Annotated in this window: 102 protein-coding genes and 1 tRNA gene (2 of these 103 cut by a window edge); 56 read left to right on the top strand and 47 right to left on the bottom strand. The window is 61.5% G+C overall.

Translation table 11 applies throughout. The annotated features are described in order from the left end of the window. A protein-coding gene (locus J3B00_RS24295; protein ID WP_209875135.1) for an ATP-binding protein crosses the window boundary here: on the bottom strand, window positions 1–515 show its 5' end (the start). 1,516 nt of this gene lie to the left of the window's left edge; 515 of the gene's 2,031 nt are visible here — the first part of the coding sequence; its start codon is at window positions 513–515; the stop codon falls past the left edge of the window. A gap of 39 nt (window positions 516–554) precedes the next feature. Next, the gene (locus tag J3B00_RS24290) at window positions 555–1,472 is read right to left on the bottom strand and encodes a putative 2-dehydropantoate 2-reductase (protein ID WP_209873248.1); all 918 of its coding nucleotides are present in this window, start codon (window positions 1,470–1,472) and stop codon (window positions 555–557) included. A gap of 100 nt (window positions 1,473–1,572) precedes the next feature. On the opposite strand from J3B00_RS24290, the gene J3B00_RS24285 reads away from it, so the two are divergent. From J3B00_RS24285 to J3B00_RS24275, 3 genes are all read left to right on the top strand, one after another. After that, complete coding sequence (locus tag J3B00_RS24285; protein ID WP_209873244.1) at window positions 1,573–2,058, top strand: YajQ family cyclic di-GMP-binding protein; 486 nt, start codon at window positions 1,573–1,575, stop codon at window positions 2,056–2,058. Between the two features lie 114 nt (window positions 2,059–2,172). After that, window positions 2,173–3,015 carry a mechanosensitive ion channel family protein gene (locus tag J3B00_RS24280; protein WP_209873241.1) on the top strand — a complete coding sequence of 281 codons (843 nt, stop codon included), beginning with the start codon at window positions 2,173–2,175 and terminating at the stop codon, window positions 3,013–3,015. A 194-nt stretch (window positions 3,016–3,209) separates the two neighbouring features. Next, complete coding sequence (locus J3B00_RS24275) at window positions 3,210–4,451, top strand: MFS transporter (protein WP_209873238.1); 1,242 nt, start codon at window positions 3,210–3,212, stop codon at window positions 4,449–4,451. 28 nt (window positions 4,452–4,479) lie between these two features. Here J3B00_RS24275 and J3B00_RS24270 read toward each other — a convergent pair whose 3' ends face one another. After that, the gene (locus J3B00_RS24270; RefSeq protein ID WP_209873234.1) at window positions 4,480–6,027 is read right to left on the bottom strand and encodes an AmpG family muropeptide MFS transporter; all 1,548 of its coding nucleotides are present in this window, start codon (window positions 6,025–6,027) and stop codon (window positions 4,480–4,482) included. Between the two features lie 43 nt (window positions 6,028–6,070). Continuing rightward, window positions 6,071–6,424: an MGMT family protein gene (locus J3B00_RS24265; RefSeq protein ID WP_209875131.1), complete on the bottom strand. Its 354-nt coding sequence runs from the start codon at window positions 6,422–6,424 to the stop codon at window positions 6,071–6,073. Window positions 6,425–6,577: 153 nt separating this feature from the next. Here J3B00_RS24265 and J3B00_RS24260 point away from each other — a divergent pair, with 153 nt between their 5' ends. The 10 genes from J3B00_RS24260 (at window position 6,578) to J3B00_RS24215 (ending at window position 16,411) form a co-directional block, all read left to right on the top strand. Next, window positions 6,578–7,585 (top strand): DUF481 domain-containing protein, encoded by a 1,008-nt coding sequence (locus J3B00_RS24260; RefSeq protein ID WP_209873231.1) that lies wholly within the window; start codon window positions 6,578–6,580, stop codon window positions 7,583–7,585. Between the two features lie 247 nt (window positions 7,586–7,832). Continuing rightward, window positions 7,833–8,564 carry a HugZ family protein gene (locus J3B00_RS24255; protein ID WP_209873228.1) on the top strand — a complete coding sequence of 244 codons (732 nt, stop codon included), beginning with the start codon at window positions 7,833–7,835 and terminating at the stop codon, window positions 8,562–8,564. Between the two features lie 65 nt (window positions 8,565–8,629). Next, the gene (locus J3B00_RS24250) at window positions 8,630–9,091 is read left to right on the top strand and encodes an FxsA family protein (protein WP_209873224.1); all 462 of its coding nucleotides are present in this window, start codon (window positions 8,630–8,632) and stop codon (window positions 9,089–9,091) included. Between the two features lie 261 nt (window positions 9,092–9,352). Continuing rightward, the gene (locus tag J3B00_RS24245; RefSeq protein ID WP_016488938.1) at window positions 9,353–9,646 is read left to right on the top strand and encodes a co-chaperone GroES; all 294 of its coding nucleotides are present in this window, start codon (window positions 9,353–9,355) and stop codon (window positions 9,644–9,646) included. Window positions 9,647–9,694: 48 nt separating this feature from the next. Further along, the gene (gene groL, locus J3B00_RS24240; protein ID WP_209873221.1) at window positions 9,695–11,338 is read left to right on the top strand and encodes a chaperonin GroEL; all 1,644 of its coding nucleotides are present in this window, start codon (window positions 9,695–9,697) and stop codon (window positions 11,336–11,338) included. A 1,354-nt stretch (window positions 11,339–12,692) separates the two neighbouring features. Beyond that, entirely contained in the window at window positions 12,693–13,376 is a 684-nt protein-coding gene (colR, locus tag J3B00_RS24235; protein WP_209873218.1) for a two-component system response regulator ColR, read from the top strand. Beyond that, a complete protein-coding gene (locus J3B00_RS24230) occupies window positions 13,366–14,691 on the top strand; it encodes a HAMP domain-containing sensor histidine kinase (protein WP_209873215.1) in 1,326 nt (441 codons plus the stop codon). Before colR ends, J3B00_RS24230 begins: the two co-directional genes overlap by 11 nt. Window positions 14,692–14,797: 106 nt before the next feature. Continuing rightward, entirely contained in the window at window positions 14,798–15,478 is a 681-nt protein-coding gene (locus tag J3B00_RS24225; RefSeq protein ID WP_209873212.1) for a class I SAM-dependent methyltransferase, read from the top strand. Between the two features lie 7 nt (window positions 15,479–15,485). Beyond that, on the top strand, window positions 15,486–16,184 hold the full coding sequence (locus J3B00_RS24220) for a lipopolysaccharide kinase InaA family protein (RefSeq protein WP_209873209.1): 699 nt from the start codon (window positions 15,486–15,488) through the stop codon (window positions 16,182–16,184). Then, window positions 16,184–16,411 (top strand): hypothetical protein, encoded by a 228-nt coding sequence (locus tag J3B00_RS24215; RefSeq protein WP_209873206.1) that lies wholly within the window; start codon window positions 16,184–16,186, stop codon window positions 16,409–16,411. Before J3B00_RS24220 ends, J3B00_RS24215 begins: the two co-directional genes overlap by 1 nt. A 25-nt stretch (window positions 16,412–16,436) precedes the next feature. Here the strand turns inward: J3B00_RS24215 and J3B00_RS24210 are convergent, their stop codons facing one another. Next, window positions 16,437–16,835 (bottom strand): ketosteroid isomerase-related protein, encoded by a 399-nt coding sequence (locus J3B00_RS24210; RefSeq protein WP_209873203.1) that lies wholly within the window; start codon window positions 16,833–16,835, stop codon window positions 16,437–16,439. Window positions 16,836–16,950: 115 nt separating this feature from the next. Here J3B00_RS24210 and J3B00_RS24205 point away from each other — a divergent pair, with 115 nt between their 5' ends. Then, window positions 16,951–17,541 carry a GNAT family acetyltransferase gene (locus J3B00_RS24205; protein ID WP_209873200.1) on the top strand — a complete coding sequence of 197 codons (591 nt, stop codon included), beginning with the start codon at window positions 16,951–16,953 and terminating at the stop codon, window positions 17,539–17,541. Window positions 17,542–17,663: 122 nt separating this feature from the next. On the opposite strand, the gene J3B00_RS24200 is transcribed toward J3B00_RS24205, so the two are convergent. Continuing rightward, window positions 17,664–19,187, bottom strand: a complete 1,524-nt coding sequence (locus J3B00_RS24200; RefSeq protein WP_209873197.1) for a fumarate hydratase — start codon at window positions 19,185–19,187, stop codon at window positions 17,664–17,666. Between the two features lie 255 nt (window positions 19,188–19,442). Between J3B00_RS24200 and J3B00_RS24195 the strand changes: the two genes are divergently transcribed. Beyond that, window positions 19,443–20,366: an iron-sulfur-binding ferredoxin reductase gene (locus J3B00_RS24195; protein WP_209873194.1), complete on the top strand. Its 924-nt coding sequence runs from the start codon at window positions 19,443–19,445 to the stop codon at window positions 20,364–20,366. An 83-nt stretch (window positions 20,367–20,449) separates the two neighbouring features. Here J3B00_RS24195 and pyk read toward each other — a convergent pair whose 3' ends face one another. Further along, window positions 20,450–21,904 (bottom strand): pyruvate kinase, encoded by a 1,455-nt coding sequence (gene pyk, locus J3B00_RS24190; RefSeq protein ID WP_209873190.1) that lies wholly within the window; start codon window positions 21,902–21,904, stop codon window positions 20,450–20,452. A 181-nt stretch (window positions 21,905–22,085) separates the two neighbouring features. Between pyk and J3B00_RS24185 the strand changes: the two genes are divergently transcribed. The 3 genes from J3B00_RS24185 to sbcB all read left to right on the top strand — a co-directional run bounded on the left by J3B00_RS24185 (window position 22,086) and on the right by sbcB (window position 24,477). Further along, a complete protein-coding gene (locus J3B00_RS24185) occupies window positions 22,086–22,472 on the top strand; it encodes a tetratricopeptide repeat protein (RefSeq protein WP_209873187.1) in 387 nt (128 codons plus the stop codon). Window positions 22,473–22,596: 124 nt separating this feature from the next. Next, window positions 22,597–22,956, top strand: coding sequence for a PilZ domain-containing protein (locus tag J3B00_RS24180; RefSeq protein ID WP_209873184.1), 360 nt, complete (start codon window positions 22,597–22,599; stop codon window positions 22,954–22,956). Window positions 22,957–23,046: 90 nt separating this feature from the next. Next, complete coding sequence (sbcB, locus tag J3B00_RS24175; protein ID WP_209873181.1) at window positions 23,047–24,477, top strand: exodeoxyribonuclease I; 1,431 nt, start codon at window positions 23,047–23,049, stop codon at window positions 24,475–24,477. Between the two features lie 65 nt (window positions 24,478–24,542). Here the strand turns inward: sbcB and mvaT are convergent, their stop codons facing one another. Then, window positions 24,543–24,920, bottom strand: a complete 378-nt coding sequence (gene mvaT, locus J3B00_RS24170) for a histone-like nucleoid-structuring protein MvaT (protein ID WP_209873178.1) — start codon at window positions 24,918–24,920, stop codon at window positions 24,543–24,545. A 300-nt stretch (window positions 24,921–25,220) separates the two neighbouring features. Between mvaT and purU the strand changes: the two genes are divergently transcribed. Both purU and J3B00_RS26765 read left to right on the top strand, forming a co-directional pair. Next, on the top strand, window positions 25,221–26,072 hold the full coding sequence (gene purU, locus J3B00_RS24165) for a formyltetrahydrofolate deformylase (protein ID WP_209873175.1): 852 nt from the start codon (window positions 25,221–25,223) through the stop codon (window positions 26,070–26,072). Window positions 26,073–26,087: 15 nt separating this feature from the next. Continuing rightward, window positions 26,088–26,324, top strand: coding sequence for a hypothetical protein (locus J3B00_RS26765; RefSeq protein ID WP_245362618.1), 237 nt, complete (start codon window positions 26,088–26,090; stop codon window positions 26,322–26,324). Here J3B00_RS26765 and J3B00_RS24160 read toward each other — a convergent pair. From J3B00_RS24160 to J3B00_RS24145, 4 genes are all read right to left on the bottom strand, one after another. Further along, window positions 26,227–27,222 (bottom strand): lysylphosphatidylglycerol synthase transmembrane domain-containing protein, encoded by a 996-nt coding sequence (locus tag J3B00_RS24160; RefSeq protein ID WP_209873172.1) that lies wholly within the window; start codon window positions 27,220–27,222, stop codon window positions 26,227–26,229. The genes J3B00_RS26765 and J3B00_RS24160 overlap by 98 nt on opposite strands. Continuing rightward, window positions 27,219–27,983 carry a DUF2334 domain-containing protein gene (locus tag J3B00_RS24155; RefSeq protein ID WP_209873168.1) on the bottom strand — a complete coding sequence of 255 codons (765 nt, stop codon included), beginning with the start codon at window positions 27,981–27,983 and terminating at the stop codon, window positions 27,219–27,221. The genes J3B00_RS24160 and J3B00_RS24155 overlap by 4 nt, the downstream gene beginning before the upstream one ends. Next, window positions 27,976–29,097: a glycosyltransferase family 1 protein gene (locus J3B00_RS24150; protein WP_209875128.1), complete on the bottom strand. Its 1,122-nt coding sequence runs from the start codon at window positions 29,095–29,097 to the stop codon at window positions 27,976–27,978. Before J3B00_RS24150 ends, J3B00_RS24155 begins: the two co-directional genes overlap by 8 nt. 177 nt (window positions 29,098–29,274) lie before the next feature. Continuing rightward, window positions 29,275–31,149 carry a methyl-accepting chemotaxis protein gene (locus tag J3B00_RS24145; RefSeq protein ID WP_209873166.1) on the bottom strand — a complete coding sequence of 625 codons (1,875 nt, stop codon included), beginning with the start codon at window positions 31,147–31,149 and terminating at the stop codon, window positions 29,275–29,277. 166 nt (window positions 31,150–31,315) lie between these two features. Between J3B00_RS24145 and J3B00_RS24140 the strand changes: the two genes are divergently transcribed. Continuing rightward, window positions 31,316–32,791 carry a helicase HerA-like domain-containing protein gene (locus J3B00_RS24140; protein WP_209873163.1) on the top strand — a complete coding sequence of 492 codons (1,476 nt, stop codon included), beginning with the start codon at window positions 31,316–31,318 and terminating at the stop codon, window positions 32,789–32,791. Window positions 32,792–33,456: 665 nt separating this feature from the next. On the opposite strand, the gene J3B00_RS24135 is transcribed toward J3B00_RS24140, so the two are convergent. Beyond that, window positions 33,457–34,929 (bottom strand): inorganic phosphate transporter, encoded by a 1,473-nt coding sequence (locus J3B00_RS24135; protein WP_209873160.1) that lies wholly within the window; start codon window positions 34,927–34,929, stop codon window positions 33,457–33,459. 314 nt (window positions 34,930–35,243) lie between these two features. Then, window positions 35,244–35,444 (bottom strand): hypothetical protein, encoded by a 201-nt coding sequence (locus J3B00_RS24130; protein WP_119143443.1) that lies wholly within the window; start codon window positions 35,442–35,444, stop codon window positions 35,244–35,246. Window positions 35,445–36,001: 557 nt separating this feature from the next. Here J3B00_RS24130 and pcaR point away from each other — a divergent pair. The 7 genes from pcaR (at window position 36,002) to pcaC (ending at window position 44,149) form a co-directional block, all read left to right on the top strand. Further along, on the top strand, window positions 36,002–36,871 hold the full coding sequence (pcaR, locus tag J3B00_RS24125) for a pca regulon transcriptional regulator PcaR (RefSeq protein WP_209873157.1): 870 nt from the start codon (window positions 36,002–36,004) through the stop codon (window positions 36,869–36,871). Between the two features lie 307 nt (window positions 36,872–37,178). Beyond that, window positions 37,179–38,525, top strand: a complete 1,347-nt coding sequence (locus J3B00_RS24120) for an MFS transporter (protein WP_209873154.1) — start codon at window positions 37,179–37,181, stop codon at window positions 38,523–38,525. Window positions 38,526–38,875: 350 nt separating this feature from the next. Beyond that, window positions 38,876–40,081, top strand: coding sequence for a 3-oxoadipyl-CoA thiolase (gene pcaF, locus J3B00_RS24115; RefSeq protein WP_209875125.1), 1,206 nt, complete (start codon window positions 38,876–38,878; stop codon window positions 40,079–40,081). 198 nt (window positions 40,082–40,279) lie between these two features. Further along, window positions 40,280–41,569 carry an MFS family transporter gene (locus tag J3B00_RS24110; protein ID WP_209873151.1) on the top strand — a complete coding sequence of 430 codons (1,290 nt, stop codon included), beginning with the start codon at window positions 40,280–40,282 and terminating at the stop codon, window positions 41,567–41,569. 9 nt (window positions 41,570–41,578) lie between these two features. After that, a complete protein-coding gene (locus tag J3B00_RS24105) occupies window positions 41,579–42,943 on the top strand; it encodes a 3-carboxy-cis,cis-muconate cycloisomerase (RefSeq protein WP_209873148.1) in 1,365 nt (454 codons plus the stop codon). Window positions 42,944–42,954: 11 nt separating this feature from the next. Then, window positions 42,955–43,746 (top strand): 3-oxoadipate enol-lactonase, encoded by a 792-nt coding sequence (pcaD, locus tag J3B00_RS24100; RefSeq protein WP_209873145.1) that lies wholly within the window; start codon window positions 42,955–42,957, stop codon window positions 43,744–43,746. Between the two features lie 10 nt (window positions 43,747–43,756). Next, window positions 43,757–44,149 carry a 4-carboxymuconolactone decarboxylase gene (gene pcaC, locus J3B00_RS24095; RefSeq protein WP_209873141.1) on the top strand — a complete coding sequence of 131 codons (393 nt, stop codon included), beginning with the start codon at window positions 43,757–43,759 and terminating at the stop codon, window positions 44,147–44,149. A 201-nt stretch (window positions 44,150–44,350) separates the two neighbouring features. Here pcaC and J3B00_RS24090 read toward each other — a convergent pair whose 3' ends face one another. The 3 genes from J3B00_RS24090 to J3B00_RS24080 all read right to left on the bottom strand — a co-directional run bounded on the left by J3B00_RS24090 (window position 44,351) and on the right by J3B00_RS24080 (window position 47,390). Beyond that, window positions 44,351–44,875 (bottom strand): Mpo1-like protein, encoded by a 525-nt coding sequence (locus J3B00_RS24090; RefSeq protein ID WP_209873129.1) that lies wholly within the window; start codon window positions 44,873–44,875, stop codon window positions 44,351–44,353. A 101-nt stretch (window positions 44,876–44,976) separates the two neighbouring features. Continuing rightward, the gene (locus J3B00_RS24085; protein ID WP_209873125.1) at window positions 44,977–45,927 is read right to left on the bottom strand and encodes a LysR family transcriptional regulator; all 951 of its coding nucleotides are present in this window, start codon (window positions 45,925–45,927) and stop codon (window positions 44,977–44,979) included. A 209-nt stretch (window positions 45,928–46,136) separates the two neighbouring features. Then, window positions 46,137–47,390 carry an OprD family porin gene (locus tag J3B00_RS24080; RefSeq protein ID WP_209873120.1) on the bottom strand — a complete coding sequence of 418 codons (1,254 nt, stop codon included), beginning with the start codon at window positions 47,388–47,390 and terminating at the stop codon, window positions 46,137–46,139. Between the two features lie 566 nt (window positions 47,391–47,956). On the opposite strand from J3B00_RS24080, the gene J3B00_RS24075 reads away from it, so the two are divergent. From J3B00_RS24075 to J3B00_RS24030, 10 genes are all read left to right on the top strand, one after another. Further along, window positions 47,957–48,475 (top strand): Hcp family type VI secretion system effector, encoded by a 519-nt coding sequence (locus tag J3B00_RS24075; RefSeq protein ID WP_209873116.1) that lies wholly within the window; start codon window positions 47,957–47,959, stop codon window positions 48,473–48,475. A gap of 91 nt (window positions 48,476–48,566) precedes the next feature. Beyond that, window positions 48,567–50,579 carry a type VI secretion system tip protein VgrG gene (locus J3B00_RS24070; protein WP_209873112.1) on the top strand — a complete coding sequence of 671 codons (2,013 nt, stop codon included), beginning with the start codon at window positions 48,567–48,569 and terminating at the stop codon, window positions 50,577–50,579. After that, window positions 50,576–51,454, top strand: coding sequence for a DUF4123 domain-containing protein (locus J3B00_RS24065; RefSeq protein WP_209873109.1), 879 nt, complete (start codon window positions 50,576–50,578; stop codon window positions 51,452–51,454). Before J3B00_RS24070 ends, J3B00_RS24065 begins: the two co-directional genes overlap by 4 nt. After that, window positions 51,454–54,960, top strand: coding sequence for a T6SS effector BTH_I2691 family protein (locus tag J3B00_RS24060; protein WP_209873105.1), 3,507 nt, complete (start codon window positions 51,454–51,456; stop codon window positions 54,958–54,960). The genes J3B00_RS24065 and J3B00_RS24060 overlap by 1 nt, the downstream gene beginning before the upstream one ends. After that, window positions 54,953–55,702 carry a hypothetical protein gene (locus J3B00_RS24055; RefSeq protein ID WP_209873101.1) on the top strand — a complete coding sequence of 250 codons (750 nt, stop codon included), beginning with the start codon at window positions 54,953–54,955 and terminating at the stop codon, window positions 55,700–55,702. The genes J3B00_RS24060 and J3B00_RS24055 overlap by 8 nt, the downstream gene beginning before the upstream one ends. A gap of 120 nt (window positions 55,703–55,822) precedes the next feature. Then, the gene (locus J3B00_RS24050; RefSeq protein WP_209873097.1) at window positions 55,823–56,236 is read left to right on the top strand and encodes a hypothetical protein; all 414 of its coding nucleotides are present in this window, start codon (window positions 55,823–55,825) and stop codon (window positions 56,234–56,236) included. Then, complete coding sequence (locus tag J3B00_RS24045; RefSeq protein ID WP_209873093.1) at window positions 56,229–56,972, top strand: hypothetical protein; 744 nt, start codon at window positions 56,229–56,231, stop codon at window positions 56,970–56,972. Before J3B00_RS24050 ends, J3B00_RS24045 begins: the two co-directional genes overlap by 8 nt. A gap of 119 nt (window positions 56,973–57,091) precedes the next feature. Further along, a complete protein-coding gene (locus J3B00_RS24040; RefSeq protein WP_209873090.1) occupies window positions 57,092–57,397 on the top strand; it encodes a hypothetical protein in 306 nt (101 codons plus the stop codon). Next, entirely contained in the window at window positions 57,375–58,133 is a 759-nt protein-coding gene (locus J3B00_RS24035) for a hypothetical protein (RefSeq protein ID WP_245362616.1), read from the top strand. The genes J3B00_RS24040 and J3B00_RS24035 overlap by 23 nt, the downstream gene beginning before the upstream one ends. 266 nt (window positions 58,134–58,399) lie before the next feature. Next, window positions 58,400–59,161: a hypothetical protein gene (locus J3B00_RS24030; protein ID WP_245362615.1), complete on the top strand. Its 762-nt coding sequence runs from the start codon at window positions 58,400–58,402 to the stop codon at window positions 59,159–59,161. A gap of 153 nt (window positions 59,162–59,314) precedes the next feature. Here J3B00_RS24030 and J3B00_RS24025 read toward each other — a convergent pair whose 3' ends face one another. From J3B00_RS24025 to J3B00_RS24015, 3 genes are read right to left on the bottom strand one after another with little or no spacing between them, the layout of a single operon-like run. Then, window positions 59,315–60,769, bottom strand: a complete 1,455-nt coding sequence (locus J3B00_RS24025) for an AdeC/AdeK/OprM family multidrug efflux complex outer membrane factor (protein WP_209873087.1) — start codon at window positions 60,767–60,769, stop codon at window positions 59,315–59,317. Further along, on the bottom strand, window positions 60,766–63,918 hold the full coding sequence (ttgB, locus tag J3B00_RS24020) for a multidrug efflux RND transporter permease subunit TtgB (protein ID WP_209873083.1): 3,153 nt from the start codon (window positions 63,916–63,918) through the stop codon (window positions 60,766–60,768). The genes J3B00_RS24025 and ttgB overlap by 4 nt, the downstream gene beginning before the upstream one ends. 3 nt (window positions 63,919–63,921) lie before the next feature. After that, window positions 63,922–65,076, bottom strand: coding sequence for an efflux RND transporter periplasmic adaptor subunit (locus J3B00_RS24015; protein WP_209873080.1), 1,155 nt, complete (start codon window positions 65,074–65,076; stop codon window positions 63,922–63,924). 254 nt (window positions 65,077–65,330) lie between these two features. Here J3B00_RS24015 and J3B00_RS24010 point away from each other — a divergent pair, with 254 nt between their 5' ends. After that, complete coding sequence (locus J3B00_RS24010; protein WP_209873077.1) at window positions 65,331–65,963, top strand: TetR family transcriptional regulator; 633 nt, start codon at window positions 65,331–65,333, stop codon at window positions 65,961–65,963. A 61-nt stretch (window positions 65,964–66,024) separates the two neighbouring features. Here J3B00_RS24010 and J3B00_RS24005 read toward each other — a convergent pair whose 3' ends face one another. After that, the gene (locus J3B00_RS24005; protein WP_209873073.1) at window positions 66,025–67,476 is read right to left on the bottom strand and encodes an MDR family MFS transporter; all 1,452 of its coding nucleotides are present in this window, start codon (window positions 67,474–67,476) and stop codon (window positions 66,025–66,027) included. A 366-nt stretch (window positions 67,477–67,842) separates the two neighbouring features. Here J3B00_RS24005 and J3B00_RS24000 point away from each other — a divergent pair, with 366 nt between their 5' ends. Further along, window positions 67,843–68,712: an oxaloacetate decarboxylase gene (locus J3B00_RS24000; RefSeq protein WP_209873070.1), complete on the top strand. Its 870-nt coding sequence runs from the start codon at window positions 67,843–67,845 to the stop codon at window positions 68,710–68,712. A gap of 15 nt (window positions 68,713–68,727) precedes the next feature. Here the strand turns inward: J3B00_RS24000 and J3B00_RS23995 are convergent, their stop codons facing one another. Next, entirely contained in the window at window positions 68,728–68,901 is a 174-nt protein-coding gene (locus tag J3B00_RS23995; RefSeq protein ID WP_209873067.1) for a hypothetical protein, read from the bottom strand. Window positions 68,902–69,143: 242 nt separating this feature from the next. Continuing rightward, window positions 69,144–70,019, bottom strand: a complete 876-nt coding sequence (locus tag J3B00_RS23990; RefSeq protein WP_209873064.1) for a LysR substrate-binding domain-containing protein — start codon at window positions 70,017–70,019, stop codon at window positions 69,144–69,146. A 115-nt stretch (window positions 70,020–70,134) separates the two neighbouring features. Between J3B00_RS23990 and J3B00_RS23985 the strand changes: the two genes are divergently transcribed. Continuing rightward, window positions 70,135–71,772, top strand: a complete 1,638-nt coding sequence (locus J3B00_RS23985; protein ID WP_209873061.1) for a 5-guanidino-2-oxopentanoate decarboxylase — start codon at window positions 70,135–70,137, stop codon at window positions 71,770–71,772. A gap of 143 nt (window positions 71,773–71,915) precedes the next feature. Here J3B00_RS23985 and J3B00_RS23980 read toward each other — a convergent pair whose 3' ends face one another. Next, the gene (locus tag J3B00_RS23980; RefSeq protein ID WP_209873058.1) at window positions 71,916–72,836 is read right to left on the bottom strand and encodes an AraC family transcriptional regulator; all 921 of its coding nucleotides are present in this window, start codon (window positions 72,834–72,836) and stop codon (window positions 71,916–71,918) included. Between the two features lie 199 nt (window positions 72,837–73,035). On the opposite strand from J3B00_RS23980, the gene J3B00_RS23975 reads away from it, so the two are divergent. After that, window positions 73,036–73,332, top strand: a complete 297-nt coding sequence (locus tag J3B00_RS23975) for an antibiotic biosynthesis monooxygenase family protein (protein WP_209873055.1) — start codon at window positions 73,036–73,038, stop codon at window positions 73,330–73,332. Window positions 73,333–73,376: 44 nt separating this feature from the next. Then, window positions 73,377–73,610 carry a hypothetical protein gene (locus J3B00_RS23970; protein ID WP_209873051.1) on the top strand — a complete coding sequence of 78 codons (234 nt, stop codon included), beginning with the start codon at window positions 73,377–73,379 and terminating at the stop codon, window positions 73,608–73,610. Here the strand turns inward: J3B00_RS23970 and J3B00_RS23965 are convergent, their stop codons facing one another. From J3B00_RS23965 to bglX, 7 genes are all read right to left on the bottom strand, one after another. Next, window positions 73,611–74,216 (bottom strand): flavin reductase family protein, encoded by a 606-nt coding sequence (locus J3B00_RS23965; RefSeq protein ID WP_209873049.1) that lies wholly within the window; start codon window positions 74,214–74,216, stop codon window positions 73,611–73,613. 114 nt (window positions 74,217–74,330) lie between these two features. Further along, window positions 74,331–74,735: a heme utilization protein gene (locus J3B00_RS23960; RefSeq protein WP_209873044.1), complete on the bottom strand. Its 405-nt coding sequence runs from the start codon at window positions 74,733–74,735 to the stop codon at window positions 74,331–74,333. A 293-nt stretch (window positions 74,736–75,028) separates the two neighbouring features. Continuing rightward, entirely contained in the window at window positions 75,029–76,351 is a 1,323-nt protein-coding gene (locus tag J3B00_RS23955) for an MFS transporter (protein WP_209873041.1), read from the bottom strand. A gap of 373 nt (window positions 76,352–76,724) precedes the next feature. Beyond that, window positions 76,725–78,044 carry an MFS transporter gene (locus J3B00_RS23950; protein WP_209873038.1) on the bottom strand — a complete coding sequence of 440 codons (1,320 nt, stop codon included), beginning with the start codon at window positions 78,042–78,044 and terminating at the stop codon, window positions 76,725–76,727. A gap of 309 nt (window positions 78,045–78,353) precedes the next feature. Further along, window positions 78,354–79,679, bottom strand: coding sequence for a sigma-54 dependent transcriptional regulator (locus tag J3B00_RS23945; RefSeq protein ID WP_209873035.1), 1,326 nt, complete (start codon window positions 79,677–79,679; stop codon window positions 78,354–78,356). After that, window positions 79,673–81,430: an ATP-binding protein gene (locus J3B00_RS23940; RefSeq protein ID WP_209873030.1), complete on the bottom strand. Its 1,758-nt coding sequence runs from the start codon at window positions 81,428–81,430 to the stop codon at window positions 79,673–79,675. Before J3B00_RS23940 ends, J3B00_RS23945 begins: the two co-directional genes overlap by 7 nt. A 109-nt stretch (window positions 81,431–81,539) precedes the next feature. Then, entirely contained in the window at window positions 81,540–83,831 is a 2,292-nt protein-coding gene (bglX, locus tag J3B00_RS23935; protein WP_209875119.1) for a beta-glucosidase BglX, read from the bottom strand. A 224-nt stretch (window positions 83,832–84,055) separates the two neighbouring features. On the opposite strand from bglX, the gene J3B00_RS23930 reads away from it, so the two are divergent. Together J3B00_RS23930 and J3B00_RS23925 are read left to right on the top strand one after the other, a co-directional pair. Next, on the top strand, window positions 84,056–84,673 hold the full coding sequence (locus J3B00_RS23930) for a TPM domain-containing protein (RefSeq protein ID WP_209873027.1): 618 nt from the start codon (window positions 84,056–84,058) through the stop codon (window positions 84,671–84,673). Window positions 84,674–84,772: 99 nt separating this feature from the next. Then, window positions 84,773–85,990 (top strand): SAM-dependent methyltransferase, encoded by a 1,218-nt coding sequence (locus J3B00_RS23925; RefSeq protein ID WP_209873023.1) that lies wholly within the window; start codon window positions 84,773–84,775, stop codon window positions 85,988–85,990. A 283-nt stretch (window positions 85,991–86,273) separates the two neighbouring features. Here the strand turns inward: J3B00_RS23925 and J3B00_RS23920 are convergent, their stop codons facing one another. Both J3B00_RS23920 and J3B00_RS23915 read right to left on the bottom strand, forming a co-directional pair. Then, entirely contained in the window at window positions 86,274–87,539 is a 1,266-nt protein-coding gene (locus tag J3B00_RS23920) for an ATP-grasp domain-containing protein (protein WP_209873019.1), read from the bottom strand. 551 nt (window positions 87,540–88,090) lie between these two features. After that, window positions 88,091–89,107 carry a DUF4917 family protein gene (locus tag J3B00_RS23915; protein WP_209873007.1) on the bottom strand — a complete coding sequence of 339 codons (1,017 nt, stop codon included), beginning with the start codon at window positions 89,105–89,107 and terminating at the stop codon, window positions 88,091–88,093. 110 nt (window positions 89,108–89,217) lie between these two features. On the opposite strand from J3B00_RS23915, the gene J3B00_RS23910 reads away from it, so the two are divergent. Beyond that, window positions 89,218–90,285, top strand: a complete 1,068-nt coding sequence (locus tag J3B00_RS23910; RefSeq protein ID WP_209873004.1) for a glycerophosphodiester phosphodiesterase family protein — start codon at window positions 89,218–89,220, stop codon at window positions 90,283–90,285. Between the two features lie 399 nt (window positions 90,286–90,684). Here J3B00_RS23910 and J3B00_RS23905 read toward each other — a convergent pair. The 5 genes from J3B00_RS23905 to J3B00_RS23885 all read right to left on the bottom strand — a co-directional run bounded on the left by J3B00_RS23905 (window position 90,685) and on the right by J3B00_RS23885 (window position 94,605). Then, window positions 90,685–90,758: transfer RNA gene (locus tag J3B00_RS23905), tRNA-Gly, on the bottom strand. Between the two features lie 155 nt (window positions 90,759–90,913). Then, window positions 90,914–91,798, bottom strand: a complete 885-nt coding sequence (locus tag J3B00_RS23900) for an alpha/beta fold hydrolase (protein WP_209873001.1) — start codon at window positions 91,796–91,798, stop codon at window positions 90,914–90,916. A gap of 376 nt (window positions 91,799–92,174) precedes the next feature. Then, window positions 92,175–92,867 (bottom strand): 16S rRNA pseudouridine(516) synthase, encoded by a 693-nt coding sequence (locus J3B00_RS23895; RefSeq protein WP_209872998.1) that lies wholly within the window; start codon window positions 92,865–92,867, stop codon window positions 92,175–92,177. A gap of 33 nt (window positions 92,868–92,900) precedes the next feature. After that, window positions 92,901–93,122, bottom strand: a complete 222-nt coding sequence (locus J3B00_RS23890; RefSeq protein ID WP_209872995.1) for a cysteine-rich CWC family protein — start codon at window positions 93,120–93,122, stop codon at window positions 92,901–92,903. Continuing rightward, window positions 93,115–94,605 (bottom strand): sensor domain-containing diguanylate cyclase, encoded by a 1,491-nt coding sequence (locus J3B00_RS23885; RefSeq protein WP_209872992.1) that lies wholly within the window; start codon window positions 94,603–94,605, stop codon window positions 93,115–93,117. Before J3B00_RS23885 ends, J3B00_RS23890 begins: the two co-directional genes overlap by 8 nt. Before the next feature lie 212 nt (window positions 94,606–94,817). Here J3B00_RS23885 and J3B00_RS23880 point away from each other — a divergent pair, with 212 nt between their 5' ends. Beyond that, window positions 94,818–95,297 carry a hypothetical protein gene (locus tag J3B00_RS23880; protein ID WP_209872989.1) on the top strand — a complete coding sequence of 160 codons (480 nt, stop codon included), beginning with the start codon at window positions 94,818–94,820 and terminating at the stop codon, window positions 95,295–95,297. Window positions 95,298–95,394: 97 nt separating this feature from the next. Here the strand turns inward: J3B00_RS23880 and J3B00_RS23875 are convergent, their stop codons facing one another. Further along, window positions 95,395–96,504, bottom strand: coding sequence for an enoyl-CoA hydratase/isomerase family protein (locus J3B00_RS23875; protein WP_209872986.1), 1,110 nt, complete (start codon window positions 96,502–96,504; stop codon window positions 95,395–95,397). A gap of 128 nt (window positions 96,505–96,632) precedes the next feature. Here J3B00_RS23875 and ung point away from each other — a divergent pair, with 128 nt between their 5' ends. Next, the gene (gene ung, locus J3B00_RS23870; protein WP_209872983.1) at window positions 96,633–97,325 is read left to right on the top strand and encodes a uracil-DNA glycosylase; all 693 of its coding nucleotides are present in this window, start codon (window positions 96,633–96,635) and stop codon (window positions 97,323–97,325) included. A 135-nt stretch (window positions 97,326–97,460) separates the two neighbouring features. Here the strand turns inward: ung and J3B00_RS23865 are convergent, their stop codons facing one another. The 5 genes from J3B00_RS23865 to J3B00_RS23845 all read right to left on the bottom strand — a co-directional run bounded on the left by J3B00_RS23865 (window position 97,461) and on the right by J3B00_RS23845 (window position 102,949). Further along, on the bottom strand, window positions 97,461–98,492 hold the full coding sequence (locus J3B00_RS23865; protein ID WP_209872980.1) for an AbrB family transcriptional regulator: 1,032 nt from the start codon (window positions 98,490–98,492) through the stop codon (window positions 97,461–97,463). Then, window positions 98,485–99,999, bottom strand: a complete 1,515-nt coding sequence (locus J3B00_RS23860; protein WP_209872977.1) for a tripartite tricarboxylate transporter permease — start codon at window positions 99,997–99,999, stop codon at window positions 98,485–98,487. Before J3B00_RS23860 ends, J3B00_RS23865 begins: the two co-directional genes overlap by 8 nt. Before the next feature lie 3 nt (window positions 100,000–100,002). Next, window positions 100,003–100,461: a tripartite tricarboxylate transporter TctB family protein gene (locus J3B00_RS23855; RefSeq protein WP_209872974.1), complete on the bottom strand. Its 459-nt coding sequence runs from the start codon at window positions 100,459–100,461 to the stop codon at window positions 100,003–100,005. A 180-nt stretch (window positions 100,462–100,641) separates the two neighbouring features. Beyond that, window positions 100,642–101,622 carry a tripartite tricarboxylate transporter substrate binding protein gene (locus J3B00_RS23850; protein ID WP_209872971.1) on the bottom strand — a complete coding sequence of 327 codons (981 nt, stop codon included), beginning with the start codon at window positions 101,620–101,622 and terminating at the stop codon, window positions 100,642–100,644. A 37-nt stretch (window positions 101,623–101,659) separates the two neighbouring features. Further along, window positions 101,660–102,949: an OprD family porin gene (locus J3B00_RS23845; RefSeq protein ID WP_209872967.1), complete on the bottom strand. Its 1,290-nt coding sequence runs from the start codon at window positions 102,947–102,949 to the stop codon at window positions 101,660–101,662. 213 nt (window positions 102,950–103,162) lie between these two features. On the opposite strand from J3B00_RS23845, the gene J3B00_RS23840 reads away from it, so the two are divergent. Then, window positions 103,163–103,834: a response regulator gene (locus J3B00_RS23840; RefSeq protein WP_209872962.1), complete on the top strand. Its 672-nt coding sequence runs from the start codon at window positions 103,163–103,165 to the stop codon at window positions 103,832–103,834. Next, window positions 103,827–105,206 (top strand): sensor histidine kinase, encoded by a 1,380-nt coding sequence (locus J3B00_RS23835; protein WP_209872959.1) that lies wholly within the window; start codon window positions 103,827–103,829, stop codon window positions 105,204–105,206. Before J3B00_RS23840 ends, J3B00_RS23835 begins: the two co-directional genes overlap by 8 nt. A 34-nt stretch (window positions 105,207–105,240) precedes the next feature. Here J3B00_RS23835 and J3B00_RS23830 read toward each other — a convergent pair whose 3' ends face one another. Together J3B00_RS23830 and J3B00_RS23825 are read right to left on the bottom strand one after the other, a co-directional pair. Further along, on the bottom strand, window positions 105,241–106,047 hold the full coding sequence (locus J3B00_RS23830; RefSeq protein WP_209872954.1) for an HDOD domain-containing protein: 807 nt from the start codon (window positions 106,045–106,047) through the stop codon (window positions 105,241–105,243). 52 nt (window positions 106,048–106,099) lie between these two features. Then, window positions 106,100–107,041 carry a folate-binding protein YgfZ gene (locus J3B00_RS23825; protein WP_209872951.1) on the bottom strand — a complete coding sequence of 314 codons (942 nt, stop codon included), beginning with the start codon at window positions 107,039–107,041 and terminating at the stop codon, window positions 106,100–106,102. A gap of 133 nt (window positions 107,042–107,174) precedes the next feature. On the opposite strand from J3B00_RS23825, the gene J3B00_RS23820 reads away from it, so the two are divergent. Together J3B00_RS23820 and J3B00_RS23815 are read left to right on the top strand one after the other, a co-directional pair. Next, window positions 107,175–107,429: a succinate dehydrogenase assembly factor 2 gene (locus tag J3B00_RS23820; RefSeq protein ID WP_209872948.1), complete on the top strand. Its 255-nt coding sequence runs from the start codon at window positions 107,175–107,177 to the stop codon at window positions 107,427–107,429. Continuing rightward, window positions 107,413–107,871, top strand: a complete 459-nt coding sequence (locus J3B00_RS23815) for a protein YgfX (RefSeq protein ID WP_209872945.1) — start codon at window positions 107,413–107,415, stop codon at window positions 107,869–107,871. Before J3B00_RS23820 ends, J3B00_RS23815 begins: the two co-directional genes overlap by 17 nt. Window positions 107,872–107,991: 120 nt before the next feature. Here J3B00_RS23815 and nadB read toward each other — a convergent pair whose 3' ends face one another. Further along, window positions 107,992–109,596 (bottom strand): L-aspartate oxidase, encoded by a 1,605-nt coding sequence (nadB, locus tag J3B00_RS23810; RefSeq protein ID WP_209872941.1) that lies wholly within the window; start codon window positions 109,594–109,596, stop codon window positions 107,992–107,994. Between the two features lie 437 nt (window positions 109,597–110,033). Here nadB and rpoE point away from each other — a divergent pair, with 437 nt between their 5' ends. From rpoE to J3B00_RS23790, 4 genes are all read left to right on the top strand, one after another. Beyond that, on the top strand, window positions 110,034–110,615 hold the full coding sequence (gene rpoE / locus J3B00_RS23805) for an RNA polymerase sigma factor RpoE (RefSeq protein ID WP_011535354.1): 582 nt from the start codon (window positions 110,034–110,036) through the stop codon (window positions 110,613–110,615). 31 nt (window positions 110,616–110,646) lie between these two features. Continuing rightward, on the top strand, window positions 110,647–111,237 hold the full coding sequence (locus tag J3B00_RS23800) for an RseA family anti-sigma factor (protein WP_209872937.1): 591 nt from the start codon (window positions 110,647–110,649) through the stop codon (window positions 111,235–111,237). A 12-nt stretch (window positions 111,238–111,249) separates the two neighbouring features. After that, the gene (locus J3B00_RS23795) at window positions 111,250–112,212 is read left to right on the top strand and encodes a MucB/RseB C-terminal domain-containing protein (RefSeq protein WP_209872934.1); all 963 of its coding nucleotides are present in this window, start codon (window positions 111,250–111,252) and stop codon (window positions 112,210–112,212) included. A 170-nt stretch (window positions 112,213–112,382) separates the two neighbouring features. Then, window positions 112,383–113,477, top strand: partial view of a DegQ family serine endoprotease gene (locus tag J3B00_RS23790; RefSeq protein WP_209872917.1) — the 5' portion only. The gene runs 345 nt beyond the window's last position; the window shows 1,095 of its 1,440 coding nt (coding positions 1–1,095); its start codon is at window positions 112,383–112,385; its stop codon lies off the right edge, out of view.

Here is a 113,477-nt window from a genome sequence, read left to right as displayed (position 1 = left end):
CTGAACACCAGGATGGCCAGGCTGGCGGTGAGGGTGCCGGTGTAGAACGCGGTCGGCAGCTCGCTGCTGGCGACCAGGAGCAGATGGGCGGGCGGGTTGGCAGCACGCGGCAGGCGAATCAACTGGGTGCTGCGAAACTCCATCAGGCGCCAGCCATCGATGTTGCGGTAGCGCTTGGGCAGGGCCAGCGGTTCGCCGTGCTGCAGTTGCGCCAGCATGCGGCCGTCGCTGCCGTATACGGCGGCAGCGCGCAGCGGGGTGTAGCTGTCGAGCTCAGCGAGCAGGGCGTTGGCCGTCTCTGCTGAATCACCGGCGCGCGAGGCCAGCTGCGGATTGGCCACCAGTCGGCCAATGGTTTGCAGGGCCTGGGGCGCCATGCTCTCCTGGGTAATCCAGTACGCGGCGCTGATGAACGTCAGGTTGGCCACCAGCAGGATGGTGACCAGCAGCACCAGCAGGGCCGCCAGCAGTTTCTGCCCGACCGGGAGGTTGTCCAGGCGTTGGCGCAGGGTCATGGGCAAGGCAGTGTCCGTATCCGGTTGAAGGGGGTGGCGTCAGTCGCTGGGCAGGCCACGCGCCTGCAGGTTTTCGACCAGGCGGCGGCGCAGCTGTTCCAACTGCGGCAGGGTCAGGCCATGGCGAGCGGCCGCCCGGCAGGCGTGGCCGAGCAGGTAGTGCAGCTCGGTGCGGCGCGCGTGGCGTACGTCCTGATACATGGAAGAGTAGTTGGCTGCGGTGGCGAGGATTACCCGTTGCACTTCTTCGGGCAAGTCCTCGGCCGCCTTGGGCTGGCCGCAGCGGCGCAGCAACTCGGCGAGCTCGGTACACAGCGCATCGACTTCGCCCAAGTGTTCGAGCAGGCCACCATTGTGGCAGTCGTGGAGGACGGTGAGCGGGTTGATCGCGCAATTGAGGGCCAGCTTGCGCCACAAGCGGGTGAGAATATCCACGCTCCACTCGGCCGGGATAGCGGCGTCGTGCAAGTCCTCGAACCACTCGGGGAGGCCCGGATTGAGCGGGTCGCCCAACCAGTTGAAACCGTGCCCGGCAAAGCGCACGCGCCAGTCTTGCTCGCGGAACGCGCCTTCGGTGCTCGAGGCAAAGATGCAGCGTGCATGGGGCACCTGCTCGGCCACCTCGTCCTGGCTGCCCAAACCGTTCTGCAACAGCACCAGCTCGGCGCCGGCGACCAGCCGTGGCGCCAGCCGGGCCACCGCAGGGGCGGCGTCGTAGGCCTTGCAGGCGACCAGCAGGCGATGGATGGGGCCACCGTGCTCGTCGGTTTCCGCCGGGATGGCGAACAGCGTGCTGTGGTCCTGCTCGAGCAAGGTCAGCCCACCGGCCGCCTGATACGCGGCCAGGCGCTGCGGGTCACGCAGGATCAACCGAACCGCCTTGCCCGCACGTGCCAGCCGGCACGCCCAGAGGCTGCCCAGGCTACCGGCGCCGAGAATATGCCAGGTGCTGCTCATCTGCGTTTCGCAACCCGTTATAATGTGTCCCGCATTTTAACCATCAAACCCGCCGCGCTCCATCTTCATGCCGAGCGCGCTCTAATTTTGGAGAGTAACCATGCCTTCGTTCGACGTGGTATCGGAACTGGACAAGCACGAAGTGCAGAACGCTGTCGACAACGCCATCAAGGAGCTGGACCGTCGCTACGACCTCAAGGGTAAGGGTAGCTTCGAATTCAAGGACAAGGACCAGACCGTCCTGCTGACCGCCGAGGCCGAGTTCCAGCTCGAGGCGATGATCGAGATCCTGCGCGGGGCGCTGGTCAAGCGCAAGATCGAGGTCAAGTGCCTGGAGGTCAAGGACGCTTATGCTTCGGGCAAGGAAATGAAGCAGGAAGCCACCTTCCGCGAGGGCATCGACAAAGAGCTGGCGAAGAAGATCGTCGCCCACATCAAGGACGCCAAGCTCAAGGTCCAGGCGGCCATCCAGGGTGAGCAGGTGCGCGTTACCGGCAAGAAGCGTGACGACCTGCAGGAGGCGATCGCTGCCCTGCGCGCCAAGGAATTCGATATGCCGCTGCAGTTCAACAACTTCCGCGACTGATCCCGCGGCGGTCCGGAACATCGATGGCCTGCTGAGGTCCATCGCTTCCAGTGGCCGCCCAAATCCTGCGGCTTGCCTGTTTGTGTTTTTGCCGCTTGGCATCAGGAGATGACTATGGATATGAACGCTGAGGTCGATCAGCTGGTCCGCCAATCGCAGACCTGGATCCCCTTGATAATGGAATACGGCAGCCGTGTGCTGCTGGCGCTGCTGACCCTGGCTGTCGGCTGGTGGATCACCAACAAACTCAGTGCCCGTCTGGGCAAGCTGGTTGGCCTGCGCAACGCCGACCTGGCCCTGCAGGGCTTTATCAGCACCTTGGCCAATATCGTGCTGAAGGTCCTGTTGATGGTCAGCGTGGCGTCGATGATCGGCATCGAGACCACCTCGTTCGTTGCCGCCATCGGTGCTGCCGGCCTGGCTATCGGCCTTGCTTTGCAGGGTAGCCTGGCGAACTTCGCCGGCGGCGTGCTGATCTTGCTGTTCCGGCCATTTCGTATTGGCGACTGGATTGAGGCGCAGGGTGTCAGCGGCACCGTCGACAGTATCCAGATTTTCCATACGGTACTGCGCACGGGTGACAACAAGACCGTGATCATGCCTAACGGCAGCCTGTCCAACGGCATCATCACCAACACTAACCGCCAGCCTACGCGCAAGGTGGTGTTCGATGTCGGTGTCGATTACGAGGCCGACCTGCAGAAGGCGCGTAGTGTATTGCTGGAGCTGGCCAATGACCCGCGCGTGCTGCCCGAACCGGCACCGCAGGCGGTGATCTCGACCCTGGGCGACAGTTCTATCACCGTGTCGCTGCGGCTCTGGACCAAAACCGGCGATTACTGGGATGTAATGTTCATGCTCAACGAAATGGCCCGGGACCGGCTCAAGGCCCAAGGCATCGACATTCCGTTTCCGCAGCGGGTGATCCGCGTGGTGCAGGAAGCCGCCGCGCAGTAACCCGCCCGCTTCAGCAAGATCCAGCGTGGGAGCGGGCTTGCCCCGCGATGACGTCCGACCAGACAGGTCTGGCGCTATCGCGGAGCAAGCCCGCTCCCACGTTGTGTTTTGCGGACAATTACACTTGTTCACAGCCTCAAACGGCCATTTCTGGCATATAACCTGACCCTTTTCGTACCCCATCGACGTCCCTCATGAAGCCACTGCTGTACATCACCCCCGCCCGCGCCTTGTTATTCGGCCTGACCCTGGCCCTGTTCGAGCTGCTTACCTACCTGGCCAGCGATGCCGTCATGCCGGCCATGCCGGACGTGGTCACCGAGATGAACGCGAGTGCGGAATTCATTCCCCATGCGTTGAACCTGTACCTGCTCGGCGGTGTGCTCCTGCAGTGGTTGATCGGGCCGCTGGCAGACCGCTATGGTCGGCGTCCGCTGCTGCTGAGCGGCTGCGTGATCTTTGGCGTGGCGTGCCTGGCAACCTTCTGGGCCAAGGATATCGCCCTGTTCAACCTGCTGCGCCTGCTTCAGGGGATCGGCCTGGGCTTCGTGGTCACGGTCAGCTACCCGGCGCTCAACGAAGCGTTCAGCGAGGCCGATGCGGTGCGCATGATGGCCCTGCTGGCCAATATTGCCTTGCTGTCGCCACTGCTTGGGCCGCTGCTGGGCACGCTGATGCTGCAATGGCTGGACTGGCGCTGGCTGTTCGTCGCGTTTGCTGTGGGGGCGGCGCTGACCTGGTGGCTGCTGTATCGGTTGATGCCGGAAACCCTGGGGGTTGAGCGCCGCGATGGCTCCCGTCTGGCGTTTACCCCGATCCACTTCCTGCCGCTGCTGGCGGGTTACGGTCAGTTGCTGGCCAACCGCCGTTTCGTTGCCGGCAGTGCGGCACTGGGCTTGGTTAGCCTGCCGCTGATCGGCTGGATCGGCCTGTCGCCGGTGTTGCTGATTCACGACGAGGGCCTGAGCAAGATGGCCTATGCGTTGTGGCAACTGCCGGTGTTCGCTGGGCTGATCCTGGGTAACCTGATCATCAACCGCATCGCTGACCGCTACCCGCTGACCAGCCTCGTGCGTGGCGCGCTGGGGCCTTATCTGGCGGGCTTGTGCCTGATGGTGGTGGCGACCTGGCTGTGGCCGTCAGTGACCAGTGTGGTCGCGGGCATGTCGCTGTATGCGCTGGGCCTGGGCGTGGCCAACGCGGTGCTGTACCGCATGACGCTGTTCTCCAGCGAGCAGAGCAAAGGGCTGGTTTCGGCGATGCTGGGGATGATCACTATTGCCTTGCTGGGGTTGGGTGGGGCACTGCTGGCGATGATCGGGGCAGGGGCGAGCTTGCTGCACTTTGCCGTGACCGCGAGCGTGGCGGGGGCGTTGGCGCTGTGGCCGTTGTGGTTCGTGGTGGGTGCACGGCGCAAAGAGGGGGCTGTGGCGTAGTAACAAAGGGGGGCGAAGCCCCCTCAGCTCAAGGTTGCTCGGAAGCAGGGCCTGGTACAGGGGCAGGCGTCCCGCGGCCAGCTTCCTGACGCCACTGCAGGGCGATCAGGATCAAGGTCGGCACCCCGAGCAATGCAGTGATCAGGAAGAAGTCGTGATAGCCGAACTTCTCCACCATCACCCCTGAATAGCCACCGATCAAGCGCGGCAGCAGGAGCATGATCGAGCTGAGCAGCGCGTACTGAGTGGCCGAGAACTTCAGGTTGGTCAGGCTCGACAGGTAGGCGACGAACGCCGAGGTGGCCATGCCGGAACTCAAGTTGTCCAGCGAGATGGTCACCACCAGCATTTCCAGGTTCGGCCCCATGTCGGCCAGCATCAGGAACAGGATATTGGTGCCCGCCGAGGCCACGCCGCCGATGAACAGGATCGGCATGATGCCGAACCGCACGATCAGCAAGCCGCCCGCACCGGCACCGAGCAGGGTCATGATCAGGCCGAAGATCTTGCTCACGCTGGCGATCTGGTCCTTGGTGAAGCCCATGTCGATGTAGAACACGTTGGCCATCACCCCCATCACCGTGTCGGACATGCGATAGGTGGCGATCAGGCCAAGCAACAGCAGCGCCTGCCAGCGATAACGCGCGATGAAATCGTTGACCGGGGTCAGCACCGGGGCCAGGCCGCGGCGGCCGAGCGACGACAGGCAGGCCCAGCTCAGCAGCACATAGAGAATCAAGCGCAGGAAGGCGCGGTCTTCGAGCAGCAAATCGAGCACACTCGAATCACCGAACAGCACGCTCGACCAGCCGGTGTTGAACAGCTGGGTGAAGCTGGCAGGCACCGACACCAGCAGGATGATCAGGACGAACACCGAGGCCAACTGATGGCCCAGGCCATAGCGCGCGGCAGACAATTGGGTGCGCAGTGGCACGGGCGGCTCGCGCATCACCAGTGTGGTGAACACCGCAGGCAGCATGATCACCCCGAACAGCACGTAGGTGCCGGTCCAGGCCTGATGCAGGTAGCTGAAGCCGGTCGAACCGAACCATTCGGCGAAGAACAACGCACCTGCAGTCGCCAGCAGTGCCGCAACCCGATAGCCGGCCATGTAACTGGCGGCGAGGGCAGCCTGACGTTGGTCTTCGGCGATTTCCAGGCGGTAGGCGTCGACGGCGATGTCCTGGGTGGCCGAGGCAAAGGCCACCAGCACCGCCAGGGCAATCAGCCACGACAAGTGTTTTTGCGGGTCGCACAGGCCCATGCCGACCAGGCCGATTACCACCAGCACCTGTGACAACAACAGCCATGAGCGGCGGCGGCCCAGACCGCCGAGCAGCGGCAGGCGCCATTGGTCGAGCAGCGGCGACCAGACCCACTTGAAGGCATAGGCCAGGCCGATCAGGCTGGCGTAGCCAATGGTCTCGCGGGCCACACCGGCTTCGCGCAACCAGACTGAAAGGGTTGAAAACACCAGCATGTACGGCAGGCCAGCGGCGAAGCCAAGCAGCAACAGCACCAGGGTTGACGGGCTGGCATAGGCAGCGAGCGCAGCGCGCCAGGTTTTACGGGGCATGGGCCAACATCTGCCTCAAGGTTACGAAAACAAAGCGCGCACTCTAACCGCTGTGCTCCATTGGGCGCCAGCCATGGCGCGTCATATCCACACGATTATTGGTTACATTGACGCCCTCCGCGCGCAGTCGGGCACGCTGTTCGTCGCCTGATGGCGTCCCCACGATCAGGCTCAGCCGACCGCCGGCACCCAGCACGCGATGCCAAGGCAGGCGAGTGTCGCTGGGCAACTGCCCCAGGGTGCGTCCAACCCAGCGTGCCGCCCGCCCCAAACCTGCCAAGTCGGCCAGTTGACCATAGCTGACCACCTTGCCCTCAGGAACTTGCCCGAGCACCAGATACAGCGCCATTCGTCGGGCTTGGGCATCTTCCGCCGAAAGGCGCGCAGCGCCCGCCATCAGGCCAGCCCCGGCGGTTGACGGCAATTGGGCCGAGCAGTTGGGCAAATGAGAGTTGAACTCAATGGCATGTGCTGGGTCTGTCCTTGCTCTAGTCGCGTGTATCTGGATAATGCCCGGCTTTTTTCGTCAAACCGAGCCCGTAATCAGCTTATGTATTCTAGAACCTTGCTCTGCCTTATCGCCGCTTCTCTCTGTAGCCCCGCTTTCGCCGACACCGTGTGGATGAAGAACGGTGACAAGCTCAGTGGCAAGATCAAGGTCTTCGACGGCGGCAAGCTGCTGCTCGAGACGCCTTATGGTGGCTCCATTGCCCTTGACTGGAAACAGGTGCAGACCCTCGAGAGTGACCAGGAGATGCTGGTCAAGCAAGACGCCTACACCGGCGAGAAGACCAAGTCGCTGAAAGCCGCAGAGGCGGGCAAGGTGACCCTGGCCAACGGTGACGCGCCGAAGACCGTCGAGCTGGCCAGCATCGAGCAGATCATGAAGCCGCGGCCGCTGGTCGAAGACTTCCTGTGGAAGGGCAATGTCGATGTGGCCATGGACTACAAGCGCGCCGAAAACGACACCGACGACTACGATGTCGGCTTCAAGACCACTGCGCGTCACGGCCGCTGGCGGCATAACGCCGAGGGCGAGTACAACCGCGAGACCAAGGACGATGTCACCACCACCAACAACTGGAGCGCCGAGTACGCGCTTGACCGCTTCCTGACCGAGAAGTGGTTCTGGCAAGGGCGCATGGAGTACAAGCGCGACCATATCGAGGACCTGGCCCGCCAGCGTACCGTCGGTACCGGCCCGGGCTACCAGTTCTGGGATGACGAACTGGGGGCGTTCTCGCTCGGCGGGCTGATCAACCGCACCGACTACCAGTACCGTGACGGTGGCAAGGACAACTTCTATGCCGCAGCGATCAAGTGGGACTACACCCGCTACCTGATCGGCAAGAACGTTCAGCTGTTCACCAACGGTGAGTTGGGCAAGCCACTGGGCAATGTGGCCGACTACTCGCTGGATGCTGAAATCGGTCTGCGCTACAAAGTCACCGAGTGGGCCTCGCTCAACCTCAAGGCCGAGAAGGACATGATCCAGGGCACCAGCGACAGCGACCTGGACAAGACGCGCTACACCGCAGGCTTTGGCGTTACCTGGTAAACCCTCAGGGGCCGCGTTGCGGCCTTTTCGCGATACAGAGCTCGCGCTGACTCCGAACCCTGTAGGAGCGGGCTTGCCCCGCGAAGAGGCCCGACCAGCCACCGTGGTATAGGGCACCGGCTTCGCCGATTTCGCGGGTCAAGTCGGACCGCCGCGCAGGAAAGGGCTGCGCAGCAGTCCCCTTGGCAGTCGGCAGTGATAATGCTTATCTTGTCACCCATCCCGTCTGCCCTGAGGAGCCTGCTTCGTGAGTACCCAAGCCCTGCGTCCCGCCCGCGAACTGCTGCTCAAGGAGTACCGCGGCGTTCTCTCGACCCATTCCAAGTCCATGCCCGGTTACCCGTTCGGCTCGGTAGTCCCGTACTGCCTGGACGCCGAAGGCAACCCGTTGATTCTCATCAGCCGCATCGCCCAGCACACCCACAACTTGCAGAAAGACGCCAAGTGCTCACTGCTTGTAGGCGAACGCGAGGCCGAAGATATCCAGGCCGTGGGCCGCCTGACGGTAATGGCCGAGGCGCGCAAGCTGACCGACGACAGCGCGATCGAGGCAGCCGCCGAGCGTTACTACCGTTACTTCCCGGATGCCGCCAATTACCACAAGGCCCATGACTTCGACTTCTGGGTCCTGCAACCGGTACGTCACCGCTATATCGGCGGTTTCGGCGCGATCCACTGGCTCGACCAGGTCACCCTGGCCAATGCCTTTGCCGGCAAAGCGGAGGCCAGCATGATCGAGCACATGAACAGTGACCACGCCAACGCCATCGCGCACTACGTCGAGCTCAGCGAACTGCCGCGCACCTCACCGGCAGAGCTGGTGGGCATCGACAGCGAAGGCATGCACTTGCGCATAGGCCAGGGCGTTTACTGGCTGCCGTTTCCAAGCACTTGCAATACGCCGACACAAGTTCGTGAAGCCTTGGTTTTGCTGGCGCGCGCCGACAAATGGCCAGCTTCGACTGCAGTCGAGGGTTGAAAAACCGACCTCACGCATCCATTTGTGGTCTTAGTGGAAGGTTGTCTTCCGTCGAGGAACCCTTGATGCGTGCTTTTCTATTGCTGTTTCTGCTTTTTCCGGTGCTGGAGCTGTTTGTCTTCGTCAAAGTCAGCGCCGCTATCGGATTCTTCCCGGCGCTGCTGCTGATCATCGCCGGCTCCGCCCTGGGCCTGCTGGTGATGCGCGTGGCCGGTCTGGCCACCGCCCTGCGTGCCCGTGAGAGCCTGCAGCGTGGCGAACTGCCCGCTGAGGACATGTTCCATGGGCTGATGCTGGCGGTCGCCGGTATCTTGCTGCTGGTCCCAGGTTTCATCAGCGACGTGCTGGGCCTGATCTTCTTGTTGCCGTTCACTCGTCAGCTGGCCGCGCGCAAGATGCGCCAGCGCGCCGAGGCCCAGGCCATGCGCCAACGGGCCTTCCAGGACGATCCATTCAATGCCCGGCCACCCGAGGGCGCTCAGCGGCCCAATGTCATCGAAGGCGAGTACCAGCGCCGCGATCAGTGATTGTGTCGAGCTTTTTGCACAACGGCCCCGAGAGGGGCCGTTGTTCGTTTTGCAGCAAATCAATGAAATATTTTCGTGGGCAAGCCTTGTAATCGTTTCGGTCGGCCTCATGTATGTGGTCACCGCAAGGTTTCTGGTGGAAACACCAGACAAGACACAGGGGTTCGCTCAGTGCGGGCCCCTACCGGCAACGCCGGAATGCCTCAAACCCGCCGGTGTCGACACCGGCCGATGAAAACCACAATTTGGGAGAGATCGACAATGAAGCTTCGTCCTCTGCATGACCGCGTAGTCATCCGTCGCAGCGAAGAAGAATCGAAAACCGCTGGCGGTATCGTCCTGCCGGGTTCGGCCGCTGAAAAACCAAACCGCGGTGAAGTCGTCGCCGTCGGCACCGGTCGCATCCTGGACAACGGCGAAGTTCGCGCGCTGGCCGTGAAAGTGGGTGACAAAGTGGTTTTCGGCCCGTACTCGGGCAGCAACACCGTGAAAGTCGATGGTGAAGACCTGCTGGTGATGGCCGAGAACGAGATTCTCGCCGTCGTAGAAGGCTGATTTCCCCGACTTCCCGTTACTCCAAAGAATTCCAAGGATTAAACGATCATGGCTGCTAAAGACGTAAAATTCGGCGATTCCGCCCGCAAGAAAATGCTCGTTGGTGTCAACGTTCTGGCTGACGCAGTAAAAGCCACCCTGGGCCCTAAAGGCCGTAACGTTGTGCTGGCCAAGAGCTTCGGCGCGCCAACCATCACCAAAGACGGTGTTTCGGTTGCCAAAGAAATCGAGCTGAAAGACGCTTTCGAAAACATGGGCGCCCAGCTGGTCAAGGAAGTTGCTTCCAAGGCCAACGACGCTGCCGGTGACGGCACCACCACCGCTACCGTTCTGGCTCAAGCCATCGTCAACGAAGGCCTGAAAGCCGTCGCTGCCGGCATGAACCCGATGGACCTGAAGCGCGGCATCGACAAGGCCACCACCGCCATCGTCGCCGAGCTGAAAAACCTGTCCAAGCCTTGCTCCGATTCCAAGGCCATTGCTCAGGTTGGCACCATCTCCGCCAACTCCGACAGCTCCATCGGTGAAATCATCGCCGAAGCCATGGAAAAAGTCGGTAAAGAAGGCGTGATCACCGTTGAAGAAGGCTCGGGCCTGGAAAACGAACTGTCTGTTGTTGAAGGCATGCAGTTCGACCGTGGCTACCTGTCGCCGTACTTCGTCAACAAGCCGGACACCATGGTTGCCGAGCTGGATGGCCCGCTGCTGCTGCTGGTTGACAAGAAGATCTCCAACATCCGCGAGCTGCTGCCAGTTCTGGAAGCCGTTGCCAAAGCCGGCCGTCCTCTGCTGATCGTTGCCGAAGACGTTGAAGGCGAAGCGCTGGCTACCCTGGTAGTCAACAACATGCGCGGCATCGTCAAGGTTGCTGCGGTCAAGGCTCCAGGCTTCGGCGACCGTCGCAAGGCCATGCTGCAGGACATCGCTGTCCTGACCGGCGGCCAAGTCATCTCCGAAGAAATCGGCCTGTCGCTGGAATCGGCTACCCTGGAGCACCTGGGTAACGCCAAGCGCGTCATCCTGTCGAAAGAAAACACCACCATCATCGATGGCGCTGGTGTTGAAGACGACATCCAGGCTCGCGTCAAGCAGATCCGCGCCCAGATCGAAGAGACTTCGTCGGACTACGACCGTGAGAAGCTGCAAGAGCGTCTGGCCAAGCTGGCTGGCGGTGTTGCCGTGATCAAGGTCGGTGCTGGCACCGAAGTTGAAATGAAAGAGAAGAAAGCCCGCGTTGAAGACGCCCTGCACGCTACCCGTGCAGCCGTTGAAGAAGGCGTGGTACCTGGCGGCGGTGTTGCCCTGGTACGTGCGCTGTCGGCCATCGTTGACCTTAAAGGTGACAACGAAGACCAGAACGTCGGTATCGCGCTGCTGCGTCGCGCTGTTGAATCGCCGCTGCGTCAGATCACTGCCAACGCCGGCGACGAGCCAAGCGTTGTGGCCGACAAGGTCAAGCAGGGTTCGGGCAACTACGGCTACAACGCTGCTACCGGCGAGTACGGCGACATGATCGAGATGGGTATCCTCGACCCAGCCAAGGTCACCCGTTCGGCACTGCAAGCTGCGGCTTCGATTGGCGGTCTGATGATCACCACCGAAGCGATGATTGCTGATGCCCCGAGCGATGCACCAGCTGGCGGCGGCATGCCAGACATGGGCGGCATGGGTGGCATGGGCGGCATGATGTAAGCCAGCCTTACCCCTCGCTGTAAAAAAAGCCCCCGCCTAGTGCGGGGGCTTTTTTTTGGGTACTTCGCGGATTATTGGGGGAGATGGTCTGTTGGCTTGGCTTGGCTGGCTTAGGCATTGTGGGCTTATCCATTTGATGTGATGGTGCCACTGGCCCCTTCTGCCCTTACGGCGGGTCACTTTTTTTCTTGGAAAAAAGTAACCAAAAACCGCTGGCTCCTGCATCCGGCCCTCCGCTGCGCTGCGGGTTCCCTCGCTCCGGTCTTGCTCCGGGAGGACCGCGCTTTACGGCCCATCCTGGGCCTCAGCGCTTTCCGGCCATCCATGGCCTCCACCTCCCTGCGCAAGACCTCCACTCGGCCTCCTGAAGTCGCTGGGTAGATCAAGAGCAAGATCAAGATCAACAGCCAAGGCAACGGCAGGCGAATCGCTGCGCTTTCGCTTTGTTTATTTACCAGCGGATTTGTGGGGTGGCTGGGCAGGGCTGCGCCCTGCGATTTGCGTTGGCAGTACCGTCCTCTTCGCGGGACAAGCCCGCTCCTACAGGGATTGCGCCGTATTCACAATCTGCGCCGACCCTGTAGGAGCGGGCTTGCCCCGCGAAGAGGCCCGAACATCCACCACCCATGCCACTATCAAAAATAACGCCAGCCCAGACGCCGCCCGTAACTTCGCGACTTCAGGAGGCCGAGCGCAGATCAAGATCAAGATCAACAGCCACTGCAACGGCAGGCGAATCGCTGCGCTCTCGCTTTGTTTATTTACCAGCGGATTTGTGGGGTGGCTGGGCAGGGCTGCGCCCTGCGATTTGCGTTGGCAGTACCGGCCTCTTCGCGGGGCAAGCCCGCTCCTACAGGATTTACGCAGATGTTGAATTCGACGCAGGACCTGTAGGAGCGGGCTTGTCCCGCGAAGAGGCCCGAACATCCACCCCACCTGCCACTATCGAAAACAACGCCAGCCCAGACGCCGCCCGTGACTTCGAGACGTCAGGAGACCGGAGCGAGGGAACCCCGAAGCGCAGCGTAGGGCCGGATGCAGGAGCCAGCAGTTTTTGGTTACTTTTTTCCAAGAAAAAAAGTGACCCGCCGTAAGGGTGGAAGGGGCCAGTGGCGCCACCACATCAACTGGATAAGCCCCCAACCTACAAGCCCCAGCCTCCCCGCCAATCCTGAAGAACCTTTTAGATGTACGCCCGGCCGATCCTGGGTCCGCTACCCAGCCGTTTCGCGACACAACGCCGCTCCCAAGCTGACAGCGTACCTCGCCTAGTCGGCAGAGGCTGGCGCAGCGCCTGCGATGCCCGTAAGCTGCGCCTGCCGCGCACTGCGAAAGCGCCGCACAGGAGACCTCGATGCGCATTCTACTGGTTGAAGACAACCGCGATATCCTCGCCAACCTCGCCGATTACCTCGGCATGAAGGGCTACACCGTCGATTGTGCCCAAGACGGCCTGTCCGGCTTGCACCTGGCCGCGACCGAACACTACGACCTGATCGTCCTCGACATCATGTTGCCCGGCATCGATGGCTACACCCTGTGCAAACGCCTGCGCGAAGACGCCCGCCGCGACACGCCGGTGATCATGCTCACCGCTCGCGACCAGTTGGACGACCGCCTGCAAGGCTTCCGCTCCGGTGCCGACGACTACCTGCTCAAGCCCTTCGCCCTGTCCGAACTGGCCGCGCGCATCGAAGCCGTACTGCGCCGCAGCCAAGGCGGCGGGCGCCGTACCTTGCAGGTCGCCGAGCTCATCTATGACCTCGATACCCTTGAAGTAACCCGCCAGGGTCGCCTGCTCAAGCTCAACCCGGTCGGTCTCAAGCTGCTCGCCGTATTGATGCAGAAGAGCCCGCACGTGCTGCGCCGAGAAGTCCTCGAAGAAGCCCTGTGGGGCGATGACTGCCCGGACAGCGACAGCTTGCGCAGCCATGTCCACCAGTTGCGCCAAGTGATCGACAAACCTTTCGACAAACCTTTGCTGCATACCGTCCATGGCGTCGGCTACCGCCTCGCCGAGGGTCGCGATGGAGTTTAAGCAGAGCCTTGCCCAGCGCATCATCATCGCTTTCGCGTTGATGAGTGCACTGGTCGCCGGGGCCTTCGCCTTCGGTATCGTAGCCACCGTGCACCTGGTCGAAGAACGGCTGATTTCGGCCGTGCTCGGCGGTGATCTGCAGCGCCTGCTGCGCATGGACAGCGTCAGCGACTGGAGCCATCGGCCGCGTCCCGACCAACTGTTCTATTTCAGTGGCGGGCGTGACGACTTCGAGCTGCCCAAAGACCTGCGTCACCTGACGCCAGGCTTCCACGAGGTGTTCCGCGACCAGCTGTCGTACCACGCGATGGTCGAAGTGGTCGATGGCCGGCACTACGTGCTGTTGCAGGACCAGAGTGATTTCGAGGAACGCGAGCGGGTGCTGTTTGCTGTGGTAGTCGTGGGCTTTCTGCTCAGCCTGGTGCTGGCGGTGTTCCTCGGCTGGCTGCTGGCACGACGGGTGATGGCCCCGGTGATTCGCCTGGCGCGCCAGGTCCGTCACCGCGATCAGTTGCTCGGGCTGGCGCCGCCGTTGGCGCCGGACTATGCCGCGGACGAAGTCGGCCAGTTGGCGGTGGCCTTTGACGACACGCTCGGTCGGTTGCGCGATGCCTTGACCCGCGAGCGGCTGTTCACCAGCGACGTCAGCCATGAACTACGAACACCGCTGATGGTGCTGGCCACCTCCTGCGAGCTGCTGATCGAGAACCCCGGCCTGGATAGCCGCGCGCGCAACCAGGTGGAACGCATCGCGCGGGCCACTGAAGAGATGCGCGAGCTGGTCAAGACCTTCCTCATGCTCGCCCGCGCCCAGCGTGACGAAGGCGCTGTGGCTTCCCGGGCCTCATTGCGCGAGGTGGCCGACGACCTTATCGGGGTCTGGCGCGACACCATCGAGCAGAAAGGCCTGGCGCTGTATTACGACGGTCGGGTCAGTGCCAGCACCGTTGTGCACAACGCCACCTTCCTGCAATCGGTGATGGGCAACCTGCTGCGCAACGCCGCCCACTACACCGATAGCGGCTACATTCGTCTGAGCCTGGAGCCGAATGGTTTCAGTGTCGAAGACAGTGGCGTGGGCATCCCTGAGGAGCAACGCGAAGCGATGTTCCAACCCTTCGTGCGCGGCGACGAGCGCCGAGGAGAGGGCCTGGGCCTGGGGTTGTCGCTGGTGCAACGGATCTGTGATGACCAAGGCTGGCGGGTAACCCTCACCGCAACCTCGCCGCATGGCTGTCGTTTCCAGGTCGATCTGAGCCAGGGCACGCCGCTGCTGCAAGAAGGTGGCTTGGATGAACAGCGTCTAAGTCAGTAATTTCCCGCAATATTTGCGGAAAAGTCTTACGTATTTTTCACATCAGCATGACCTGATTCCTACGTGCGTGTACTTAATGTCTGCGCACTGGAGTCAGGAGATGCCCATGCGAAGCCCCATCAAACTCGAATTTTCCGAAAAGTACGATCAACAGCACGCTCAGGAGTACTTCCGCAAGCACCAGGATGGCCTGGCACGGCGTTTATCCCATCAACGCGACGAGCAGCTGGCGCGGCGTGCCTTGGCACTCGCTGGCGACCCCGGGCTGGTGCTTGACCTGCCCTGTGGCGCGGGCCGGTTCTGGCCATTGCTGGCGGAAAAAGCCAATCGGGTGATCATCGGTGCGGACAATTCGCAGGCGATGATCGAGACAGCCTGTGCCGCGCAACCGCCAGAAGTGGTGGCGCGGGTACGCCCCTTGCAAACATCTGCCTTTGCCATCGACTTGCCGGACAACGCAGTGGACAGCATCTTCTGCATGCGCCTGTTCCACCACATCGGCGAGGCCGCCCATCGCAAGACCATTCTTTCGGAGTTTCAGCGGGTTAGTCGCGACAGCGTGATTCTGTCGCTGTGGGTGGATGGCAATTTCAAGGCCTGGCGACGCAAGAAGCTCGAACAACGACGCAGCGCCAAAACGGAGCAGGACAGTTACCAGAACCGTTTTGTGTTACCTGCCGATACAGTTGAGCAAGAATTCGTGGCTGCCGGCTTTCGCATTCAGGAACGTCTCGACTTCCTGCCGTTCTACGCCATGTGGCGAGTTTACGTATTACGCAAGGGGTAGGCATTTCATGGCAACAGCGCAAGGTCAGGGTTCCCAGTTCGATTACTACTGGCAACAGCAGGGCGAATGGGTCGAGGAGCCCAATCAGCGGCGCGGCGGCGAAAGCGGCGTGCAGCGGCTGAACGACGCGAGCGGGCAGTTGCTCTATGCCAAACGCCAGATTGGCCATACCTACCGTAGCCTGCTCCATCCGTTCGGTCGTCCGACGGTGTTGCGTGAGCAGGATGCCCTGCACAGTTTTGAACAGCTCGGCGTGCGGGTACCGCGCATCGTCTACTGCGGTGCCCAGCGTGATCGCGATCATCAGTGGCGAGCCCTACTGGTGAGTGAAGCGTTGGACGGTTTCGTCGACCTCGACAGCTGGCACGCCGAAGGTGCACGCGGGGCCTACCCGCAGGTCTTGCACGAGCGAATGCTCAAGGACCTCGCAGACAACCTGGCGCGCATGCACCTGGGGCACTGGCAGCATGGCTGTCTGTATGGCAAACACGTTTTCATCAAGGTCACGGGAGAGGGTGAGCAGGCCCGCGCGGAAGTGGCCTTGCTTGACCTGGAGAAGTGCCGTCGGCGCATCAGCCGCCAGCGTGCAGCCCTCAATGACCTTGGTCAGTTGCGCCGCCATTCGTCACTCAACGATAGCGAATGGCGCACATTGCTCTATTTTTACCAGATGGCGTTTGGCAGCGCTGTCAAAGGTTTAGAGTAATGAAACTAGAAATAGCTCGAACTGTGTTTCTCCTGGCGGCAATGGCCGTGACCACCGTGGCGGTAGCCGCGTGGGCAGAGCCTCGACCGACCGTGTTCAGTAAAGCCGACCTGGTTGGCCAATGTGCCTTGCCGCGAGCGGTAAAGGCGCAAACGGCGGCGCAACCGGATCAGGACCTGCTGCTTTTGCTGTTTGGCCTGCGCCAAGGCCTACGGCCGCTGGGTTGACGCCTGACGCCTGCACAGGCCTGTTTCACTCCACCTGTTCCAGCCAGTCATTGAGGTTGTAGTAGGTGCTGACCCGGGCAATCCTGGCGCAGTGAATGTAAAAGAACGCCCCCGCCGATAGCACGTACGTCTGGCTCTTGGCCGCAGGCAAGCCGTCGTCGTCGGCGATGTACTGGCCATGCACGGTGAACTCGGCGGCGGCGCGCTTGCCGTCGCTATCCTGCATCAGCACGATGTCGGCCAGGCGCTCGTGGTAGCAGCGGCTCCTCTTGTCCATGAAGGCGGCGAATGCGGCCTTGCCCATCTGCCGCTGCCCCTGATTGATGTCATGGATCACATCCTCGCTGAGCAGGGCGAGCAAAGCCGGCAAGTCTTTGGCATTCAGCGCGGCGTAGTAGGCGCCGACCAGTTCGGTAGCGGTCATGGCAATGTTCCTGTCGTGTACGGGAAAGGAGAGGGCATGCAGCGGATGATAGGGTTTCTGCTCAGGCCCGGCTTAGCCGAGCGCGTCATCCACATCGACAAAACGACCGCCCAACATGGAAATCCGCCTGTTGCACGGCGCTGCCATCGCGCCTTACATCGATGAGCTCGCTCGCCTGCGCCTGACGGTGTTTCGCGAGTTTCCCTACCTGTATGACGGCACTCAGGAACAGGAGGCCGACGCGCTGTCTGCATATGCCCGCTCCGGGCGCAGCCTGATGGTGTTGGCCTTGGATGAGGGGCGAGTGGTTGGTGCCTCGCTGGGGCTGCCCTTGGCCGATGAGACTGCCGAATTCCAGCAGCCGTTCCTGGCTAATGGACGCGATCCGGCCCGGATCTTCTACTTCGGCGAATCGGTGCTGCTACCGGCCTATCGCGGACAAGGCCTGGGCGTGCGCTTCTTTATCGAACGCGAGTCCTATGCACACAAGCTTGCCGCGTTCGACTACTGCGCGTTCTGTGCCGTCGAGCGGCCGTCCGGGCATCAACTGCGGCCCTCGGACTTCAAACCCTTGCAGGGTTTCTGGCGTAACCGTGGCTTTCTGCGCGAGCCGTCCCTGCGTGCATCGCGTACCTGGCGCGATCTGGACGAGCGCGAGGGGTCGAGCAAGATCCTGTCCTTCTGGCTCAAGGCGCTGCCGACATGATCTGTCTGTATCGGTAAAACAATTGCGGCCTCTGCGCCGGCCAAGCCTGCTCCAACACGAGTGGGAGCGGGCTTGGTCGGCGCAGAGGCCGCAACGCTTACAGCAAGGTCTCTAGCGGTGGATTACTTCACTTCCACTGCCAGGCTTTGCGCGATCTTGTTCTGCCACAGCGCAGGACCGGTGATGTGCACCGACTCACCATTGCTGTCTACCGCGACGGTGACCGGCATGTCCTTGACGTCGAACTCGTAGATCGCTTCCATGCCCAGTTCGGCAAAGGCCAGCACCTGCGACTTGCGAATGGCCTGGGCGACCAGGTAGGCGGCACCGCCGACAGCCATCAGGTACACGGCCTTGTTGTCCTTGATCGCTTCGATTGCGGTCGGGCCGCGCTCGGACTTGCCGATCATGCCGAGCAGGCCAGTCTGCTCGAGGATCTGCCGGGTGAACTTGTCCATCCGGGTAGCGGTGGTCGGGCCGGCTGGGCCGACCACTTCGTCACCGACCGGATCAACCGGGCCGACGTAGTAGATGAAGCGGCCCTTGAGGTCGACCGGCAGCTCTTCGCCACGGTTGAGCATCTCGACCATGCGCTTGTGCGCGGCATCGCGACCGGTGAGCATCTTGCCGTTGAGCAGGATGGTCTCGCCCGGTTTCCAGCTGGCGACTTCTTCCGGGGTGATGCTGTCGAGGTTGACCCGACGCGCGCTCGGGCCGGCTTCCCAGACGATTTCCGGGTAGGCGTCCAGCGACGGCGCTTCGAGCTCGGCTGGGCCGGAGCCGTCGAGCACGAAGTGGGCGTGACGGGTGGCCGCGCAGTTGGGGATCATGCACACCGGCAGCGAGGCGGCGTGGGTCGGGTAGTCCATGATCTTGACGTCGAGCACGGTGGTCAGGCCGCCCAGGCCCTGGGCGCCGATGCCCAGCTGGTTGACCTTGTCGAACAGCTCCAGGCGGATCTCTTCGATGCGGTTCTGCGGGCCGCGGGCCTTGAGCTCATGGATGTCGATGGATTCCATCAAGACTTCCTTGGCCATTACCGCTGCCTTCTCGGCAGTACCGCCAATGCCGATACCGAGCATGCCCGGTGGGCACCAGCCAGCGCCCATGGTCGGAACGGTCTTGAGCACCCAGTCGACGATCGAGTCGGACGGGTTGAGCATGGCCATCTTCGACTTGTTTTCCGAGCCGCCGCCTTTGGCTGCGACGTCCACTTCGAGCTTGTCGCCAGGGACGATCGAGTAGTGGATGACGGCCGGGGTGTTGTCCTTGGTGTTCTTGCGAGCACCGGCCGGGTCGGCCAGGATCGAGGCACGCAGGACGTTCTCGGGCAGGTTGTAGGCGCGGCGCACGCCCTCGTTGATCATGTCGTCCAGGCTCATGGTCGCGCCGTCCCAGCGCACGTCCATGCCCACCCGGACAAACACGGTGACGATACCGGTGTCCTGGCAGATCGGGCGGTGGCCGGTGGCGCACATGCGCGAGTTGATCAGGATCTGGGCAATCGAATCGCGTGCAGCGGGCGATTCTTCACGCAGGTAGGCTTCGTGCATCGCCTGGATGAAATCGACGGGGTGGTAGTACGAGATGAATTGCAGGGCGTCGGCGACGCTCTGAATCAGGTCGTCTTGCTTGATCACGGTCATGCAGCGCGCTCCTCTTAAAGACGGGAACATTCGTTGAGGCCCTTCCGACGGTGCCGACCAGCGTGTCGAAACGACCTTGCAAGGCACGCCGGCAGGTCAGGCCGGCGTGAAAAAGGCGCGGCAGTATAGCGCGCATCCGTGCCCGGTACACCTGCGTGCGGTCTGGACCTTGGTCGGCCGCGTGCAGGCATCGTTTTTGCCGTGGCTGTCGGCTTGCCTTACAGTGGCACTGTGATCGTTGGAGATGAACTGACCATGCCTGAACTCTGCGTGGGCGCGCGCCGTTGGCCGGTGCCGGCCGGCAGCAACCTGCTCGATGCCCTCAATGCGGCAGGTTTGGCCGTGCCCTACAGCTGCCGCGCGGGCAGTTGCCATGCCTGCCTGGTGCGCTGTCTCGAGGGGCAGCCGGCGGATGCCTTGCCCGAGGCGGTCGAGCTGGAGAAGTACGCGCTGGGCTGGCGACTCGCCTGTCAGTGTCGGGTAGTGACCGACCTGCAGGTCGCACTGTTCGATCCGCTCAGCGATGGGCGGGCGGCGCAGGTCTGCGGGCTGCACTGGTTTGCCGAGGTGCTGCGCCTGCGCATTCGGCCAGAGCGGCCGTTACGCTATCGCGCGGGGCAGCATGTGCTGCTGTGGAACGGCGACGTGGCGCGGCCGTATTCCTTGGCCAGCCTGCCGGGCGAGGATGATTTTCTCGAGTTTCATATCGATTGCCGGCGTCCGGGGGCGTTTTCTGACCTGGCCCGGGTACTGCGGGTGGGGGACGAATTGCGCCTGGGCGAGTTGCGTGGCGGTGCGCTGCATTACGATCCGGACTGGCAGGCGCGGCCGCTCTGGTTGCTGGCAGCGGGCACTGGCCTTGCGCCGCTATGGGGCATCTTGCGCGAAGCGTTGCGCGAAGGGCATGAGGGTGAGATCAAGGTCGTGCATGTGGCGCAGGCGCACTATTTGGCCGAGGGGCTGAATGCGCTGGTCGCTGAGCATCCGCAGGTCAGCGTGGAGTTGATTGCCGTGGAGCAGTTCCAGCAAGCGCTGGCGGGGTTGCGCCTGGCGTCACGGCAGACGGTGGCGTTGGCGTGTGGTGCGCCGGGGAGTGTCGAGCAGTTTGCGCGGCGGCTGTTTATTGCCGGCTTGCCGAGGAGTCAGCTGTTGGCGGATGTGTTTACCGAACATGTCTGACAGGCGGGAGTTGCTCGTACAAACGTAATCGCGGGGCAAGCCCGCCCTTACAAGACGCATAAGGGCGGGCCTGTAGGCCTGAATCAGCCGACCAGCGGATCACCGACATGCAGGATCTTCATGCCGTTGGTGCCACCAATGGTGTGGTAGCTGTCGCCCTTGGTCAGGATGACCCAGTCACCTTGCTGAACCAGGCCGCGCTGCAACAGCTCGTCCACGGCAGCTTGGCTGACCTTGTCGGCCGGCAGCGACGCCGGGTCGAAGGCGATCGGGTAGACGCCGCGGAACATCGACGCACGGGCCTGGGTGGCGCGGTGCGGGGACAGCGCGTAGATCGGCACGTGCGAACGCAGGCGCGACATGATCAGCGGGGTGTAGCCACTCTCGGTGAGGGCGATGATCGCCTTGACGCCGGGGAAGTGGTTGGCCGTGTACATCGCCGCCAGGGCGATGCTTTCGTCGCAACGCTCGAAGGTGGTGTGCAGGCGGTGGCTGGATTTCTGGTTGGTCGGGTGCTTCTCGGCGCCCTGGCAGATCCGCGCCATGGCCTGGACCGCTTCGATCGGATACTGACCCGCGGCGCTTTCGGCCGAGAGCATCACCGCGTCGGTGTTGTCGAGCACGGCGTTGGCCACGTCGGACACTTCGGCACGGGTCGGCATCGGGTTCTGGATCATCGACTCCATCATCTGGGTCGCAACGATCACCGCTTTGTTGTTGCGGCGGGCGTGCTGGATGATCTTCTTCTGGATACCGATCAGCTCGGCGTCGCCGATTTCCACGCCCAGGTCACCACGGGCGACCATCACGGCGTCGGACGCAGCGATCAGGTCGTCGAGGGTCTGGTCGTCGGCGACCGCTTCGGCGCGTTCGATCTTGGCCACCAGCCAGGCGCTGCCGCCGGACTCGTCACGCAGCTTGCGCGCGTATTCCATGTCCTTGGCATCACGGGGGAACGACACGGCCAGGTAATCCAGGTCCATTTCCGCAGCCAGCTTGATGTCGGCCTTGTCTTTTTCGGTCAGGGCCGGTGCGGTCAGGCCGCCACCTTTGCGGTTGATGCCTTTGTGGTCCGACAGCGGGCCACCGACCAGCACTACGCAGTGCAGGGCGTCAGCGGTGGCGGTCTCGACGCGCATGACCACGCGGCCGTCGTCGAGCAGCAGTTCGTCGTTTACGCCGCAGTCCTTGACCAGGTCGGGGTAATCGATCCCGACGATGTCCTGGTTGCCTTCGGTCAGCCGGTGGACGGTGGAGAAGGTGAACTTGTCACCGATCTTCAGTTCGATGCGCTTGTTGCTGAACTTGGCGATGCGGATCTTGGGACCCTGCAAGTCGCCCAGCAGTGCGACGTGGCGACCGTTCTTGGCGGCGATCTCACGGATCAGGCGCGCGCGCGCCTTGTGCTCGTCCGGAGTGCCGTGGGAGAAGTTCAGGCGTGCCACGTCCAGGCCGGCGAGGATCAGTTGTTCGATCACTTCCGGCGAGTTGCTGGCGGGGCCAAGGGTGGCGACGATTTTGGTACGGCGGATGGTCATGCACAGACTCCTATAGTGAAGCGCAGCGAAAGGCTACTCCTCAATTGCGCTGTAGTCATTGTTCCGTTGCACTACCTGGCTTCCTGCGAGGGTGGCATTTGAACGGTCGGGGTATCCTTGCAAAAGCCTGTGAAGATTTGTCGTGTCGGGCCGATATACTGCGTAGCAAAGGAGATCCCCCATGCGAGCCCTGATCGTTTTAGCTGTCGCGGCGAGTGTCGTCGGCTGCACCCGTTGGTCGATGGACCATCACCTGAACAACGCCTATCGCGCCTACGACCGTGGCGACTGTCAACGGGTCATGCTCGAGCTGTCGCAGGTCGACCGCACCAGCCGTGCGCGGCCGTTCATCCATCCCGAAGTGTCGCTGTTGCGCGGTCAGTGCCTGGAGCGCCAGAAGCTCTTCGTCGATGCCGCCCAGACCTACCAGTACCTGATCCAGCGCTACCCGCAGAATGAATACGCCTACCGCGCCCGCGCCCGGCTGCAGACGCTGGAGAAGCTTGGGCACTATCGGGCGGGCGAACCGGCGGTGGCCAGCCCGGTCAGCACTACGCCTTGGCGTTAATACCAAGGTGTCCTTGATTTCACGAGATTTGCCGCGTTCGCTGGGCTAATCTGTAGCCTAGGTGTAACAGCAACCGCCAGTACCCCGCATTCCTGGCTTCGGCTACGGGACAACACGCGCGACCATGTTTATCCAACGTCATATCGAACGTCATCAGTTACCTTGTGTACTCAAGGTATACAACCGCTTGACCGGCCAGCAGGTCGGCTACCTGGGTAATGCCTCCGAAGACGGCTTGATGCTCATCAGCGCCTTGCCGGTGCTGGTCGGGCCGGATTTCGAACTGCAGTTGCGGGTGCCATTGGCCGGCGGCGGGCAGCAGTTCATCAACCTTACCGCCAGTTGCCTGTGGTCCAGGGAAGACCAGACACCCGGCCATTACGACTCGGGTTTCATGCTGCTGCTGGCGCCACGCGAGTACGATGAGTTCGTCCGCTCGCTGCGGGATTTCTTCAGTTTTCACTCCGCCAACGCGTCGGTCTGACGCCCGCCGACACACGGTGCCAGGATTGGGGATTCGATTTAGCCGCCCAGGCCGCTAGACTCACGGTCGACCTAGTTACAGGAAGACCCCGTGAGCTCCAGCATCTTCTGGCACGACTACGAAACCACCGGTATCAACCCGCGCTGCGACCGTCCGCTGCAGATGGCGGGTGTGCGCACTGACCTTGACCTCAATGAGATCGAGGTGCCGGTCAATCTCTACTGCCGGCCCTCCGCCGATATCCTGCCGCACCCGGCAGCCTGCCTGGTAACCGGTATCACCCCTGAGCAATTAGCCAGCAACGGCTTGTGCGAAGCCGAGTTCATGACCCGGGTGCACCAGCAACTGGTCCGTCCGGGCACCTGTGGCGCCGGTTACAACACCTTGCGCTTCGATGACGAGGTCACCCGCTACAGCCTCTATCGCAACTTTTTCGATCCCTACGCCCGTGAATGGCAGGGCGGCAACAGCCGCTGGGATCTGATCGACGTGGTCCGCACCGCTTATGCGCTGCGCCCGGAAGGTATTGTCTGGCCGCAACAGGACGGTAGGACCAGTCTGCGCCTGGAGTTGCTCAGCAAAGCCAATGGCATCGATCACGGACATGCCCACGAGGCACTTTCCGATGTGCGGGCGACCATCGCTCTGGCGCGGCTGATACGTGACAAGCAACCCCGGTTGTATGACTGGTTGTTCCAGTTGCGCAGCAAGCACAAGGTCATGGAACAGATTCGCTTGTTACAGCCGCTGGTACATATTTCCGGGCGTTTTTCTGCCGAGCGCAACTACATCGGGGTGGTCCTGCCGCTGGCCTGGCACCCGCGTAATCGCAATGCCCTGATTGTGTGCGACCTGCAACTGGAAACCTCACCGTTAATAAGGGAAAACGCTGAAACATTACGAGAGCGTTTGTACACCCGACGTGAGCAATTAACTGTAGGACAATTACCCGTCCCGTTGAAGTTGGTGCAAATCAATCGGTGTCCGGTGCTGGCGCCATTGTCGGTATTGCGCCCGGCCGATCAACAGCGTCTGGGCATCGATATCGCCCTGCTGCAATCACGCGGGGAAGACTTGGCCCGTCAGCAAAGCGCGTGGCAAGACAAATTATCGGCCATTTATAGCGCCGAAGATTTTGCCCCTGGTGAAGATCCCGAGCAGCAGTTGTACGGTGGTTTTCTTGGCGATCGAGATCGCCGGCTGTGTGAGCAGGTACGTGTGGCAGAGCCTGAGCAACTGGGACAATCGCAGTGGATGTTTGATGACCCGCGGATGCCTGAACTGTTATTCCGCTACCGTGCGCGAAACTTCCCCGACACCTTGAGTGAGCAAGAGCGCCAGCGTTGGCAGCTGTTCTGCCAGCAGCGCTTGAGTGATCCACAGATGGGCGCGCCGAACACCCTGGGTGATTTCCAGCAGGCGTGGCAGAGCAGCTGGGCGACGGCCGACGAGGCTGGGCGGCGGGTGCTGGAGGCCTGGCAGGCGCATGCCGCTCAATTAAAAGTGCAGTTGCAGTTGTAATTCGAAGTGACAAATAAAAAGCGCCGGCAATTGCCGGCGCTTTTTTGTGAGCAGTGCAGCGGGACTTAGTCCAGCAGGGTTGCCCAGCCTTCAACCTCATCGCCACCCCATTTGGCTTTCCACTCTTTCAGGGTCTTGTGGTTGCCGCCTTTGGTTTCGATGACTTCACCGTTGTGCGGGTTCTTGTATTGCTTGACCTTGCGTGCACGCTTGGTGCCGGTGGTCTTGACGGCGCCGCGCGGGGCCTTGCTCAGTTTCGACTCTGGATCGAGCAGGGCAATCACGTCACGCAGCGACTTGGAGTATTCACCCATCAGGGTGCGCAGCTTGCCTTCAAACTCCAGCTCTTTTTTCAGCTTGTCATCTTGCGACAGGTTGGCCAGACGAGCTTGAAGTTCTTTGATGGCTTCTTCGGTAGCGCGGTATTCGTTGATCAGGGACATGGTGTGTTCCTTAATGCATGTTCAGGGAGACAGTGTGGGTCAATAATAGACAGGCGATAGTCCCAAGTAAACAATTAATAAAGCCCTGCACGGTAAACGGGCGGCTAATAACAACATGCGCCGATTAAGAAAATTTTACATATGCCAGTGAGCACTCATGGCAAGCACGCTGTTGCCGGCTAATTGTCTCTGCCCCAGCGCCGTGTAGCGGATACGCAGCGTGGGCGTCGATGATTACTGCGTTTTTCATGACAGGTCGCTAGACTATGCGCCTTTGCGAAGTTCTTGGAGTCTCACCCCATGCACACCTATCGACTGGTGATTGCTTGCCCCGACCGTGTCGGCATCGTGGCGAAAGTCAGTAATTTCCTGGCTTTGTACAATGGCTGGATCAACGAAGCGAGCCACCACTCCGACGTGCAGAGTGGTTGGTTCTTCATGCGCCATGAGATCCGTGCCGAATCACTGCCGTTTGGTATCGAGGCTTTCCGTGAGGCCTTCGCGCCAATCGCCGAAGAGTTCTCGATGATCTGGCGGGTCACCGACTCGGCGCAGAAGAAGCGCGTGGTGCTGATGGCCAGCCGCGAATCGCACTGCCTGGCCGACCTGCTGCATCGCTGGCACACCGACGAGCTGGACTGTGACATTCCCTGCGTGATCTCCAACCACGACGACCTGCGCAGCATGGTCGAGTGGCATGGCATTCCGTTCTTCCATGTTCCGGTTGATCCGAAAGACAAGCAACCAGCCTTCGCCGAAGTCTCGCGCCTGGTCGAAGAGCACCAGGCCGATGTGGTGGTGCTGGCGCGCTATATGCAGATCCTGCCACCACAGTTGTGTCAGCAGTACGCCGAGAAGGTCATCAACATCCACCACAGCTTCCTGCCGTCGTTTGTCGGTGCCAAGCCGTATCACCAGGCAGCACTGCGTGGCGTCAAGCTGATCGGCGCGACCTGCCACTATGTCACCGAAGAGCTGGACGCCGGCCCGATCATCGAGCAGGACGTGGTCCGTGTCAGCCACGCCGACAGCATCGAAGACATGGTCCGCTTCGGCCGCGACGTCGAGAAAATGGTGCTTGCCCGTGGCCTGCGCTATCACCTTGAAGATCGCGTGCTGGTGCACGGTAACAAGACTGTAGTGTTCGACTGAGACGAGGGCGGGCCAATGGCTGATCCACGCGACAAGGCCGGCGCCCAGGCGCCACCGACGCTGGGTGAAGGTTGCCTGGCCCGCTTCGATCCCGAAGCCTTGAGCGAGGAGCACGGCACTGAGTTTGTCGGTGCCGCCGAGCTCTGGCGTCAGCTCAACCCGCTTGATGGCGACGCCAGCGCGCCAGCAGCGGACGTGCCAGCAGGCAAACAAACACCGGTCCGCCCGCCAGCAGATAAAAATAGTAGGTAACGGCGCGCCAGATCAGAATCGCCGCCGCCGCGGTCGAGCCGCCCACCAAGGGCGTCAACAGGCTCGCCGAGGTCAGCTCCGCCGCACCTGCACCGCCGGGCAACAGGCTGAACTGGCCGGCGCTGAGCGCGAGCATCTGCACCAGAAAACTGGGTATCCACGCCAACTCCACGCCCAGCCCGCGCAACACCAGGTACAACACGCTGTAACGCAGGCTCCAGTGTACGCAGGTGAGGCTGAAGACCAGCGCCAGCGTGCGCTTGGGCAGGCGCCAGGTGTCTGCCAGGGCATGCACGAAGCGCAGCAGCTTGCGCGCCCAGCGCCGTCGGCGCTGAGCGGCCAGGCCCAGGCGCTGCAGCAGCCTGCCATTGAAGCGCATTACTTGGCGTCGATAACGCAGCAGGCCCAGCACACAGGCCAGCGCGCTGCAGAGCATCAGTGCGCTGCCGAGCAGCATGCTCTCCTGGCTGCGCCCCAAGCTGTGGAACAGCGCATAGCCGGCGATCGCCAGCATGGCGCAGAAGAAGAACAGCAGGTCGTTCAACTGGTCCATGGCGAACACCGCGCCACTACGCGCCGGGCCGATGCGTTCGCGCGCCAGTAGCGCCATCAGCGCCAGCGGGCCACCGCTGCCGCCCGGTGTGGTGCAGATGGCGAATTCGGTGGCCATCACCACCCCCAGACTGCGCACCCGGCCCAGCGTTGCCCCTTGCTCGCCGAGCAGCAGGCGCAGGCGCATGGCGTTGATCACCCAGCACAGCAGAATCATCCCCAGTAGCGTCAGCAGCAAGCCCGGGGCGAAGGCCTGCAACCTGGGCAGCAGCTCGCTGCCTCCCAGCAAGGTCGGAACCAGCAGTGCCAACAGCAATGCCAGCGCAATCCAGGCGAATCGCTTCATGCCGCGACCTGGCGGTCCAGCCAGGCGGACTTGGTCAAAGGCTGGCGTCCTTGTTCGAGTAGCGCCTGCAAGGTACGCAACCAGTATTCGCGTGAGGCCCGGTGGCGCATGTCGACCGGGTGCAGCCCCAGGCGCAAGGTCTCGGCGCTACGCCAGCGCCGACACTGCCAGTCGCAGAGCACCCGCGACATGCCGCGGCGCCACGCGCTGCGTGCACTCCAGACCAAGCCGGGCGCGTCGATGGCGGTGAACTCGGGCAATCGATACAAGTGCTGGGGCGTGCTCGTGTAGCGCAACGGCAGCTGGCGCAGGGCTTGGCGCGTGCCTTCGCTCATCAACCAGGCGGGGGCGACGAAACCGGCCACGGGCCAGCCCTGCTGGTCGAACAGCTCCAGCCCGGCTTGCAGGCGGTGCAGGGCTTGGGCTTGGTCAAGGCCGTAGAACTCACCTTCATGGGTGTAGATTCGGCGCATGAAGTAATCGCGTGGGCTGCGCGGTGCTGGCCCGTCGTCGGCATGGTAGTAACCATGCAGGGCCAGTTCATCGCCTTGGCTCAAACGTCGCTCGAGCATCCGGCAGAACGCTGGGGCGCGGTCGAGCGCGTTGCGGTGATGAAAGTCGGGCACCACCAGCCAGGTCATGGGCACCTTGCCCAACTGATCGACGGCCTCTACGAAGGGTTGGTAGTCGGGCCAGGTCTCCGGGGCAACATCGTGCAGCACCAGCATCAGGCTGGGCTGACTCGGCAAGGCCTCAGCCATGAGCGCGTGCCTGTGGCGAGTGGCCCAGTACGGCCTGGTAGTGCTGCAGCAAACCATTGACTACGTTGTCCCACGAGTAGTGTTGCTCGACATGCCGGCGCGCTTGCTGGCCGAGCTTGCGAACGCCGTCCTCGAAGATCTCGCGCACGGCCGCCGCCATCGCCACACCATCGTTCGGCGCGCACAGGCGGCCGCACTGCTCGTTGACGATTTCGCCGAAGGCGCCGGCCCGAACCGCGACTACGGGTGTGGCGCAGGCCATGGCTTCGAGAATCACCAGGCCGAAGGTTTCCTGGTCACCGGCATGCACCAGCAGGTCGGCGCTGGCAATCAGCCGTGCGACTTCTTGCAGGGGGCAGAACCGGTTGATCACGCTGACGTTGTCCGGGACATTGGCCGGCATGCCCGAACCCACCAGCAGCAAGTGGTAGTGATTGCCCAGCCGAGTCATGCAGTCGAGCAGTACCGGCAGGTTCTTCTCGCGCGAGCCACGCCCGGCGAACACCAGCAGGCGAGTGGTATCAGGGATTCCCAATTGCGCGCGCAGCTGGCTGTCGCGGTGCTCGGGGTTGAAGGTGGCCAGGTCCACGCCCAGGCGCTGTACATGCACCTCGCGTACACCCAGCCTGCGCAGTTTGTCGGCCATTACCTGGCTCGGCGCCAGGACCCGGTCGAAGTTGCCATAAAGCTTGCTGACGTAAGCCTCGACGTTTGGCGTGAACCAGTTGCCCATGCGATTGCCGACCAGCAATGGCAGGTCGGAGTGATAGAAACCGATCACCGGCACGTCGAGCTTGCGTCGCGCTTCAAGGGCCGCCCAGGCAGTCAGATAGGGGTCGCCGACTTCGATCAGATCGGGCTGGAGTTCGCGCAGCACATTGCACCACGGCGCCAGGCGTACCGGGAAACGGTAGCCTTTGCCGAAGGGCAAGGGAGGCGCGGGGACCTGGTAGACCCCATCCGTATGACTGGCGCTGGGGCCAGGGATCAGCAGGCTGTGGCGCACGCCAGTCATGGCGTCGAGGCGGCGATGTTTGGCATCAAGATAGGTACGTACGCCGCCGCTGGCCGGGGCGTAGAACATGGTGATGTCAGCGATGTGCACGATCAGTATCCCTCCGGGACCATCTTCGGGTCTGTCACCCGGCTGTAATCAGCCGGCGATGACACGCCTAAAGGTGGACCTCTCAGAAGAATAGTTTGTTCGAAAAGATCAGTTACATGCTGCAAGCGTGAAGCTGCAAGAAAAAGCAGGTGCGCGGACGGCCATGCTCTTTCTTGCAGCTAGCCGCTAGATTCTGAAACTGCCCACCAGTTGCTTCAGGCGTCCGGCCTGCTGCTCCAGGTCGGAACACGCGCGCAGGGTGGCCTGCAGGTTCTCGACGCCCTCCTGGTTGAGCATGTTGATTTCGCTGATGTCCATGTTGATCGAATCGACCACGGCGGTTTGCTCTTCGGTGGCAGTCGCTACTGACTGATTCATGCCGTCGATTTCGCCGATGCGCACGGTGACGCTCTCCAGCCGCTCACCCGCCTGGTTGGCGATCTGCACGCTGTCCTGGCTGTGGCGCTGGCTCTGACCCATGGTATCGACCGATTCACGGGCACCGACCTGCAGCTCTTCGATCATGGTCTGTACCTGTTGCGCCGACTCCTGCGTGCGGTGCGCCAGGTTGCGGACCTCATCTGCTACCACCGCAAAGCCACGGCCGGCCTCGCCAGCGCGCGCTGCTTCGATCGCCGCGTTGAGGGCGAGCAGGTTGGTCTGCTGGGAGATGCTGGTAATCACTTCGAGGATCTGGCCGATGTTCACCGTCTTGCTGTTCAGCGTCTCGATGTGGGCGCTGGAGGTGACGATCAGGTCAGACAGGCGATTCATTGCCTGGATATTGCGGTCCACCACCTCTTGGCCTTCTTCGGCCAGGCGGCGTGCCGAGGTAGCGTGCTGCGACGCTTGCGCGGCGTTGCCGGCAATTTCCTGGGCGGCTGCACCCAGCTGGTTGATGGCCGCCGCGACGCTGTTGGTCCGGTTGGATTGCTCGTCGGAGTTGCTCATCGACGAGTTGGAAGCACTGATCACCCGCAAGGCCACTTCGTTGACCTGCTCGGTGGCCGAAGACACTTCGCGGATCGAGCCGTGAATGCGCTCGACGAAGCGGTTGAAGGCACTGCCGAGCACGCCGAACTCATCGTGATTGTGAATGGTCAGGCGCTTGGTCAGGTCGCCTTCGCCCTGGGCGATGTCTTCCATGGCGCGGGTCATGGTCAGCAATGGCTTCATCAGCACGCTGATCAGCAGGCCGAGCAGGCCGATGATGATCACTACCGCGACCAGGGTGGCAATCACCGCCGAGGTGCGGAAGGTGCTGAGCATGGCAAAGGCCTTATCCTTGTCCACCGATAGACCGATGTACCAGTTGGCTGCGGGCAGGCCCTTGATCGGAGTGAAGGTGAGCAAGCGTTGCTGGCCATCGGCGCTGACTTCGGTCAGTTCGCCGGAGAGGTTCGGCGTGCGCTGCGGGAACAGGTCCGACAGCGACTTCATCACCAGTGACGTGTCCGGGTGAACCAGGATCTTGCCCTGGTCGTTGACCAGGAACGCGTAGCCCATGCCGCCGAAGTTCAGCGAGTTGATGATTTCTACCAGGCCGTCCAGGGCCAGGTCGCCGCCGACTACGCCGACGCTGCTGGAGACCTTGTTGAGAATACCGATGACCATCTTGTTGGTGGTCAGGTCGATATACGGTTCGGTCAGCATCGCCCCGTTGGCGTTCATGCCGTCCTTGTACCAGGGGCGGGTGCGCGGGTCGTAACCGTCAGGCATCTTCGCATCGGGGCGTACGCTGAAGCCGCCATCGACTTTGCCCAGGTAAACCGTGAGAAAACTTGAGGTCAGTGCATTCTGGCCCATCAGGGTTTCGGCGTTGCGCGGATCCTGATTGATGTTCTGCGCCAGGTTTTCCACCAACTTGATCCGGCCATCGAACAGGTTGCGCACGTTGGTTGAAGTGGACGCGCCCATTTCAGCCAGATAATTCTCCAGGTTCTGGCGAATCGCATTACGCTGGAGGTAATCGTTATAGAGCGTAAACAGGCTGAAGGCGAGTATCACGATCAGTGAGGCGGCCAAGAGAATCTTGTGGCTGAAACGTAGGCTTTTGGTCATGGCGTAATCGGTTCCGCTAAGGTGATTATCGGGTCGTTCGCACAAATAGCTGAAAAACAGTGCAACTTGTCCCGTAGTCCTTTTGGGGATGTTCCTGTCTTTAGGTGAATATCAACAGGGCATATCGGCCGTTATCCGGTAAAGCTTGAGGAGAGGATGAAATAAGATGTCAGATTCTTCGCAAATTGTTGTAGGTGCCGGCACTGACAGCCAGCCTGTAAGCCAGGCCATGCGCCTGGCCAACCGTCATGGCCTGGTGGCAGGCGCCACGGGTACTGGCAAGACGGTGACTTTACAGCGCCTGGCCGAGGTCTTCAGTGATGCCGGTGTGGCGGTGTTTGCGGCTGATGTGAAGGGCGACCTGTGCGGCCTGGGGGCAGCGGCCACGCCGCAGGGCAAGGTGGCCGAGCGTATCGCCGGGATGCCGTGGCTTGGCCACACGCCCAAGGCCTACCCACTGACCTTGTGGGACATTGCCGGGCAGTCTGGCCATCCGTTGCGCACGACCCTCAGCGAAATGGGGCCACTGCTGTTGAGTAATCTGCTCGAGTTGACCGACAGCCAGCAGGCAGCGTTGTATGCGGCGTTCAAGGTGGCGGATCGCGACGGCTTGCTGTTGCTTGACCTGAAAGACCTCAAGGCCTTGCTCAACCACCTCAAGGACAACCCGCAGGTCCTCGGTGAGGACAGCGCGCTGATGACCAGCGGCTCTACCCAGGCGCTGCTGCGGCGGTTGGCGACGCTTGAGCAGCAGGGCGCCGAGGCCTTGTTTGGCGAACCGGCACTGCAGCTCGAAGACCTCTTGCAGCCTGCTGCCGACGGCCGTGGTCGGATTCATCTACTCGACGCCAGCCGACTGGTGCATGAGGCGCCGAAAGTCTATGCAACGTTTTTGTTGTGGCTGCTGGCCGAGCTGTTTGAACAGCTGCCGGAACGCGGTGATGCCGATAAACCGGTGCTGGCGCTGTTCTTCGACGAGGCGCACTTGCTGTTCAACGATACACCCAAGGCCTTGCAGGACCGGCTCGAGCAAGTGGTGCGCCTGATTCGCTCGAAGGGGGTCGGGGTGTACTTCGTGACCCAGTCGCCGGGGGATTTGCCGGATGCGGTGTTGGCCCAGTTGGGGTTGCGTATCCAGCATGGTCTGCGGGCATTTACGGCCAAGGAGCAGAAGTCGCTCAAGGCTGTGGCCGAGGGTTTCAGGCCAAATCCTGCGTTTGACACGCTTGGGGTGCTGACGGAGCTTGGTATCGGCGAGGCGTTGGTGGGCACGCTGGAGGACAAGGGCACCCCGGCGATGGTCCAGCGTGTGTTGATCGCGCCGCCGCAGTCGCGGATCGGGCCGCTGAGTGCGGTCGAGCGTAGTGCGCTGGTGGCGTCGTCGCCTTTGCGTGGGCGCTATGACAAGCCGATTGATCGGGAGTCGGCTTATGAAATGCTTACTCAGCGTAAGGGGGAGCCGGTAGAGCCAGTGCCGCAGCCTCAGGTGGAGGAGGGGAGTTTTGCCGACAAGGCGGGGGAGTTTTTGCAGGGGGCGGCGGGGCAGGCGATCAAGTCGGCGGTGCGTCAGGCGACTAATCAGTTGGGGCGGCAGTTGGTGCGGGGGTTGATGGGGTCGCTGCTGGGTGGGAAACGGCGCTGAAGGGGTAGATCAAGAGCAAGATCAAGATCAACAGCCAGGGCAACGGCAGGCGAATCGCTGCGCTCTCGCTTTGTTTATTTACCAGCGGATTTGTGAGGTGGCTGGCAGGGCTGTGCCCTGCGATTTGCATTGCCAGTTCGGGCCTCTTCGCGGGGCAAGCCCGCTCCTACAGGGATTACGCCGAATTCAAAATTTGCGCGATACCTGTAGGAGCGGGCTTGCCCCGCGAAGAGGCCCGAATATCCACCACCGATGCCACTACCAAAAACAACGCCAGCCCAGACGCCGCCCGTAACTTCGCGACTTCAGGAGGCCGAGTGGAGGTCTTGCGCAGGGAGGTGGAGGCCATGGATGGCCGGAAAGCGCTGAGGCCCAGGATGGGCCGTACAGCGCGGTCCTCCCGGAGCAAGACCGGAGCGAGGGAACCCGCAGCGCAGCGGAGGGCCGGATGCAGGAGCAAGCGGTTTTTGGTTACTTTTTTCCAAGAAAAAAAGTGACCCGCCGTAAGGGCGGAAGGGGCCATTACAGCCACTACATCAAATGGATAAGCCCACAACTCCTAAGCCAACCAGCCAACCAAGCCACCAGACCACCTCCCTCCTAGCCCAAGAAGAACCAAAAAAAAAGCGCCCGAAGGCGCCTTTCTCAGATCAAAGCCCAGCGTCTCAGCTGATCGCCTTGGTCGCCAGCCAGAACAGCCCCGCAGCCAGACCCATAGTCGCAGGCAGGGTCAGGACCCAGGCCAGGAGAATGGTCTTGACGGTGCCGCCTTGCAGTCCGCTCTTGTTGGCCACCATGGTCCCGGCCACGCCCGATGACAGTACATGGGTGGTCGACACCGGCAGGCTGAACACGTTGGCCATGCCGATCGCACAAGCCGCAGTGATCTGCGCCGACATGCCCTGGGCATACGTCATGCCCTGCTTGCCGATCTTCTCACCAACGGTCAGGACCACACGCTTCCAGCCCACCATGGTCCCCAGGCCCAAGGCCAGGGCAACCGCTACGATCACCCAGAACGGTGCGTACTCGGTGGTGGCAGTGAGGTCTTTGCGCAGTTTTTCCAGGTCGGCTTTCTCACGGGGCTCAAGCCCAGGCAGCTTGCCGACTTTCTTCGCGGTGTCGTCCAGGCACAGCAGGTAGCGCCGTACTTCCACGCGCTTCTCGGAATCGAGTGCACGGTAGTCGGTCACGCCCTGGAGCGAGGTCTGCAGGGCGGCAATGGTCGGCTCGGTCTGCTGCGGATTGCAGCTGAACTGCTCTGGCAAGTCGCCCGCTGCAGCCTTGCCCAAGGCCAGGTATTCGCCCAGGGTCGCTTCATTGCGCTGGTAGAACTGGCTCAGGTGCAGGGTGGCGTCACGGGTACGCTCGATCTGGTAGGTGGTGCTGTTCAGGTCAAGCACAAACTTGGCCGGGACAATACCGATCAACACCAGCATGATCAGGCCGATGCCTTTCTGGCCATCGTTTGAACCATGCACGAAGCTCACGCCCATGGCCGAGATGACCAGCACCAGACGGTTCCAGAACGGTGGATGCTTCTTGTCGTCGAGCTTGCGGCGTTGCTCCGGCGTCTTGTGCATCTTCGACAGCGGGCGCCACCACTTCAGGCCCAGCAGCACCAGCGCGGCAACGGCAAAACCGGCCATCGGCGAGAGTACCAGCGACATGCCGATGTCGATCGCCTTCTGCCAGTTGACGCCATCGCCCAGAGGAATGTCGCTGATCAAGGCGTTGGCCAGGCCGACGCCAAGGATCGAACCGATCAGGGTGTGCGAACTGGAAGCGGGGATGCCGAAGTACCACGTGCCAAGGTTCCAGGTGATGGCCGCAGCCAACAACGAGAAGACCATGGCCAGGCCGTGACCGGTGTTCACATTGATCAGCAGTTCGACCGGCAGCAGGTGGACAATGGCATACGCCACGCCGACACCGCCGAGCAGAACACCGAGGAAGTTGAACACGCCGGAGAAGAACACGGCGAGGTGCGGTGGCATGGCTTTGGTATAGATGACGGTGGCTACCGCGTTCGCGGTGTCATGAAAGCCATTGATGAACTCGAATGCGAGCACGAAGGTCAGTGCGAGCACCAAGCTCACCACTACCCAGGCATCCAGTCCGCTGAATAAATCGATCATGAAAGGTTTTCTGGCGGTCGTAGGGGGGCCGGATTATGCCAGAAAATATTGGCAATCGATGCACCCCCGAGAGACCAGTGGCGGCTGGAAATGCCACACCGCACCGCCTGAGGCCATAGATCTGTGCAGGTTACATGCCGACAAAAAACGCGAATATCGGCAAAGTTTCACGATTGCTCAGAGATTGCCCAGGCGAATCTTCATTCAAACGCTTGTATGAAATTTGTATAATTCCATTTCACGGAAGGGCCTGCAGCACTACAAGCCAACACCCTGCTTCAACTGATCATGGTCAGTGCCGGGTGCCCAGCGGCTCAGGATTCATCGGTGCGCAGGTCTTTTTCCATTTTTTCCAGCTCTTGGGCAAACACCTGGTCTTGAACCGTCGCGCGCTTGCGCCACGGTTTACGCTCCGGCTCGGGTTGTGCCGCATAGGTGGTGACTTCGCCACCGTAAACATCCTTGTAACGTTCAGCCTGGCGCTCGAGTTCTGCGCGCAGTTCATCTTTCGTCACAGTAGTACCTGAATAAGTAAGAGTTGGCCCTGGACCCGGCATGCCAAGTTGAGCATGCGGCTACGCAACCAGAGCGAATTCGCTGTCGCAGCAACAGTGTCCTAATAGAAGCGCTGACACGATAAAGCGCATATACAGCGCCGTGCCTTGGGATGCTGAGAGTCCGAGTGGACGGCTAGTTACTTGCATCCTCACGCGCATCAATCATCGCTAGCCGAGATGATTATAGCAATCGGCAACACCGTGATCATCGTTCTTTACGAGTGGCTGACACAAGAGGGGAAAGTTGTGCAAGTCGCTGTTGAAAACGCCATCGCCGCTGTCAGAAGTTTGAGGGAGCGCCGGGCGGAAAGTTCGATTGATCAAGAGGGGATGTAAAACGGCCTCGCGGTGACGAGGCCGTGCCTGGGGACTTCTACGGTGGGTACCTGACCAGTCTCTCCAAAGAAGCCACATGTGGCATGAGAAAGGTATAAGCAAAAGTGTCAGCGGTCAATTGCGATTATCGGCCGTTCGTTCGATAATCGCACGAACCACGGATTTTTTTGAGGTCTGCCATGAGCGACGAAAACCTGCCCAAGGATTCCCCGCTGCCAGAACGTGCCGCGTCCCCTACGATGGCGCCGCCGATCGTGGCGTCGCCGGCCAAGCGCATTCAGGCGTTCACCGGTGATCCGGATTTCATGACCTCGCTGGCCCGTGGCCTGGCGGTCATTCAGGCGTTCCAGGAACGCAAGCGACACCTGACCATCGCTCAGATCAGCCACCGCACCGAGATCCCGCGGGCGGCAGTACGGCGGTGTCTGCACACCCTGATGAAGCTCGGCTATGCCACCACCAACGGGCGCACTTATTCGTTGCTGCCCAAGGTGCTGACGCTCGGCCATGCCTACCTGTCGTCGACCCCGCTGGCGATGTCTGCGCAGCCGTACCTGGATCGCATCAGTGACCAGTTGCATGAAGCCGCCAACATGGCCACGCTTGAAGGCGACGACATTCTTTATATAGCGCGCTCGGCGACGGTCGAACGGCTGATCTCGGTCGACCTCTCGGTGGGTGGCCGGCTGCCGGCCTATTGCACCTCGATGGGACGCATTCTGCTGGCTGCCCTGGATGATGCCAGCCTGCGCGAATACCTCGAGCGTGCCGACCTGAAAGCCCGTACCAGCCGTACCCTGCATGATCCAGAGTCGCTGTTTGCCTGCATCCACCAGGTTCGCGCTCAGGGTTGGTGCGTGGTCGACCAGGAACTGGAGCAGGGCCTGCGGTCGATTGCGGTGCCTATCTATGATGCTTCGGGTCAGGTGCTGGCAGCCCTCAATGTCAGTACCCATGTCGGGCGGGTGACGCGCAGCGAGCTGGAACAGCGGTTCCTGCCGATCCTGTTGGCGTCGAGCCGAGACCTGTGTACCCAGCTGTTTGGGTAAGTCATCAACGGCTGAGCACGATCTACTGTTCGATAAACGCACAATGTCGCTCTGGCTGAATTGCGTCCTCAGCGCCCGCTGATTAATGTCTCTCGCAACGGTCGGCTTCAGCCGACCGAACAAGAACAACATGCGAGAGGCATCACCCATGACCACTGTCCTTCCTGTGCTGCGGCCGCACCCGCACCCGCACTCGCACGCAGCTCCGTTGTATCCAGGCTGACGCTCGGCCGCTCCTACTGATTCTCGATACCTGCGCACAGCGTGCGTCTGAGTCCTGCCTGCGCCGATTTTCTGGATTACAACAATGAACAAACCGCAAACCTCCGTCGGCAACTGCCTCGACGTCCAGTCATTCATCAATGACCAGCCGCTGTCCCGCTATCAATGGCGGGTCGTGATCCTGTGCTTCCTGATCGTCTTCCTCGATGGCCTGGACACTGCTGCAATGGGCTTCATTGCTCCTGCGCTGTCCCAGGAGTGGGGCATTGATCGGGCCAGCCTGGGTCCGGTGATGAGTGCCGCGCTGATCGGCATGGTCTTCGGTGCACTGGGTTCCGGGCCGTTGGCTGACCGCTTCGGCCGCAAAGGTGTGCTGGTTGGCGCTGTGCTGGTATTCGGCGGCTTCAGCCTGGCCTCGGCCTATGCCACCAACGTCGACCAGTTGCTGATCCTGCGCTTCCTGACCGGTCTGGGTCTGGGCGCGGGCATGCCCAACGCTACCACCTTGCTCTCTGAATACACCCCCGAGCGGCTCAAGTCGCTGCTGGTCACCAGCATGTTCTGCGGCTTCAACCTGGGCATGGCGGGCGGCGGTTTCATGTCCGCCAAGCTGATTCCGGCCTACGGCTGGCATAGCCTGCTGGTCATCGGTGGGGTACTGCCGCTGATTCTGGCCGTGGTGCTGCTGGTGTGGTTGCCGGAATCGGCGCGCTTCCTGGTGGTGCGCAACCGCGGTACCGACAAGGTGCGCAAGACGTTGGCACCGATTGCCCCGCAGGTGGTTGCCCAGGCGTCCAGCTTCAGCGTGCCTGAACAAAAGGTAGTGGCTGCACGCAACGTGTTTGCGGTGATCTTCTCCGGTACCTACGGCGTGGGCACCATGCTGTTGTGGCTGACCTACTTCATGGGCCTGGTCATCGTCTACCTGCTGACCAGCTGGCTGCCAACGCTGATGCGTGACAGCGGCGCGAGCATGGAAGAAGCCGCATTCATCGGTGCGCTGTTCCAGTTTGGCGGCGTACTCAGCGCGGTCGGCGTGGGCTGGGCTATGGACCGCTTCAACCCGCACAAGGTCATCGGCATCTTTTACCTGCTGGCCGGGGTATTCGCCTACGCGGTGGGTCAGAGCCTGGGCAACATTACCCTGCTGGCCACGTTGGTACTGGTTGCCGGTATGTGCGTGAACGGCGCGCAGTCGGCCATGCCTTCGTTGGCGGCGCGCTTCTATCCGACCCAGGGTCGCGCCACCGGCGTGTCGTGGATGCTCGGTATCGGCCGCTTCGGCGCCATTCTCGGTGCTTGGAGCGGGGCGACCCTGTTGGGCCTGGGCTGGAACTTCGAACAGGTGTTGACGGCGCTGTTGGTGCCTGCGGCATTGGCCACAGTGGGCGTGATCGTCAAGGGTCTGGTCAGCCACGCTGACGCGACCTGAAACAGAACATGAAGGGGGCAGGGCTAATGTCTTCGCGGGGCGGGCCCGCGCTCCAAAGGATCATCGCAAATCCTGTAGGAGCGGGCTTGCCCCGCGAAGAGGCCGCCCCTGACACCCCCTTTACAACGGATCAAGCGCAGTAGCCAGCACAACAACGTGTTCGATAATCGAACGAATAGTCGATTATCGGATTGTGCGCTACCCATCCCCGTCTTTAATCTGAGCTCAACGACGCGTCCTGACCAGGAGCCTCCATTGACTGCAACCATTTCGCTTCACGAGGCCGTGAAGCAGTTCATCCAGGACGGCGCCGCCGTCACCGCCGCCCATGGCCATAAACCAGGAGAAGCCTGATGCGTGACGTATTTATCTGCGATGCCATTCGCACCCCAATCGGTCGCTTCGGCGGCGCTCTGGCCAGCGTGCGCGCCGACGACCTGGCGGCGGTGCCGCTCAAGGCGCTGATCGAGCGTAACCCGTCGGTGCAGTGGGATCAGGTCGATGAAGTGTTCTTCGGCTGCGCCAACCAGGCCGGCGAAGACAACCGTAACGTCGCGCGCATGGCCCTGCTGCTGGCCGGCTTGCCTGAGAGCATCCCAGGCGTGACCCTCAACCGCCTGTGCGCTTCTGGTATGGACGCCATCGGCACGGCCTTCCGGGCGATCGCCAGCGGCGAAATGGAGCTGGCGATTGCCGGCGGCGTCGAGTCGATGTCGCGTGCACCGTTTGTCATGGGCAAGGCGGAGAGCGGCTATTCGCGCAACATGAAACTCGAGGACACCACCATCGGCTGGCGCTTCATCAACCCGCTGATGAAAAGCCAGTACGGCGTCGATTCGATGCCCGAAACCGCCGACAACGTTGCCGACGACTATCAGGTTTCGCGTGCCGACCAGGACGCCTTTGCCCTGCGCAGCCAGCAAAAAGCCGCCGCAGCCCAGGCTGCTGGTTTCTTCGCTGAAGAGATCGTGCCAGTGCGCATCGCCCACAAGAAGGGTGAGACCGTGGTCGAGCAGGACGAGCATCTGCGCCCGGACACCACCCTCGAAGCCCTGACCCGTCTCAAGCCGGTCAACGGCCCGGACAAGACCGTCACTGCTGGCAACGCCTCGGGCGTTAACGACGGTGCTGCCGCGCTGATCCTGGCCTCGGCTGAAGCCGTCAAGAAGCACGGCCTGACCCCGCGTGCGCGGGTATTGGGCATGGCCAGTGGCGGCGTTGCGCCACGGGTGATGGGCATCGGCCCGGTGCCTGCGGTGCGCAAGCTGACCGAACGCCTTGGTGTAGCGGTTGCCGACTTCGACGTCATCGAGCTCAACGAAGCCTTCGCCAGCCAAGGCCTGGCGGTGCTGCGCGAGCTGGGCGTGGCCGACGATGCGCCGCAAGTCAACCCGAACGGCGGCGCAATCGCCCTCGGTCATCCGCTGGGCATGAGTGGTGCACGGCTGGTACTGACTGCGCTTCACCAATTGGAAAAAAGCGGTGGCCGTAAAGGCCTGGCGACCATGTGCGTAGGTGTTGGCCAAGGGCTGGCACTGGCCATCGAGCGGGTCTGATCCATCGTTTTGAGCAGGTCTGGCTTCTTCGCGAGGCATGCCCACGCCTACAAGGTCCACGCAAACCCTGTAGGCGCGGGCTTGCCCCGCGAAGAAGTCCGCATCAACACCGCGATAGCCGACCATGGCCGTATAGCGGAACGAGAGTGTTACTGGGTATGTCTAGACTAATCAGTGACCCTCAGGAGTAACCCTCTCATGACCTCAAGCTATTACACCGGCGAAGAACGCAGCAAACGCATCTTCGCCATCGTCGGTGCCTCTTCAGGCAATCTGGTGGAATGGTTCGACTTCTACGTCTACGCCTTCTGCGCCATCTATTTCGCCCCTGCTTTCTTCCCTTCCGACAACCCTACCGTGCAGCTGCTCAACACTGCCGGGGTGTTCGCGGCGGGCTTCCTCATGCGCCCCATCGGTGGCTGGATCTTCGGCCGCCTGGCTGACCGTCATGGGCGCAAGAATTCGCTGATGACCTCGGTGCTGATGATGTGCTTCGGCTCGCTGATCATCGCCTGCCTGCCGACCTACGCCAGCATCGGCGCCTGGGCCCCGGCGCTGCTGCTGGCGGCGCGGCTGCTGCAGGGCCTGTCGGTGGGCGGTGAGTACGGCACCACCGCCACCTATATGAGCGAGGTCGCCCTGCGCGGTCAGCGCGGGTTCTTCGCCTCGTTCCAGTACGTCACCCTGATTGGTGGCCAGCTGCTGGCAGTGCTGGTGGTAGTGATCCTGCAGCAACTGCTCAGCGACGAGGAGCTGCGTGCCTGGGGCTGGCGCATTCCGTTTGTGGTCGGTGCGATCGCTGCGGTGATCTCGCTGATGCTGCGCCGCTCGCTGGAAGAGACCAGCAGCGCCGAAACCCGTCAGGACAAGGACGCCGGCAGTATCAGCGGCCTGTTCCGTAATCACGCTGCAGCGTTTATCACCGTGCTCGGCTACACCGCTGGCGGCTCGCTGATCTTCTACACCTTCACCACCTACATGCAGAAATACCTGGTCAACACGGCCGGCATGAACGCCAAGAGCGCCAGCTTTGTCATGACCGGCGCGCTGTTCGTGTTCATGATTCTGCAGCCGCTGTTCGGCATGCTCTCCGACCGGATCGGCCGACGTACCTCGATGCTCCTGTTCGGCGCCTTGGGTACCCTGTTCACCGTGCCCCTGCTGATGGCGCTGAAAACCGTCACCAGCCCGTTCATGGCCTTCGTGCTGATTACCCTGGCGCTGTGTATCGTCAGCCTCTACACCTCCATCAGCGGCCTGGTGAAGGCCGAGATGTTCCCGCCGCAAGTGCGTGCGCTCGGTGTTGGCCTGGCCTATGCGGTGGCCAACGCACTGTTTGGCGGTTCGGCCGAATACGTGGCGCTGGGCTTGAAAACCCTGGGGATGGAGAACACCTTCTACTGGTACGTGACCGCGATGATGGCGGTGGCCTTCCTGTTCAGTCTGCGCCTGCCGAAACAGGCGGCGTACCTGCACCATGATCACTAAGGATTGACGATGACCCACCGAGCGGACAACCAGCTGTTCGACGCCTACTTCACTGCCCCGGCCATGCGCGAGGTCTTCTCCGACCGTGGCCGCCTGCAGGGCATGCTCGACTTCGAGGCCGCCCTGGCGCGTGCCGAGGCCAGCGCCGGGCTGGTGCCGCACAGCGCGGTACCGGCTATCGAGGCCGCCTGCAAGGCTGAGCGTTACGATGCCCGGGCGTTGGCCGATGCGATCGCCACAGCGGGTAATTCGGCGATTCCACTGGTCAAGGCGTTGGGCAAGGTAGTCGCCAGCGGTGTGCCGGAAGCCGAGCGTTATGTGCACCTCGGTGCCACTAGTCAGGATGCCATGGACACCGGCCTGGTCCTGCAGCTGCGCGACGCTCTCGAGCTGGTCGAAGCTGACCTCGCCAAGCTCGCCGATACCCTGGCCCAGCAGGCCTTGCAGCATGCCGATACGCCCATGGTTGGCCGCACCTGGCTGCAACACGCCACGCCGGTGACCCTGGGGATGAAGCTGGCCGGGGTGCTCGGTGCGCTCACGCGCCATCGCCAGCGCCTGCAGGAGCTGCGCCCGCGCTTGCTCTGCCTGCAGTTTGGCGGCGCTTCCGGCAGCCTCGCCGCGCTGGGCAGCAAGGCGCTGCCGGTAGCCGAGGCGTTGGCCGAACAACTCAAGCTGAGCCTGCCGGAACAGCCGTGGCACACTCATCGAGATCGCCTGGTGGAGTTCGCCGCAGTGCTCGGTCTGGTGGCCGGCAGCCTGGGCAAGTTCGGCCGCGACGTCAGCTTGCTGATGCAGACCGAGGCAGGTGAGGTGTTCGAACCTTCGGCGCCGGGCAAGGGCGGCTCTTCGACCATGCCGCACAAGCGTAATCCGGTTGGCGCGGCGGTCTTGATCGGCGCGGCCACGCGGGTGCCCGGCCTGGTCAGCACGCTGTTCTCGGCCATGCCCCAGGAGCACGAGCGCAGCCTCGGCCTGTGGCATGCAGAATGGGAAACCTTGCCGGAAATCTGCTGCCTGGTGTCCGGCGCGCTGCGCCAGGCCCAGGTGATCGCCGAGGGCATGGAGGTAGATGCCGAGCGCATGCGCCGCAACCTCGACCTGACCCAGGGCCTGGTATTGGCCGAGGCGGTCAGTATCGTTCTGGCGCAGCGCCTGGGCCGCGACCGCGCCCACCACCTGCTTGAACAGTGCTGCCAGCGCGCCGTCGCCGAACAGCGCCACTTGCGCGCTGTACTCGGCGACGAGCCGCAGGTCAGCGCCGAGCTGTCCGCTGATGAGCTCGACCGTTTGCTCGACCCCGCTCATTACCTTGGTCAGGCCCGCGTCTGGGTGGCGCGCGCCGTGGCTGAACATCAACGTTTGACTGCCTGAAGGAGACCGCTGTGGCACATTTGCAACTGGCCGATGGCGTACTGAACTACCAACTCGACGGCCCTGCAGACGCACCGGTGCTGGTGCTGTCCAACTCGCTGGGTACCGACCTGGGCATGTGGGACACGCAAGTCCCGGCCTGGTCCGAGCATTTTCGCGTATTGCGCTACGACACCCGTGGGCATGGCGGCTCGCTGGTCACTGAGGGGCCGTACAGCATCGAGCAATTGGGCAATGACGTGCTGGCCCTGCTCGATGGCCTGGACATCGCCAAGGCGCACTTCGTCGGCCTGTCGATGGGGGGCCTGATCGGCCAGTGGTTGGGCATCAATGCCGGCCATCGCCTGCTCAGCCTGACCCTGTGCAACACCGCCGCAAAAATCGGCAGTGACGAGGTGTGGAACCCGCGCATCGCCACGGTGCTCGAGCGTGGTCAGCAGGCGATGATCGACCTGCGCGATGCGTCGATTGCGCGCTGGTTCACCCCGGCCTTCGCCGAAGCTCAACCGGCCCAGGCCCAGCGCATCACCGAGATGCTCGCGCAGACCTCGCCGCAAGGTTACGCGGCCAACTGCGCTGCTGTGCGTGACGCCGACTACCGTGAGCAGCTGGGCGCGGTGCAGGTGCGCAGCCTGATCGTCGCCGGTACCGCCGACGTGGTCACCACTCCTGAACACGGGCGTTTCATGCAAGACGCCATCGCCGATGCGCAGTACGTCGAGTTCCACGCGGCGCATCTTTCCAATGTCGAGATCGGTGAAGCCTTCACGGCGCGGGTCCTCGATTTTCTGCTGGCTCGCTGAGGACAACACCATGGACGAAAAACAACGTTATGACGCCGGCATGCAGGTGCGCCGCGCAGTGCTCGGTGACGCCCATGTCGACCGCAGCCTGGAAAAGCTGACCGACTTCAATGGTGAGTTTCAGGAAATGATCACCCGCCACGCCTGGGGTGATATCTGGACCCGTCCCGGCCTGCCACGGCACACCCGTAGCCTGATCACCATTGCCATGCTGATCGGCATGAACCGCAGTGAGGAGCTCAAGCTGCACCTGCGCGCTGCCGCCAGCAATGGCGTAACGCGCGAAGAGATCAAGGAAGTGCTGATGCAGAGCGCGATCTACTGCGGGATCCCGGCGGCCAATGCCACCTTCCACATGGCTGAGTCGGTGTGGGATGAGCTGGGTGTGGAGTCGCGTCAGTAAAGATCTGTGCTGAGCTGTTTGCCCTAATGCCAGTCAGTTAAGACGTGCTCGCCTGTTTTGGGGCCGCTTTGCGGCCCTTTCGCGACACAAGGCCGCTCCCACGCCGATGGTGTATGCCCCTCTTACAGGGCAAGCGGGACAGTGTGGGAGCGGCCTTGCCGGACCGCTCGGAAAGGGCTGCAAAGCAGCCCTAACTGCTCATCACACCGCCGCTTTTTTCTGCCTGATCGCCACCGGCCCGGCGTTGGCCTCCACCGCCTTCTTCAGCGCCGGGCACAGCCCCAGCATGAACGCCGCCTCTGCCACTACAAACAGCGGCCCGATGATCAACCCGCTCAGGTCGTCGACAAACGCCGGTTTGCGTCCCTCGTAGTAATGCCCGACAAACTGGATGATCCAGCCCAGTACAAAAGCCGCCAAGCCGGCGCTCAGCCAGAGCCCGGTAGCCTGCACGGCCAATACCTGGCCAAGCCACAGGCTTAGCCCCAGCAGCAACCCCATCACCAGGCCGAAACGCAGGTCCAGGCGCAGGTAGAACCACACCGCCGCCGCCGCCGCGAGCAGGGCCGGCGACAGCCAGATGCCCGCGACATCCCAGCCGGGCCGCGACAGCAGGATGGTCACGGCGAGCACTATCAAGGGAATGCCAACGAAGTGGGTGGCGATGTTGCGCGGGTCACGGTGGTAGCCGGCGTACTGGCTCAGGTGTTCGACGAGGCTTTTCATTGTTGTTCCTCCTTGGCTGCGCCTGCTGGCAGTGAGTCACTGCGTTTGAGCATAGCCCGTGGGCCAGGTGGCCGGAACCACTCGCAACTGATGCAGCGCCATCAGCGTGGCGAATGACCCTGCCTTGGCGAGGGACGCTCATTGATAGCGCGCTGCCCGTCGAGGCTTACCAGCGTCTCGATCATCGCCCGAGCTGCCGGAGATAACCGATTGCCGCTGCGGCTGACGACCCCGCAGCGCACGCTGAGCACCTCCAGCCCGGGTGGCAGGTTACGCCAGTGCAGGCGAATCAGCCGGCCGGCGGCGAGGTCCTCGGCAACCGACTCTTCGCTCGCAGTCCCAATTGCATCGCTGGCCAGGACCACGCTGCGCAGCACGGCCAGGTGTTCTGTCTGCAGGTGCGGGGTGAAGTCGCTGCGCCCACTGAGGTTGGCCAGTCGCTTGCGCACACCGGGGGCGAGCAGGGCACTGGCCAATGGGTAGGCGAAGAGGTCGTTGGTCGACAGGCTGTCTTTGCCCAACAGCGGGTGACCAGGACGGCAGAAGAATAGCCCTGGGCGCGGGCTGAGTGGCTCGGTATGGAAATTCGGGTCGGCCTCGAACGGGCGTATGTCGTCGACGAAAAACTCGATCTGCTCGCGGCGCAAGGCTTGGCCGAGGCGTTCAGCGTTATCCACCAGTAGCGCAGTGCGAATCCCCGGGTGGGTGGCGAGCAAGTGCTGCAGCGCATCCGGGACCAGCCGTACGGCCAGCGCTGGGCCGCTACCGAAATGCAGTTCGCCGGCGTCGAGCTTGGTCATCTGCAGAACATCCGTGCTCAGTTGTGCCGCGCCCTGAACCAGGCGGCGGGCGTGTTGCAGGACCACCAGGCCTTCGGGAGTCGGGTGCAGGGCTTTGCTGGCGCGGTCGACCAGCGAGCAGCCAAAGGTCTGTTCCAGGCCTTGGATGGCGCGGCTGAATGCCGGTTGGGTAATGCCCATGGCCTCGGCGGCACGGACAAAGCTGCGGTACTCGGTCAGGGCGATGAAGTAGCGCAGTTGGCGAAGGTCCATGTCGAGCTCTGCGGCGGGGGGAGTAGCGTTTTTAGCTTTTGTTACATATTCCGTCAATGATGGTTTCGTGTGTTTGTTAGATGGTTATTTCATATGCATAGAGGGTGTTCAGGTGGCGGCCTCTTCGCGGGGCAAGCCCGCTCCTACAGGCGCGGGGGTGTTCTTGAACCTGTAGGAGCGGGCTTGTCCCGCGAAGAGGCCGCTACTGACTACAACAGGTTCAGCGGATAGCTGACGATCACTCGGTTCTCATCGAACGAGTTGGTGCTGTAGTCACGACGCATGGTCGAGTTGCGCCACTTCAGGGTCAGGTCCTTGAACGTCCCCGACTGCACTACGTACGCCAGTTCGGTCTCGCGTGCCCACTCCTTGCCATCGTCGACTACTGCGGTGTGCACGTTGTCACCCTTGATATAGCGGTTCATCAAGGTCAGGCCAGGGACGCCAACGGTGGTGAAGTTGAAGTCATGGCGCAGCTGCCAGGAGCGTTCCTTGGCGTTGTCGAAGCTGGAGTTGTAGCTGTCGTTGGCGAGGGTGCCGCCGCTGGTGCCGTTGACCCGCAACCAGGCGTCATCGCCGCTGACTTTCTGCAGGCCGACGTAGAAGGTATGCCCCTTGTAGCGCGCCGAGAGCAGCGCCGAGGCGGTGCGGTTGTCCAGCTTGCCCGCGCGTTCGGCGCCGTCTTCCTTACCGGTGAAGTAGCCCAGGTTGGCACCCAGCGTCCACTCGCCGAGTGGCTGGCTGTGTACCAGGTTCAGGTACTGCTGGCGGTAGATGTCCTTGAGGCGGGCATCCCACAGGCCAATCATCGTGCGCTTGTCGTTGAAGGTGTATTCGCCGCCGGCGAAATTGAAGCGGTCGGAGGTGAACGCCGAACGGCCGTTGAGCGACATGTCTTCCATGCTCGCGTCGTTGCGCGGGCTGTTGCCGCGGAACTGGCCGCCGTACAGGGTCAGGCCATCGATTTCCTTGGAGGTGATCTGGCCACCACGGAAGGTCTGCGGCAGCGAACGACCATCGTCCGAGCGCAGGATCGGCAGCACCGGCATCCACTCGCCCACCTTCAGTTCGGTTTGCGACAGCTTGGCCTTGAACGCCACGCCCAAGCGGCCGAAGTCATCGGCGGGGCGACCGTCGTCATGCACGGGCAGCAGGTGGGTGCCGGCGGTGCCTCTGCCCCCATCGAGCTTGACCGAGTACATGCCGAGGATGTCGACACCGAAGCCGACGGTGCCCTGGGTGAAGCCGGAGCGGGCATCGAGGATGAAGCTCTGCGTCCATTCCTCGCCCTTGGCCTGAGCGTTGGCCGGGTCGACGAAGTTACGGTTGATGTAGAAGTTACGCAGGTTGAGCGTGGCCTTGGCATCCTCCATGAAACCGCTTTCGGCGGCGAAGGCTGGCAGGGCGCAGGACATGGCCAACAGGCCGGGCAGCAGCTGGCGTGCGGATTTCGAAGTGCTCATCTGTTGTGGATCTCTTGTTTTTATTGGCGAGCCGGAAGCGCTGCGGGTGCGGGCCGACAGGGCGACGGGTCTGGGGATGAACGTGTTGCTGGGCGGATGGTGCGGGGCAGGGCGGGGGCGGGGCAATTCGTCGCAGGCGGTACTGGGCGATAATCGAACGGAATGTTCCGGGTGGTTAATTGTCGCTTAATCCGCCGGCTGATGAGCGGGTTGAGGGAGATGCCGCTGGAGCGCTGGAGTGCCGAAAAGCGCACCTCCGTCAATTTGCCAAGTGCGCAAGAAGTTGCGCACCTCTAAGTCGAAAATCGGACCTTTTTTCGGCTGCAGGCCACGTAAATAAAGGCCTTCAGGCAAGTGCGCAACTTCTTGCGCAGTACTGCGCAAGAAGTTGCGCACTTTTCAAGGGTTTTTCAGCCCAATTGCTCTCTCCAGGACCGCTGAAAATCCTGAAAGCCCTGTTCTAGAGGGGTTTTGAGTTTGATGGCATGGACCTTGTAGAAGGATAACGTGACCAGCGGGTGTTTTACCCGCCTGGCGACTCTATTTTTCCAGCAAGGAGAGCATCCATGGCTACCCCCGCTTACATGTCCGTTACCGGTACCAAACAAGGCTTGATCACCGCCGGTGCCTTCACTGCCGACTCGGTTGGCAACACCTACCAGGAAGGCCACGAAGATCAGGTCATGGTCCAGGGCTTCAGCCACGAAGTCATCATCCCGCGTGACCCGCAGTCCGGCCAGCCTACTGGCCAGCGCATCCACAAGCCGGTGGTCATCACCAAGGTGTTCGACAAGGCGTCGCCGCTGCTGCTGGCCGCCCTGACCTCCGGTGAGCGGCTGACCGAGATCGTCATCCACTGGTACCGCACCTCGGCTGCCGGCACTCAGGAGCACTACTACACCACCACACTTGAAGACGCGATCATCGTCGACATCAAGGACTACATGCACAACTGCCAGGATCCTTCCAACGCGCACTTCACCCACCTGGAAGACGTGCATTTCACCTATCGCAAGATCACCTGGACCCACGAAGTCTGCGGTACTTCCGGCTCCGATGACTGGCGTTCGCCGGTCGCAGGCTAAGGCTTACTGATCGTCATGGCACATGGGCTGCGGCCCATGTGCTGTTGGTCGCGTTTCCAAGAGCGTGAAATCAGTTTTTAAGGGCAATGCCATGTTTGCATCCGCCAATACCGCACATTTTGAACTGTTGATCCCCACGGTACGCAATGACTTCAAGGTACTGGCGTTTGCCGGCCGCGAAGCCATCAGCAGCCTGTATGCAATCGAGATTGAGCTGGTCAGCGAGTATCCCGATTTCGATCCGGAAAGCCTGCTGAGCCAACCGGCGTTTCTGCGCTTCGGGCTCAAGGGCGAAGGCCTGCATGGGCGCATTGAAAACGTGCTCGTGGGGGAAGCCGGTAAACGGCTGACCCGTTATCACCTGAGCCTTGTGCCTGCGTTGCATTACCTGCAGTTCAGCTACAACCAGCGCATTTTCCAGCAGATGACGGTGCCGCAGATCGTCGCTCAAGTACTCAAGGGGCACGGGATCCAGGCCGATGCCTTCAGTTTCCATGTCAGCACCAGCCCCGAGCGCGAATACTGCACGCAATATGGAGAAAGCGACTTTGCCTTCATCCAGCGGCTGTGCAGCGAAGACGGCATTGCCTGGCATCACCAGCACAGCCCGGATGGCCATCAACTGGTCTTTACCGATGATCAGACCTTCTTTCCCAGACTCGGTGCAACGCCGTACCAGCAAGGCCGTGGCCTGGTGGCTGATCATCCGGTCGTCAGGCAGTTTTCCCAGCGTTTGAGTACGCGAACCAGCGCAGTCATGCGCCGGGACTACGACTTCAAACGCCCAGGCCTGTTGCCTGAGAGCCAATTCAGCGCCGAGTACCGCCCGGCGCTCGAAGACTATCGCTACCCTGCACCGCTCACCACTGAACAGCGAGGCAAGCAACTCGCCCGCCAAGCGCTGGAGCGACACCGTAGCGACTACCTATTGGCTGAGGGCCACAGCGATCAGCCGACGTTGCGCAGCGGTCACTTTCTTGAGCTGGTCGAGCATCCGCGCAAGGCGTGCAATGATTTGTGGCTGTTGCTCAGCGTGATGCATGAAGGCAAGCAGCCGCAGGTGCTTGAAGAGTCGGTCACCAGCGCCAGTGATTCGGCAGATGGGTTTATCCAAGGCTATCGCAACACCTTCACTGGCACCCCCTGGGATGTGTTCTACCGTCCGCCGCTGATGACTCGCAAATCTGTACTGGTGAGCCAGACAGCCCGGGTTACTGGCCCTGCGGGGGAAGAGATCTTCTGCGATGAATACGGGCGGGTAAAAGTCGAGTTTCACTGGGACCGCGCCGAACTGGGTAGCGACAAAAGCAGTTGTTGGCTGCGGGTCTCGTCGAGTTGGGCGGGTGAACGTTACGGTGCGGTCACCATTCCGCGGGTCGGTATGGAAGTGCTGGTGACCTACCTGGAAGGCAATCCCGATAATCCTTTGATCACCGGGTGCGTGGCCAACACGGTCAACGCGATGCCGTACCCCTTGCCGGACCACAAGGCCCGAACCGTACTGCGCAGCCACAGCTCACCGCACAATGGCGGCTACAACGAACTGTCGATTGAAGACCGGGCGGGGCAGGAGCTGATCTACCTTCGCGCGCAGCGCGATATGGAGCAGCGGGTCGAGCATGACAGTCGGCTGGAGGTAGGTAACGAGCGTCACGAAACCATCAAGGGCAACAGCATTGCGGTGCTTGAAGCAGAAGATCAGCGCAGCGTCGGTGCTGACCGCAAAACCGAGCTCAAAGCCAACGACTATCTGCAGGTAGCTGAAAGCAGTCATACCAGAGTCGGCCAACTACTGGCCGTCGAGGCTGGCCAGCAGGTGCACCTGAAGGCGGGCGCCAATCTGGTTCTCGACGCTGGAGTGAGCTTGACCCTCAAAGGCGGTGGTCAGCACATCGTAATCGGGCCGGGTGGCATCTTCAGCAGCACTGAGATTCAGCCTGGTGGAGCGCCTGCTGTCGGCACCGCTGCGGCGCCATTGCTGCCCGGTCTGCTGGAGGAGTTGCCAGCACTGTCGCTATTGGAATTGGCGCAACGCCAGGCATTGCTGCGAGCCACTCCGCGCTGCGAAATCTGTGAGCGCGAAGCGCAGGGTGGCCTGTCATGAGCAGAGTGAACTCGGCCAACTATCTGCTGATTGATGGCGTGTTGCGCCCCGATGCCTTGTCGGCTTTGTATCAGCGCACCGAAGCCCTTGAAATCGAGCCGTTGTACCTGAAAACGCGCTGGGCTGCAGTACACGACCTGGGGCCCATCCTGGTCTCGATCCAGGGCGCGACAAGTCTCATCGACGAAACACTCGACACTGCCGCCGGCCGACCTGATGCGAGCCTGCTGCACAGTGACGCATCGATCGGCAGCGTCGCAGACCACCTGCGCTGTTTCATCGCCCCGCCTGATGTTCTAGGTGGTAACGGCTTGCTGCGGTTTGCCGACCCGCTGGTGACACGGCATTGGCTCGACAGCTATCGGGGAGCCCACCTGGATGCGGTGCTAGGGCCGATAAGCACGTGGCACGTACCGGAAAAAAACCATGTCTGGGAGCGTTCTGAGCGGCCTGTGTGGCGAAGTTTTTCGCGTCAGGCAATCCACTCCGGGTCGCTTGATAGCCTCGGCAGGCTGGGTGAAAGCCAACTGAGCGCGCTTGATCAGGCCGCACGCTGGACGCTCATCGAGCAACTGTACCGAAGCCTTGAAAAGCGCCTTCCACGACATTTAGCACGTGTTGATAACGGTCAACTGGGCCGCTGGTTCAACGAGCGTTTGGATGATGCGCAAGCCTGGGGGCTTGTCAGCAAGCGCAGCTTGGCAATCTGGGTGGAATGCAGTTTGAGCTGGGGTGATGACTTCATCTCCGACCCTAGTGGCCCCTATCAGCAATGGCTGGCGCGCACGCCTGACGCACACAGGCTCGCCCCAGAACTGCGTATCCAGCAAATGGATATCTATTGCCAGTCGCTCGAATTTAACAAGGACGCGTGATGCACAAGCCAGCCACAGAAGCCGAGCTCAATCATGCTCGGCGCAATCAGGAGTTTACCAACGAGCCACTGGGTATGGGTCAGTGCCCCTGGAAGCACGCGGAGGTGGCGATCTTCCCGGTCCGTTATGCCCTGGACGAATCCCCCCTGGAAAAAGACAGCAACCAAGGCCCGCACGCGCTTCCCCGCGACTGGCCGCGCCCGTCACCGGCCTTGCAAACCCGCAGCTACACCCTGCGCCAACTGCGCGACGGCTGGGTTTACGTCTGGAACGAGGTCGAGCAGACCTTCCATGAGTACCAGGTCAGCGGCTGGTATTTCACCCGGCACATCTGGACTGACGCCCAGTTGAATCAGGACGTGCGGCACAACCCGGGCGAAACCCATCAGTATCTGCTCTATTCACGCCGCAGCCGTCTGCGGATCGCCTATTCGCCTGTGCAGTGGACCTGGCGGATGTGCGAGTTGATGCGCAGCAGCGCGCCAGGGCAGCGCCCATGGATGCGCGAAGTCGATCTGCCGACGTTTTGCGTGAACGGCCAGGTTGCTCACGGCGACATGATCACCGCGCTGGGCAAGAGCGTCGCCGACATCCTCGTCACCGGCGAAACACCCCCTGACTTCACCAGCACGCTGTTGCCGACCATTGCTACAGAGCCAGACGCGCCCTTCAAGGCGGCGTTTGAAGAGGCCCTGGTGCGCGGCTGGGTACCCGAACAGGACACCGCCCTGTTTGTCGCCCTGGATGATCCCTTGGCGATCGTCGATGACCTGACCATGAACCTGACTGGGCGGCTGCTGGAGCAAAGCCAGTTCGAAAGCCAGCACCAAGATCAGCTGCAAAGCGCCATTACTGTACAACGGCTGTGTGGTTTCGATACCGATGCGTTCACGCCCGAGACGATCACCGATCCATTTGAACGCCAGGCCTATGCCGACGACCTCTACACCCTGCTGTATACCTACGATTCCATAGAGCGCGCCAAGGAGCTGGTGACTGCCGACCAGGCCTGGCTGGTGGAGGCTGGTGCAAGAACCTCCCTTGAATCCGCGTGTGCTGCCTTCAAGGCCAGATGGCGGCACCTGCCGGATCAGGCGAAATGGCGGGACGCCCTCGAAGAGTGGAACACCAAGCGCCTGTGGCGCGAAGACGTCCGTTTTGAAGAGATGCAAAAATACCTGACGCAGACCACCGCCGAGGCGCAACGCCTGAGTGCTCATTGCCAGCGTAGTGAGCAGGATCTGCTGGCGTGGCTGAATCGGTTGCAGCCTTCTGCCGAAGCTATCTACTACGACACCTGCAACGAAGCGCAAGCCAGCCAACTGCTGAACATGTCGCATGCCCTCTACACCGTGCTGGGCAATGGCGAGGCTGGCCAAGCGTGGTTGTGCAAACAGGCTACCCGCCCCAGCACGCTGTTTGGCACGGCGCTGTTCAACTTCAATGCGGAACTCGCGACGTTATTCCGCACTGTGTCGCACAACTTCAGCACTATCGGCACACTCGATGACCAAGGCCGCCAGGGCGATGGCAGCTCGCCAGCCCTTACGCTCACTTCGCCAGGCGATGTCACCAGCGTCGCCACACGCGCCAATGAAATCAAGGCGGTGCTGGATCTACAAACCGTCCGCGACAGCAAGCTCTACAACGACATGAGCAGTCCCGCCAAACAGGCCATGAGCACCCTGATCCAGGTTGCCAACCATCAAGCCAGAGAGGCCTGGCACGGCCTGAGCGGCCTGTTGTTGCCGGCGATGAAGCACGAAGCCGCGCTGACCCTCGCGCTCCCGCTGGTGCTGATCTCCACCGAGATTTCCAGTAGCACCCGGCTCGCCTTCAACCCCACCTTCCAGCGTGACTACCAAGCCTGGTTAATGGAAGTCGTCACCATTGAAAAGAGGATACAAGGCGCCAAACGGGTCTTGCAGCGCCCGGGTAAAGTTCATGATCAGCGCGCCGCACGCCTTGCTTTGCCGGCACATGAAGAACAACTGAAACACCTGTTCATGAGACGTCCCAATCAGCTGATCGCAACAGCGGCGGGGAAAACGCGTGTGCCGGTAAGCCTGGCGCAACTAAACAGTTGGCTTGGCGACCTCGGCCAGGCCGAGGTACGCACGCAACACAAACTGATGGGCACCGAGGATTACCAGAGGCGCACCAGAGCCTGGATGGACCAGAACCTGGGCAATGCCCTGCCAGCCTTGTTGGTTGGGTTGAACGCCTGGAACCTCTACAGCAGCGCGCAGAAGGCGCAAAACGATGGGCGATTTACCGCCGATGAGTGGCGCACGGTGGCGGCCAATGCGGCTTACACGGGCAATGCGTTGGCAGCGCTGTGGGTGGGGCCTGCGTGGAGTCGGGCGGGGAACATGGCTGCTGAGCTGGGCTCTGAAACACAAAAGATTGCCAAAGCTGCTCACAAAAGGTGGCTGTCGGAAGCTAAACACGCGATGGCGAAAGGAGAGATTGCCAAGGCAGCAACAGCCAGTGAGTTTGCAGCCTTCTCGAAGCGCCTGATTTGGCGCACGGTCACGTGGGCGGCATTGGGGGCTGTTGCGACTGGCCTGGAGGCTTGGCAGGTATCTAAAGATGCCGAAGCTGCTACCAGTGCAACAGAGAAGACTCTGCTTGAATGGAAGTATCAAATCCTGGTTGTAATGTCGCTTACCTCAGCAGGCCAACTTATTGGGTCAGGCCTTGGTTACTGGTTAGGCTATGCATGGGTAATGTCGACACCCATAACAGTCGCTTTGATGCTTCTCGGTATCGTCTATCTGATGGTTTCCATGGCCGCGAATCGCCACAAGCGCGAAGGATTGCGACTGTGGTTGTACCGGTGCAGCTGGGGACGCGGCGCTAAGCCTGAGTGGTTAGGGGAAACCGGCCATTCCCAACAGATGATCGCTTTATTGGAAATCCTGCAGCGCCCCACCTTAACGGGAAGAGTGCTGTATCAAATTTCAGAGCGGATGCCCACAAGATGGCTCGGCTTCTGGATTCAGATACAGGTGCCTAATGCACTGGCGGGTAAAGTGCTGATTCTAAAACCGGCGCTGGTTTATAAACGTTACTTTTCCAAGAGCGATGATTTGCACATCCTGCAAGACAGTTTTTGCGGTCAGATGCTCAACGGTAACTGGGTCGATCCGAAGCAGCTAGGCAAACTGCCTAACGTCCGCGCAAGTAACATCACTCCCGCTGACTTCAGCTACAGCACAACCGATCAGCATCGTCTTTGGCAGGTTTGGATTAACGTGCCGATCGCCCACCCGATCATTGAAATGGAAATAAAATATCCAGCCGGGACATATCAACGCGGTGATAGGCGTGGCTATATGTTCCGCTTGGCGCTAGGGGCGAGCACAAGCGAAGCCGATTGGCTTAATGATGCTTTTAGTGAAGAGCTCACAGAGGAAAGCGGCATTGTGCTGATCAATAATGACATCCGATCGTTGAATCTGATCGCCCCCAACGCAACTGCAAGTGAGCATGGTGATGTTTAACATCTTGAAGGCTCCGGAGTTGCCGCCCCAACTGAAGTGGAAGTATGCAAATGAGCCAGAGCTACTGCTGTGGACGATACGCGCACGAAATTACAACACGTTTGTGGCTAACTGCATGTTTGCATTCATGCAGGTATTGATAGCGGGCGGAGCATACTTTGTTTTTTCTACTCATACGTCAAGCGAGAGTTTAATTGATCGGGCTCTAGCTGGCCTAGGTGTTCATATCCTCACATCTCTGATTATTCTCAGTATGACTCATCAGCGCATGAACTATGCCTACCGCGTTACACGGCTAGGTGTAGAATATTGTAAGTGGAAGGACTTTCCGAAGTGGGTGCTAACGACTGTGAAGTGGACTGCTGGCATTTCAGCGGTTCTTTTCATCTTCATGGCCACCATTGACCCAACTTATTTAATCGGCGCATTGATCGGACCTGGCGGTATGGGGTTGACATATATGATAATGGCTAATTCTAAAAGTTATCGGGATTTACATACTTCTTATCACAATAATTTCTACAAGTGGTCGGAGCTGACCAAGGCAACCATTGCAACCAATAGGGATATGGTAGAGGTGGATTATAGCGTGCCGAAGACGGGCTCTGTCTTCATGACCACTGGACGTCTATACGTCTTTTTCAAGCGAAAAAATAAACAGCACGTGGTTGAAGTATTCAAAAAGCATTTGCCGTCTGATGTGCTTGCTGTAGTGGGTAAGGTAGATGTTCTACATTATTAGTAGTGTGGGGCTAGGTTGGCTGACTGTATGGCTAGAGACTTAGGCACCCAGCGAGCCTGCGGTGAATCATTCACTTTACAGCCTGTGAAGGCTGCAAAGGCTACTTTTTCAAGGATTAGCATGCACACCCTGAAAGACAGTTTGTGCGGTCAGATGCTCAACGGAGATCGGGTCGATCCGAAGCAGCTAGGCAGACTGCCTAACGTTCCCGCAAGCAACATTACTCCCGCTGACTTCAGCTACAGCACAACCGATCAACATCGCCTCTGGCAGGTATGGATTAACATTCCGATCGCCCATCCAATCATTGGAATGGAAATCAAATATCCAGCCGGGACCTATCAGCGCAGTGATAGGCGTGGCTATATGTTTCGCTTGGCGCTAGGTTCGAGCACGAGCGAAGCTGATCGACTTAATGATGCCTTTGGTGAGGAACTCACAGAGGAAAGCGGCATTGTGCTGGTCATTAATGACATCCAACCATTGCAGATGATCGTCCCTAACGCAATTGATAGCGAGCACAACGATGTTTAACTTGATGAAGGCTCCTGAGTTGCCTCCGCAGCTTCAGTGGAAGCATGCAAACGAGCCCGAGGTGCTCGCGTGGGAAATTCGAGCGCGAAATTACAATACTTTTATCGCTAATGCGATGTTTGTATTCTGCTTTTCTATAATAGTGGCGGTGTCAATATATCAATATCTCGACATGAGGGATGATCCTGTTTTTGCCGGCGTGGTGGCATTGATGTTATTCATTGTGGTGACTGTGGCATTGTTTTCAGTGACCCATCAGCGCATGAATTATGCTTACCGTATTACACGGTTAGGTGTGGAGTATTGCAAGTGGAAAGATTTTCCGAAATGGGCGCTGGTGACTGTGAGGTGGATAACTGGAATTTCAGCGATTCTTTTCATCTTCATGGCCACCATTGATCCAACTTTTTTAATTGGCGCCTTGATCGGGCCTGGTGGTATGGGGCTGACATATATGGTAATGGCTAATTCTAAAAGTTATCGGGATTTACATACTTCATATCACAATAATTTCTACAAGTGGTCGGAGCTGACCAAGGCAACCATTGCAATCAATAGGGTTATGGTAGAGGTGGATTATAGCGTGCCGAAGACGGGCTCTGTCTTCATGACCACTGGAAGTCTATACGTCTTTTTCAAGCGAAAAAATAAACAGCACGTGGTTGAAGTATTCAAAAAGCATTTGCCGTCTGATGTGCTTGCTGTGGTGGGTAAGGTAGATGTTCTACATTATTAATATTTATGGCCCCGCTTAGCTGAGTGTGTTGTTAGACACTTGGTGGGGTGGCGAGTCTGCGGTTAATTATTAAACTTATAGCCTGTTATGGCTGCGAGTGCTACCTAATAAGGATTAACATGCACATCAGCTACAGTACAACCAATCAGCATCGTCTTTGGCAGGTTTGGATTAACGTGCCGATCGCCCAACCGATCGTTGAGGGGGAAATAAAATTTCCAGCCGTGACATATCAGCGCGGCGACAAGCGCGGCTATATGTTCCGCTTGGCGCTAGGGGCGAGCACGAACGAAGCAGATCGGCTTAATGATGCCTTTAGTGAAGAGCTGACAGAGGAGAGCGGCATCGTGCTGACCAATGAGAATACCCAGTTATTAACGCTGTTTGTCACTGGTGCCATTGATGGCGAGCGAAACGATGTTTAATTTGATTAAGGCTCCAGAGTTGCCGTCGCAGCTGAAATGGAAATATGCAAGTGAGCCAGAGCTGCTGGCGTGGACGATACGCGCACGAAACTACAATACGTTCGTGGCTAACTGCATGTTTGCATTTATGCAAATACTGATAGCTGGAGGTACCTATATTGTATATTCCAATCCGACGCCGAGCGAGGGGCCGATAGCTCGTGTACTAGTCAGCCTAGGCTTCTACGTATTTATTTCCCTGACCATTCTCAGTATGACCCACCAGCGTATGAATTTTGCCTATCGCATCACCCCATCAGGGGTAGAGTACTGTAAATGGAAGGATTTCCCAAAGTGGGCGCTGACCACGCTGAAATGGACGACTGGTATAACAGCGATCATTTTTATCTTCATGGCGACGATTGATCCGAGTTTTCTGCTTGGCGCACTTGTTGGTCCAGGAGGGATGGGGCTGACCTACCTGTTCATGGCAAATTCAAAAAGTTACCAGGCCTCGCAAACAGAATATCATCATAATTTTCTCCGATGGTCGCATCTGACTAAACTAACCATTGCCACCAATCGCGATATGGTGGAAGTCGATTACAGCATACCTAGACCAGGCAATCGTAGGACTACCTGGAGTCTTTACGTCTTTTTCAAACGACAAGAAAAAGACCAGGTCGTAACGACTTTCAAAAAGCTTCTCCTCCCTAGTGCCCCTTCAGTCATTGGTAAGGTGGACGTCTTGAATTAATGAAAAAGCATCCGCTAGCAGAATGGTTAAGGCACCCGGCGGAGGCGGCTGAGGTGCTTTGTGATTCCGGAGGCAAGACAAAACCGGCAGACGCTAACCAAGGCTCCAAAACGCAAAATGGCGTTTGGCAGGTGTGGATTAACGTTTCGATCGCCCACCCGATCGGCTTAATGATGCCTTTAGTAAAGAGCTGGCAGAGGAGAGCGGCATCGTGCTGACTAATGAGAATACCCAGTTATTAACGCTGATTGTCCTTGGTGTCACTGATGGTGAGCGACGCGATGTTTGATTTAATTAAGGCTCCAGAGTTGCCGCCGCAGCTGAAGTGGAAATATGCAAACGAGCCAGAGCTACTGATGTGGACGATACGCGCACGAAATTACAATACGTTTGTGGCTAACTGTATGTTCGCATTTATGCAGCTGGTGATAACAGGGGGCGCGTTCATTATTTTTTCCAATCACTCGTCAAGCGATAGCTTTACTGTTCGGTTTTTAATTGCTTTAGGGTTTCATATATTTCTATCACTGACTATTCTCAGTATGACCCACCAGCGTATGAATTTTGCCTATCGCATCACTCAGTCAGGGGTAGAGTACTGTGAATGGAAGGATTTTCCAAAGTGGGCGCTGAAGACGATTAAATGGACGGCCGGTATAACAGCGGTCATTCTTATTTTTATGGCGACGATTGATCCGAGTTTTCTGCTTGGCGCACTGATCGGTCCAGGAGGGATGGGGCTGACCTACCTGGCCATGGCAAATTCAAAAAGCTATCAGGCCATGCACACTGAATACCATCACCACTTTCTCCACTGGTCGGAGCTGACGAAACTAATAATTGCAACAAATCGAGTGATGGCAGAGGTGCGCTACAGTGTACCGAAGGTAGGCTCCCCTTACATGACCACTGGTAGCCTTTACGTCTTTTTCAAACGACAAGAAAAAGACCAGGTCGTAACGACTTTAAAAAAGCATCTCCTCCCTAGTACCCCATCAGTCACGGGTAAGGTGGACGTCTTGAACTAGTGAATAGCGATCTGCGCATAGGTTTCGCAAGGCACCCGTCGGAGGCGGCTGAAGTGTCTTGTAATGTCATAGGCAAAACCAAAACCAAAACCAAACCAGCAGACACCAACAAAAAGCCCACCGCGAGGGTGGGCTTGATGCACTGCCAGTCAATCAGCCCTTCGGTGCCTGCACCGAAGCTTGCTGATTCGCCTCGCCGGTACGCTCATACCAGCCGCCACCCAAGGCCTTGTACAGATTGACCTCGCTGGTCAGCTGCGACAGACGATCGCTGATCAGCGACTGCTGGGCGCTGAACAGGTTGCGCTGGGCATCGAGGAAGGTCAGGTTGCTGTCGATACCGATCCGGTAGCGACGTTCAGCCAGGCGGTAGTAATCCTGGTTGGCGGCAACCAGGTCACGCTGCGCTTGCAACTGCTCTTCGAAGGTCTTGCGCGCCGCGAGGCCATCGGAGACTTCCTGGAAGGCGGTCTGGATGGTCTTTTCGTACTTGGCGACGTTGATGTCCTTCTGGATCTTCGAGTAGTCGAGGCTGGCCCTCAGGCTGCCCGCGTTGAAGATCGGCAGATTGATCTGTGGCTGGAACAACCAGGTTCCCGAACCACCCTTGAACAGCCCGTCCATGTCCGGGCTGAGGGTCCCGGCGTTGGCGGTGAGGCTGATGCTCGGGAAGAACGCTGCACGGGCTGCGCCGATGTTGGCATTGGCGGCCTTGAGCAGGTGCTCGGCTTCCTGAATGTCCGGACGACGCTGAAGCAGATCGGACGGCAGGCCGGCCGGCACTTCGGCCAGCTGGTCGGCGTCAAGCTTGAGCGGCGCCGGCAGGTTGCCCGGCACACCCGTGCCGAGCAGTACGGTCAGGCTGTTGAGGTCCTGGGCGACCAGGCGTTGGTATTGCGACAGCTTGACCCGGGCGCCTTCGACAGCGGTACGCGCCTGGCTCAGGTCGAGCGCGGAGGCCACGCCGACCTCGTTGCTACGCCGGGTCAGGTTGTAGCTTTCCTCGTAGGTCTTGAGGGTGTCTTCAGTCAGCTTGAGCAGCGCCTGGTCGGCCTGCCAGGTGTAGTAGGCGTTGGCCACGCTGGCCACCAGGGCGATCTGCGTGGAGCGGCGCGCTTCTTCGCTGGACAGGTAGGTCTCGAGGGCCTGCTCGCTCAGGCTGCGAACGCGGCCGAACAGGTCCAGTTCATAGGCACTGACACCAACGGTGGCCGAGTACTGGCTGGTGATGCCGGCTTCGCCGGTGGTCGACATGTTCGCCGGGGTGCGCTGGCGGCTGCCGCTGCCGGTGGCCGAGACCGCCGGGAACAGGTCAGCGCGCTGGATGCGGTACTGCGCACGGTAGGCGTCGATGTTCAACGCAGCGACTCGCAGGTCGCGGTTATTGACCAGCGAAGTCTGGATCAACTGCTGCAGGGCCGGGTCCTGGAAGAACTGCCGCCAGCCTTGCTCGGCGGCAGCCACTTCGGCCGACTCGGTCGGCGAGTACGCAGGGCCTTGCGGCCACTGCGCAGCCACCGGTGCATCCGGGGCCTGGTAGTCAGGAATCAGCGAGCAGCCGCCAAGGATCAATGCGGTTACTGCCAGGGACAGCAAAGACTTGGTCATTGCCCAGCCTCATAACGTGGAGTTTCAGGGGTGGCGTCGGGTTCTGGCTTCTTGCTGCCAAACAGCGACGACACTGCGACGAAGAACAACGGTACCCAGAAGATGGCCAACACGGTCGCACTGATCATACCGCCGATCACACCGGTACCAATGGCGTGCTGGCTACCCGAGCCGGCGCCGCTGGCGATGGTCAACGGTACCACGCCGAGGATGAACGCCAGCGAGGTCATGATGATCGGGCGCAGACGCATACGGCACGCTTCGATGGTCGCGTCGTACAGGCTCTTGCCTTGTTCATGCAGCTCTTTGGCGAACTCGACGATCAGGATCGCGTTCTTCGCGGCCAAGCCGATGGTAGTCAACAGACCGACCAGGAAGTACACGTCGTTGGACAACCCGCGCATGCTGGTGGCCACCAGTGCACCGATGATACCCAGCGGCACGACCAGCACCACCGCGATCGGGATCGACCAACTTTCGTACAACGCTGCCAGGCAGAGGAACACGAACAGCAGCGAGAGGGCGAACAGTGCCGGCATCTGCGAGCCGGAGAGTTTTTCCTCGTAGGACATGCCGGTCCAGGAGAAGCCGATACCCTTCGGCAGCTCGCCGGCGATACGTTCTACTTCGGCCATGGCCTCACCGGTGCTGTAGCCCGGCGCCGGGGCACCGAGGACTTCGACCGCTTCCACACCGTTGTAGCGCGAGAGCTTCGGCGAGCCGAAGGTCCACTCACCGGTGGCGAAGGACGAGAACGGCACCATTTCGCCTTTGCCGTTGCGCACGTACCACTTCTTCAGGTCTTCCGGGCTCATGCGCGCGCCGGCGTCACCTTGGATGTAGACCTTCTTGACCCGACCGCGGTCGATGAAGTCGTTGACGTAGCTGCCGCCAAGGGCGATCGACAGGGTGTTGTTGATGTCGGCGATGGTCACGCCCAAGGCACTGGCGCGCTCGTCGTCGATGATCAACTGGTACTGCGGCTCGTCGTTCAGGCCGTTCGGGCGTACCGCAGAGAGGATCTTGCTCTGCGATGCCTTGGCCAGGAACTGGTTGCGCGCTTCCATCAGTTTCTCGTGGCCGAGACCCGCTTGGTCCTGCAGGAACACGTCGAAACCAGTGGCGTTACCCAACTCCAGCACCGCCGGCGGGGCGAAAGCGAAGACCATCGCATCACGGAAGGTGAAGAAGTGCTGCTGGGCGCGGCTCGCCAGGTTGAACACGCTGTTTTCCGCAGAGCGCTCGTCCCACGGTTTGAGCATGATGAAGGCCATACCCGAGCTCTGACCACGGCCGGCGAAGTTGAAGCCGGTCACGGTGAACACCGACGAGACGGTGTCGGATTCGTCCTTGAGCAGGTATTCGCGCATCTGGTCGACCACGTCCTGGGTGCGTTCGGCACTGGAGCCAGCCGGTGTCTGCACCTGGGCGAACAGAACGCCCTGGTCTTCTTCCGGGAGGAACGCGGTCGGAATGCGCATGAACAGCCAGATCATGCCGACGATGATCAGCGCATAGGCCAGCAGGTACGGCACCTTGTTGCGCAGGATGCTGCCGACGCTGCGCTCGTAGCCTTGTACGCTACGGTCGAAGTTGCGGTTGAACCAGCCGAAGAAACCGCCCTTGGCAACATGGTGCTCGCCCTTTTTCAGCGGCTGGAGCATGGTCGCGCAAAGCGCCGGGGTGAAGATCAGTGCGACCAGCACCGAGAGGCCCATGGCCGAAACGATGGTGATCGAGAACTGCCGGTAGATCACCCCGGTGGAACCACCGAAGAAGGCCATTGGCAGCAGTACCGCTGACAGGACCAGGGCAATACCGACCAACGCACCCTGGATCTGCTCCATCGAGCGCTTGGTCGCCTCCTTGGGCGGCAGGCCCTCTTCGGACATCACCCGCTCGACGTTTTCCACCACGACGATGGCGTCGTCCACCAGCAGGCCGATCGCCAGGACCATGGCGAACATGGTCAAGGTATTGATGCTGAAGCCTGCAGCGGCAAGGATGCCGAAGGTACCCAGCAAGACCACCGGCACCGTCATGGTGGTGATCACCGTGGCGCGGAAGTTCTGCAGGAACAGGTACATCACCAGGAACACCAGGACCACGGCTTCGATCAGGGTATGGATTACCCCACTGATCGACTCGGTGACCACCGGGGTGGTGTCATACGGGAATACCGCTTTCATCCCTGGCGGGAAGAACGGTTCGAGGTCGCTGATGGTTTTGCGCAGCGCCTTGGCAGTGTCCAGGGCGTTGGCGCCGGTGGCCAGCTTGACCGCCAAACCCGAGGCCGGCTTGCCATTGAACTGCGCGCTGACCGCGTAGTTTTCGCCGCCCAGGCCGACCTTGGCAACATCGCTCAGGCGTACTTGAGAACCGTCGCTGTTGACCTTGAGCAGGATTTTTTCAAACTGCTCGGCGGTCTGCAGGCGGGTCTTGCCGATGATGGTGGCGTTGAGCTGAGTGCCGGGCAGGGCAGGCAGGCCGCCGAGCTGGCCGCTGGAAACCTGCACGTTCTGTGCGGTGACCGCGGTTCTGACGTCGACCGGGGTCAGCTGGAACTTGTTCAGCTTGGCCGGATCGAGCCAGATACGCATGGCGTACTGGGCGCCGAACACCTGGAAGTCACCCACACCGGCGGTACGCGAGACCGGGTCCTGCATGTTCGAGACGATGTAGTTGGCCAAGTCGTCCTTGGTCATGCTGCCATCTTCGGACACCAGGCCGATCACCATCAGGAAGTTTTTCACTGCCTTGGTGACGCGGATACCCTGCTGCTGTACTTCTTGCGGCAGCAGTGGCGTGGCCAGGTTGAGCTTGTTCTGCACCTGAACCTGCGCGGTATCAGGGTTGGTGCCCTGCTCGAAGGTCGCGGTAATGGTCATGCTGCCGTCGGAGTTACTCTCCGACTGCACATAGCGCAGGTTGTCGATGCCGTTGAGCTGCTGCTCGATGACCTGCACCACGGTGTCCTGCACCGTCTGCGCCGAGGCGCCCGGGTAGGTCACGGCGATGGCGATGGCCGGCGGCGCGATGCTTGGGTACTGGTTGATCGGCAACTTGAGGATCGACAAGGCGCCGACCAGCATGATCACCAAGGCAATCACCCATGCGAAGATCGGGCGATCGATAAAGAACTTCGACATGGTTTACTCCGCTTTGGCGTCTGCTTTCGCCGCGTTGGCCTGGTTAGGGGAGGCCGGCGACTTGACGTTGGTGGCTTCGCTGACCTTGACCTCGACGCCTGGGCGTACGTACTGCAGGCCTTCGGTGATCAGGCGATCACCTGGGTTCAGGCCTTCTTCGATCAGCCAGTCGCTGCCCAGCGTGCGGCTGGCTTTGAGCTGACGCAGCTCGACCTTGTTCTCCTGGTTGACCACCATTGCCGTCGGGGTACCTTTCAGGTCGCGGGTCACGCCTTGCTGAGGTGCCAGGATAGCGTTGGCGTTGACCCCGGATTGCAGGCGGGCGTGGACGAACATGCCCGGCAGCAGAGTGTGGTCGGGGTTCGGGAACACCGCGCGCAGGGTCACCGAACCGGTGGTCTCGTCGACCGACACTTCGGAGAACTCCAGGCGGCCTTCCTGAGCGTACGTGCTGCCGTCTTCGAGGATCAACTGCACCTTGGCGGAGTTTTCACCCGATTTCTTCAGCTGCCCGCTCTCCAGCTCACGGCGCAGCTTGAGCAGCTCGGCGGTGGACTGGGTAACATCGACGTAGATTGTGTCGAGCTGCTGGATGGTTGCCATGGCATCGGTCTGGCCATTGCTCACCAACGCCCCTTCGGTGAACGCGGAGCGACCGATACGGCCACTGATAGGCGCCAGCACCTTGGTGTAGCGCAGGTCGATCTGGGCGCTCTTGAGCGACGCTTCAGCCTGCAATCGTTTGGCATTGGCATCGTCGTATTCCTGACGCGAGACCGCTTGTTCGTCGATCAGTTGCTTGTAGCGATCGGCCAGCGAACGGGTCGCCTGCAGGTTGGCCTGAGCGTTGGCCAGAGTGGCTTCGTACACGGACGGGTCGATCTGATACAGCTGCTGACCTTCCTTGACGTCGCTGCCTTCCTTGAACAGGCGCTTGAGAATGATGCCATTGACCTGCGGCCGGACTTCGGCCACGCGGAAGGCAGTCGTGCGCCCCGGCAGTTCCGAGGTCAGGGTAAAGGCTTGGGATTGCAGGGTGACGACGCCGACCTGAGGAGCCTGCGCTGCGGGCGCCGCCTCTTCTTTCTTACAGCCACTTAGCAGTGTTGCCAGGGCGACGGCGGAAACCAGGGCGGTGACGGCTGGCTTGAGTTGCATGAGGATCCTCGGGTCGCTAGAGCTGGGAGACGCTCAAGAATAGTGGAAGAGTGTTGTCAGAAAAATGCTATCGGGTGGATAAATAGCTTGCTAAGGAATATACTTACATTCATGGTTGTTTGTAAATACCGTCCGGTAGTGGTCAGTTGCCACACCGAAGCCGTCTATTACTCCGGGAGATGCCCTAGCAGAGGTGTCCCCGGCCTGATTCCCCGCCGCAGTGCGTGCGTGGACCCTGATGAGGTTGTGCTGCCATGGTCCGTCGAACCAAAGAGGAAGCCCAGGAAACCCGCGCCCAGATTATCGAGGCGGCGGAAAAGGCCTTCTATAAGCGCGGGGTTGCGCGCACCACCCTGGCCGACATCGCAGAGCTTGCGGGTGTCACCCGTGGAGCCATCTACTGGCACTTCAACAACAAGGCGGAGTTGGTCCAGGCATTGCTCGACAGCCTGCACGAGACTCATGACCACCTGGCCCGCGCCAGCGAGAGTGAGGATGAAATAGACCCGCTCGGCTGCATGCGCAAGCTGCTGCTGCAGGTGCTCAACGAATTGGTGCTGGACGCGCGAACCCGGCGTATCAATGAGATCCTGCATCACAAGTGCGAGTTCACCGATGAAATGTGTGAAATTCGTCAGCAGCGCCAGGCGGCGATCCTGGATTGCCACAACGGCATCACGCTTGCGTTGGCAAATGCCGTACGCCGCGGGCAATTGCCGGCTGATCTGCATGTGGAGCACGCTGCCGTTGCCTTGTTCGCTTATGTCGACGGGTTGATCGGCCGATGGCTGTTGTTGCCGGACAGCTTCGACCTGTTGGGCGCTGCCGAACAGTGGGTCGATACCGGGCTGGACATGCTGCGCCTGAGCCCTGCCTTGTGCAAATGAGACTTTGTTAAGGTTTGTGAGGAAGTGTTGCCCTGCGAGATTAAGGCGCGGTTAACAGAGATCAGTAGCCGCGCAACTGTCGATCCGGCAACCCCAGCGCCGCCAGCAAGCCCAGCACAGCCACCCCGGCACTGCCCAGCAACAGATTCCTGAAGGTCTCCAGCAAGTGCGCCTGGCCAAGCGGATCTGCCTGTCCCGCCTGCAGACTTCCCAGTAACGGATTGCCGACCAGGGCAACGCCGCCATCCTGCAGCAGCGCCAGCAACAGGCTGGACATGCAGGCCACGCCCATCGCCCCACCCAGCGAGCGAAACAGGTTGGTCGTGCTGGTGGCGACGCCGATGTCCTTTATCTCTACCGCACTCTGCGTGCCTACCAGTGACGTCGGGAACTGCAAGCCACAGGCGATGCCCACCAGCAGCATGAACACCGCGCTGAGCAGCGCCGACTGTGGCGGAGTGACCGCCATGGCGAAGATCGCTACTGGCATCAGCAGCGCGCCGCTGAGAATCTGCGGTTTGTAGCGGCCGGTCAGGCTGGTCAGGCGGCCGCCGGCGAAGGCCCCCATGGGCAGCCCCATGGCCAGCGGCAGCAAGTGCAGCGCGGCGCTGTCGGCGCCGGCACCGGTGATGCCTTGAAAGCGCAATGGCATCAGCATGGTCAGCGAGATTGACTGGAAGCTGGCGAAGAAAATCACTGCCCAACACAGCACCGCCACCCGATTGCGGAACAGCTTGAGCGGCAACAGCGGCTCCCGGCAGCGTCGCTCATGGCCGATGAACAACACCAGCCCGAGCACTGCGCAGGCGAACAACGCGAGTACCGCCGATGACTGCCAGGCATGACCCTGGCCGACCAGGGTGATCCCCAGCAGCAGGCTGCCGAGGCCGACAATCAATAGCGCCGCACCGAGGTAGTCGACCTGTGCTTCGCGGCGATTCACCGGCATGTCGCGCAGCGCCCGGCTGATCACCCAGAGGGCAACCATGCCCAACGGCAGGTTGACCCAGAACACCCAGTGCCAGGACAGGTACTCGGTCAGCCAGCCACCGAGCACCGGCCCGGCGACGCTGGCCAAGGCGTACATGCTGCTGAAATAGCCCTGATAGCGGCCGCGCTCACGCGGCGGCACATAGTCGCCAATGATCGCCTGGCTTACCGAGACCATGCCTCCAGCGCCGATGCCCTGGATCACCCTGGCCAGCACCAGTTGCTCCATGTTCTGTGCCAGCGCACAGAACACCGAGGCGAGGGTAAATACAGCCGTGCCGGTGAGGATCATCCGCCGGCGGCCATACAGATCGCCCAGCTTGCCGTAGATCGGCACGGCCACGGTCATGGCCACCATGTACCCGGAAATCACCCAGGCCAGCAGCCCGACATCGTTGAACTGAGCGGAGATCGCCGGCAGCGAGACGGCGACGATGGTCTGGTCAAGGGCGCCGAGAAAGATCGCCAGCATCAAAGCGGTGAGGACGCTGCGCAGGACGGCGTGAGGCAGGGCGGCGGTCACGGTCATACCTTGTTAATAAAATGTTCGGACTGGGGCGGTTCTCGCAGGCCAAGTGTAACCTGACTTAGGTAGCTTCCTATCCAGTATGTGCATTCCCTATGCAAGATCGGCATTAGCCCTTTCACCCGAAGGTGCATGGCTGCGTGATATCGTGCCGGGGCCGCAGGGGCTGAAATCCGGGGCTTGCACCAGTGTGGTGCATCAATTCGTCGCAGGATTTCAGACCGCTGTATCCCACGCCTTTTATTCCTCTGCCTGCATGTCGAGCATGACCGCCCTGATGGCGACGGTTGGAACAGGTCAGGTAGACCCACACCAGGGGTCGGTTTTCAGCCAGTTCAATTTCAACGTTTATGCGGAGTGATCATGCCCAGGGCTTCCCACCAAGATTTGCGTTTTGCCTTCCGCGAGTTGCTCGCTTCAGGTTCGTGCTATCACACCGCGTCGGTCTTTGACCCCATGTCGGCCCGCATCGCCGCAGACCTCGGTTTTGAGGTCGGTATTCTTGGCGGTTCGGTTGCTTCGCTGCAAGTGCTGGCGGCCCCCGACTTTGCCTTGATCACCCTCAGTGAGTTTGTCGAGCAGGCGACCCGCATTGGCCGTGTCGCACAGTTGCCGGTACTGGCCGACGCTGACCACGGTTACGGCAATGCGCTCAACGTGATGCGTACTGTGATCGAGCTGGAGCGTGCCGGCGTGGCCGCCTTGACCATCGAAGACACCCTGCTGCCGGCGCAGTTCGGGCGCAAGTCGACTGACCTGATCTCGGTAGAGGAGGGCGTCGGTAAGGTTCGCGCTGCCATCGAGGCGCGGGTGGACTCGTCGCTGTCGATCATTGCCCGGACCAATGCTGGCGTGCTCACCACCGAAGAAATCATCGTCCGCACGCAGAGCTATCAGAAGGCCGGTGCCGATGCCATCTGCATGGTGGGCGTGAAGGATTTCGAACACCTGGAGCAGATCGCCGAGCACCTCACCGTGCCGTTGATGCTGGTCACCTATGGCAACCCGAACCTGCGTGATGACGAACGCCTGGCGCGCCTCGGCGTGCGTATCGTGGTCGATGGGCACGCGGCATACTTTGCCGCGATCAAGGCGACCTACGATTGCCTGCGCTTGCAGCGCGGACAACAGCACAAGTCGGATAACCTCAACGCTACCGAGCTTTCGCACACCTATACCCAGCCTGAGGACTACATCCGCTGGGCCAAGGAATACATGAGCGTCGAAGAGTGACGGCAGGCCGTCGGCTTATCTGACGGCGCTCAGGGTCGCGGTGTGGGGTACACAGTGCGCCTGGGCGCAACTGGCCGCAGTGCTTGGCTGGTTGCGTAGCAGTTCGACCCGCCAGCAGGCCGAGCCATAAAGGCCGGCGACGGCGAGCAGGGTGAACATCAGCGCAACTCTTCTTGTTTTTATGCTCATGCAACTTACCTCCTTCAACAGCGACAGGTGGTAGTAGAAGCATAGGTCAGTCTGATGATTGTGCAGGCCCAAAACCTCCCGATTGAGGCTACCAACGCTGCGGGCGCTTTGCGCCCCATTCGCGACACAAGGCCGCCCCCACAAAAAGGGCGGCGTTGTGCCAGAGGTATGCACAGTCCCGTGGGAGCGGCCTCGTGTCGCGAAAGGGCTGCGCAGCAGCCCCAATCCAGACACCACCCGTGCTACTGGCTGGCGCGCTCTTCCAGCCAATCAAGCAATTCGATCAACCCCACCGGCATACCCTTGTCAGGACTAGCCAGGTAATACCCCTTGCCCGTCCTGACCTTGAGCGCAAACGGCATGCACAAGCGGCCGCTGCGCAAATCATCACCGATCAACGCCCAGTCGCCGATCGCCACGCCGGTTCCCTGCGAGGCCATGGCCATCGCCATGTCCAGCGTCTCGAAGTGCTGGCGCCTGCCCTGCAGTTCGAGCCTGGCCCCCGCCGCCTGCAGCCATAACCGCCAGTCGTGCTCATCCCGCGAGGGGTGCAACAGCATATGCCCGGCAAGGTCATCCAGATGCGCCAATGGTGGCCCGCCCGCCAGCAGCGAAGGTGCGCAGACGGGGGTCAGCTGTTCATCGAACAACTTGCGCACCCGCAGGCCATGATCAGGCGCATCGCCATAGATCACCGCGGCATCGAAGCCGTCCTGCCTGAAATCCACCCCGTGCTGCACGGTGGTGGTCAGCTCCACGGGGATATCCGGGCGCAGCGCCTGCCATTCCATCAAGCGTGGCAGCAACCAGCGCATCACGCAGGTCGGCGCCTTCAGTTGCAAGGTGGCGCTACGCCCACCCACCTCGCGCACGCCCTGCTCGACCAAGGCAAACACCTGTTGCACACGCGGCAGCCAGTCCTTGCCTTCTGCGGTCAGGCTCAGGCCCCGCGCCTGGCGCTGGAACAGGGCATAGCCGAGATGCGCCTCGAGCCCGGCAATCTGCCGACTGACCGCGCCTTGGGTGATATGCAGGTGTTGCGCTGCACGGGTGAAATTGCAGTGTTCGGCGGTGACCAGGAAGGTGTGCAGCGCAGGCAGGGGAGGGAGACGTTTCATCGCACGCAGCCATGATCTGAAGACATGGCTAGTATGTGTTTTTTTGCATTGTGGCGATAGCCACGGCTTGGTTCCAATAAGCGCCTGTTCCTATAAGAAAGCTGGGTATCGAACGATGGCAACCTGTGGCGAAGTACTGGTCAAACTCCTTGAAGGCTATGGCGTCGACCATGTTTTCGGGATCCCCGGCGTGCATACCGTCGAGCTCTACCGCGGCCTGGCGCGTTCGTCGATCCGCCATATCACCCCGCGCCATGAGCAAGGCGCCGGGTTCATGGCCGATGGCTATGCGCGTACCCGTGCCAAGCCTGGGGTGTGCTTCATCATCACCGGCCCGGGCATGACCAACATCACCACCGCCATGGGCCAGGCCTATGCCGACTCGATCCCGATGCTGGTGATCTCCAGTGTGCAGTCGCGCAATGCGCTGGGCGGCGGGCGTGGCAAGCTGCACGAACTGCCCAACCAGTCTGCGCTGGTGGCGGGCGTCGCGGCGTTTTCCCACACCCTGATGAGCGCTGACGACCTGCCGCACGTGCTGGCCCGAGCGTTCGCCGTATTCGACGGCGCACGCCCGCGCCCGGTGCATATCGAGATCCCGCTGGACGTGCTGGTCGAACCAGCTGATCACCTGCTGCCTGGGCGCCCGGTGCGCACCACCCGCGCCGCAGCGGCACCGTCCACCGTGGCACTGATGGCCCAGCGCCTGGCCGCTGCCCGGCGGCCGCTGATCCTCGCCGGTGGTGGAGCGCTGAGTGCTGGCCCGGCATTGGCCGCCCTCGCCGAACATCTGCAGGCCCCGGTCGCGCTGACCATCAATGCCAAAGGCCTGCTGCCGGCAGACCACCCGCTGCAGATCGGCTCGACCCAGTCGCTGCCAGAAACCCGCGCCCTGGTCGCCGAAGCTGACGTGGTGCTGGCGATCGGCACCGAGCTTGCCGAAACCGACTACGACGTGACCTTCAAGGGTGGCTTCGAGATTCCCGGCAGCGTGCTGCGGATCGACATCGACCCGGACCAGACCGTGCGTAACTATCTGCCTGAGCTGGCCCTGGTAGCGGATGCCGAACAGGCGGCGCAGGCTCTGTTCGAGGCGCTCCAGCAGCAGCCGCAACCGGTCCGTGAGGCCAGTTGGGGTAAGCCCCGCGCCAAGCGTCTGCGCCAGGCGCTGGCCGCCGGTTGGGACCAGCCGACCTTGAGCCAGACGCGTCTGTTGACCAGCATCCTGCAGACCTTGCCCAACGCTGTGTTGGTCGGCGACTCGACCCAACCGGTGTACACCGGCAACCTGACCCTGGACATGGCCCAGCCACGGCGCTGGTTCAACGCCTCGACGGGTTACGGCACGCTCGGCTACGCACTGCCGGCGGCGATGGGCGCCTGGTTGGGCAGCGCCGTCGAGATCGCCGAGCGTTCACCGGCGGTGTGCCTGATTGGCGATGGTGGGATGCAGTTCACCCTGCCGGAGCTGGCCAGCGCGGTGGAAGCGCAGGTGCCGCTGATCGTGTTGCTGTGGAATAACCAGGGCTATGAGGAGATCAAGAAGTACATGGTCAACCGCGCGATCGAGCCGGTCGGCGTCGACATTCATACGCCCGACTTCGTTGGCGTAGCGCGTGCGTTGGGCGCGGCGGCTGAGGACGTGGCGGATGTGGCGCAGTTGCAGGCCGCGCTGGCCAAGGCTGTCGAGCGCAAGGGGCCGACCTTGATCCAGGTTGACCAGGCGCAGTGGCAGGCGGCGGTGCAGGGCTGAGGATCGGGATGTTCACCTGGCCCTTGTAGGAGCGGGCTTGCCCCGCGAATACCGGCGTAGCGGGTGCCAGATCCATCGTTGGCTGGGCCGGCCTCTTCGCGGGGCAAGCCCGCTCCTACAGGGGTTGCGTAACACCTGTCGGGCTAGCCAGCACTGGCGCGCAGCCGCGCCACATCGCGAATCGGCGGCGCGCCGTACAACCGGCTGTACTCGCGGCTGAACTGCGACGGGCTTTCATAGCCGACCCGATAGCCCGCCACCGCCGCTTCGATACCGTCATTGAGCATCAAGCGGCGCGCCTCCTGCAGGCGCAGTTGCTTCTGGTACTGCAACGGGCTCATTGACGTCACCGCCTTGAACCGGTGGTGCAGGGTCGAGGTACTCAGGTTGACCTCGCGTGCCAGGTCGTCGATACGCAGTGGCAACTGGTAATGCTGGTTGAGCCAGGCGATGGCCTGGCACACGCGGTGGGTCTGGCTATTGGCCAGGGCGAGTTCATACAGTCGATAACCCTGCGGCCCACGCAATACCCGATAGAGCAGCTCGCGGCGTACCAACGGCGCCAGCACGGCGATGTCTCGCGGCGAATCAAGCAACCGAACCAGGCGTAACAGCGCATCCAGGAAGGGCGCATCGCTGCGCTCGACGAACAGCCCGCGTCCCGACGGCAGCGGCGGCACCAGCATTGGTCCGCTTCCGGCGATCAGCTGGCTGATCTCGGCCGGGTCTATGTCCAGGCGCAGGCCTGTGCACGGGTTGGCTGGCGAGGCGTCGAGCATCGCTCCAGTAATAGGCAAGGTGACCGACACCACCATGTAGTGCAGCGCGTCATAGGTGTACTGCTCGTCGCCAAGAAACAAGGTCTTGTTGCCTTGGGCAAGAATGCACAGCGCCGGCTGCGCCAAGGCGGGCATGCCGCGCAGATTCTCTTCATAACGGCTCAGAAACAAACCCTCGATGGGCGACTGAACGCCGCCGGGCTCGGGCGTGTGGCGCATGATCAGCCCTGAGAGCTCCTGGCGCAGGGCTTCCATGGTCGGGTCGAACGTCGCGGTCGGGTTCATGATGGAGCTCCTGTGCTGTCGGAGCAGGATAGATTTGGGCAAGCGCGGGCGCTAGTCGATTACTGCAGTGCAATTGCCTGATCCTGTCGCGCGGCAGGATCAGGCAATCGAAGTGCAGTATTGGCCTAACGCCTCACGCGGGCGAGGACCTACGCTTGCAGCCTGGTTTTCCGTCCGCCCGCTTTTCAGGAGATCGTTCATGACCCTACGCCAACCGGTCACTCACTTGGCTTTCATCCGCGCCAGCAACGGCCGTTCGGCAGAACTCGGCGCGCGCTTGCGCGACCTGCTCGAGCCGTCGTTGCGCATGCCTGGATGCCTTGGTTTCAAGGTGCAACGCTCGCAGGCTGATGACGACCTCTGGCTGCTCAGCGGTAGCTGGCGTGATCAGCAGGCGATGAGCGGCTATTTTGCTTCGGCCAATCTGGATGTATTCGGTGAGCTGGTCCAGGCACAAGTGGTCAGCAGCCTTGATCTGCATACCTTCAGCGACTAGCGATCAGGTTAGAATGCGGGTTTTTTCTCAGACTGGATCGCAGCATGGCACGTAGAGCGTTTTCCCAATTCGAAGCGGTTTCGGCGATGGTCCCGGTAGAAGGCGGTGGCTACAACGCGGCGATTGCCGTGAAAGGCCTGGACGGGATGGGCGCACCGCGTTTTCACAAGGTCCTCGATGGCCAGGTGTTCAAGGGCGCCGTGGCGGCCGACGAGGCCGCCTGTGCCGAGCTCGAGCGCCTGCAAGGCGTGAGCGACGAGGGCGAACTGATCTGGTGATCAGCCCTGTGGCCGCGCCATCTTGAACAACTCGCCCAGTTCGAAGTAGTCCTGCGGGCCGCCGCCGCGCAGAATCGGCGCGCCTGCCGCGGTGTCGTAGATGCCGTCCTTGAGCAGGTGCTCGGCAATGTGCACCGCCACCACTTCACCAAGAATCAGCCAACTAGGAACCAACGCCTGGTCGGCCCGCTTGAGCTGGATGATCTGGCTCAACTTGCATTCAAAAGCCACTGGGCTTTCTCCGACCCGCGGCACGCCAATCAGGCGTGACGGCGTGGGCGTCAGGCCGCTCAAGACGAACTCGTCGACATCGGCGGCCACTGCCGCGCAGCTCTGGTTCATCTGCTCGGCCAATGGTCGGGTGGCCAGGTTCCAGACGAATTCGCCGGTCTGCTCGATATTGTTCAGGCTGTCTTTACGGCCGACGCTGCAGAAACCGATGATCGGCGGAATGTAGTTGAAGGCGTTGAAGAAGCTGTAAGGCGCAAGGTTCAGGCGGCCGTCGCGATCCTGCGAGGAGATCCAGCCGATGGGCCGGGGGCCGACGATGGCGTTGAACGGGTCGTGGGGCAGGCCGTGGCCTTTGGCGGGTTCGTAGTAGTACATCTGCTCAGGGCCGTGGCCCTACCTCCTGGGTGGACGAGGCGCCTAGTGTGCCAAGCCTGAAGCCGGCTGGAAATGATCTGGCCCGGCCGAAGCCGGGCGGGCGGGCAATCGGGATCAGCTGAAGCGTTGGGCGTTGGTGCGGTCGAAGCCATCTTCGGCGAAGCGTGCGCCGCCAGTGCGGTCGAAGCCATCTTCGGCGAAGCGTGCGCCGCCAGTGCGGTCGAAGCCATCTTCGGCGAAGCGTGCGCCGCCAGTGCGATCGAAGCCGTCTTCAGCGAAGCGTGCGCCGCCAGTGCGATCGAAGCCGTCTTCGGCGAAGCGTGCGCCGCCAGTGCGGTCGAAGCCATCTTCGGCGAAGCGTGCGCCGCCAGTGCGATCGAAACCATCTTCTGCATAGCTTGCGGACTGGGTCTGGGCGGCGCTGAAGGTGTGAGCGTTAGTACGGTCGAAACCATCCTCGGCAAATGCGCCGGTAGCCAGGACAGAGAGGGCCAGGGTCAGGATCAGTTTGTTTTTCATGGTCGTTGCTCCAGTGAATTCGTGGGGGTGCGTGTTTCTATGGATTTAATTCTATGCCGATTAATTTGATTAAAAAGCGCAAATAATCGTGCCTAATAATCGATAAATTAGATTTATTGGTGTGCGGTCACTGCTAGAAAAACGGGTTGTCCCGCTCAACCTCAGGGGTCAGAAGCGTTGCGCAGTTGAGACAGCATGCCGGTGGCGGATTAATGAGAAATTAACGCCGCGTCAGACATGCAAAAGGGGCGCACCGTCAGCCGGTGGGCCCCTTTTGATTAGCGCCAGCAGGATCAGTCAGTGGTGATCCGTGAATGTGTCTTGGTTTCCTTCATGGTCAGGTAGACCAACAGTGAATAGAGGATGCCGGCGGTGACAAACCAGTAAAAGCCGCTTTCCATCCCATTTCTTTTGAACAGCAAAGCGATGGGTTCGGCGGTCGCGAAGATGACCGCAACGTTCAACGCGTATGGCAGGCCAACGCCTATGGCGCGGATTTCAGTCGGGAATAGATCGGCGATGACCACGGTGATGGTCGAGGTGAAGCAACTCACGATCACAAGCGCCGCCATGATCAGGAACAACGCACCCCACCACGTCTGGACGGTGTGCATGGTGATGAGGATTGGTACGGTGAACAGCGTCCCGAGCACGCCGAAGGCTATCAGGATCGGACGTCGGCCGATCCTGTCTGAGAGCCCGCCGATCAGCAACTGCAAAAACATGAATGACAGCGGTATTGCGATCATGAGAGCGGACCTCTCGTCGTGACTAATGCTAAAAGACCTGAACAGGTATTTCGGCATGTAGACGGCGTAGGTGTAAGTCGCCAAGGCTCCACCTATGGTCAGGCCGGCCACGGCCCTCAGCTTCTCAGACTGGCCCATCAGGGTCTTTAACGGGCTCTCTTTGAGCGCTTTGTTGTTAGTGAAAGATTCGGTTTCTTCCAAGCCGCTACGCAGGTAAAAAGCAACCATTGAGAACAGCGCTCCGATCACAAAGGGTACTCGCCAGCCCCAGGCACGCATGTCTTCGCTGCTTAGCGTGTCATTGAGAGCCTTCACCAGCAGAGACGAGATGAGCAGGCCAAAGATCAGCGTTATGCTCTGCAAATTAGTGAAAAACCCACGGCGCCCTTTGCTGGCCATCTCATAGAGATAAGTGGCTGTGATGGCGTTTTCACCGCCAATCGCCAGGCCGTGTAGCAGTCTCCCTAACACCAGCAGGTATGGCGCAGCGACGCCGATGGTCTCGTAGTCTGGGGCCAGGGCGATCACCAGCGAGCCTGCACACATCAGCAGCACCGAAACTTTCAGCGCAGCCTTGCGTCCCTTGCGGTCGGCGTATTCGCCAAGCAGCCAGCTTCCGACCGGTCGCATTACGTGGCTCGCGGCGAAGGCTGAGAACAACATGAGCATGCGTGTGTTGTCGTCGCCGGTAACCGGGAAGAAGGCACTGGAGAGGTATATCGCCAATACGGCATAAACGTACCAGTCGTACCACCCAAGCAGGTTGCCGATTGAGCTTTTGAAAATCGATGTCAGGCGGTTGGCGTTGGTTTTCTTCGCAGTCGGTGCTATGCCCGCGCTGGCGCGCAGGGACGAGCCTTTATACATGTGCAAAACCCTTACTGTAGTTGTTGAGGCGTGCGCCAGTGCAGGGCATTTGCAGTCGGTGTGCCAGATGAGATCTGGCGGCCCACTTTCGGCACGGTGTATCGCAGCCGGAGACGAGCCCGCTCGGACGTCAGTGCTGCTGATCGATCTCGATACGGATCTCCAGACGGTTGTAACGCTTGTCGGCCATGGCGTCGAGGGCGTTGCGCAACGGATTTATTAGCACTTGTTCCAAGCGGATCGCATCGTCGCGGACTCACGCCGGATGCGCCAGGTACAACGCATCGTGACCGCTTTGCTGCGAATCACGCCGCAATACAAAAAGGGGCGCCCCGTCAGCCGGAGCGCCCCTTTTTGTGTTGCCAACGCTGGATCAGTCAGTGGTGATCCGCGAATGTGTCTTGGTGTCTTTCATGGTCGCGTACACCAGCAGCGAGCAGGCGATGCACGCGGTGACATACCAGTAGAAGCCGCTTTCCATACCTGCGCTCTTGAACCACAAGGCGATGTACTCTGCGGTGCCGCCGAAGATCGACACAGTCAGCGCATACGGCAGGCCAACGCCCAGGGCGCGGATCTCGGTCGGGAACAGCTCGGCTTTGACCACCGCGTTGATCGAGGTGTAGCCGCTGACGATGATCAGCGCCGCCATGATCAGGAAGAACGCGCCCCACCAGCTCTGGACGGTGTGCAGGGTGGTCAGGATCGGTACGGTGAACAGCGTCCCGAGTACGCCGAAGGCGATCAGGATCGGGCGTCGGCCGATCTTGTCGGAGAGCCCGCCGACCAATGGCTGCAAGCACATGAACAAGAACAGTGTGGCGGCCGAGATGGTGGTCGAGTCGCTAATGCTCATGCCAACCGTGTTGACCAGGTATTTCTGCATGTAGGTGGTGTAGGTGTAGAACGCCAGGGTTCCGCCCATGGTCAGGCCGACCACGGTCATCAGCTCCTTGGGATGACGCATCAGGGTGCGCATCAGGCTTTCTTTGGCCTTTTCCTTCTTGGTGAAGGAGGCGGTTTCTTCCATGCCGCGACGCAGGTACAGCGCAACCACTGCGCACAGCGCACCGATCACGAACGGCACGCGCCAGCCCCAGGCGTACAGTTGCTCGGTGGTCAGGGTCTGCTGCAGGACGATCAGCACGGCCAGGGCGATAAGCTGGCCCGAGATCAGCGTCACGTACTGGAAGCTGGAGAAGAAGCCACGGCGCTCCTTGCTGGCCATTTCACTGAGGTAGGTGGCCGAGGTGCCGTATTCACCGCCCACCGACAAGCCCTGCAGCAGGCGCGCGAACACCAGCAGGACCGGCGCGGCAACACCGATGGTCTCATACCCTGGGGTCAGGGCGATTACCAGCGAACCTGCGCACATCAACAGGACCGAGGCCATCAGTGCCGCCTTGCGGCCCTTGCGGTCGGCGTAGAGGCCCATCAGCCAGCCACCAATCGGGCGCATCAGGAAGCCCACGGCGAAGATCGCAGCGGTGTTGAGCAGTTGTGCGGTGCTGTCGCCGGCAGGGAAGAAGGCTTTGGCGAAGTACAGCGAGAATGCGGCGTAGACGTACCAGTCGTACCATTCGACCATGTTGCCGATCGAGCCGCTGAAAATCGACTTGAGGCGGCTGGCGGTGGTTTTTTCCGCGGTCGGCGCTATGGCCGCCCCGGCGGGCAGGGAGGTGGCGTTATCCATCAGAGGTAACCTTCTCGTTGTTTTTGTGGAGCGCGCTGTGCGGCGCTTGAGAAGGCTTTTGCAGGAGGTGTGCCAGATGAGGGCGTGGCGGTCCATTTGGGGGCGCTCTGCGCCCCTTTCGCGACACAAGGCCGCTCCCACGAGATCGCGTACACCCCGCAATCAAGGCGCTGCACGCTCTCGACTGTGGGAGCGGCCTTGTGTCGCGAAAGGGCCGCGAAGCGGCCCCAGCAAACTTCATATCACCACGAGATAGGCCGATTTCCGCTCATCGCTGACTTTTCATAAGCAAGAATCCGCCTATTCCCACTAGACAAAATCTTCACGAGCCAGCCCATGGCGCTGCATCTTCTCGTTCAACGTCCGCCGCGGCAGTTGCAAGGTTTCCATCACCGCCTTGATCTCACCTTTATGCTGGCGCAACGCGGCGCGCAAGCACTGCGCTTCAAACGCCTCCATCTGCTCGACCAGTGACGGGCCGCCCGCTGCAGTGTCACCACTGGGCGAACCCAGCCCCAGTGCATGCCGTTCGGCAGCGTTTGCCAGTTCGCGCACATTGCCCGGCCAGTCATGCCCGAGCAGTGTCGCCAGTTGCCCGCCGGACAGCGGCGGGGCGCTGCGGCCAAGGCGCTCGGCGGCGGTGCGGGCGAAGTATTCGAACAGCAGCGGAATGTCTTCACGGCGTTCACGCAGTGGCGCCAGGCGCAGTTCGGCAACGTTCAGGCGATACGCCAGGTCCTCGCGAAAACGCCCGGCGCGTGCCTCTTCGAGCAGGTCCGGTTTGGTCGCGGCAATGATCCGCAGGTCGACGCTGATGCTCTGGTTGGCGCCGAGGCGTTCCAGCTTCTGCTCCTGGATCACCCGCAGCAGCTTGGCCTGCTGGGCCAGCGGCATGCTCTCGATCTCGTCGAGAAATACTGTGCCGCCGTTGGCATATTCCAGCTTACCGATGCGCTTGCCTTGGGCGCCGGTAAAAGCGCCGCTCTCATGGCCAAACAATTCGGCTTCGAACAACGCTTCGGGGATCGCCGCACAGTTGAGAGCAACGAACGGCTTGTCGGCGCGTGGGCCGAAGTCGTGCAGGCAGCGCGCCACGCGCTCCTTGCCGCTGCCGGTCTCACCGCGGAGCAGCACATTGACCGGCAAGCTGGCCAGCTCAAGCACCTGCTGGCGCAGCTGCTGCACGCCCTGAGACATACCCAACAAGGTGTCGGTGAGCCGCGCCTTGAGATCGGCTTGTTCGTGCAGGCGGCGGTTCTCCAGCACCAGTTGGCGTTTTTCCAAGGCGCGGCGCAGGCTGCCGAGCAGGTGTTGCGGGGTAAACGGCTTTTCCAGGAAGTCATACGCACCGTTGCGCATGGCCTCTACCGCCATCGGCACATCGCCGTGGCCGGTCAGCAGAATCACTGGCAAGTCGGCATCCTCTGCCTGCAATCTTTCCAGCAGTTGCAGGCCGCCGATGCCGGGCATGCGCACATCGCTGATGATCACTCCCGGAAAGTGCCCCGGCAACTGCGCCAGGCAGTCTTCGGCGCGGGCAAACAGTTGCACGCTGAAACCCGACAGGCTCAGCCACTGCTCCACTGCAGTGCGGATACTCGCTTCGTCATCGACGACGATCACTGAATTCAACATACCGGCTCCTGATCGCGAGGCAGGGTGAGGCTGAAGCGGGCTCCACCAGGCAGGTTGTCGACCTGCAGCTGGCCGCCGGCCTCATGGACGATGCCGTAGGAAATCGCCAGGCCCAGGCCGAGCCCTTCCCCTACCGGCTTGGTAGTGAAGAACGGGTCGAAGACTTTGGCCAGGTGAGCCTCATCGATGCCGCCACCGGAGTCGAGCACGCTCAGACGCCAGTGCTGCTGATCGATCTCGATTCGGATCTCAAGGCGTTTGTAGCGCTTGTCGGCCATGGCGTCGAGGGCGTTGCGCAACAGATTGATCAACACCTGCTCCAGGCGGATCGCATCGCCGCGCACCCACGCCGGGCGCGCCAGGTACAGCGCCACCTCGACTTCCTCGCTGCGGATCCGTGTCTCCAGCAGGTGCAAGGCCTGATCGACCACGGTGGCCAGGTCGAGGCGCTCGCGCAGGCCGCGGGGGCTGTTGCGGGCGAAGGTCTTCAAGTGGCCGGTCAGTGCTGCCATGCGCGCCAGCATTTGCTCCAGGGGCTCCAAGGCCTGGCGTGCCTCGTCGAAGCGTCCGTGGTCAAGCAGCAGGCGCAGGGTCTCGAGCTGCATGCGCTGGGTGGTCAGCGGCTGGTTGATCTCATGCGCCAAGGCGGCTGACATCTGCCCCAACGCCGCCAGCTTGGCCGATTGCACCAGGCCTTCCTGGGCAGTGCGCAGTTCGCGGGTGCGCTCCTCGACCTGGCGCTTGAGCGCCTCGCGGCTGCGTTGGCGCAGGCGGGCCAGGCGCAGGCGCTGGCTGACGAACAGCGCGGCGAACACCAGGCTGAGCCAGATCGCCGCGGCGGCCAGGGCGGCATTGCGTTGATCCTCGCTGACCTGCGGCTTGCGCAGCAGGTGCAGGGTCCAGCCGTCACTCTCCAGCGGCAGGCTTTGCCAGAGGTATTCGGCGGTGCCGTCCGGGCCCTGGACCCGGCTCAGGTGGCTGTGGGCGTCGAACTCGGTCAGGCGCTGATGCTGCAAGGGCACCAGTGGCTGTTTGTCGTACTGACGGGTGGCGGCCAGCTCGGCGCGGTCGGCGGGCGACAGCGGCGTCAGCTCGCGGTAGCGCCAGCCGTCCTGGTTGGCGATGAAGATGATCCCGCGGGCATCGCTGACCAGCAGCACATCGCTGCCCTGGCGCCATTCGCGTTCCAGTTGGGGAAATTCCAGCTTGACCACCATCGCGCCGAGAAAACGCCCATGTTCGTCGTTGACTGCGCTGGAAAGAAAGTAGCCCGGCACGCCACTGGTCACGCCGACCGCGTAGAAACGGCCGCTGCCCTGGGTGCGGGTCTGTTTGAAATAGGGCCGGAAGCCGTAGTTGGAACCGACGTAGGTGCTCGGCAGGCGCCAGTTGCTGGCGGCCACGGCGAGGCCGGTGTGATCGAGCAACTCCAGGGTGGAGGAATTGGCGGCGCCATTGATGCGTTCGAGCTTGTGGTTGAGGGCGGCTTGCACCTGGGCATCGATCGGCCCGCGCAGGGCGGCGATCAGCTCGGGGTCGAGGGCGAGCACGGCGGGCAGGGCGCGGTAGCGTTCGATCAGGGTGTGTAGCGACGTGGCGTACAGGCCCAACTGCTGGGCGGCGCGCTGGGCGTCGGTGGCCATCGACTGGCGCTTGGCCTGATGCATGGCCCAGCTGGCGCTGAGCGCCGTGCCGACCAGGATCAGCAACACGATCAGGCCGAGGCGCAATGCTCGAAACGAAGAAGGCATGGTGCGGATCCTGGGTGCAGGTGGTAGATGTGGAGTCAGGGCCGGCCCTTGGCGGGGCAAGCCCGGTCAGTCAACACGCGAGCAACTGACCCGCCTCACTCCCAACGACTTACAGCAACTCGAAACTCTGCTGCTGCACTGCCTCGGAATCCAGTCCGACCTGCACGTTGAACTGCCCCGGCTCGGCCACCCGCTGCAACTGGCCGTTGTAGAACTTCAGGTCGTCCTCACTGATGCTGAAGCTCACGACGCGCGACTCGCCAGCCTTGAGCATCAGTTTCTGGAAGTTCTTCAGCTCCTTCACCGGGCGGCTCATCGAGGCGCTGACGTCTTGCAGGTACAGCTGGACCACGGTCTCGCCGTCGCGCTTGCCGGTGTTTTTCACGGTGACCGTGGCTTGCAGGCTGTCGCCACGCTTGAGCTCAGGCTTGGCCAGCTTCAACCCCGACAGCTCGAAGCTGCTATAGCTCAGGCCATAGCCGAACGGATACAGCGGGCCATTGGGTTCCTCGAAGTACTGCGAGGTGTAGTTGCCCGGCTTGCCTGGGGTAAACGGACGGCCAATGCGCAGGTGGTTGTAGTACATCGGGATCTGCCCGACCGACCGCGGGAAGGTGATGGCCAGCTTACCGGACGGGTTGTAATCGCCGAACAGCACGTCAGCGATGGCATTGCCGCCTTCGGTGCCGCTGAACCAGGTCTCGAGCAGGGCATCGGCCTGTTCCCGTTCCCAGGCGATGGACAGCGGCCGGCCGTTCATCAGCACCAGCACCAGCGGCTTGCCGGTGGCCTTCAGGGCCTTGATCAGGTCACGTTGTACCGCCGGGATTTCCAGGGTGGTGCGGCTCGACGACTCGTGCGACATGCCGCGCGATTCGCCTACCACCGCTACGACCACGTCAGCCTGCTGGGCGGCCTTGACCGCTTCATCGATCAACACGGCGGCCGGGCGCAGGTCGTCAACGATCTCCGGTGCATCGAAGTTGAGGAAGTTCAGGTAATCGAACATCGCCTTGTCGCCAGTGACGTTGGAGCCCTTGGCGTAGATCAGTTTGGCCTTGTCGCCGACGGCGCGGCGCAGGCCCTCGCGTACGGTCACCGAATGCTCGGGGCGCCCATCAGCGGCCCAGCTGCCCATCATGTCGATCGGCGCGTCGGCCAGCGGGCCGACCAAGGCAATCGTGCCGGCTTTTTTCAGGGGCAGGGTCTGCTGGCGGTTCTCCAGCAGGACCAGGCTGCGCCGGGCGACATCACGCGCGGCCTCGCGGTGCAGGCGGGCGTCGGCATAGTAGTCCTTGAGGTCATTCTCGGCTTTGCCGATACGCACGTAAGGGTCCTTGAACAGGCCCATTTCGTACTTGGCACCGAGCACTTCGCGCACGGCCTGATCGAGCTCGGCCTGGGTCACCTCACCAGACTTGACCAGCCCCGGCAGCTCCTCGCCATACAGCGAGTCGTTCATGCTCATGTCGATGCCGGCCTTGATTGCCAGCTTGGCCGCTTCTCGACCATCCTTGGCGACGCCGTGGCGGATCAGCTCCTGGATCGCGCCATGGTCGCTGATGGTCACGCCCTTGAAGCCCCACTCACCGCGCAGCAGGTCGTTCATCAACCAGGTGTTGGAGGTGGCCGGCACGCCGTTGATCGAGTTCAGCGCCACCATCACGCCACCGGCGCCTGCGTCGAGGCTGGCGCGGTAGGGCGGCAGGTAGTCGTTGTACATCTTTGGCAGACTCATATCGACCGTGTTGTAGTCGCGCCCGCCTTCCACCGCGCCGTACAGGGCGAAGTGCTTGACGATGGCCATGATGCTGTCGGGGTTGGCCGGGCTGCTGCCCTGAAAGCCCTTGACCATGACCTGGCCGATTCGCGAGGTCAGGTAGGTGTCTTCACCAAAGCCTTCGCTGGTGCGGCCCCAGCGCGGGTCGCGGGCGATGTCGACCATGGGCGCGAAGGTCATGTCGAGGGCGTCGGCGGAGGCTTCGATGGCCGAGGTGCGGCCGACCTTGGCGATCGCGTCCATGTCCCAGGTCGCGGCCAGGCCCAGGCTGATCGGGAAGATCGTGCGGTTACCGTGGATCACGTCGTAGGCGAAGAACATCGGGATCTTCAGCCGGCTGCGCATGGCCGCGTCCTGCATCGGCCGGTTTTCCGGGGCGGTGCGCGAGTTGAAGGTGCCGCCAATGCGGCCGGCAGCGATTTCTTCGCGGATCTTCGCGTGGGGCATTTCGGGGCCGATGCTGATCAGGCGCAACTGGCCGATCTTCTCGTCGAGGGTCATCTGCTGGATCAGATGCTCGATGAATGCCTGCTTGTCCTGCAGGGGCGGGGCGGGCGTAGCGGCCAGTGCGGCTTGACTGGCAAGGCCCAAGGCCAAGCCCAGCATAGACAGTTTCATGATCAATTCCATGGTCGTGGCCTGTGCCGTGCCCGTGCATTGACGCGCGTGGCCGAAGTGTTCAGGCGACTATTGTTTTTCGGGCGTAGGGTGATCGTTTTTCCGATCATGCCTACAGCGTTAGCGACTGCGGCGGATTATGCCTGATGTCGCGTAGTTGTTGAGATACACTCGCGCCACCTGGATCCCGCCACAACAACTATAAGAACGTTCGAGAGACCGCAGGCATGACTGTTTTCAACGAATACGAGCAGCGTCAGGTCGCCGAGGCGATTGCCCGCGCGGAGCGGCGTACCGACGCCGAGCTGGTCACGGTGCTGGCGCGCAGGGCCGGCGACTACGCCTACCTGCCGCTGTTCTGGGCTGCGCTGCTGGCGCTGGCGATCCCCGGTGCACTGCATCTATTGGTGGGTTGGCCCAGCCTGCGCGGGCTGCTGGTGGCCCAGGTGGTGCTGTTCATCGGCCTCTGCCTGCTATTGCGCAGCCCGCGCCTGGCCAGCCTGGTGGTGCCACGGCTGCTGCGTCAACGCAGTGCCGCGATCCTTGCACAGCAGCAGTTTCGCGCGCTTGACCTGCAGCGTACGGCGGCCGGCACCGGCGTACTGATCTTCGTCAGCGAGGCGGAGGATTACGTGGTGATCCTGGCCGACACCGGTATTGAACAGCATCTCGACGCCCGCGCCCGGGCTGTGCTGGTCGCGCGTTTTCGCGAGCAGTTGCGGCAGGGGCGGACCTTGCAGGGCTTCGTCGAGTGTATCGATGCCTGCGGCGAGCTGCTCAGCCGCCCACTGCCATCGACCTGCACGCGCAACCAGTTGCCCAACCGCCTGGTGATCCTCGACTGAGCCACGCCCATCGACAAACCCTTCGCGCAGGCCGGGCATCGACGTAGAATGCCGGCCATTGCGCGCTGCGCTCCTGGCAATTCGAGGCACCTCCTGTTCATGTCCGCCACACCTTCTACCGCTACCGCGCCGGATGCGCGTGCCCAGTTCCTGCGTCTGCTGGCCGATGCCCTGCAGGACGGCACCCTGGCCAAACTGGTGCTGGCGCGCCACGTTGGCGCCGACCAGAGCTTGCAGCGAATCATCGCCAAGCCGCTGCTGGTCAAGGGCGAGCCGAGCCTGTCGCTGGTCTACCGGCACCAGACCCGCGACATCACCCGCAATTTGCCGCTCGAGCAGGCGCAGGCGCTGGTCGCCGAGTTGCTGCCAGAGAGCTTTCGCAATGCCCACTTGTTCACGGCTGAAGGTGAAGTGCAGTTGGGCTTCAGCAAGAAAGGCAAGCCGATGCTCCAGCGCCACGTCGCCCAGGCGCCACGTGAAGTGGCCCCGGCGGCCGGCCATGACCGGGAGAAGAAGCGTTATCTGGAACTGTCGCGGCCGTTCTTGCGCGACCTGGGCGTAACCGATGGCAACGGCGCGTTGATCCCGTCGATGTCGCGCAAGTGGAAGCAGATTAACAAGTTCATCGAAGTCTTCGAGCATGCCCTGGCCAGTGCGCCGGTGGCGGCGCAGCAACTGTTGCGCGTGGCCGACTTCGGTTCGGGCAAGGGCTACCTGACCTTTGCCATGCACGATTATTTGCGCAACACGCTGGCCCGTGAGGCGCAGGTGACGGGTGTCGAGTTGCGCCAGGACATGGTCGACCTGTGCAACACCGCTGCGGCTCGCCTGGAGCACAGCGGCCTGGTATTCGAGTGCGGCGACGTGCGCAGCGTGGTGCCCGAGGCGATCGAAGTGATGATCGCCCTGCATGCCTGCGACATCGCCACTGACTATGCCATCCACACCGGCATCCGCTGCAACGCCGCGATCATCATGTGTTCGCCGTGCTGCCATAAACAGGTTCGCCCGCAACTGCAGAGCCCGGGTTTGCTGCAGCCTATGCTGCAGTACGGCCTGCACCTGGGCCAGCAGGCCGAGATGCTCACCGACAGTTTGCGCGCGCTGTACCTGGAAGCCTGTGGTTACGAGACCAAGGTGTTCGAGTTCATTTCGTTGGAGCACACCAACAAGAACAAGATGATCTTGGCGGTGAAGCGCAGGCAGCCGGTGGATGCGACAGTGTTGTTGGCGAAGATTGCCGAGCTGAAGGCGTTTTATGGGGTGCAGGAGCATTGCCTAGAGACGTTGTTGCGGGCGGATGGGTTGATTCCCTGATTTGGCGGGGTAGGCGCTCGCAGACACCACATAGGCTGGCACCGGCTTCGCCGGTGTTCGCGGGTCAAGCCCGCTACTGACCTTGCGCTCAGCTCGAATGCAGCGCCATTCCTGGACGGCAGGTATTTGGAGGCATGCACAGTGCCTGTGGGAGCGGCCTTGTGTCGCGAAAGGGGCGCGAAGCGCCCCCAAGTTTGCTGGTCTCTATGACCAAATCAGATGATGCTGGCCGCGGTCAGCTGACAACCTTTATCGGCAAACGGCCAATCATCGGCATGCGACTTCACTCCAAGGCAATCAGCTTTCGCTTCTTTTCCCAGTCACGAACCCGTCGATAATCCCAATCAAGTTGCTCGAGATTCTCATGCATCAGATAGATATGACCCACCTTGGTAGCCAGGTCTATGGTCTTGGGTACTCTGCTTCCAATGTCTGGAGTGCGGGCGATCATTCGGAAGGATGGTAGGGTCGCCAGGAGTTTATGGCAGTTGTTTTCCTTGACGGTTCCTGCACGGTCCATGATCAGATTTACAACTCTGACGTTGATGGATAACGTGTAGGCGTCGTTGATACTTTGAAGAAATGCCTGTGGGTTGAGGTAGCGTTTGAGCGTCATGGTCATATGGCTATCGCCGATGGCCTCGATAATCGGCGCTGAGACGATGCCACCCTGCATGCGTGCCCCAGTCTCGATTAAAACCGGGCCGCGTGGCGTGAGCATGATTTCGGAGTGACTCGGGCCTTCGCGTAGCTCCAGGGCGTTGAGCACCTGGCAGGTGTATTCGATCAGGCGACGCTGAGTATCGCCTTCATACGGAAGCAATGTTTCGTAGTCATAGAGGTTGCCCACACCGCGGATGTTCAACCGCCGCTCGTGCCAAATCTCGGTGATACGGTGTTGCCCATCGACACTTACCGCATTGACGACATACTGATCACCTTGCAGATATTCTTGCACTAAAGCTGCAGAGTTAATTGAGCCGATGAAGTTGGTTTTTCCTAGGATAGCCTCAAAAGCAGCTACCGCCTCTTCTATCTCGTGGCACACACGTACGTTTTCACTGCCCATGGCATCCACGGGTTTAACCACAATCGGATACAGCCCCAGGCATTCAATGGCCTTGATCAACTGCTCGCGATTGGTTACCAAATGCTGATCGACCGCATCAAGGCCGCACTCTGATAGAGATTGGGACATGTGAAATTTGTTTCGACGCCTGATGCTAGTTAGGGGCGAGTTCCCCTGTAAACCGAGCGCAGTATTCAATGCGTCCGCAAGCTCAACACCCGGTTCACTTCCCGCGATGACCAGTTCGGGGTTTAACTCTAACAGTTGCGCCACGAGACGTTTGTATCCCATCTCGGCGAGCAGCAGGTGGGCGTCGAATAACGAACGGTTGAACGACTTGGCAAATGCAAGCGGTGGACGTTTTGCCGATTGAACATGCACCACTGTCCAGCCCAGTTCTTTGAGGGCTATGGATAGATCAGTGCCGGTGCTATAGCCGTCAACAATGCAGGCTATACGTTCGCTTGAAGGTATTCGCATTTTAGGGCTAACTCCAGTTGGACTGATTGGCTTCAGGGATCCAATGGTGCGCATGCATTAGTAGTGGAGAGGTGGCGCTGGTTCGTCTTTAGAGCGAGTAGTTACGCTAGTTGTTGTTGCAGCTTGAAGTCAATATCGTATTTGTAACTACTGGGTTTGGCGTGTTGCAGCTTGTTTCTGTTTAAATAGAAAGCTTGCTGTAGGATGATTCTGTAGTCCACGGCTGTAAGTTGCCTGTTCGTGTAAGAGTCTGGATAGGTGTGGATGTGCTTAAGTTGTTGTTTTTGGAAGGGGGTTTATTTGCGCTTAGCTGTATAGTATCTAAGGCTTGTTTAATTATCATTAGGATAGGGAAGGGGTGATAGGGTTTTATCGGGCACTTCGCCGGCTTGTCTCGCGAAATGGCCGCTATACCTCGCACCTTCCCTCCGAAGAACCGCGTCACACTCACCTTGGCATTGCGCCCTTGGGTGTAAACATTCTCTTCGGCAACTCCGGCCACACCGCTTTATTGAAACATACACATTTACCAGGCTTTCCTGAGCACTTGCTCAGCGCCGCCTGGCAAAGTCCGCAGGCACCTCGATGGCTTGTTCAGGCGCGCCGAGGGGATGAGTGCTGGCGTCGAAGAAATGTAACGGAGTATCGCCAAAGTCGGCGAAACGATGGATGAAGTGTTGCTTCTGATTGATGATTGACGCCTCGTTCAACGGCCGGATGGCGATGGCCAGGTGCGTCGGCCTGGCTTGGCGGATGGCCTCCAGCAGATGCTCATCGCTGGCATCCAGGTGCTGGCCGAACAGGCACAGACCCTGACGTTCATTGGCCAGTTGGCCCAGGCACCAGGTGAGGTAATCGGAGCTGCGGATGGCCCGCAGTTTGTGCTCGCTGCGCTCCTCGTTGATGAACAACGGCACTTCGCCCGGGATGTTCACGGCAAAGCCGTCGAGCAGTTCAGCGTCGTTCGCGCTGCGCTGGCGCGTGCTGCCATCCGGCAACTTCAGCAGGTGCAAGCCGCCGTGCAAATGCATGACCCGAGTGCCGTCGGCCTGGGTGCGGCGCACGTCGAAGAAACCTTCCTCGTCGAACAGCTCGGCGAACCCCTGCGGTGCCTGGCGCATGGCCCAAGGCAGGAGCAGGTCGTAATTGCTGGTGTAGACGCTGCGGTAGCCGCGCAGCGCCTGGTTGATCGCCGTCAGGCAGGTGCTTGGCAGCAGCGGCCAGGGCACGTGCACTTTGCGCACGGCATGGATCAACGCTTCCTTGATCGAGTAGTAGCGGTTGAGCGGCGCAGTGGAATTGATCGCCAGCGCAGCATTGGCCCGCACTGTGGTGTTCAGGGTGCTCAGCGCAGGTTCGAACAGCTCGCTGCCGAGCGCCTTGAACAGCGCCTGGTCACTCACGCCCAGGCCCTTGTTTCGTACCTTCTGCGCCTGCTCGAACAGCGAGAAGTAGCCGAACGGTTTCCACAGCGCGCGACTGGCACCGTTGCCCAGCAGCAGGGCATCGCAGGGGTGGCGCTCATTGAGTGCGGGCCAGGGCGTCAGGTGGGCGTCGAGAGGGGGCATGCGTGGTCCGTAGGGTGGCGGGAAACGCCGCGACTTTAGCATGTCATGCTAAATGTGCTGTATTGCAGGGTGCCTGCAGTGTCCGCCGAACGATCAGACAGGGAGTAATCATGCCGTTCCCCCTCAGCGTGTCAGTCGCAATTCTCTTGTTAAGCTGTACGTTGGCCAACGCCCGCGACGGCCGTACCCTGGCCAAGGCCCAGGGCATCCCCTATTCCGCGGTGATCGCCCACCGTGGCGCCTCGCATGACGCCCCTGAGTCGACCCGGCCGGCGTACTTGCTGGCGCGCGAGCTCGGTGCCGACTACCTCGAGCTGGACCTGCAGCGCACCCGTGATGGTGTGCTGGTGGTGGTGCACGACGACGTGCTGGCGCGCACCAGCAACGTCGCCGAGCGATTCCCCGAGCGCGCTGGCAGCCCGGTGAGTGCCTTTACTCTCGCTGAACTTAAGTCGCTCGACGCTGGCAGTTGGTTCAACCGGGCCTACCCTGAGCGGGCCCGGGCGTCGTTCAAGGGCTTGCCGATACTGACGCTGGACGAGGTGATCGACATTGCCGAAGGCAATCCCGAGCGGCGCCCGGGGTTGTACATCGAGACCAAGATGCCTGGCCAGTTTCCCGGGATAGAGCGCGATCTCGCGGCGCGCCTAAGTGCGCGCGGTTGGTTGGACGTGCCTGGGCGGGTGGTGCTGCAGACATTCGATCGCAACAGTCTGGCCCTGCTGCAGCAGAGCATGCCGAACACACCGAAGATCCTCTTGTTGTGGGTGGGCAAGGGCGCTATCGAGCCTGCCTCGGGGCAATCATTCGCTGAATCGGGCGAGCGTGACAAGGCGGCGTTCTACGCACGTCAGCAGCCGCGCGATCGTGCCGAATTTGAGCGTTGGCTGGGTTACGCCAAGGACGCTGGCGCCATCGGCACTGGGCCTTCGGCGATGCGGAGCACGCTTGGCGAGCAGAGCTATGCCGACCTTGCCCAGCCGTGGATGAACCAGCTCAGCCATGAACGCGGGTTGTTGGTGCATGTGTATACGCTCGATGAACCGGTGGACTTTGCCAAGGCCATACAGGCGGGGGTGGATGGGATTTTCACCAATCGACCTGCGGCGTTGTTGCGGTTTCAGGGGCGGGAAGTGGAAAAGAGCGAGGGGCAGTGGTTGCGTGGGCTTGGTTACTGATCGCTGGAGTTGGAGGGGAATGCTGCGAGGGGTAGCCATCGAAATTTCATCAGGCTTGAGCGCCAAGGGGCTCAAGCCTGGCGCAATCTCAAACCACCTTGAGCGTTCTTGCTCTGAGTGAGCCAGTGCTTTGAGGACATGCTCAAGATCGTTGAAATTGCTCGAAGCAATGCTTGGCCGGCCCGGGCAGCGTGGTGTACGGCACCGGCGTTGCCGGTGTTCGCGGGTCAAGCCAATGTTTGGCACAGCACAGTCAGTGAACACAGTCGCCAGGGAGTGCCTGTAAGCCTGGACAAGCAGAAGGGGGCAGGTCGCAGAAACGAAAAAAGGAGCAAAAGCTCCTTTAGACAGGCGATGACGTTAACGAACGTCATGCGGTGCAGCGATGGGTGCAGAAGTTGGAGCGGGTAGAGGGAATCGAACCCTCGTCGGAAGCTTGGGAAGCTACTGTTCTACCATTAAACTATACCCGCTTTACGCGTACTTCCTTGCTCTGCCAGGCGCCTTGCGCTGCGGCAGCTCGACTTTGTACCAGAACCCTCCCGCGATGAGAAGCCCAGTCACGAAAAATACCTGTCGGCGGCCCGTAGCCTGCGGATAGCAGAAAGGCTACAGGACGCCGATGCGCTCAGATGGCCAGTGCATGGTGCCCCTGCTCATAGTGACTGCGTTGACGGGGCTCGTGACTGGTCGGTTTGAGGAAACCATGCATGACACCGCGCAGGGCTTCACTGGCCGTCTTGTGCTCCATGTCGAGGAAGTGCCCGGCGCCGTTGATTACGCTGAAGTGGCTACGGCGCACATGGTTGCCGAACTGGCGGGCGTCGTCGGCGGTGGTGTACTCGTCACGGTCGCCGTTGATGAACAGCACCGGGATGTCGATGTTGGCCGCCCCCTTCAGCGCCCGCGCCAGGTCATGCTGCAGCACCTGGTTGATGTGGAACAGCATCTGCGCATATTCGTGGCTGTCGAGGCTGCTGACATGGCGATAATTGAAGCGTTTGAACAGCGACGGCAGGTACTTGCCGATGGTGTCGTTGACCAGATTGCCGACCTGATAGCGATCGCAGGAAGCCAGGTACTCGCAGCCGCGCTCGAGGTAGTCGCGCATCGGCTCGTTGATCACCGGCGAGAACGAACTGACGATGGCCTTTTTCACCAACCGTGGCTGGTGCGCCAGCGCCAGCAGGGTGCAGGCACCGCCCCAGGAGAACGACAGCACGTGGTCGGCCTGGAAGTGCTCGATCAGCTCAAGGAGGATATGCGCCTCGGTCTCCTTGGTGAGCAGGCGCTCCTGGCGATTGTGTGGCTTGGACTTGCCGGCATACGGCTGGTCGTACAGGACCACGTTGAATTGCGGGTGCAGACTGCGCACCGTCTGGGCAAACGAAGCCGTGGTCGCCAGCGAGCCGTTGACCAGGATGATTGTTTTCTCGGCGCGGGGCGCGCGATGGAACTCCGTGTAAACCCGATACTGACCTTGGATATCAAGTACAGCGATTTCTGGCCTCATGTCATCGACTCCTGGCGCAAAAAGGGTATTCGCGTCACCTAGGGTGCACGATCTTTATGACAGGTAGGCATACGCCTGAAGAGTAACGGGGGGCCCTGTGTCGATCCTTGGCACACGTGTCGACGGTGTTGTTATGGCGGGCAATTTGCCGTGCCCCGGGGTATCGAGACCCTGGGTGGCCGGCAAAAAGGTGTCTTGGACTGCATGCGTGACTGCTGAGTCACATGCGGACTGACGAATTCGATTCAAGCAGCAGGATGGCGATCCCGCAAGTGCCGTTCGGGGAATCTTGCTAGAAAAACTGCTGGGCGGTCTTATGCGAGCGGCAGGCGGCTATGCAGGGCCAGTGCCGGCCCCATTCGCAGGGCTCGGAGTTTCAGATGCCAGCGATCTCTTCCGCGCTGAGCTGGCGAAACTCACCCGGCGCCAACCCCGGATCCAGCACGATGCTACCCATGCTTTCCCGGTGCAGCCCGATCACCTTGTTCTGGAAAAAGCCGAACATCCGCTTAACCTGGTGATAGCGGCCCTCGACGATTTCCAGCCGCGCCTGGCGCGGGCCGAGAATCTCCAGTCGGGCGGGCAGGGTGGTGAGGTCCTCGAAGGCAAAGTAGAAGCCCTGGTGAAACTTCTCCGGGTAGTGCTCGCCGATCTCGTCCTCGGTCTCGACCCGATAGACCTTGGGCAGCTTGGTGCTCGGTTGGGTCAGGCGTCGCGACCACTGCCCGTCATTGGTCAGGAGCATCAACCCGGTGGTGTTGAAATCGAGCCGCCCGGCAATATGCAGGTCGTCACGCAGGTCAGCAGGCAGCAAGTCGAGCACGGTCCGGTGCTGCGGGTCGTGGGTGGCACTGACGCAGCCGGCCGGCTTGTGCAGCATCAGGTAACGCGGCGCGCGCCCGGCCTGGTGCAGCTGTTCATCGACCTCGACCCGGCTGAACTCGCGGACCTCATGCAATGGCTCAGTCACCACTTGGCCATCCACGCGCACCCGCCGCTGGATCAGCAAGAGGCGCACCTGCTGGCGGTTGTAGCAGGGCAGATTGGCGAGAAAACGATCGAGGCGCATGGCAGTACTGGGGTCGAGTAGAGGCCGCGCAGTCTACCCAATCGGCGCAGGCGGCGCTGCCTTGAGCTGTTCGTCGACAGCGGCACAGCGCGGGCACAGGCAGGCCGTATTGCGTAATTCGGCAGGCAAGGCTTCAAGCACTGCCGGGTCGATGCTCACATCGAAGCACCAGCAGTTTTGTGTGGCGCTGCGCGGATCGGCAAGGCCGCATTGATTGAGGGCGCCGCAGGCGGGGCAGCGCTGGCTGTCAGGCATGGTTGGATCCGGATACATCGCTGCAGACGCGGTTGCGTCCGCCCTGTTTGGCACAATAGAGCACATGGTCGGCGCGGGTCAGTAGCGTGTGCAGGGTGTCATCACGCTGCAGGCTGCTCAAACCGATACTGGTGGTCAGGCGCAGGGGCTGGTCGTTGTAGCTGAAGGTCAGCTGTTCGGTACGCCGGCGGATCTTCTCCGCCACCTCGAAGGCGCTGCGGTCATCGGCTTCGCGCAGCAACACGATGAACTCCTCGCCACCCCAGCGGCAGAGTATATCCGACTGGCGCAGGCTGCCCTGCAGCACATTGGCGAACTGGCGTAACACTTCGTCGCCCGCCAGATGGCCGTGGGTGTCGTTGAGCACCTTGAAGTGGTCGAGGTCGATCAGCAGGGCGACCAACGGCGCGCGTTCACGCTGCGCCTCCTGCAGCGCTTGCCCGGCCAGCAGATCGAAGCTGCGCCGGTTGGGCAGGCCGGTGAGGCTGTCGAGCGTGGCCAGCGACTCAATGCTCTCCTGGTGGCGCTTGACCATCGCATGCAGCAGCGACAGCACGACCAGGGTGATCATGGCGCAGATCGCTAGGTTCAGGTACAGCGAATGGCGGACCCGGTCGAGCGCGCCGTTCTCGCGCTTGTCGACCAGCAGGTACCAGTCCAGTTCGGGGATATGCCGCACATTGAGGAAGTGGCTGTGGCCCTCGCTGTCGTGATATTCGTGACTGCCGGCGCCAGGGGTCGGCATACGCGCCAGCAGTTCCTCGAACGCCCGGCTTTCGGCCAGTTGCTGGCCCGCGCGCAGGCCATGCGGGCCGCCATCCGAGCCGGTCAGCAAGACCTTGCCATTGGCATCGCTGAATAGCACCGAGCGCTGGTAGCGGCGTTGATAGTCGTCGATCAACTTGACCACCGACTCTACGCTCAGGCCGACCCCGGCGGCGCCGATGAAGCGCTGCTGGTAGTCGAGCACTCGGTAGTTGATGAATACAGTGAGCTTGTCCTGGTTGGCCATGTCCAGGTCGACGTTGATCTCGTAGGGCGTCTTCAACTCGCGCACGCGGTAATACCAGGCATCGCGCCAAGTGCCGGGCTTGAGCTGCTTGAGTACGCCTTTGGCCTGGTAGTAGGTGAGGCTGCGCTCGGAGACGAAGAACGCGGTGCAGGTGCCCTGTTGCTCCATCACCTCGCCCAGGTAGCGGGTGATGCGTTGCGGGTCCTGTTCACCGGCAATCACCCAATCGCGCAGGAAGGTGTCCTGGGCCATCATCGAGGAGATCAGCACCGGGCGGATCAGGTCCTTCTGGATCTCCGAATAGACCGTGTCGGAGGTCAGTGGCAGCTCGGTATTGACGATGCCATCGCGGATTGCGCTACGCGAGGCGAAGTAGCCGAGCAGGGAAGTGGCGAGGAAGCCGCAGGCCAGCAGGATCAGCAGGGCAAGGATCAGCGAACGCTGCGAGAACAGGGCGGAACGTGACGGCATGATCTTCCCATGATGTGTGCCAGTGGCGCCATTCTAGTGAGATGACCGGAAAATGACCGCATGTTTTTCAGGCTTGCCTGACTTGTTTCAATTTATTGCGTGAAGGGCACTGGATCTTGGTGCAGCGGTCTTAATCAGTGTCGATCAACGCTTGCCGATCGACGCTTGCCAGCGCCGCTGTGTCGAGCACTCCAGCGGTCCAGGAGGCCGCCATGTCCCTTCGAATTGTGCTGATCGTATTGCTGGTGGGGATGACCAGCGCCTGTGCCCCCTATCATGGAAGCGGCGGCTACTATCGCACGGAAGTCTACAGCGCCGATCGCTATGCCTATCCTGGTTATCAACGCTACGACCGGGGCTATTACGTGGCGCCGCAGCCGCGCTATTACTATCAGCCGGCACCGCGTTATTACCAGCCGGCGCCACGTTACTACCGTCCTGCTCCCGCGCCGCATTACCGGCCTTATCCGCAGCCGCGGGTGAAGCAGTGGCATGGCAACCCGCGCAATGATTACGGCAATCGCCAGCGTCATGACTACGGGCGTGACCGTGATCGGCATGACTATCGCAATGACAACCGCGGCTCGCAGGGTGATCGCTGGCAGTCCAATCGCCGCGGTGACGGGGACCGCGGTGAGCGTCGTCATCAGGGTGGGCAAGGTGGGCGAGGGGAGCGCAACTGGCACCGTTGAGTCCGCAGGGGGGGCGCTTTGCGCCCCTTTCGCGACACAAGGCCGCTCCCACAGGGTAACGCGGCGGGTTCAAGGGCTTTGTTCTGCGCGGGCTTGGCTAACGCTGCAGATCGGCCAACGGATGGCGCCCTTCCCAGACCTTGACGAAGTGAGCCTCCACCACCGCAGTTGGCACCTGGTCCACATCCGGCCAATGCCAGCGTGGTTGGTTGTCCTTGTCCAGCAGGCGCGCCCTGACCCCTTCGCTGAACTCTGGGTGGCGACAGCAGTTCAAGCTCATCGCGTATTCCATCTGGAACACCTGCAACAGCGACAGATGGCGCGCCCGCTGCAACTGCTCCCAGATCAGGTGCGCCGTGAGCGGGCATCCCTCATGCAGGCGTTGCCCGGCGGCCGCCAGCAGGGGGTCGGCATGCCGTTGCAAGCCTGCGACGGCCCTCCAGGCGGCCACCGGATCCGCCACGTCGAGCAGTTCATCAATCAGCGCCCGGCGCGGTAACCACTGCGCTTCGGGCAGCTCGGCGCAGGCTCGGTGCTGTTCACACTTGAGCAGGCTGTTCAGTTGCAGGGTGGTCTGTTCTTGCCAGTTCAGTTGTAGCAGTTCGTCAATCAGCGCTTCCTGCTGCTGTTCGCCAAAAAAACGGTCAGCCAGGCCCAGGTCCAGCGCGTCGCGAGCGTTGATCGGTGCGCCGGTCAGGCCGAGAAACAGGCCCAGCTTGCCGGGCAGGCGGCTGAGAAACCAACTGGCGCCGACATCGGGATACAAGCCGATACTGATCTCCGGCATGGCCAGCCGGCTGCTCGGCGTGACGATGCGTATGCCTGCGCCCTGCAGCAGGCCCAGGCCGCCGCCCAGTACATGGCCATGGCCCCAGCACAACAACGGTTTGGGGTAGGTGTGCAGGCGGTAATCGAGCTGATACTCCGCAGCGAAAAAATTCGCGGCCAAGGCTGGCACGCTGCCTGGCTGCTCGCGGCAGGCATTGACCAGCGCCCGCACATCGCCCCCGGCACAGAAGGCCTTGGCGCCATTGCCGCGCAGCAGCACGCAGACGATGCCGGGGTCGCTGGCCCAGCCGCGCAGTTGCTCGTCGAGCGCTTCGATCATGTTCAGGCTCAGCGCGTTGAGCGCCTTGGGTGCATCCAGGCTGGCGATGCCGATGCGGGCGCCGTCGACGCCGGTGAGTACCTCGCAGACAATGGACATGGACTACCTCGCACAAGTCATCCAACCAGTATGGCTTGCTCTGGCCAAGCTGCCGGTCGTCGGTCGGATCGATTGACAAGCCCAGGCAGCTTTCCTAGTGTCGCGCCCCTTGGCTTTAGGAACGCTCCATGACCGACGACGACCGCATCAAGCTCGAACCCAGCTGGAAGGAAGCGCTGCGCGCCGAATTCGACCAGCCCTACATGCACCAACTGCGTGAATTCCTGCGGCAGGAGCACGCGGCTGGCAAGGAAATCTATCCGCCGGGGCCGTTGATCTTCAACGCGCTCAACACCACCCCGCTGGACCAGGTCAAGGTGGTTATCCTCGGCCAGGATCCGTATCACGGCCCGGGCCAGGCGCATGGTCTGTGTTTTTCGGTGCAGCCGGGTACCCCGACGCCGCCGTCGCTGGTCAACATCTACAAGGAGCTGCAGCGTGATCTGAACCTGCCGATCCCCAGCCATGGTTATCTGCAGAGCTGGGCCGAGCAGGGGGTGTTGTTGCTCAACACGACCATGACCGTAGAGCGCGCCAATGCCGCGTCGCATGCCAAGAAGGGCTGGGAGTTCTTCACTGACCGGATCATCCAGCTGGTCAGCGAGCAGTGCCCGAACGTGGTGTTCCTGCTGTGGGGCGCGCATGCGCAGAGCAAGCAGAAGCTGATCGACGGGACCAAGCACCTGGTGCTCAAGTCGGTGCATCCGTCGCCGTTGTCGGCCTATCGCGGGTTCTTTGGCTGTGGGCATTTCAGCCAGGCCAATCGCTTCCTTGAGCAGCGTGGGCTGAAGCCGATCGAGTGGGCGTTGCCGGCGCTGTGAGCCCAGGTCGGTGTCGCGGCTTTCGCGGGGCAAGCCCGCTCCTACAGGGTTTGTGTCGTCCATAACCCATGTGATCGACTCAGATCCTGTAGGCGCGGGCTTGCCCCGCGAAAGCCGCGACGCCGATCTTGAACCTCAGCCCGCCCGTGCATTCCAGCGGCGGAACAACGGCTCGGCCAAAAACAGCACCAACAGCAAGCGCATCACCTGCATTGCCGTGACCAAGGGCACCGACAACTGCAAGGTTTCTGCGGTCAGGCTCATCTCGGCGATGCCTCCGGGCATCATGCCCAGGGTCAATGAGCGCAGGTCGAGCTGGCTCAGGCTGCTCAGTGCCCACGCAGCACTGGCGGCAATCAGCATGGCCAAAAAAGTGGCCAGCAACGTGCGGCCGAGAAACGACGGCGCGCGGCGAAAGAACGCCCGGTTGAAGTGGCAGGCCAGCCCGCTGCCGATCAGCCACTGGCCGATCTGGCTGGCGCCATCGGGCAAGGCGATCTGCAGATCGCCAGCCAGGCTCACCGCAGCCGTTACCAGTAACGGCCCGAACAACCACGGATTGGGCTGGCGCAAACGCTGCCAGCCTAATGCAAACAGGATCGCCAATGGCGCGATCAGTGCCAGCCAGCCCCAGCTGACATGGCTGGCATGACTCACCGGCACGCCATCGCCCACCAGCAGCTTGAACAGTGCCGGCACACATAACACCACCGCCAGCACGCGCAGACTCTGCGCTGCCGCCACCTGGCTGAGCACGGCGCCATTGCGCGCACCGAGGTTGACCATCTCCCCCGAACCGCCCGGCATGCTGGCGAAGAATGCCGTCGCCCGGTCCTCACCAGTGCGTCGCAGCAACCACACGCCGAGCACGCTGGACACCGTGGTGAACAGCGCGCCGAACACGATCAGGCTGAAATGCCCGGCGACCTGCTCGATCACCGCCGGGGTGAAGTGCAGGCCGATGCCGACGCCAATGATCCACTGCCCGCATTTGCGGCCATTGGGGATCTCGCTCAACTGCCAAGGCGTCAGGCAGCGCACCAGGATGATCGCCAGCAACGAGCCGACCATCCACGGCAAAGGCCAGCCGACCTTGCTGGCGAGAAACCCGCCAGCAAGGCCGACCAGCCCGGTAGCCCAGTACAGCGGCAACGACCGATCAGGCATCGGCCATGGCTCGGCGTTGCTGGCTGCGGCGGCGCCAGATGCGCAGCAGCGGCAGGCTCAGCATGCACAGGGTCAGCGCCCACACGCCCATGCTGATCGGGCTCGACCAGAGGATGCCCAGCTCACCGTTGGAGATCGACAGGGCACGGCGCAGGTTCTGCTCCATCAGCCCGCCGAGAATGAAGCCCAGCAGGATCGGCGACAGCGGGAAGTCCAGCTTGCGCAGGATGTAGCCCATGATGCCGATGCCGACCATCAGGAACAGGTCGAAGGTGGTCGCATGCACGGCGTATACGCCGATCCCGGTGATGATGGCGATTACCGGCACCAGTGCCCAGTTCGGCACGGCCAGGATGCGGGTGAAGATGCGGATCATCGGGATGTTGAGGATCACCAGCATGATGTTGGCGATGAACAACGACGCGATCAGGCCCCAGACGATGTCCGGTTGCTGTTCGAAGAGCATTGGCCCCGGTGTGATGTTGTACAGGGTCAGCGCGCCGATCATCACCGCCGTGGTGCCCGAGCCGGGTACGCCGAGGGTCAGCATGGGTACCAGGGCACCGCAGCACGAGGCGCCGATGGCGGTTTCTGGCGCGGCCAGGCCACGTGGGTCGCCCTTGCCGAAATTGCCCTTGTCGCCGGCCATGCGCTTCTCGGTCATGTACGCCACGGCGCTGGCCAGGGTCGCACCGGCGCCTGGCAGCACGCCCATGATGAAGCCAAGCAGGCCGCAGCGGATATTCACCGCAAACACCGAGGCGGCTTCCTTGAAGTTGAACAGCATGCGCCCGGTGGCCTTGACCGCCTGATGACCGTGATGGGTCTTCTCCAGCAGCAGGAGGATCTCGCTGATCGAGAACAGCCCCAGCACCAGCACCACGAACTGGATGCCGTCGGCCAGGTGCACGCTGTCACCGGTAAAGCGGTATACGCCGCTGTTGGCGTCGATACCGACCGCCGACAGGAACAGCCCGATCAGCGCGGCAATAAACGTCTTCAGTGGCTTGTCACCGGCCATGCCGCCTAGGGCGACGATGGCGAACACCATCAGCACGAAGTATTCCGCCGGGCCAAAGGCGATGGCCCATTTCGCCAGCAGCGGGGCGAACAGCACCATGCCGCAGGTAGCGATGAACGCACCGATGAACGAGCTCCACGCCGACAGCGACAACGCCACCCCGGCCAGGCCCTGGCGGGCCATCGGGTAACCGTCGAGGGTGGTCATCACGGTGGAGGCTTCGCCGGGGATGTTGAGCAGGATCGAGCTGATCCGCCCGCCGTATTCGCAGCCCAGGTACACCGCGGCCAGCAGGATCAGCGCCGACTCCGGCGGCAGGCCCAGGGCGAAGGCAATCGGGATCAGCAGCGCCACGCCGTTGATCGGGCCCAGGCCCGGCAGCAGGCCGACCACGGTACCGATCAGTGTGCCGCAGAGGGCGGTGACCAGGTTGTACGGGCTCAGGGCGACGCCGAAGCCTTGGCCCAGGTAGCTCAAGGTATCCATCTGTCAGTTCTCCAGAACGGCCAGCAGGCCGAGGGGCAGGGGCACGTCCATCACGCGGTCGAACAGCCAGTAGAGGAACAGGCTCATCGCGACCACGACGATCGCGCTGTGCACCCAGCGGCCGCCGTACAGGCGGGCCATCGGCACACCGACGAGGATCGCGCTGAGGACGAAGCCCAGGCTCTCGAAGGTGGCCGCGAAGACGATCAGCAGGCCGACACAGGCAGCGATCTTGATCAGGGTTTCACGGTCCAGCGCTGGCTCGTCATCCTTGCGCACGATCGGCGTGGGGCGGATGGCCAGGTAGAGCAGGCCCAGGCCCATCAGGCCGAGCATCAGCAGGGGATAGGCGCGCGGGCCTACCGGTTCATAGGAAAACGCGGCCTGGTAGGGCCAGGCCATCACGGCCAGGGCGGCGCAGACCGCCAACAGGACGAGGGCGAACAGGCGTTGCAGGATCATCGGGGAATCCTCGGGGCGAGTGTCCGGGCACAGCGCTGACCTGTGGGGGACGTTATCGTGAGATCACAGGTTCAGCGCTTATCTTCAGAGCAGCGCGGTCCCGGTAGGAGCGGGCTTGCCCGCGATGGGTTGCAAAGCAGCCCCACGCGTTCAGCGCGCCCCCCACGAAACCAGCCGGACTTACTGAATCAGGCCAAATTCCCGGGCCAGTGCCTTGTAGTCGGCGACCTGTTTCTTCACGTAGCCGTCCAGCTCTTCACCGGTCATGGCGAATGGGAACAGCTCGCGCTGGTCACGCAACTTGGCGAACTCTTCCGATTTCAGCAGCTTGTCGAAGGCGTCCTTCCACCAGGCGTAGTCCTCGTCGCTGACCTTCGGCCCCAGGTAGAAGCCGCGCACCACCGGCCAGACGATGTCGTAGCCCTGCTCCTTGGCGGTAGGGATGTCTTTCATCTCCGGCTCGTCCAGGCGATTCTCGGAGAACACCGCAAGGATGCGCATGTTGCCGCTCTGAATGTGCGGCATGGAGTCGGAAATATCGGTCGAGCCGACCTGGATATGCCCGCCAAGCAACGCCGTGGCGATCTCGCCGCCGCCTTCCAGGGCGACATAGCGCAGGTCACGCGGGTTGATCCCGGCGGCCTTGGCGATCAGCGCGGTCTGCATCCAGTCCTGGCTGCCAACGGTGCCGCCCGAGCCGATCACCACTTTGCTCGGGTCTTTCTTCAAGGCCGCGACCAGGTCAGCCAGGTTCTTGTAGGGCGAATCGTTTTTCACTGCGATTGCGCCGTAGCTGGTGCCCACCGCCGCCAGCCATTTCACCGCGTTCTCGTCGAAGCGACCGAACTTGCCTTGGGCAAGGTTGAGTAGCGAGCCGCTGGACCACGCCACCAGCGTGCCGGCATCGCCCGGACGCTGGGCAACCACGGCGTTGTAGGCAACCGCGCCGACGCCACCGGGCATGTAGGTCACACGCATGGGCTTGCTGAGGATCTTCTCGTTGACCAGGGCGCTTTGCACCAGCTTGCAGGTCAGGTCGAAACCACCGCCGGGCGAGGCCGGGGCGATGCATTCAGGGCGTTTCGGTTCGGCGGCCAGGGCATTGCCGGCCAACAGCAGGCAACCGGTAGCGAGAACGAGGCGGCGCAGTGAAAGGTTCATCGTCTATCTCCGTGAGCATTGTTGTTGTTTTTTTGGGTTACCACAGCGCCACGCTGTAGCTCACCAGCAGCCGCACTTCGTCGGCGTCGCGGGCAAAATTGGAGCGGAAGGTGGCGTTACGCAGGCGCACGGCGACGTTTTTCAACGGGCCGCTTTGTACCACGTACTTGAACTCGGTGTTGCGTTCCCACTCTTTGCCTTCGCTGCCATCGGCGCGGCTGACGTTGTCGCCGCTGAGGTAGCGGGTCATGAAGGTCAGGCCGGGGATTCCCAGCGAGGCAAAGTTGTAGTCGTAACGCAGCTGCCAGGAGTGCTCGTCGGCGCCGGCGAAGTCGTTGATCTGGACGAAGTTGACCAGGTACGGGTCGGCGCCATCGACGTAGGGGAAGGCGCTGTCGCCGGACAGGTGCTGGTAGGCGCCACTGACCTTGTGCCCGCCCAGGGCATAGCTGAGCATGCCGTTGGCAGTGGTGTTGTCGATCTTGCCGGCGCGGGCCTGGCCCTGGTCATCGCTGATCGCCAGGCGCAGGTCAGCGCCCAAGGTACCCGGCCCCCACGGTTGGGTAGCGACCATACCGACGAAATGCTGGCGGTAGATATCGTCGAGCTGGGCAACGTGGTAGCTGCCGGTAATACGGTCGGTGAATGTGTAGTCGAGGCCGGCCAGGTCATAGTTGTCGGCGGCGAAGCTGCCCCCGAAACGGCCGTTCTTGTTGTTGAGGGCGATGTCTTCCCAGTTGGTGTCGTTGCGGTCCTTGGCTTTCTCCAGGCGCCCGCCGGTCACGGTCAGGTTGCTGATCTCGTTCGAGGTGAGCAGGCCGCCCTGGAAAGTCTGCGGCAGGATGCGGCCATCGTTGGGCTGCAGGGTGGGCAGTTCGGGGATCAGCGAGCCGACCTTGAGCTCGGTCTTGGAGATCTTGATCTTGCCGGTCAGGCCCAGCTTGGAGTACTCGTCGGCAGCCTTGCCGTCGTCATGGGTCGGCAGCAGGCCGGTGTCGGTGCGGTCGGCGCTGGAGTCGAGCTTGACCCCAAGCATGCCCAGCGCGTCCAGGCCAAAGCCTACGGTACCGTCGGTGTAGCCGGACTCGAAGTTGAGCATGAAGCCCTGGGCCCATTCGTCGCGCTTGGACTGCTGGCTGCTGGTGCCATCGCGAAAATCGCGATTGAAGTACATGTTGCGCGTTTCGAAGGTGGCCGTGCTGTCTTCAAAGAAGGCGGCCTGGCTGACGGGGGCGACGCCGGCAAGCGCAAGGGCGCTGGCGATGGCAGTGGGGCGTGGGCGAAGGGAACGGGTAGGCGCGAACGCCTGCGGCTGTATTGACAGCATCGTCGAGTGACTCCGTTTATTGTTCTTATTCGATTGCACCTTGCTGGTGCTTTTTTTCGGCGCGTAGAGCAACCGTGGTGCGATGCTAGGCAACCAACCTTTCGCTAACCTTTCAGCGGCAAAGGATTGTCGCGGGGACTTCACAGACCCTCCGACGGCGGTACACTTCGCGCCAATCCTCCGCGCCCCTCACTGTCTACTAGGGAGAAATCGATGCGCGTGCTGCTGGTCGAAGACCACCTGCAACTGGCCGAAAGCGTCGCCCAGGCCCTCAAGAGCCACGGCCTGACCGTGGACGTGCTGCATGATGGCATCGCCGCCGACCTGGCCCTGACCAGCGAGGAATATGCGGTCGCCGTGCTCGACGTCGGCCTGCCGCGGATGGACGGCTTTGAAGTGCTGGCGCGCCTGCGCAGCCGCGGCAAGACCCTGCCGGTGCTGATGCTGACCGCGCGCAGTGACGTCAAGGACCGGGTCCATGGCCTCAACCTGGGCGCCGACGACTACCTGGCCAAGCCGTTCGAACTGACCGAACTGGAGGCGCGGGTCAAGGCCCTGTTGCGCCGCAGTGTGCTCGGCGGCGAGCGCCAGCAGCGCTGTGGGCCGCTGGTCTACGATCTCGATACCCGGCGGTTTTCCCTGGGCGAAGAGCACCTGACGCTGACCTCGCGTGAGCAAAGCGTGCTCGAGGCGTTGATCGCCCGCCCCGGACGGGTCATGAGCAAGGAGCAACTCGCCGCCCAGGTGTTCGGCCTTGACGAGGAGGCGAGCCCCGACGCCATCGAGATCTACGTCCACCGCTTGCGCAAGAAGCTCGACGGGCATCCGGTTGCCATCGTCACCTTCCGCGGGCTGGGCTACCTGCTGGAACACCGCGATGCGTGACAGCGGCAGTTTGCGTGGGCGCTTGCTCGGCAATCTGGCCTTGCTGCTGGTGGTGCTGATGCTGGCCAGTGGCCTGAGCGCCTACTGGAACGGCCGCGAGGCAGCGGATACCGCCTATGACCGAACCCTGCTGGCCTCGGCGCGGACCATTGCCGCAGGCTTGTCCCAACGCGACGGTACCCTGAGTGCCGATGTGCCCTATGTGGCGTTGGATACCTTCGCCTACGACAGCGCGGGACGCATCTACTACCAGGTACTGGATATTCACCAGCGGTTGATTTCCGGCTATGAGAACTTGCCGCCACCGCCCGTGGGTACCCCCCGAACCGATGATTATCCGGCGCTGGCGCGGTTCTACAACGCCAGTTATCTGGGCCAGGACGTGCGCGTGGTCAGCCTGCTCAAGCCGGTTAGCGAGCCGAACATGAATGGCATGGCCGAGATTCGCGTGGCCGAAACCGAGGAGGCGCGGGTGAGCATGGCCCGAGGGCTGATGGCCGACACGCTGTTGCGCCTGGGTATGCTGGCGCTGGGGGCGCTGGTGATGGTCGGCTTTGCCGTGAGCGCTGCCCTGCGCCCGCTGGAGCGTCTACGTACGGCGGTGGAGGAGCGCCAGCCGGACGACCTGCGGGCCTTGCCGGTGGTTCAGGTGCAGCGCGAGCTGGGGCCGCTGGTGCGCGCGCTCAATCACTTCACCGAGCGTTTACGCGGACAGTTCGAGCGCCAGGCGCAGTTCATCGCCGATGCCGCCCATGAGTTGCGCACGCCGTTGGCCGCGCTCAAGGCCCGGGTCGAGCTGGGCTTGCGTTCGCACGAGCCGCAGGAATGGCGGCAGACCTTGGAATCGGCTGCGCAAGGCACTGATCGCCTGACCCACCTGGCCAACCAGTTACTGTCGCTGGCGCGGGTGGAGAACGGCGCCCGGGCGATTGCCGAAGGCGGGGCGCAGCGCCTGGACCTCAGCCAGTTGGCGCGCGAGCTGGGCATGGCCATGGCACCCCTGGCGCACGCCCGCGGTGTGTCATTGGCGCTTGAGGCGCAGGCGCCGGTGTGGCTCAAGGGGGAGCCGACCTTGCTCAACGAACTGCTTAGCAACCTGGTGGATAACGCTCTGGCCCACACCCCGGCGGGCGGCAATGTGATCCTGCGCGTGCTTGCCCCGGCGGTGCTCGAGGTGGAAGACGATGGCCCGGGGATTCCTGCCGAGGAGCGTGAGCGGGTGTTCGAACGCTTCTACCGGCGCAGTGCCCAGGGCACCGGCTTGGGCCTGGCGATCGTTGGCGAGATCTGCCGGGCGCACCTGGCCCAGATCAGCCTGCATGATGGCGAGAATGGTGGGTTGAAGGTGCGCGTCAGCTTCATCGCTGATTAAACCAACGGGGGGCGTAGCGCCCCCAGCGATCGGGTCAGCGCAACATGCTCCGCGCCTCGAGCAGGTCTGCCACATCCAGCTCGGTGCCCTGCGGCAGCCCCAGGTGCCGGTAGGCGGGCAGGGCCGCCAGCGGCCGGCTGCGACTGCGCTGGCTCAGGCAGCGGGCGATCTGCACCACGTCGATGTAGTCGACTTTGGTGGTCCTGCGGTCGAGGTCCTGGACCTCGCCGGGCAGTTTCACCAGTTTCTCGGGAAATTCCCAGGCACTGAGAATCTTGTCACCCAGCACCGGCTGAATCTGTTCGATCACGTAGTTCAGGCATACGGGATCCGAGAGCAGTTCGTTATGCTCCTCGGCATAGATCAGCACCGGCAGGGCGCCGATCTGGTGCACCAGCCCACCCAGCATCGCCTGATCAGGTTTGAGCTGGGTGAAGCGCCGGCACAGTTCATAGCTGATGCCAGCCACTTCCAGGCTGTTGACCCAGATATCGCGCAGTTTCTGCTCGACCGCCGGCGACCGGGCGTGGAAGATCTGCTCGATCACCAGGCCGATCGCCAGGTTGCAACTGTAATTGATCCCCAATCGGGTTATCGCGGTGTGCAGGTCGGTGACCTCCACCGCAGCACGCAGCAAAGGGCTGTTGACCACCTTGATCAGACGCGCCGACAGTGCGGCATCACGGCTGATCACCTTGCTCAGTGCGGACACGCTGATCTCGCTGTCCTCGGCCGCCTCGCGGATGCTCAGGGCGACTTCCGGCAGGGTCGGCAAGACCAGGTCGTCTTTCTCGATGGCAGCAAGCAACTGCGCTTGAACCATCTCGGCCAGCTTGTTCATTGGGGGTTCTCTACCGCAGTGGGGCGGCCCCGCGGTCAGCGGGGCGGGCTGGTCAGCGCTGGATTTCCCGGTCGCGGTCCAATTCGTAAGGCAGGCTCAGCAGCGTCAGGCGCGGGCCGTCGAGGCTACCCAGGTGCAGGTTGTCATCCTCGACCGAATCGGCACTGAGTACTGCCAACAGCTCGCAGCCAGTGCCTGCGTGCGCAGCGATCACCACTTCACCCACTGATGAGCCGTGGGTTGGCGAGAAGATCTGCGCGCCCGGCAGCGGGATCTCGTTCTCGGCCAGGGCCAAGCGGTACTGACGGCGTTTGAGCTTGCCCAGGTACTGCATGCGGGCGACGATTTCCTGGCCGGTGTAGCAGCCCTTCTTGAAGCTTACGCCGCCCACTGCCTGCAGGTTGATCATCTGCGGGATGAACAGCTCGCGAGTCTCTTCCATGACCTGGCCGATGCCTGCGCGGATCTGTCCCAGCAGCCAGTCATCAAGGCTGCCTGCGGGCAACGTGGCGGCGAGTTTCTCGCGCACCGCGTCAGCCTGATCCGCCGTCACCCACAGCTCGGCGCGATCGGGTGACACGCGAATAGCGATCAGGTCATCCTGACGGACGGTAGCGCCGGCTTCATCCGGCAGCACCAGGCCGAGGGCCTGCAGGGCAGCTTCACCGTGCTCCAGACCGAAGCGCGTCCAAGTGCCACTCTCGTCGGTCAAGGTCGCCTTGGAAAACACCGCGTACTTTTTCAGGTCGGCCAGTTGTGCTTCGAGCAGTCCGCTGGCCATGGCCAGCAGGAAGCCATTGCCTTCAGGCAATATGCGGAAGCTCGACTGCATACGGCCTTTGACCATGCAGCGCGCGCCAAGGCTGGAATGCTCCTGGCTGAGGTAGTTGAGGTTGCACGTCAGCTGGCCTTGCAGGAACTTGCCAGCGTCGGAGCCGCGGACGGCGAGGATGCCCTCGTGGGACAGGGGGCAATAGAAAGCGGAGTCGGCCATGGGTCATCGCGATTGCTTAAGACTGGCTGCCATCATAGAACGCCGGTAACAAAATAGGTAGGTGACTAGACCAACGCCTTGTGCCGTGGTGTTCACCGAGCTGTATACTGGCCGGCCATTCGAGGAGGGCCCCATGGTCGAACAAACTGAACTCAATCGGCTTTTCTGGCACAGCCGCCGTGGCATGCTGGAACTGGACGTCCTGCTGGTGCCATTCACCCAAGAAGTCTATGCCACCCTGAACGATACAGACCGCGCACTGTACGTTCGCCTGCTCTCCTGCGAAGACCAGGACATGTTCGGCTGGTTCATGGAGCGCAGCGAATCGGAAGACCCCGAGCTGCAGCGCATGGTTCGCATCATCCTGGACCGTGTCCAGCCCAAGTGAGTATTTCGAGTGCCGTTGGCAAGGCTCACGCCTGCTGCTGACGGCCTACCTGGCGTGCCAGGCGCTCGCGGGCATCGCCCTTTGGCTGAGCGCCACGCCTTGGTGGCTGGCGCTTGCGCTGTTCATGATGTGCCTGGCCCACGCCTGTTGGGTCATTCCCCGCCGTATCCTGCTAAGCCACCCCAACGCCATTACCGGCCTGCGCCGCGACCCGCTTGGCTGGCGCGTGTTCAGCCGCGCCCAGGGCTGGCAGTCGGTCCGTCTGTTGCGTGACAGCCTGGCCCTGCCGCACATGGTGGTGTTGCGCTTTGTGCGTGAAGGGCGCTGGCTGGGGCAGAGCCAGTGCATCCCCAGGGATGCACTGACGGCAGACCAGCATCGACGGCTGCGCGTGCGTTTGAAGTTCAGCCGCAGACGCTGGGCGCCTATAGACACCGAGTAGGCCTCGTTGGCCTCTTCGCGGGGCAAGCCCGCTCCTACAGGGGTCGCGCAAATCCTGTAGGAGCGGGCTTGCCCCGCGAACACCGGCGACGCCGGTGCCATCCACCGCAGTTGCCGATGCTCAGCGTGGGCTGAGGATGGTGTCGCGGGCCTCTTCAAGCATCCCCGGATAATCCAGTGTGTAATGCAGCCCGCGGCTCTCTTTGCGCTGCATGGCCGAGCGAATCATCAGCTCCGCCACCTGCGCCAGGTTTCTCAGCTCGATCAGGTCGCGGCTGACCTTGTAGTTGCTGTAGAACTCGTCAATCTCATCCAGCAGCAGGCGCACCCGGTGCTCGGCGCGCTGCAAGCGCTTGCTGGTGCGTACGATGCCGACGTAGTCCCACATGAACCGGCGCAGCTCGTCCCAGTTGTGCGCGATGATCACGTCCTCGTCCGAATCGGTCACCTGGCTGGCATCCCAGCCCGGCAGCGCCGTGGGCATCTCGATCTGCGCCAGGTGCGCCTCGATGTCGGCAGCGGCCGAGCGCCCGTAGACGAAACACTCCAGCAGCGAGTTGCTGGCCATGCGGTTGGCACCGTGCAAGCCGGTAAAGCTGGTTTCGCCGATGGCATACAGCCCGGGCACGTCGGTATGACCGCGATCGTCGACCATCACCCCGCCGCAGGTGTAGTGGGCCGCAGGGACCACCGGGATAGGCTGGCGGGTGATGTCGATGCCAAACGTCAGGCAGCGTTCGTAGACAGTCGGGAAATGACTCTTGATGAAGTCGGCGGGCTTGTGGCTGATGTCCAGGTAGACGCAGTCGACGCCCAGGCGCTTCATCTCGTGGTCGATGGCGCGCGCCACGATGTCACGCGGCGCCAGTTCCTCGCGCGGGTCGAAGCGCGGCATGAAGCGCTCGCCATTGGGCAGGCGCAGCAGCGCGCCCTCGCCGCGCAGGGCTTCGGTTATCAGGAAGCTTTTGGCCTGCGGGTGATACAGGCATGTGGGATGGAACTGGTTGAACTCAAGGTTCGCCACGCGACAGCCGGCACGCCAGGCCATGGCAATGCCATCGCCGCAGGCACCATCGGGATTGCTCGTGTAGAGATAGACCTTGGCCGCACCACCGGTCGCCAGTACCGTGAAGCGCGCGCCAAAGGTGTCGACCTCGCCGGTGTTGCGGTCCAGCACGTAGGCGCCCAGGCAACGCTCACCTTCCAGGCCCAGGCGTCGCTCGGTAATCAGGTCGACCGCTACCCGCTGCTCCAGCAAGGCAACATTCGGGCATTGCCGGGCGCGTTCGAGCAAGGTGGTGAAGATTGCGGCGCCGGTAGCATCGGCGGCGTGGATGATGCGCCGATGGCTATGACCGCCCTCGCGGGTCAGATGAAATTCGAAGCCACCGTCGTCGACGCGGGCGTGTTCATCGCGGGTGAACGGCACGCCCTGTTGGATCAGCCATTCGATGGCTTCGCGGCTGTGCTCGACGGTAAAGCGCACGGCGTCTTCATCGCACAGCCCGCCACCGGCATTGAGCGTATCCTCGACATGGGATTGCACGGTATCGGTATCGTCCAGCACTGCGGCAACGCCGCCCTGGGCCCAATAGGTCGAACCGTTGGCCAGGTCGCCCTTGCTCAGGACCGCGATGCGCAGGTGGCTGGGGAGGTTGAGTGCCAGGCTCAGGCCCGCGGCACCACTGCCGATTACCAGGACATCATATTGGAATTGTTTGCTCATGTCGGGGCACTAGTATTCTGGGGGAGGGGAACGGCACAATAGTCATGCGCAGATGGCATTGTGAAACTATCGTGAAACGTAGCCGGGGTGCCTTTATAGCAGTCCCGGGCGCCAGATTTCCAATGGCGCTTGCGTAGCGATGGCGATCTTTGTGGGAACTTTCCGGTGCTCCGGGAAATCCTATGAAGGCTGAGCTAACGCCACAATTGCCAAGGCGACGCGGGGTGTTGGCTCGAACCGGGCTGAACCCAGCGTATTCGAGACCTGATTATCGACGCAGCCGGCCGTGACCGCGCTGTGTCTTTTTCGTGCGAGCCGACCAGAGGCCGCAGGAAACTTGCTTGGAGGGGAGAACTTTTGCGCGAAGCCCGAGTCTATGTTTGCAAGCCTGAACGATGGCTACTGCAACGCTCCTTCAAGATCACTGAGGAGTGTTCATGCTAACCCAGGAAGAGGATCAGCAGCTTGTCGAGCGCGTGCAGCGCGGTGACAGGCGAGCGTTCGATCTGTTGGTGCTGAAGTATCAGCACAAGATTCTCGGGTTGATCGTGCGTTTCGTACACGACACCCATGAAGCCCAGGATGTGGCGCAGGAAGCCTTCATCAAGGCGTACCGAGCGCTTGGAAATTTCCGCGGAGACAGCGCGTTTTATACGTGGCTGTACCGTATCGCCATCAACACGGCGAAAAACTATCTGGTGTCCCGCGGTAGAAGGCCACCAGACAGCGATGTCAGCTCTGAGGATGCAGAGTTTTACGACGGCGATCATGGTCTCAAGGATCTCGAGTCCCCAGAGCGCTCGTTGTTGCGGGATGAAATCGAAGGCACCGTCCATCGCACCATCCAGCAACTGCCAGAAGATCTGCGCACGGCGCTAACTTTGCGTGAATTTGATGGTCTGAGTTACGAGGACATTGCGAGCGTCATGCAGTGTCCGGTGGGTACCGTGCGCTCCAGGATTTTCCGCGCTCGGGAGGCCATTGATAAAGCCCTGCAGCCTTTGTTGCAGGAATCCTGAGACAGCGGCTACAGCCAAGAGAGGAACCGCCATGAGTCGTGAAGCTTTGCAGGAATCGCTGTCCGCGGTGTTGGACAACGAAGCGGACGAACTGGAACTGCGTCGGGTGTTGAGCGCCGTTAACGATGCCGACACCCGTGCCACCTGGTCGCGTTACCAGGTAGCTCGCGCAGCCATGCACAAGGAACTGCTGCTGCCTAAGCTGGACATCGCCTCGGCGGTTTCTGCTGCATTGGCCGATGAGGCCGTACCCGCCAAGGTCAAGCAAGGCCCGTGGCGCAGTATCGGTCGCCTGGCTGTAGCTGCCTCGGTGACCGTTGCGGTACTGGCAGGTGTACGCCTGTACAACCAGGACGAGATCAGCGGTAGCCAGCTTGCCGCGCAGCAACCCGCACAACAAGGTCTGAGCATGCCGCAAACACAAGGCCCGGCCGTTTTGGCAGGCTATAGTGAGAGCAGTGAGCAACCGACCGGGCCGATGGCCAACGGTGTGCTGCAGAATCAGGCCGGCTGGGATCAGCGTCTGCCAGGTTACCTGCGCCAGCATGCCCAGGAATCTGCGCTCAAAGGCACTGAAACCGCATTGCCTTACGCCCGCGCCGCCAGCCTGGAAAACCGCTAGTTAAGGAGGATCATGCGCGCGCTACCTCTCTTGTCGCTGCTGCTTGGCAGCTGCATGACGGTGCCAGCATTGGCTGCCAACTCCTCGCCCGAGGCGAGTGAGTGGCTGAACAAGCTGGCACGGGCCGAGCAGTCACAGAGTTACCAGGGTTCCTTCGTCTACGAACGCAACGGCAGCTTTTCTTCCCACGATATCTGGCACCGAGTGCATGACGGCACGGTCAGCGAGCGGCTTCTGCAGCTCGACGGCACGGCCCAGGAGATCGTGCGCGTGGATGGCAAGGTGCAGTGCGTTAGTGGGGCGCTGGTCAGCGGGGTGGTGACACCTCCCGATTCGGCGCCGCGTGTGCTTGACCCCCTTAAACTGATGAGCTGGTACGACTTGAGCGTGGCCGGCAAATCGCGGGTTGCCGGGCGAGATGCGGTAATCGTGACGCTCACCCCGCGTGACCAGCACCGTTACGCATTCGAATTGCACCTTGATCGCCAGACAGGCCTGCCCCTGCGCTCGTTGATGCTCAACGACAAAGGACAGTTGCTCGAGCGCTTGCAGATGACTCGCTTGGATACCAAGGTACCCAGCGATGAAGACTTGCAGGCCAGCGCCTCATGCAAACCGGTCGAGCGCGGCGCGCCAGCGCCGGCATCGACAGTCGCTGGCTGGCGTTCGGACTGGCTGCCGCCAGGCTTTGAGCTGGTCAACAGCTCGGAACGCACCGACGCATCTCGTAACAGTACCGTCAGCAGCCTGATGTATGACGATGGCCTGGCTCGGTTTTCGGTGTTCCTCGAACCGGTCAAGGGTAATTCCGGTACTGATACCCGGGTCCAGCTGGGGCCTACCGTAGCGGTTGCCCGCCACCTCAACACCCCCAAGGGTAAGGTCGTGGTGACTGTGGTCGGCGAGATTCCCATGGGTACTGCCGAACGGGTCGCGTTGTCCATGCGGGCGCAGGATGCCCAGGCGCGTCAGTGATGCGTTTGCAGATTTCATCAGCCCTGTATGCGCAGGGCTGAAATGAAATTAAAGCATTGTCATTTGCAATCCCCCGGTAAATTTTCTATAGGTCAGACTTCTCGGGGTCTGGCCTTTCCTGCGTTTGCAGGGGTCTTAATGCTAATTACGCTCGTTGTGACGGGAGCCGTATGTCAATACCACGCTTGAAATCCTATCTATCGATGTTTGCTGCTGTGCTGATGCTCGGCCAGGTGCTCACCGCCCAGGCCGAAGAAGGCCTGCCGGACTTCACCACGCTGGTCGAGCAGGCTTCGCCGGCGGTGGTCAACATCAGTACCAAGCAGAAGCTGCCAGACCGTCGTGTCGCCGCTGGGCAGATGCCAGACCTCGAAGGCCTGCCGCCGATGTTCCGCGAGTTCTTCGAGCGCAACATGCCCCAGCAGCCGCGTTCGCCGCGCGGTGATCGCCAGCGAGAGGCGCAGTCGCTTGGTTCGGGCTTCATCATTTCCAGCGATGGCTATGTGCTGACCAACAACCACGTGGTGGCCGACGCTGACGAGATCATCGTCCGCCTGTCCGACCGCAGCGAGCTGCAAGCCAAGCTGGTCGGTACCGACCCGCGTACCGACGTCGCCTTGCTCAAGGTCGAAGGCAAGAACCTGCCGATCGTGAAGCTGGGTGATTCGGAAAAACTCAAGGTCGGTGAATGGGTGCTGGCCATTGGCTCGCCGTTCGGCTTCGACCATTCGGTGACCAAGGGTATCGTCAGTGCCAAAGGCCGTACCCTGCCAAACGACACCTATGTGCCGTTCATCCAGACCGACGTGGCGATCAACCCGGGTAACTCTGGCGGCCCGCTGTTCAACATGAAAGGCGAAGTGGTCGGTATCAACTCGCAGATCTTCACCCGTTCCGGTGGCTTCATGGGCCTGTCCTTCGCGATTCCGATCGATGTCGCTATCGATGTCTCCAACCAGCTGAAGAAAGACGGCAAGGTCAACCGCGGCTGGCTCGGCGTGGTGATCCAGGAGGTCAACAAGGACCTGGCGGAATCGTTTGGCCTTGACAAGCCGGCGGGTGCCCTGGTGGCCCAAGTGCTGGAAGACGGCCCGGCAGCCAAGGGCGGCCTGCAGGTGGGTGACGTGATCCTGAGCATGAACGGTCAACCGATCGTCATGTCTGCTGACCTGCCGCACCTGGTAGGCAGCCTCAAGGACGGTGCCAAGGCCAAGCTGGAGATCATTCGTAACGGCAAACGGCAGAACCTCGACGTCACTGTCGGT

Source organism: Pseudomonas sp. BP8 (genome assembly GCF_017875955.1).
Classification (GTDB): domain Bacteria; phylum Pseudomonadota; class Gammaproteobacteria; order Pseudomonadales; family Pseudomonadaceae; genus Aquipseudomonas.
This window is presented reverse-complemented; position numbering and strand designations above follow the sequence as displayed.

Bases quoted from the DNA above. Each gene is read 5' to 3' on its own strand.
- J3B00_RS24290 (WP_209873248.1), bottom strand. From the start codon at position 1,472: ATGAGCAGCACCTGGCATATTCTCGGCGCCGGTAGCCTGGGCAGCCTC.
- J3B00_RS24285 (WP_209873244.1), top strand. From the start codon at position 1,573: ATGCCTTCGTTCGACGTGGTATCGGAACTGGACAAGCACGAAGTGCAG.
- J3B00_RS24280 (WP_209873241.1), top strand. From the start codon at position 2,173: ATGGATATGAACGCTGAGGTCGATCAGCTGGTCCGCCAATCGCAGACC.
- J3B00_RS24275 (WP_209873238.1), top strand. From the start codon at position 3,210: ATGAAGCCACTGCTGTACATCACCCCCGCCCGCGCCTTGTTATTCGGC.
- J3B00_RS24270 (WP_209873234.1), bottom strand. From the start codon at position 6,027: ATGCCCCGTAAAACCTGGCGCGCTGCGCTCGCTGCCTATGCCAGCCCG.
- J3B00_RS24265 (WP_209875131.1), bottom strand. From the start codon at position 6,424: ATGGCGGGCGCTGCGCGCCTTTCGGCGGAAGATGCCCAAGCCCGACGA.
- J3B00_RS24260 (WP_209873231.1), top strand. From the start codon at position 6,578: ATGTATTCTAGAACCTTGCTCTGCCTTATCGCCGCTTCTCTCTGTAGC.
- J3B00_RS24250 (WP_209873224.1), top strand. From the start codon at position 8,630: ATGCGTGCTTTTCTATTGCTGTTTCTGCTTTTTCCGGTGCTGGAGCTG.
- J3B00_RS24245 (WP_016488938.1), top strand. From the start codon at position 9,353: ATGAAGCTTCGTCCTCTGCATGACCGCGTAGTCATCCGTCGCAGCGAA.
- groL (WP_209873221.1), top strand. From the start codon at position 9,695: ATGGCTGCTAAAGACGTAAAATTCGGCGATTCCGCCCGCAAGAAAATG.
- colR (WP_209873218.1), top strand. From the start codon at position 12,693: ATGCGCATTCTACTGGTTGAAGACAACCGCGATATCCTCGCCAACCTC.
- J3B00_RS24230 (WP_209873215.1), top strand. From the start codon at position 13,366: ATGGAGTTTAAGCAGAGCCTTGCCCAGCGCATCATCATCGCTTTCGCG.
- J3B00_RS24225 (WP_209873212.1), top strand. From the start codon at position 14,798: ATGCGAAGCCCCATCAAACTCGAATTTTCCGAAAAGTACGATCAACAG.
- J3B00_RS24220 (WP_209873209.1), top strand. From the start codon at position 15,486: ATGGCAACAGCGCAAGGTCAGGGTTCCCAGTTCGATTACTACTGGCAA.
- J3B00_RS24215 (WP_209873206.1), top strand. From the start codon at position 16,184: ATGAAACTAGAAATAGCTCGAACTGTGTTTCTCCTGGCGGCAATGGCC.
- J3B00_RS24210 (WP_209873203.1), bottom strand. From the start codon at position 16,835: ATGACCGCTACCGAACTGGTCGGCGCCTACTACGCCGCGCTGAATGCC.
- J3B00_RS24205 (WP_209873200.1), top strand. From the start codon at position 16,951: ATGGAAATCCGCCTGTTGCACGGCGCTGCCATCGCGCCTTACATCGAT.
- J3B00_RS24200 (WP_209873197.1), bottom strand. From the start codon at position 19,187: ATGACCGTGATCAAGCAAGACGACCTGATTCAGAGCGTCGCCGACGCC.
- J3B00_RS24195 (WP_209873194.1), top strand. From the start codon at position 19,443: ATGCCTGAACTCTGCGTGGGCGCGCGCCGTTGGCCGGTGCCGGCCGGC.
- pyk (WP_209873190.1), bottom strand. From the start codon at position 21,904: ATGACCATCCGCCGTACCAAAATCGTCGCCACCCTTGGCCCCGCCAGC.
- J3B00_RS24185 (WP_209873187.1), top strand. From the start codon at position 22,086: ATGCGAGCCCTGATCGTTTTAGCTGTCGCGGCGAGTGTCGTCGGCTGC.
- J3B00_RS24180 (WP_209873184.1), top strand. From the start codon at position 22,597: ATGTTTATCCAACGTCATATCGAACGTCATCAGTTACCTTGTGTACTC.
- mvaT (WP_209873178.1), bottom strand. From the start codon at position 24,920: ATGTCCCTGATCAACGAATACCGCGCTACCGAAGAAGCCATCAAAGAA.
- purU (WP_209873175.1), top strand. From the start codon at position 25,221: ATGCACACCTATCGACTGGTGATTGCTTGCCCCGACCGTGTCGGCATC.
- J3B00_RS26765 (WP_245362618.1), top strand. From the start codon at position 26,088: ATGGCTGATCCACGCGACAAGGCCGGCGCCCAGGCGCCACCGACGCTG.
- J3B00_RS24160 (WP_209873172.1), bottom strand. From the start codon at position 27,222: ATGAAGCGATTCGCCTGGATTGCGCTGGCATTGCTGTTGGCACTGCTG.
- J3B00_RS24155 (WP_209873168.1), bottom strand. From the start codon at position 27,983: ATGGCTGAGGCCTTGCCGAGTCAGCCCAGCCTGATGCTGGTGCTGCAC.
- J3B00_RS24145 (WP_209873166.1), bottom strand. From the start codon at position 31,149: ATGACCAAAAGCCTACGTTTCAGCCACAAGATTCTCTTGGCCGCCTCA.
- J3B00_RS24140 (WP_209873163.1), top strand. From the start codon at position 31,316: ATGTCAGATTCTTCGCAAATTGTTGTAGGTGCCGGCACTGACAGCCAG.
- J3B00_RS24135 (WP_209873160.1), bottom strand. From the start codon at position 34,929: ATGATCGATTTATTCAGCGGACTGGATGCCTGGGTAGTGGTGAGCTTG.
- pcaR (WP_209873157.1), top strand. From the start codon at position 36,002: ATGAGCGACGAAAACCTGCCCAAGGATTCCCCGCTGCCAGAACGTGCC.
- J3B00_RS24120 (WP_209873154.1), top strand. From the start codon at position 37,179: ATGAACAAACCGCAAACCTCCGTCGGCAACTGCCTCGACGTCCAGTCA.
- J3B00_RS24110 (WP_209873151.1), top strand. From the start codon at position 40,280: ATGACCTCAAGCTATTACACCGGCGAAGAACGCAGCAAACGCATCTTC.
- J3B00_RS24105 (WP_209873148.1), top strand. From the start codon at position 41,579: ATGACCCACCGAGCGGACAACCAGCTGTTCGACGCCTACTTCACTGCC.
- pcaC (WP_209873141.1), top strand. From the start codon at position 43,757: ATGGACGAAAAACAACGTTATGACGCCGGCATGCAGGTGCGCCGCGCA.
- J3B00_RS24090 (WP_209873129.1), bottom strand. From the start codon at position 44,875: ATGAAAAGCCTCGTCGAACACCTGAGCCAGTACGCCGGCTACCACCGT.
- J3B00_RS24085 (WP_209873125.1), bottom strand. From the start codon at position 45,927: ATGGACCTTCGCCAACTGCGCTACTTCATCGCCCTGACCGAGTACCGC.
- J3B00_RS24080 (WP_209873120.1), bottom strand. From the start codon at position 47,390: ATGAGCACTTCGAAATCCGCACGCCAGCTGCTGCCCGGCCTGTTGGCC.
- J3B00_RS24075 (WP_209873116.1), top strand. From the start codon at position 47,957: ATGGCTACCCCCGCTTACATGTCCGTTACCGGTACCAAACAAGGCTTG.
- J3B00_RS24070 (WP_209873112.1), top strand. From the start codon at position 48,567: ATGTTTGCATCCGCCAATACCGCACATTTTGAACTGTTGATCCCCACG.
- J3B00_RS24065 (WP_209873109.1), top strand. From the start codon at position 50,576: ATGAGCAGAGTGAACTCGGCCAACTATCTGCTGATTGATGGCGTGTTG.
- J3B00_RS24060 (WP_209873105.1), top strand. From the start codon at position 51,454: ATGCACAAGCCAGCCACAGAAGCCGAGCTCAATCATGCTCGGCGCAAT.
- J3B00_RS24055 (WP_209873101.1), top strand. From the start codon at position 54,953: ATGTTTAACATCTTGAAGGCTCCGGAGTTGCCGCCCCAACTGAAGTGG.
- J3B00_RS24050 (WP_209873097.1), top strand. From the start codon at position 55,823: ATGCACACCCTGAAAGACAGTTTGTGCGGTCAGATGCTCAACGGAGAT.
- J3B00_RS24045 (WP_209873093.1), top strand. From the start codon at position 56,229: ATGTTTAACTTGATGAAGGCTCCTGAGTTGCCTCCGCAGCTTCAGTGG.
- J3B00_RS24040 (WP_209873090.1), top strand. From the start codon at position 57,092: ATGCACATCAGCTACAGTACAACCAATCAGCATCGTCTTTGGCAGGTT.
- J3B00_RS24035 (WP_245362616.1), top strand. From the start codon at position 57,375: ATGGCGAGCGAAACGATGTTTAATTTGATTAAGGCTCCAGAGTTGCCG.
- J3B00_RS24030 (WP_245362615.1), top strand. From the start codon at position 58,400: ATGGTGAGCGACGCGATGTTTGATTTAATTAAGGCTCCAGAGTTGCCG.
- J3B00_RS24025 (WP_209873087.1), bottom strand. From the start codon at position 60,769: ATGACCAAGTCTTTGCTGTCCCTGGCAGTAACCGCATTGATCCTTGGC.
- ttgB (WP_209873083.1), bottom strand. From the start codon at position 63,918: ATGTCGAAGTTCTTTATCGATCGCCCGATCTTCGCATGGGTGATTGCC.
- J3B00_RS24015 (WP_209873080.1), bottom strand. From the start codon at position 65,076: ATGCAACTCAAGCCAGCCGTCACCGCCCTGGTTTCCGCCGTCGCCCTG.
- J3B00_RS24010 (WP_209873077.1), top strand. From the start codon at position 65,331: ATGGTCCGTCGAACCAAAGAGGAAGCCCAGGAAACCCGCGCCCAGATT.
- J3B00_RS24000 (WP_209873070.1), top strand. From the start codon at position 67,843: ATGCCCAGGGCTTCCCACCAAGATTTGCGTTTTGCCTTCCGCGAGTTG.
- J3B00_RS23995 (WP_209873067.1), bottom strand. From the start codon at position 68,901: ATGAGCATAAAAACAAGAAGAGTTGCGCTGATGTTCACCCTGCTCGCC.
- J3B00_RS23990 (WP_209873064.1), bottom strand. From the start codon at position 70,019: ATGAAACGTCTCCCTCCCCTGCCTGCGCTGCACACCTTCCTGGTCACC.
- J3B00_RS23985 (WP_209873061.1), top strand. From the start codon at position 70,135: ATGGCAACCTGTGGCGAAGTACTGGTCAAACTCCTTGAAGGCTATGGC.
- J3B00_RS23980 (WP_209873058.1), bottom strand. From the start codon at position 72,836: ATGAACCCGACCGCGACGTTCGACCCGACCATGGAAGCCCTGCGCCAG.
- J3B00_RS23975 (WP_209873055.1), top strand. From the start codon at position 73,036: ATGACCCTACGCCAACCGGTCACTCACTTGGCTTTCATCCGCGCCAGC.
- J3B00_RS23970 (WP_209873051.1), top strand. From the start codon at position 73,377: ATGGCACGTAGAGCGTTTTCCCAATTCGAAGCGGTTTCGGCGATGGTC.
- J3B00_RS23965 (WP_209873049.1), bottom strand. From the start codon at position 74,216: ATGTACTACTACGAACCCGCCAAAGGCCACGGCCTGCCCCACGACCCG.
- J3B00_RS23960 (WP_209873044.1), bottom strand. From the start codon at position 74,735: ATGAAAAACAAACTGATCCTGACCCTGGCCCTCTCTGTCCTGGCTACC.
- J3B00_RS23955 (WP_209873041.1), bottom strand. From the start codon at position 76,351: ATGTATAAAGGCTCGTCCCTGCGCGCCAGCGCGGGCATAGCACCGACT.
- J3B00_RS23950 (WP_209873038.1), bottom strand. From the start codon at position 78,044: ATGGATAACGCCACCTCCCTGCCCGCCGGGGCGGCCATAGCGCCGACC.
- J3B00_RS23945 (WP_209873035.1), bottom strand. From the start codon at position 79,679: ATGTTGAATTCAGTGATCGTCGTCGATGACGAAGCGAGTATCCGCACT.
- J3B00_RS23940 (WP_209873030.1), bottom strand. From the start codon at position 81,430: ATGCCTTCTTCGTTTCGAGCATTGCGCCTCGGCCTGATCGTGTTGCTG.
- J3B00_RS23930 (WP_209873027.1), top strand. From the start codon at position 84,056: ATGACTGTTTTCAACGAATACGAGCAGCGTCAGGTCGCCGAGGCGATT.
- J3B00_RS23925 (WP_209873023.1), top strand. From the start codon at position 84,773: ATGTCCGCCACACCTTCTACCGCTACCGCGCCGGATGCGCGTGCCCAG.
- J3B00_RS23920 (WP_209873019.1), bottom strand. From the start codon at position 87,539: ATGCGAATACCTTCAAGCGAACGTATAGCCTGCATTGTTGACGGCTAT.
- J3B00_RS23915 (WP_209873007.1), bottom strand. From the start codon at position 89,107: ATGCCCCCTCTCGACGCCCACCTGACGCCCTGGCCCGCACTCAATGAG.
- J3B00_RS23910 (WP_209873004.1), top strand. From the start codon at position 89,218: ATGCCGTTCCCCCTCAGCGTGTCAGTCGCAATTCTCTTGTTAAGCTGT.
- J3B00_RS23900 (WP_209873001.1), bottom strand. From the start codon at position 91,798: ATGAGGCCAGAAATCGCTGTACTTGATATCCAAGGTCAGTATCGGGTT.
- J3B00_RS23895 (WP_209872998.1), bottom strand. From the start codon at position 92,867: ATGCGCCTCGATCGTTTTCTCGCCAATCTGCCCTGCTACAACCGCCAG.
- J3B00_RS23890 (WP_209872995.1), bottom strand. From the start codon at position 93,122: ATGCCTGACAGCCAGCGCTGCCCCGCCTGCGGCGCCCTCAATCAATGC.
- J3B00_RS23885 (WP_209872992.1), bottom strand. From the start codon at position 94,605: ATGCCGTCACGTTCCGCCCTGTTCTCGCAGCGTTCGCTGATCCTTGCC.
- J3B00_RS23880 (WP_209872989.1), top strand. From the start codon at position 94,818: ATGTCCCTTCGAATTGTGCTGATCGTATTGCTGGTGGGGATGACCAGC.
- J3B00_RS23875 (WP_209872986.1), bottom strand. From the start codon at position 96,504: ATGTCCATTGTCTGCGAGGTACTCACCGGCGTCGACGGCGCCCGCATC.
- ung (WP_209872983.1), top strand. From the start codon at position 96,633: ATGACCGACGACGACCGCATCAAGCTCGAACCCAGCTGGAAGGAAGCG.
- J3B00_RS23865 (WP_209872980.1), bottom strand. From the start codon at position 98,492: ATGCCTGATCGGTCGTTGCCGCTGTACTGGGCTACCGGGCTGGTCGGC.
- J3B00_RS23860 (WP_209872977.1), bottom strand. From the start codon at position 99,999: ATGGATACCTTGAGCTACCTGGGCCAAGGCTTCGGCGTCGCCCTGAGC.
- J3B00_RS23855 (WP_209872974.1), bottom strand. From the start codon at position 100,461: ATGATCCTGCAACGCCTGTTCGCCCTCGTCCTGTTGGCGGTCTGCGCC.
- J3B00_RS23850 (WP_209872971.1), bottom strand. From the start codon at position 101,622: ATGAACCTTTCACTGCGCCGCCTCGTTCTCGCTACCGGTTGCCTGCTG.
- J3B00_RS23845 (WP_209872967.1), bottom strand. From the start codon at position 102,949: ATGCTGTCAATACAGCCGCAGGCGTTCGCGCCTACCCGTTCCCTTCGC.
- J3B00_RS23840 (WP_209872962.1), top strand. From the start codon at position 103,163: ATGCGCGTGCTGCTGGTCGAAGACCACCTGCAACTGGCCGAAAGCGTC.
- J3B00_RS23835 (WP_209872959.1), top strand. From the start codon at position 103,827: ATGCGTGACAGCGGCAGTTTGCGTGGGCGCTTGCTCGGCAATCTGGCC.
- J3B00_RS23830 (WP_209872954.1), bottom strand. From the start codon at position 106,047: ATGAACAAGCTGGCCGAGATGGTTCAAGCGCAGTTGCTTGCTGCCATC.
- J3B00_RS23825 (WP_209872951.1), bottom strand. From the start codon at position 107,041: ATGGCCGACTCCGCTTTCTATTGCCCCCTGTCCCACGAGGGCATCCTC.
- J3B00_RS23820 (WP_209872948.1), top strand. From the start codon at position 107,175: ATGGTCGAACAAACTGAACTCAATCGGCTTTTCTGGCACAGCCGCCGT.
- nadB (WP_209872941.1), bottom strand. From the start codon at position 109,596: ATGAGCAAACAATTCCAATATGATGTCCTGGTAATCGGCAGTGGTGCC.
- rpoE (WP_011535354.1), top strand. From the start codon at position 110,034: ATGCTAACCCAGGAAGAGGATCAGCAGCTTGTCGAGCGCGTGCAGCGC.
- J3B00_RS23800 (WP_209872937.1), top strand. From the start codon at position 110,647: ATGAGTCGTGAAGCTTTGCAGGAATCGCTGTCCGCGGTGTTGGACAAC.
- J3B00_RS23795 (WP_209872934.1), top strand. From the start codon at position 111,250: ATGCGCGCGCTACCTCTCTTGTCGCTGCTGCTTGGCAGCTGCATGACG.